At 47.5% G+C, this 115,343-nt stretch carries 89 protein-coding genes, 1 tRNA gene and 1 pseudogene (2 of these 91 only partly in view); 30 read left to right on the forward strand and 61 right to left on the reverse strand.

Annotated features, from left to right (window positions below):
• From L6466_RS12770 to L6466_RS12780, 3 genes are all read right to left on the reverse strand, one after another.
• On the reverse strand, positions 1-964 hold the start of the coding sequence (locus L6466_RS12770; protein ID WP_284438425.1) for a TIM-barrel domain-containing protein. 2,000 nt of this gene lie to the left of the window's left edge; the window shows 964 of its 2,964 coding nt (coding positions 1-964); the start codon lies at positions 962-964; its stop codon lies beyond the left edge, outside the window.
• A gap of 1 nt (position 965) precedes the next feature.
• Entirely contained in the window at positions 966-1,631 is a 666-nt protein-coding gene (locus L6466_RS12775) for a DUF4923 family protein (protein ID WP_237802661.1), read from the reverse strand.
• An 82-nt stretch (positions 1,632-1,713) separates the two neighbouring features.
• Entirely contained in the window at positions 1,714-3,648 is a 1,935-nt protein-coding gene (locus tag L6466_RS12780) for a sialate O-acetylesterase (RefSeq protein ID WP_237802660.1), read from the reverse strand.
• 166 nt (positions 3,649-3,814) lie between these two features.
• Here L6466_RS12780 and L6466_RS12785 point away from each other — a divergent pair, with 166 nt between their 5' ends.
• Genes L6466_RS12785 through L6466_RS12805 form a run of 5 tightly spaced genes read left to right on the forward strand, consistent with a single transcriptional unit; the run spans position 3,815 to position 9,613 of the window.
• Positions 3,815-5,206, forward strand: coding sequence for an MFS transporter (locus L6466_RS12785; protein ID WP_237802659.1), 1,392 nt, complete (start codon positions 3,815-3,817; stop codon positions 5,204-5,206).
• The gene (locus L6466_RS12790) at positions 5,206-6,315 is read left to right on the forward strand and encodes an endo-1,4-beta-xylanase (RefSeq protein WP_091816470.1); all 1,110 of its coding nucleotides are present in this window, start codon (positions 5,206-5,208) and stop codon (positions 6,313-6,315) included. The genes L6466_RS12785 and L6466_RS12790 overlap by 1 nt, the downstream gene beginning before the upstream one ends.
• A gap of 7 nt (positions 6,316-6,322) precedes the next feature.
• Positions 6,323-7,330 carry a glycoside hydrolase family 43 protein gene (locus tag L6466_RS12795; protein ID WP_237802658.1) on the forward strand — a complete coding sequence of 336 codons (1,008 nt, stop codon included), beginning with the start codon at positions 6,323-6,325 and terminating at the stop codon, positions 7,328-7,330.
• Complete coding sequence (locus L6466_RS12800; protein ID WP_237802657.1) at positions 7,323-7,832, forward strand: RNA polymerase sigma factor; 510 nt, start codon at positions 7,323-7,325, stop codon at positions 7,830-7,832. The genes L6466_RS12795 and L6466_RS12800 overlap by 8 nt, the downstream gene beginning before the upstream one ends.
• On the forward strand, positions 7,829-9,613 hold the full coding sequence (locus L6466_RS12805) for an alpha-glucuronidase (RefSeq protein ID WP_237802656.1): 1,785 nt from the start codon (positions 7,829-7,831) through the stop codon (positions 9,611-9,613). Before L6466_RS12800 ends, L6466_RS12805 begins: the two co-directional genes overlap by 4 nt.
• A gap of 9 nt (positions 9,614-9,622) precedes the next feature.
• On the opposite strand, the gene rnhB is transcribed toward L6466_RS12805, so the two are convergent.
• From rnhB to L6466_RS12835, 6 genes are all read right to left on the reverse strand, one after another.
• Positions 9,623-10,231 carry a ribonuclease HII gene (rnhB, locus tag L6466_RS12810; protein ID WP_091816480.1) on the reverse strand — a complete coding sequence of 203 codons (609 nt, stop codon included), beginning with the start codon at positions 10,229-10,231 and terminating at the stop codon, positions 9,623-9,625.
• A gap of 12 nt (positions 10,232-10,243) precedes the next feature.
• Positions 10,244-11,461: an aminotransferase class V-fold PLP-dependent enzyme gene (locus L6466_RS12815; protein ID WP_091816828.1), complete on the reverse strand. Its 1,218-nt coding sequence runs from the start codon at positions 11,459-11,461 to the stop codon at positions 10,244-10,246.
• Positions 11,462-11,527: 66 nt separating this feature from the next.
• Positions 11,528-13,891, reverse strand: coding sequence for a zinc-dependent metalloprotease (locus L6466_RS12820; protein WP_237803580.1), 2,364 nt, complete (start codon positions 13,889-13,891; stop codon positions 11,528-11,530).
• 159 nt (positions 13,892-14,050) lie between these two features.
• Positions 14,051-14,842: a hypothetical protein gene (locus L6466_RS12825; RefSeq protein WP_237794492.1), complete on the reverse strand. Its 792-nt coding sequence runs from the start codon at positions 14,840-14,842 to the stop codon at positions 14,051-14,053.
• 1 nt (position 14,843) lies between these two features.
• On the reverse strand, positions 14,844-16,292 hold the full coding sequence (locus L6466_RS12830; protein ID WP_237802655.1) for a RagB/SusD family nutrient uptake outer membrane protein: 1,449 nt from the start codon (positions 16,290-16,292) through the stop codon (positions 14,844-14,846).
• A gap of 12 nt (positions 16,293-16,304) precedes the next feature.
• The gene (locus L6466_RS12835; RefSeq protein WP_237802654.1) at positions 16,305-19,586 is read right to left on the reverse strand and encodes a SusC/RagA family TonB-linked outer membrane protein; all 3,282 of its coding nucleotides are present in this window, start codon (positions 19,584-19,586) and stop codon (positions 16,305-16,307) included.
• 255 nt (positions 19,587-19,841) lie between these two features.
• Between L6466_RS12835 and L6466_RS12840 the strand changes: the two genes are divergently transcribed.
• Positions 19,842-20,600, forward strand: a complete 759-nt coding sequence (locus L6466_RS12840) for a hypothetical protein (protein ID WP_091816495.1) — start codon at positions 19,842-19,844, stop codon at positions 20,598-20,600.
• 95 nt (positions 20,601-20,695) lie between these two features.
• On the opposite strand, the gene sufD is transcribed toward L6466_RS12840, so the two are convergent.
• Positions 20,696-22,051 carry a Fe-S cluster assembly protein SufD gene (sufD, locus tag L6466_RS12845; RefSeq protein ID WP_237802653.1) on the reverse strand — a complete coding sequence of 452 codons (1,356 nt, stop codon included), beginning with the start codon at positions 22,049-22,051 and terminating at the stop codon, positions 20,696-20,698.
• Positions 22,052-22,134: 83 nt separating this feature from the next.
• Entirely contained in the window at positions 22,135-22,890 is a 756-nt protein-coding gene (gene sufC, locus L6466_RS12850; protein WP_091816501.1) for a Fe-S cluster assembly ATPase SufC, read from the reverse strand.
• A gap of 142 nt (positions 22,891-23,032) precedes the next feature.
• On the opposite strand from sufC, the gene L6466_RS12855 reads away from it, so the two are divergent.
• Both L6466_RS12855 and L6466_RS12860 read left to right on the forward strand, forming a co-directional pair.
• On the forward strand, positions 23,033-23,725 hold the full coding sequence (locus L6466_RS12855) for a hypothetical protein (RefSeq protein ID WP_091816504.1): 693 nt from the start codon (positions 23,033-23,035) through the stop codon (positions 23,723-23,725).
• On the forward strand, positions 23,722-25,806 hold the full coding sequence (locus tag L6466_RS12860; protein WP_237802652.1) for an ATP-binding protein: 2,085 nt from the start codon (positions 23,722-23,724) through the stop codon (positions 25,804-25,806). Before L6466_RS12855 ends, L6466_RS12860 begins: the two co-directional genes overlap by 4 nt.
• On the opposite strand, the gene sufB is transcribed toward L6466_RS12860, so the two are convergent.
• From sufB to L6466_RS12905, 9 genes are all read right to left on the reverse strand, one after another.
• On the reverse strand, positions 25,731-27,236 hold the full coding sequence (gene sufB / locus L6466_RS12865; RefSeq protein WP_091816509.1) for a Fe-S cluster assembly protein SufB: 1,506 nt from the start codon (positions 27,234-27,236) through the stop codon (positions 25,731-25,733). The genes L6466_RS12860 and sufB overlap by 76 nt on opposite strands.
• 431 nt (positions 27,237-27,667) lie before the next feature.
• Entirely contained in the window at positions 27,668-28,336 is a 669-nt protein-coding gene (locus L6466_RS12870; RefSeq protein WP_091851213.1) for a four helix bundle suffix domain-containing protein, read from the reverse strand.
• Between the two features lie 754 nt (positions 28,337-29,090).
• Positions 29,091-29,270, reverse strand: coding sequence for a hypothetical protein (locus L6466_RS12875; protein ID WP_237802651.1), 180 nt, complete (start codon positions 29,268-29,270; stop codon positions 29,091-29,093).
• Between the two features lie 60 nt (positions 29,271-29,330).
• Positions 29,331-33,014, reverse strand: a complete 3,684-nt coding sequence (locus L6466_RS12880) for a chitobiase/beta-hexosaminidase C-terminal domain-containing protein (RefSeq protein ID WP_237802650.1) — start codon at positions 33,012-33,014, stop codon at positions 29,331-29,333.
• A gap of 254 nt (positions 33,015-33,268) precedes the next feature.
• Positions 33,269-34,048 (reverse strand): M15 family metallopeptidase, encoded by a 780-nt coding sequence (locus tag L6466_RS12885; RefSeq protein WP_237802649.1) that lies wholly within the window; start codon positions 34,046-34,048, stop codon positions 33,269-33,271.
• A gap of 51 nt (positions 34,049-34,099) precedes the next feature.
• Positions 34,100-37,027 (reverse strand): translation initiation factor IF-2, encoded by a 2,928-nt coding sequence (infB, locus tag L6466_RS12890; protein ID WP_237802648.1) that lies wholly within the window; start codon positions 37,025-37,027, stop codon positions 34,100-34,102.
• Positions 37,028-37,064: 37 nt separating this feature from the next.
• Positions 37,065-38,324 carry a transcription termination factor NusA gene (nusA, locus tag L6466_RS12895; protein WP_091851221.1) on the reverse strand — a complete coding sequence of 420 codons (1,260 nt, stop codon included), beginning with the start codon at positions 38,322-38,324 and terminating at the stop codon, positions 37,065-37,067.
• A 12-nt stretch (positions 38,325-38,336) separates the two neighbouring features.
• Positions 38,337-38,807, reverse strand: a complete 471-nt coding sequence (gene rimP / locus L6466_RS12900) for a ribosome assembly cofactor RimP (RefSeq protein WP_091816527.1) — start codon at positions 38,805-38,807, stop codon at positions 38,337-38,339.
• Between the two features lie 111 nt (positions 38,808-38,918).
• Positions 38,919-40,580 (reverse strand): S41 family peptidase, encoded by a 1,662-nt coding sequence (locus L6466_RS12905; protein ID WP_091816529.1) that lies wholly within the window; start codon positions 40,578-40,580, stop codon positions 38,919-38,921.
• Between the two features lie 172 nt (positions 40,581-40,752).
• Here L6466_RS12905 and L6466_RS12910 point away from each other — a divergent pair.
• The 4 genes and pseudogenes from L6466_RS12910 to L6466_RS14335 all read left to right on the forward strand — a co-directional run.
• A tRNA-Asn gene (locus L6466_RS12910) sits at positions 40,753-40,829 on the forward strand.
• Positions 40,830-41,046: 217 nt separating this feature from the next.
• A complete protein-coding gene (locus tag L6466_RS12915) occupies positions 41,047-41,487 on the forward strand; it encodes a DoxX family protein (RefSeq protein WP_091816532.1) in 441 nt (146 codons plus the stop codon).
• A 1-nt stretch (position 41,488) separates the two neighbouring features.
• Positions 41,489-42,121, forward strand: a complete 633-nt coding sequence (locus tag L6466_RS12920) for a flavodoxin family protein (RefSeq protein ID WP_237802647.1) — start codon at positions 41,489-41,491, stop codon at positions 42,119-42,121.
• A 38-nt stretch (positions 42,122-42,159) separates the two neighbouring features.
• Positions 42,160-42,255, forward strand: a pseudogene (locus L6466_RS14335) (hypothetical protein); the annotation flags it as partial.
• A gap of 99 nt (positions 42,256-42,354) precedes the next feature.
• Here L6466_RS14335 and L6466_RS12925 read toward each other — a convergent pair.
• The 9 genes from L6466_RS12925 to L6466_RS12965 form a co-directional block, all read right to left on the reverse strand.
• Positions 42,355-44,571, reverse strand: a complete 2,217-nt coding sequence (locus L6466_RS12925) for a glutamine synthetase III family protein (RefSeq protein ID WP_237802646.1) — start codon at positions 44,569-44,571, stop codon at positions 42,355-42,357.
• A gap of 105 nt (positions 44,572-44,676) precedes the next feature.
• A complete protein-coding gene (locus L6466_RS12930; protein ID WP_237802645.1) occupies positions 44,677-46,461 on the reverse strand; it encodes an amidophosphoribosyltransferase in 1,785 nt (594 codons plus the stop codon).
• A gap of 13 nt (positions 46,462-46,474) precedes the next feature.
• The gene (gene pyrG, locus L6466_RS12935) at positions 46,475-48,133 is read right to left on the reverse strand and encodes a CTP synthase (RefSeq protein WP_237802644.1); all 1,659 of its coding nucleotides are present in this window, start codon (positions 48,131-48,133) and stop codon (positions 46,475-46,477) included.
• 157 nt (positions 48,134-48,290) lie between these two features.
• Positions 48,291-48,857: a pyridoxal 5'-phosphate synthase glutaminase subunit PdxT gene (gene pdxT / locus L6466_RS12940; protein WP_091816549.1), complete on the reverse strand. Its 567-nt coding sequence runs from the start codon at positions 48,855-48,857 to the stop codon at positions 48,291-48,293.
• On the reverse strand, positions 48,854-49,729 hold the full coding sequence (pdxS, locus tag L6466_RS12945; RefSeq protein ID WP_091851239.1) for a pyridoxal 5'-phosphate synthase lyase subunit PdxS: 876 nt from the start codon (positions 49,727-49,729) through the stop codon (positions 48,854-48,856). The genes pdxT and pdxS overlap by 4 nt, the downstream gene beginning before the upstream one ends.
• 6 nt (positions 49,730-49,735) lie before the next feature.
• Positions 49,736-50,632, reverse strand: coding sequence for a bifunctional hydroxymethylpyrimidine kinase/phosphomethylpyrimidine kinase (locus L6466_RS12950; protein WP_091851242.1), 897 nt, complete (start codon positions 50,630-50,632; stop codon positions 49,736-49,738).
• Positions 50,633-50,735: 103 nt separating this feature from the next.
• Positions 50,736-51,476, reverse strand: a complete 741-nt coding sequence (locus tag L6466_RS12955) for a TorF family putative porin (RefSeq protein WP_091851245.1) — start codon at positions 51,474-51,476, stop codon at positions 50,736-50,738.
• A 79-nt stretch (positions 51,477-51,555) separates the two neighbouring features.
• The gene (locus L6466_RS12960) at positions 51,556-52,812 is read right to left on the reverse strand and encodes an ammonium transporter (RefSeq protein WP_237802643.1); all 1,257 of its coding nucleotides are present in this window, start codon (positions 52,810-52,812) and stop codon (positions 51,556-51,558) included.
• Between the two features lie 59 nt (positions 52,813-52,871).
• Positions 52,872-53,219: a P-II family nitrogen regulator gene (locus tag L6466_RS12965; protein ID WP_091816563.1), complete on the reverse strand. Its 348-nt coding sequence runs from the start codon at positions 53,217-53,219 to the stop codon at positions 52,872-52,874.
• Positions 53,220-53,500: 281 nt separating this feature from the next.
• On the opposite strand from L6466_RS12965, the gene gltB reads away from it, so the two are divergent.
• From gltB to L6466_RS13015, 10 genes are all read left to right on the forward strand, one after another.
• Positions 53,501-58,141, forward strand: coding sequence for a glutamate synthase large subunit (gene gltB, locus L6466_RS12970; protein WP_237802642.1), 4,641 nt, complete (start codon positions 53,501-53,503; stop codon positions 58,139-58,141).
• A gap of 80 nt (positions 58,142-58,221) precedes the next feature.
• The gene (locus L6466_RS12975) at positions 58,222-59,619 is read left to right on the forward strand and encodes a glutamate synthase subunit beta (protein ID WP_237802641.1); all 1,398 of its coding nucleotides are present in this window, start codon (positions 58,222-58,224) and stop codon (positions 59,617-59,619) included.
• Positions 59,620-59,786: 167 nt separating this feature from the next.
• Positions 59,787-62,378, forward strand: a complete 2,592-nt coding sequence (locus L6466_RS12980) for a glycoside hydrolase family 95 protein (RefSeq protein ID WP_237802640.1) — start codon at positions 59,787-59,789, stop codon at positions 62,376-62,378.
• 185 nt (positions 62,379-62,563) lie between these two features.
• Positions 62,564-63,397, forward strand: coding sequence for a diaminopimelate epimerase (gene dapF, locus L6466_RS12985; protein ID WP_237802639.1), 834 nt, complete (start codon positions 62,564-62,566; stop codon positions 63,395-63,397).
• Between the two features lie 38 nt (positions 63,398-63,435).
• On the forward strand, positions 63,436-64,668 hold the full coding sequence (locus L6466_RS12990) for an LL-diaminopimelate aminotransferase (RefSeq protein ID WP_237802638.1): 1,233 nt from the start codon (positions 63,436-63,438) through the stop codon (positions 64,666-64,668).
• A gap of 41 nt (positions 64,669-64,709) precedes the next feature.
• Positions 64,710-66,377, forward strand: coding sequence for an asparagine synthase B (gene asnB / locus L6466_RS12995; RefSeq protein ID WP_237802637.1), 1,668 nt, complete (start codon positions 64,710-64,712; stop codon positions 66,375-66,377).
• Between the two features lie 83 nt (positions 66,378-66,460).
• Positions 66,461-68,677 carry a helix-turn-helix domain-containing protein gene (locus L6466_RS13000; protein ID WP_237802636.1) on the forward strand — a complete coding sequence of 739 codons (2,217 nt, stop codon included), beginning with the start codon at positions 66,461-66,463 and terminating at the stop codon, positions 68,675-68,677.
• On the forward strand, positions 68,678-69,466 hold the full coding sequence (locus L6466_RS13005; protein ID WP_237802635.1) for a Cof-type HAD-IIB family hydrolase: 789 nt from the start codon (positions 68,678-68,680) through the stop codon (positions 69,464-69,466).
• 160 nt (positions 69,467-69,626) lie between these two features.
• On the forward strand, positions 69,627-70,934 hold the full coding sequence (locus tag L6466_RS13010; RefSeq protein WP_237802634.1) for a FimB/Mfa2 family fimbrial subunit: 1,308 nt from the start codon (positions 69,627-69,629) through the stop codon (positions 70,932-70,934).
• Positions 70,935-70,942: 8 nt separating this feature from the next.
• Positions 70,943-71,824, forward strand: coding sequence for a FimB/Mfa2 family fimbrial subunit (locus tag L6466_RS13015; RefSeq protein ID WP_237802633.1), 882 nt, complete (start codon positions 70,943-70,945; stop codon positions 71,822-71,824).
• Here L6466_RS13015 and L6466_RS13020 read toward each other — a convergent pair.
• A complete protein-coding gene (locus L6466_RS13020; protein ID WP_237802632.1) occupies positions 71,821-72,990 on the reverse strand; it encodes an FprA family A-type flavoprotein in 1,170 nt (389 codons plus the stop codon). The genes L6466_RS13015 and L6466_RS13020 overlap by 4 nt on opposite strands.
• 154 nt (positions 72,991-73,144) lie before the next feature.
• On the opposite strand from L6466_RS13020, the gene L6466_RS13025 reads away from it, so the two are divergent.
• Positions 73,145-73,423, forward strand: a complete 279-nt coding sequence (locus tag L6466_RS13025) for a TIGR03905 family TSCPD domain-containing protein (RefSeq protein WP_237802631.1) — start codon at positions 73,145-73,147, stop codon at positions 73,421-73,423.
• A 1-nt stretch (position 73,424) separates the two neighbouring features.
• Here the strand turns inward: L6466_RS13025 and L6466_RS13030 are convergent, their stop codons facing one another.
• From L6466_RS13030 to L6466_RS13065, 8 genes are all read right to left on the reverse strand, one after another.
• Positions 73,425-74,141 carry a uracil-DNA glycosylase family protein gene (locus L6466_RS13030; protein ID WP_237802630.1) on the reverse strand — a complete coding sequence of 239 codons (717 nt, stop codon included), beginning with the start codon at positions 74,139-74,141 and terminating at the stop codon, positions 73,425-73,427.
• A gap of 3 nt (positions 74,142-74,144) precedes the next feature.
• Positions 74,145-74,951 carry a DNA alkylation repair protein gene (locus L6466_RS13035; protein ID WP_237802629.1) on the reverse strand — a complete coding sequence of 269 codons (807 nt, stop codon included), beginning with the start codon at positions 74,949-74,951 and terminating at the stop codon, positions 74,145-74,147.
• Positions 74,952-74,984: 33 nt separating this feature from the next.
• Entirely contained in the window at positions 74,985-76,418 is a 1,434-nt protein-coding gene (locus L6466_RS13040; protein ID WP_237802628.1) for an ATP-binding protein, read from the reverse strand.
• 171 nt (positions 76,419-76,589) lie between these two features.
• Complete coding sequence (locus L6466_RS13045) at positions 76,590-76,901, reverse strand: MGMT family protein (RefSeq protein ID WP_237802627.1); 312 nt, start codon at positions 76,899-76,901, stop codon at positions 76,590-76,592.
• 17 nt (positions 76,902-76,918) lie between these two features.
• Positions 76,919-77,503, reverse strand: coding sequence for a superoxide dismutase (locus L6466_RS13050; RefSeq protein WP_237802626.1), 585 nt, complete (start codon positions 77,501-77,503; stop codon positions 76,919-76,921).
• A 319-nt stretch (positions 77,504-77,822) separates the two neighbouring features.
• Entirely contained in the window at positions 77,823-78,284 is a 462-nt protein-coding gene (locus L6466_RS13055) for a DUF2971 domain-containing protein (RefSeq protein ID WP_143005657.1), read from the reverse strand.
• Positions 78,285-78,431: 147 nt separating this feature from the next.
• On the reverse strand, positions 78,432-78,824 hold the full coding sequence (locus L6466_RS13060; protein WP_237802625.1) for a hypothetical protein: 393 nt from the start codon (positions 78,822-78,824) through the stop codon (positions 78,432-78,434).
• 373 nt (positions 78,825-79,197) lie between these two features.
• Positions 79,198-79,935, reverse strand: a complete 738-nt coding sequence (locus L6466_RS13065; RefSeq protein WP_237802624.1) for a nucleotidyltransferase family protein — start codon at positions 79,933-79,935, stop codon at positions 79,198-79,200.
• Positions 79,936-80,082: 147 nt separating this feature from the next.
• On the opposite strand from L6466_RS13065, the gene L6466_RS13070 reads away from it, so the two are divergent.
• The 3 genes from L6466_RS13070 to L6466_RS13080 are packed head-to-tail and all read left to right on the forward strand — an operon-like array spanning position 80,083 to position 82,729.
• Positions 80,083-81,264 carry a GHMP family kinase ATP-binding protein gene (locus tag L6466_RS13070; protein WP_237802623.1) on the forward strand — a complete coding sequence of 394 codons (1,182 nt, stop codon included), beginning with the start codon at positions 80,083-80,085 and terminating at the stop codon, positions 81,262-81,264.
• A 26-nt stretch (positions 81,265-81,290) separates the two neighbouring features.
• Entirely contained in the window at positions 81,291-81,641 is a 351-nt protein-coding gene (locus L6466_RS13075; protein WP_091851297.1) for a four helix bundle protein, read from the forward strand.
• On the forward strand, positions 81,638-82,729 hold the full coding sequence (locus L6466_RS13080; protein ID WP_237802622.1) for an NAD-dependent epimerase/dehydratase family protein: 1,092 nt from the start codon (positions 81,638-81,640) through the stop codon (positions 82,727-82,729). The genes L6466_RS13075 and L6466_RS13080 overlap by 4 nt, the downstream gene beginning before the upstream one ends.
• Before the next feature lie 162 nt (positions 82,730-82,891).
• Here L6466_RS13080 and L6466_RS13085 read toward each other — a convergent pair whose 3' ends face one another.
• From L6466_RS13085 to L6466_RS13145, 13 genes are all read right to left on the reverse strand, one after another.
• Positions 82,892-84,208, reverse strand: a complete 1,317-nt coding sequence (locus tag L6466_RS13085) for a Fic family protein (protein WP_431356499.1) — start codon at positions 84,206-84,208, stop codon at positions 82,892-82,894.
• Between the two features lie 184 nt (positions 84,209-84,392).
• Complete coding sequence (locus tag L6466_RS13090) at positions 84,393-84,623, reverse strand: helicase associated domain-containing protein (protein WP_237802621.1); 231 nt, start codon at positions 84,621-84,623, stop codon at positions 84,393-84,395.
• A gap of 170 nt (positions 84,624-84,793) precedes the next feature.
• Positions 84,794-85,024, reverse strand: a complete 231-nt coding sequence (locus L6466_RS13095; protein ID WP_237802620.1) for a hypothetical protein — start codon at positions 85,022-85,024, stop codon at positions 84,794-84,796.
• A gap of 3 nt (positions 85,025-85,027) precedes the next feature.
• Positions 85,028-85,825, reverse strand: coding sequence for a peptide arginase family protein (locus tag L6466_RS13100; protein WP_237802619.1), 798 nt, complete (start codon positions 85,823-85,825; stop codon positions 85,028-85,030).
• Between the two features lie 57 nt (positions 85,826-85,882).
• A complete protein-coding gene (locus tag L6466_RS13105; RefSeq protein WP_237802618.1) occupies positions 85,883-89,143 on the reverse strand; it encodes a sacsin N-terminal ATP-binding-like domain-containing protein in 3,261 nt (1,086 codons plus the stop codon).
• Positions 89,144-89,195: 52 nt separating this feature from the next.
• Positions 89,196-91,532, reverse strand: coding sequence for a DEAD/DEAH box helicase (locus L6466_RS13110; RefSeq protein WP_237802617.1), 2,337 nt, complete (start codon positions 91,530-91,532; stop codon positions 89,196-89,198).
• Positions 91,526-92,236, reverse strand: a complete 711-nt coding sequence (locus tag L6466_RS13115; protein WP_237802616.1) for a hypothetical protein — start codon at positions 92,234-92,236, stop codon at positions 91,526-91,528. The genes L6466_RS13110 and L6466_RS13115 overlap by 7 nt, the downstream gene beginning before the upstream one ends.
• 564 nt (positions 92,237-92,800) lie before the next feature.
• The gene (locus L6466_RS13120; RefSeq protein ID WP_348535384.1) at positions 92,801-93,415 is read right to left on the reverse strand and encodes a UpxY family transcription antiterminator; all 615 of its coding nucleotides are present in this window, start codon (positions 93,413-93,415) and stop codon (positions 92,801-92,803) included.
• A gap of 183 nt (positions 93,416-93,598) precedes the next feature.
• The gene (locus L6466_RS13125) at positions 93,599-94,009 is read right to left on the reverse strand and encodes a type II toxin-antitoxin system HicB family antitoxin (protein WP_237794376.1); all 411 of its coding nucleotides are present in this window, start codon (positions 94,007-94,009) and stop codon (positions 93,599-93,601) included.
• 555 nt (positions 94,010-94,564) lie between these two features.
• Positions 94,565-95,071, reverse strand: coding sequence for a hypothetical protein (locus L6466_RS13130; protein ID WP_237802615.1), 507 nt, complete (start codon positions 95,069-95,071; stop codon positions 94,565-94,567).
• 495 nt (positions 95,072-95,566) lie between these two features.
• A complete protein-coding gene (locus tag L6466_RS13135) occupies positions 95,567-95,797 on the reverse strand; it encodes a helicase associated domain-containing protein (protein WP_237802614.1) in 231 nt (76 codons plus the stop codon).
• A 495-nt stretch (positions 95,798-96,292) separates the two neighbouring features.
• Positions 96,293-96,463 carry a hypothetical protein gene (locus L6466_RS13140; protein WP_237812988.1) on the reverse strand — a complete coding sequence of 57 codons (171 nt, stop codon included), beginning with the start codon at positions 96,461-96,463 and terminating at the stop codon, positions 96,293-96,295.
• A 1-nt stretch (position 96,464) separates the two neighbouring features.
• Positions 96,465-97,922, reverse strand: coding sequence for a hypothetical protein (locus tag L6466_RS13145; RefSeq protein WP_237802613.1), 1,458 nt, complete (start codon positions 97,920-97,922; stop codon positions 96,465-96,467).
• Positions 97,923-98,105: 183 nt separating this feature from the next.
• On the opposite strand from L6466_RS13145, the gene L6466_RS13150 reads away from it, so the two are divergent.
• The 4 genes from L6466_RS13150 to L6466_RS13165 all read left to right on the forward strand — a co-directional run bounded on the left by L6466_RS13150 (position 98,106) and on the right by L6466_RS13165 (position 99,949).
• Positions 98,106-98,465, forward strand: coding sequence for a four helix bundle protein (locus L6466_RS13150; protein WP_255780005.1), 360 nt, complete (start codon positions 98,106-98,108; stop codon positions 98,463-98,465).
• 155 nt (positions 98,466-98,620) lie between these two features.
• Positions 98,621-98,926, forward strand: a complete 306-nt coding sequence (locus tag L6466_RS13155) for a hypothetical protein (RefSeq protein ID WP_237802611.1) — start codon at positions 98,621-98,623, stop codon at positions 98,924-98,926.
• Positions 98,927-99,215: 289 nt separating this feature from the next.
• Complete coding sequence (locus L6466_RS13160; protein ID WP_237802610.1) at positions 99,216-99,521, forward strand: hypothetical protein; 306 nt, start codon at positions 99,216-99,218, stop codon at positions 99,519-99,521.
• A gap of 122 nt (positions 99,522-99,643) precedes the next feature.
• Positions 99,644-99,949, forward strand: a complete 306-nt coding sequence (locus L6466_RS13165; RefSeq protein WP_237802609.1) for a hypothetical protein — start codon at positions 99,644-99,646, stop codon at positions 99,947-99,949.
• 29 nt (positions 99,950-99,978) lie between these two features.
• Here L6466_RS13165 and L6466_RS13170 read toward each other — a convergent pair whose 3' ends face one another.
• The 10 genes from L6466_RS13170 to L6466_RS13215 all read right to left on the reverse strand — a co-directional run.
• Positions 99,979-100,389 carry a YaaC family protein gene (locus L6466_RS13170; RefSeq protein WP_237802608.1) on the reverse strand — a complete coding sequence of 137 codons (411 nt, stop codon included), beginning with the start codon at positions 100,387-100,389 and terminating at the stop codon, positions 99,979-99,981.
• A 31-nt stretch (positions 100,390-100,420) separates the two neighbouring features.
• Positions 100,421-100,927, reverse strand: coding sequence for a four helix bundle protein (locus tag L6466_RS13175; protein WP_237802607.1), 507 nt, complete (start codon positions 100,925-100,927; stop codon positions 100,421-100,423).
• Positions 100,928-101,564: 637 nt separating this feature from the next.
• The gene (locus L6466_RS13180; RefSeq protein WP_237802606.1) at positions 101,565-105,512 is read right to left on the reverse strand and encodes an NACHT domain-containing protein; all 3,948 of its coding nucleotides are present in this window, start codon (positions 105,510-105,512) and stop codon (positions 101,565-101,567) included.
• A complete protein-coding gene (locus L6466_RS13185) occupies positions 105,502-106,527 on the reverse strand; it encodes a radical SAM protein (protein WP_237802605.1) in 1,026 nt (341 codons plus the stop codon). The genes L6466_RS13180 and L6466_RS13185 overlap by 11 nt, the downstream gene beginning before the upstream one ends.
• Positions 106,527-106,931, reverse strand: coding sequence for a hypothetical protein (locus L6466_RS13190; RefSeq protein ID WP_237802604.1), 405 nt, complete (start codon positions 106,929-106,931; stop codon positions 106,527-106,529). Before L6466_RS13190 ends, L6466_RS13185 begins: the two co-directional genes overlap by 1 nt.
• A 22-nt stretch (positions 106,932-106,953) precedes the next feature.
• The gene (locus L6466_RS13195) at positions 106,954-110,748 is read right to left on the reverse strand and encodes a hypothetical protein (protein ID WP_237802603.1); all 3,795 of its coding nucleotides are present in this window, start codon (positions 110,746-110,748) and stop codon (positions 106,954-106,956) included.
• Positions 110,749-110,754: 6 nt separating this feature from the next.
• Entirely contained in the window at positions 110,755-112,110 is a 1,356-nt protein-coding gene (locus L6466_RS13200; RefSeq protein ID WP_237802602.1) for a DUF1848 domain-containing protein, read from the reverse strand.
• A complete protein-coding gene (locus L6466_RS13205; protein ID WP_237802601.1) occupies positions 112,094-114,184 on the reverse strand; it encodes a hypothetical protein in 2,091 nt (696 codons plus the stop codon). Before L6466_RS13205 ends, L6466_RS13200 begins: the two co-directional genes overlap by 17 nt.
• A gap of 7 nt (positions 114,185-114,191) precedes the next feature.
• On the reverse strand, positions 114,192-115,238 hold the full coding sequence (locus tag L6466_RS13210) for an ATP-binding domain-containing protein (RefSeq protein WP_237802600.1): 1,047 nt from the start codon (positions 115,236-115,238) through the stop codon (positions 114,192-114,194).
• An 11-nt stretch (positions 115,239-115,249) separates the two neighbouring features.
• Positions 115,250-115,343, reverse strand: the final stretch of a protein-coding gene (locus tag L6466_RS13215; RefSeq protein ID WP_237802599.1) for a hypothetical protein. It continues 878 nt past the right edge of the window; 94 of the gene's 972 nt are visible here — the last part of the coding sequence; its start codon lies beyond the right edge, outside the window; it ends in the stop codon at positions 115,250-115,252.

Raw genomic sequence — 115,343 nt, forward strand, 5'->3', positions numbered from 1 at the left:
AGCCGGCATAATAAAGGATGAACTGATACTGTGATGTGGCGTAGGGTTCAATGAAACCCTCGTACACCACATGAGCACCAGCCAGATTAAAGCCCTGAGGCAGATTCCTGATACCACCATTATCGGTTTTCAGAGCTATCTCAGACTTTGCCGGCGTACCATATTCATAATAGATAGAGTCCTCGCCGCGTACCAACGACTTGCCAAGGCGGTCGGTATAGGTGCCAGTGAGATGGCCTTCCCTACCCTGCTTGTCATAGAGTTTGAAAGCATGGTGCAGTTGCAGGTAATCATGGGGATTACCAAAACGGCAATAGCTGTAGGCATCCCACAATAAACCGTAGTTCTTATTAGAGACCACGAAAGGTACGGAAACCTTCGTGTTATACTGGAAGAGATCCTCATTACGGCCTTTCATATTAAATTCCTCTGACTGGTGTTGCCCCAAGCCATAGAAAGCCTCATCGTCAGGAGAATCGAACTTCATCTGCCACGTAAGACCATGCAGCTGAGCCTCCGTGGGCTGTACACCGCCTTTAAGACCCAGTTCACGCTCGGGCACAGTGAAGTCCCAGAACTGTTTTCCGTTGCCACTCTCTTTCAGCAGGAGTGTCTTTCCCAGCCCATCATAGAAGCACACCTCACCTGTAGCCTTGCTGACCACGGCACGTACCTGTTTGGCAATAACCTCGATGCTTTCTGGAGTTTCCGTGATGGTATAGCTGTTCTTAGCAGGTACCTGCTGGGGTACTATCATAAGACTCTGCATCTTCTGAGGTAAGTCATCCTTGGAAGTAGCTCGCACACGAATAATACGGTCATTGACAACCTCAAGGCGAATCACCTTCGCCTGTCCGCCGTCAGGATGAATGGTAACAATATGACCCATTCTATCCACAATGGCAGCCCTACTTACTAGAGCTGCCATCATGAAGGATATAAACAAAAGGCCTTTTCGTCTCATATTACTTGGTCATATCAAAGCCCACACGCAGACCATTGTAGCTAGAAGCCACATCACCAATCGTCTTGATTGTCGTATTATTACCACTGAGAGCCGACATGGTCTGTATCAGTGTTAGCAACTTCTTACCTTCGAAGAGCAAACCGATACCGTTGGTATTGAGCTTAGCGTAGCAGTTGACATTCAGCAACAGGCCAGACATGGTAATCTTGCAGGTATTCTCATCATACTTATAGGTACCGCTCCAGGCTTTTCCGGCAATCTTTGCAGAGAAAGTTCCATCCTGATTGAAAGTCACCTGCGTATTAGATGCATTGATGCCCACCTTCTGATAAGTAGGCTGCAACTTTGTCTTCACATTTGAAGCCACGATTTCGCCACCAGCCTGAGCCAGCAGTTTCTCGCTGGTAAACGCGCAACCAGGCTGACTATATTTCCAAGTACCAATCAGACTCTGCTTTGACACCTTGGTGCCTGTCATACCCAATACGCTCTGAAGCACCGTATTTACGGCATTTCCAGTGTTAGTTGTCGTCGTTGCGCCCGTCTGTCCACCGGTCAGCACATCCGTCAGCACGGCAGAACCCACCTGGCTCAGAGAACCGTTAGTACCACAACTTGTCATCATCAGCGCAGCAACTGCTGCAAATAAGAAAATCTTTTTCATTTCAAATTATTTTAAGTTATTGCTTTTTTGATTCATCCTTAAGTAACAAATAGATAACGCTCAGACAGCCTATTTATTGTGTTTATTTCAAACGTATTTCAAAGGGCGACAATGGCAAGCCATTGATGCCATAGGCATTGACACCCAAAGGATTATCCTTCCAGGCATAACGCACGGCCTTAGGAGCAGCGAACGGAGAGGTGATAACAATCTGGGAACCAGATAACGTTGCCTCTACATTGCAAAATACGCCCTTTTCATCGGCCAATTCGAAATACTTCACCGCACCAGGTTGCATGTTCTGGTCGAGCGTCAGCACCACTTTTCCGTCCTGCGACTCTGCCTTCAACACCTTTGGCGCCAATTGCACCTTCTTGCCATAGACAAGTCGTTCGAAGTCGAGCGCAATACGTTGTGCCACCTCTTTTTTACGCAGGGGATGGATATCCACCGTCTCACCTAAATCGATGGTCAACGCTAGTTCTGCGTAAGGATCTTCTGTCGCCACGACACGTTGTGCCTCGCGCACACGCGACCATCCCGTGTTCTGAGGATGCTCTACAAATGCCATATAGTTAGCCAACTGTACGATAACGAATGGCATCTGCGGACGCTCGAAGGCCTGGCGCCAATTGGCCATCAGCAGTCGCAACATCGGTGCATACTCCTCAGCCTGACGCATACCAGTGTTAGACTCACCCTGATACCATACCACACCAGCAACAGCAAAGGGAGCCATAGGATGTATCATGCCATTGAAAAGGGTTGAAGGCTGATTCTGCAGACTGACGCCCATACCGATGCTGCGCGGCATCTCTGCACCTTCGCGGAGCAGCCATTGTTCACCGAGAGGCTGCTCGTCGTCCTTGCCAAAGACGAACTTATAAGGCTTCTCCTTGACGAAATAAGGCATGCCACTCTTGTTGACGAAACGCACCGTAATCACATTATCGCCCTCACGGAGCAGTCCCTCAGGTACCTGATAGCGACGTGGCGGATACTGATAGCCCGTGTTACCAACCAGTTTTCCATTAATATAGGTATAGTCGCAATCATAGAGTGTTCCCAGAAGCAACTGTGCCTTCTTGCCTGCATGCTTAGCATCAATCTGAACATGCTGGCGCAGCCACAAGGAACCAATCCATTCACGTTTAGTAGAGAGACGGTATTGATTGACCTCCGTCCAGTCCGAGTCATCATACGATAATTCCGTATATTTCCGAAGTCCGGGATCATTGGCATTCAGGATTATCTGCCATTGCTGTTCTGCCTGCGCGCCAGCCTTCTGTTGGGCAGCAACATACTCATCGTTCTGATAAAGCTGCATCTGCTTGTAATACAGGGGAAAATGCTTTTCAAGGGTATCGGCGGCAATCCATGCCTCGATAGGCGTACCACCCCAGGCACTCTCAATGACACCCTGAGCCACACCCTTCTCACGTTGCAGTTGTTTGCCAAGGAAATAGCCGATAGACGAGAAGCGCCAGGCATTCTCACGATTCAGCTTTTTCCATGATGTAGGACGCAGGTCTGCACTCGGTCCATGTGTATCCGTCTGGTACTGCACATGAAACAGGCGCACCATGGCATTGCTGTCATTCAACTCGTCAGGATACTGGGGTGACACACGTTCAAGCGTGGTCTCCATATTCGACTGACCAGTACACAGCCAGACATCGCCCAACCACACATCGGATAATTCTATGTGAGAACTGAGAGGTGAGAGATGAGAGGTCTGATTAGTCTTACTTTCTATACTCATAACATAAGGGCCGCCGGCCTTCATCGCAGGCAGGTTTACGCGCCATTTTCCATTGTCATCGGCCACAGCCGTTGCGGTCTTCTTATTCAGTTTCACCACCACGGTCTCACCAGCATCGGCCTGTCCCCATACAGGTACCGTCGTACCACGCTGAAGTACCATACCCGACTGAAATATCTGTGGCAATCGCACCTTGGCAATACCCACGACAGCACTTACCAGAAGTGCAATTAGTAAAAAGCTTGCTTTTCTCATAACAGTGCAAAAATACACTTTTTCTATTTAAAATACCCCAAAAACAAAAGACTTTTTCGCGCAATGATACAATTAGAATAGACTTATGAAACATTCCATAATGATAAAATGAAGAAAAAAGGTTACCTTTGCACCGAATTTATAAAAACTAAAAACTATTTCGACAATGAACCAAGAAGCAAAAGGCTTTTACAAGCTTTCATGGCTCCAGCGCATCGGCTTCGGCTCTGGTGACCTGGCGCAGAATCTGATTTTCCAGACGGTAGCATGCTACCTGATGATTTACCTGACTACAGTTCTGAAACTGAACCCTGCTTTTGTCAGCGGCCTGATTCTCACCGTCAGACTCATTGACTGTTTCTGGAGTCCTGTAGTCGGTCGTTATATCGACAACAACAATCCTAAGCTTGGCAAGTATCGTTCTTACCTGCTCTATGGCGGTATCCCCCTTACGGCTGCTGCCTGTCTGCTGATGCTTCCCCAGGCTGCAGAATGGTCAATGACCATGAAGATTGTGTATGCCACTGTGAGCTACACCGTACTGAGCATGATCTATTCAGTTGTCAACATCCCTTACGGCTCTATCATGGCCAGTATGACGCGCGACAACGACGAGGTGCTCATTCTGACTTCTACACGAATGGTATGTGCCAATATCGGTCAGATTGTAGTACAGGCAGGTTTCCCCATCGGACTGGCAATGTGCGTGCACGAGGCTATCGACTGGAACCAGGCCACCTTCATGGCTATCGGCACTATTCCTGCCTTTGTCATCCTGCCCTTGCTGCCCACGCTGAAGAGATGGCTGGGTAAGAAAGGTCTTTACTACACACTGCTTGCCATCGGTCTTGTAGGATTTTCCATCCTGTTCACCATCGGTAAGTTCTTTGATGTTGCAGAGCTCAACACACTGGTACAGGTTGCCAAGGTGATGACTGGCGTAGGACTGCTGGTTGGTTCACTGATGTGGGCTTTGGTGCCTGAAGTTATCACCGAAGCAGAATATCGTACAGGCAACAGACCGGCTGCCACGGTGAACGCTCTGGCTGGCGTTGCTTTCAAGGCCGGTTTCTCTATCGCCGGTTGGATCACGCCTCTGGTAATGGGCTGGATTGGCTTCAACTTTGCCAGCGAAGAATCAGCTCTGCCTGTTGCTCCCAGCGCCTGGTTTATTGTCACCTGCGTATTCGCCCTTGTAGGCTTTGTTCTTCTGATGCTTTGCTTCATGGGTAGCAAGGAGAATATCACCACAACACCAGAGAAGCCCGTGACCTTCGGCGAGATGTGGCAGGAATTTAAGGCCAACAAGTGCCTGCAGCTGGTATTAAGCATCTTCGTCGTAGTATTCCTGGCATCTTTCATCAGCGCGCCGGTAAATGCATACTATACCAAATTGGCCAACTATTCTGCCATCGCACAGAATGCCATCCTGGTATTTACCTGTATCATTCCCGCCATTCTCCTTGTCGTAGTAGGATGCCTTATCTACAAGTATCCTCTCACAGATGAGAGACTTGACGAGATCAATAAGGAAATTGAAGCACGTAACAATAAATAATGAATAAGAATTTTAAGATTTTGACGCTCTGTCTGGCCATGATGCCAATGGCATCAATGGCTCAGCAGGGTTTGAAAGACGCCATCGGAAAGTATTGTCTGATTGGTGCTGCCATCAACCAGTGGCAGAGCGACGGACAGGTTCCTGAGGCTGACGCTCTGACGGATAAGCACTTCAACTGTGCCGTAGCAGAAAACTGTATGAAACCTGAGTCACTGGCTCCTGCCGAAGGTATCTTCGACTTCCGTGTGGCAGATAAGTTCGTGAGCTATTGCGAACAGCACAAGCTGAAGGTCATCGGCCACTGTCTGGTGTGGCACTCACAAGCCCCCGACTGGTGGTTCACCAATGGTTATGCAGCCAGTCCCGCCTCCAAAGAGGTGCTGAAGGCACGCCTTATCAAGCACATCAAGACGGTGGTAGGTCACTACAAAGGACAGGTGCTGGGTTGGGACGTGGTGAATGAGGCTATCGAGGATAATGGTTCTTTCCGCAATTCACACTATTATCGTTTGCTGGGTGAGGAATTCATTGAAATCGCCTTCCGCGCCGCCCATGAGGCCGATCCCGATGCAGAACTTTATTACAACGACTATTCGATGGGACAACCCGCCAAGCGCGAAGCCGTATGTAAGTTGGTGAAGAAACTGAAAGCCAAGGGTCTGCGCATCGACGGCGTGGGCATGCAGAGCCACAATGGTCTGGATTATCCCAACCTGGCTGAATACGAGAAGAGTATCGACGCCTTTGCTGCCTGCGGCGTGAAGGTGATGATTACGGAACTCGATATGAACGTACTGCCCAACCCAGAGGGTTTCGGTGGTGCCGACATCGCACAGAACTTTGAGTTGCAGAAGCGTTTCAATCCCTATACAGAGGGACTGCCTGCTGCAAAGCAGAAGGAAGTGGACCAGCGCTGGCTTGATCTCTTCAAGATATACTATAAGCACCGCGACCAGATTTCCCGCATCAACCTGTGGGGTGTCAGCGATGGTGGTTCATGGCTCAATGGCTGGCCTATCAAGGGACGCACAAACTATCCCTTGCTCTTCGACCGCCAGTACAAGGAGAAACCAGTGATTAACGAAATCATCAAACTTTATAAATAACAATACTATGGCTAAATTACCTCGTTATCTATTCCCTAGTGACTACATGGCCGATCCTGCGGCCCACGTATTCAACGGTAAATTGTATATCTATCCCTCACACGACTGGGAGGCTGGTGCCGCTTTCGATGATGATGGTGGTCACTTCCAGATGAAAGACTATCACGTCCTGTCATTCAATGACATTGAGAATGATGAAGCTACCGATCACGGTGTGATACTCGATGTAAAGGATGTTAAGTGGGCAGAGAAACAGATGTGGGACAGCGATGTCGTAGAGAAAGACGGCAAGTACTACCTCATCTTCTCCGCTAAGGACTATAACGGCGTGTTCCATCTCGGTGTAGCCATTGCTGACCGTCCAGAAGGCCCGTTCATTGCTCAGGAGCATCCCATCCGTGGTGCATACAGCATAGACCCCTGCGTGTTCAAGGATGACGACGGACAGGTTTACTGCTACTATGGTGGTCTTTGGGGCGGACAGCTCCAGTGGAATGTAGCTCCTCAAAAGGTGCTGAAGGAAGGCGTTGACCTGGGTCCTGCCCCTGACCGTAAGACCCAACTGTTTACCGCTCCCGATATGCCCGCATTGCCCAGCCTGATGGCACGCATGAGCGATGATCTTCTGCAGTTTGCAGAGGCTCCCCGTCAGGTTCTGGTTGTAGATAAGGACGGACAGCCACTGAAGGCCGGTGATCCTCACCGTTTCTTCGAAGCCAGTTGGATGCATAAGTACAATGGCAAGTACTACTTCTCTTACTCTACCGGTGACAGCCACTATCTGTGCTATGCCATTGGCGACAACCCCTACGGACCTTTCACCTATCAGGGTGTTATCCTGGAGCCCGTGGTTGGTTGGACAACCCACCATTGCATCGTAGAGTTCAAGGGCCAGTGGTATCTGTTGTATCACGACTGCGTACCCTCTAACGACATTACACATCTGCGTTCACTGAAGGTGCAGCGTCTGTTCTACAATGAGGACGGCACCATCAAGACCGTTGTCAATGAATAACCTCAACATCATAGAATATTACTATCACCACCATCAGGCCGAACTGCTCGCATTCGTGAGCAGCAGGCTTGGTGGCAAAGAGGAGGCTGAAGATATCGTTCAGGATGTCTTCCTGCGACTATTGCAAAACAACAGTCCTATCATGGAGAGTACGCTTCATGCACTTGCCTTTACAATAGCCCGCAACCTCATTACGGATTATTATCGCAGGAAGCAATGGGCCATCAAATATGGTATGCAGCCCATTGATTACAGACAGCAGACCGTTACAGCCGAAGATGAAGCCGCACGTCCACTCTCCATTCACGAGATGACGGCATTCCTGGAACGTGGTCTGCTGCGTGTTCCTGAGAAATGCCGGGAGTTATACCGCATGCATATCTATGACGGTATGCAGGTAAGCGATATCTCTCAACAGACAGGCGAGAACTACAAATCCGTGGAGTATCGCCTTGGCATTGCCAGAAAAGAAATCAGAAAATACTTAAGATATATATCGTGAAGAAGTTTATATTGTTCCTCTTCGCCTTGTTCTCATTGTCGGCAAGCGCTGAGGATGGTCACCGTCTGTGGCTACGTAGCGAATTGCCCAACGATGTGGTAGAGAAGATTGACCCCACCATGCCCGATGATGATGGTTATCGTATCAATGGCCATGCCATCACCGCCCGCACAAAGATGGGGCTGCTATACGGACGCTATGCCTTGCTGCGTGGCGAACAGGGAGAGTCACACCCTTTCTATAAGTTGCGTATCCTGAACCACTGGGATAACCTGGATGGCTCTATTGAACGAGGCTATGCTGGCAAGAGTATCCTGTGGAACAACGACCTTGTCATTGACCATGAGAAGATAGCAGCCTACGCTGAAGCCAATGCCTCTATCGGTATCAATGGTACGGTGCTGAACAATGTGAACGCATCACCCAAGATGCTCACACGCACGTATATAAATAAGGTGAAGGAGATTGCCGGCATCCTGCGCCCCTGGGGCATCAAGGTCTATCTCTCTGTGAACTTTGGAACACCAAAGGCACTGGGAGAGACAAAGACAGCCGACCCGTTAGACCCACAGGTAAAGCGCTGGTGGCAGAAGAAAGCCAAGGAAATATATACCGCTATCCCCGACTTTGGCGGATTCCTGGTGAAAGCCAACAGTGAGGGACAGCCTGGTCCTTTCGACTACGGACGTACCCATGCTGATGGTGCAAATATGCTGGCCGATGCACTGGCGCCTTATAAAGGTATCGTGATCTGGCGCTCCTTTGTCTATGGTGCCAAGCATCATGGTGAAGACCGTGTGAACCAGGCTGTATCAGAATTTGCAGAACTTGATGGTAAGTTCCGTGAGAACGTGATCCTGCAATCGAAGAATGGTCCGCTTGACTTCCAGCCACGCGAGCCCTATGCACCCATCTTCGATAAGATGCAGAAAACGCCTCAGATGGCTGAGTTGCAGATCACACAGGAGTATCTGGGCCAGAGCTGGCACTTAGTCTATCTCGCCCCCATGTGGAAAGAGTTCTTTACCTTCGTAAAGCCCGAAAAGCTCGTAGGTATCGCTGGTGTAGCCAATATCGGACTGGACAAGAACTGGTGCGGACATCATTTCTCGCAGGCTAACTGGTATGCCTTCGGTCGTCTGGCATGGAACCCCGCCTTGTCATCACGACAGATAGCAGAGGAATGGCTGAAGCAGACATTTGGAAATGAAAAGGGAATAGTGAAAAGTAGAGAATTTGCTTCCGCTATCACGTCCGTCATGCTCCGTTCTCGCGAAGCCTGCGTAGACTATATGATGCCCTTGGGACTACACCATATATTCAAGTTCGACCACCACATGGGGCCTCAGCCTGACGGATATATTGCACGCTATCCTATTGAGTGGTGCCCCGTTTACTACCACCGTGCCAATGGCGACAGCATCGGTGTTGACCGTACCCACACAGGTAGTAATGCTACTGGACAATACCCAGAGCCCTATTGCTCACTCTACGACGATATCAACACCTGTCCTGAGCGTTATCTGCTTTGGTTCCACCGCGTGCCTTGGACACGTCGCATGAACAGCGGACGCACCCTTTGGGAAGAGATGCAGTGGCGCTATAACCAGGGAGTAAGCGAGGTGGAAGACTTTATTCACATCTGGCAAGAAGCCCGTCCTGAGATTGACGAGCAGCGCTGGCGCGAAGTCAACGACCGTCTGCAGCGCCAGTTGAAGGATGCCAAGGAGTGGCGCGACGTCTGTCTGGGTTACTTCGGAAAACTACAAGAAAAGAAATAAAGCAACAACTTAATCCTTAAAATCAAGCGAGAGTTGGCCATCCCCCAGTAAGTTGTACGACATACGATGATAAGGTGTCGTGCCATACTGGCGGATGGCCTCTCTGTGTTTCTTGGTGGGATAGCCCTTATTGGAACGCCAGTCATACTGCGGATACTCCTCAGCCAACTGGTTCATATAATCATCACGATAAGTCTTGGCCAATATCGAGGCGGCAGCTATCGAAAGGTATTTACCGTCACCCTTGACAATCGTCGTATGAGGTAAATCCTTGTATTTCTTAAACCGGTTACCATCAACGATGACAGCCTCAGGACGCACCTGCAACTGGTCCAAGGCGCGATGCATGGCCAGAATAGAAGCATTCAGGATGTTTATCTTGTCTATCTCCTCTGGTGTCACGATGCCGACAGCCCATGCCACAGCATCACGCTGGATAATCTCACGCAACTCATAACGACGTTTCTCCGTGAGCTGTTTCGAATCGTTCAACAGTTCATTCTGATAGCCCACAGGCAGGATAACAGCAGCAGCATAGACGCTACCAGCCAGACAGCCTCGTCCGGCCTCATCACATCCAGCCTCAACCTTTCCTTCGTAATAATGATCCAGCAACATACACCTAAGCTTTTAGAACATGGCACTGACTCTGCGGATTCCCGCTACAAGAGCGTCAATCTCCTCTTTTGTGTTATAGAGAGCGAAAGAGGCACGCACAGTACCTGTTACCCCCAGACGATCCATCAACGGATGAGCGCAATGATGACCGGTACGCACGGCGATTCCAAGACGATCGAGCAACGTACCCATATCCAGATGATGGATATCGCCAACAAGGAATGACACTACGGCATCCTTGTGAGGAGCCTCGCCAAACAAGCGCATATTGGGTATCGTGCGCATCTGTTCCATACAGTAGCGGGTCAGTTCCTGCTCATGTGCCTCGATATTCTCCATACCCAGCGACTCCATATACTTGATAGCCGTAGCCAAACCGTGTGTGGCTACATAGTCAGGCGTACCGGCTTCAAACTTGAAAGGCAGACGCTCGAAAGTCGTTTTTTCCCACGACACCTTGTCAATCATCTCACCTCCACCCTGATACGGAGGCAGTTTCTCCAGCCATTCCTCCTTGCCATAGAGCACGCCGATACCTGTGGGACCATACATCTTATGACCACTGAACGCCAGGAAGTCGCAATCCAGGTCCTGCACATCAATCTTCATATGAGGTGCACTCTGAGCACCATCCACCAACACGGGGATACCGCGCTCATGAGCCAGTTTGATAATATCCTTTACAGGGTTGATAGTACCCAGCACATTGCTCACATGGGCGATACTGATGAGTTTGGTACGTTCAGTTATGTATGTTGCCACGTCATGGCAACTTACCAGGCACCCTTTATCATCAATTGGCAAATGCTTCACTACGATACCCATCTTCTTGGCCTGCAACTGCCAGGGCACGATATTAGAGTGATGCTCCATATCCGTGACCAGCACCTCGTCGCCAGCCTTCATCTGTGACTCACAGAATGTCTGTGCCACCAGATTGATAGCCTCCGTGGTACCACGGGTAAATACCACCTCCTCAATCTTTCGAGCATTGATGAAGGCACGTACTGTCTCACGCGCCGCCTCATGCAAGTCCGTAGCCTGTTGCGACAGATAATGCACACCACGATGCACGTTAGCATTCACATTCAGGTATTCCTCGCGCATCGCATCCAGCACGCACAAGGGCTTTTGTGTAGTAGCCGCATTATCAAGATAAACCAGCGGTTTCTTGTATACCTCCCGCTGAAGAATGGGGAAGTCCTCACGTATTTTCTTAACGTCGTACATATCCTTCATTTGTTATCACGTGAATATTACTCTTTAATTTACAACTCAACAGTCAGCCTGCAAAGACTACTTACCAGACTCGTGACGCTCACGAATCTTCTTCACACGAAGCAGCAAATCCTTATAATGCAAAGCATTAAGCGCTGACTGCTGTTGAGAAACATTCTGGAGGTAGTTCTCTACCTTGTCTAAATGTTGTGCTATATAGAGTATGGCATCAGAACGGGTTGCCAGACTCGTATTTGTTCCGTCTGCTCCGGAGCCACCATTAAGCGCTACACCCAGGAAATCAACATAAGAGCGCTGCTGCAGTCTGCGGAAACTGTTCTGCTCCTCATCCTTATCTGTTAAAGGTTTCCATACCATTCCGAATATATCATCGAAATACTCCTCTACAGGGTAAGCCTTGTCAGATATAAACTGATCCCCCATCAAATTCGAGATAGCGTTGGGTGACAACAGCATGGCAATGAGCGTCTGCTGACGGTTACGTATCTCGTCGGCATAATCCACGCCAAGCTTACTGACAACGCTCTTAGGATAAAGCCACATAGGTGCTTCCATCACATTGCGCGACAACCAGTCCACCGCCTCGCGCTGCAAGTCACGCGGCACAATATCATAAGGCTTTTCACCTGGGGCATTGTTCACATACTTGCTGAACAGATATTTCTGTACGTGGTTCACATAACGCTGATATTGCGAACGCACAGCACGGTGAATAAAACTCAGATCATCATACTGGCCATCAGGCTGTGCTGTCCACTCCTCTATATGCGCCATCACACGCTGAAGGTTTTTCAGACCGTAGTCATTGGCACGCATCTGATTATCGCCCAAATCCTCTGACTGTGAACGGGGATCCCTACCTTTTCCCTCGTCACCACACCACCACAAACGGCGGTTGCCTTTCAACACCTTAGTCGTTTCGGCACGCAGGACCTTCTTTTCCTTGGCAGGGTCCTTGAACTCCGGGCGGTACTGATAGCCCCATTTGATAGCCCACTTATCGTAATCGTTGATACGGGGGAAGAGACCCTTCTCTGAGATCTTATCCTCAGGCTGAGCTACATAATTAAATCGGGCATAGTCCATGATACTTGCCGTATGTCCATATTTCTCCACCCAAGCCTTGTCACGCAGTTTCTCCACAGGAGTGGCCTGTGAGGCAATCATATTATGGCGAAGACCCAGTGAGTGTCCTACCTCATGACTGCTCACAAAACGGATCAGCTGTCCCATCAGTTCATCGCTGAAGTCCATCTTCTGTGCCCTCTTGTCCAACGGGCCACACTGTACCATATACCATTTCTTCACCAGATTCATCACGTTATGATACCAGCATATATGCGCCTCAATGATTTCACCAGAACGCGGATCCACAATACGCGGTCCATAGGCATTCTCCGTTTCCGAAGGCAGATAGCGCAATACAGAGAAACGGGCATCATCTATCGACATCGTAGAGTCATTCTTTGGCCAGTCCTTGGCTACGATAGCATTCTTGAAGCCAGCCTCCTCAAAGGCCTTCTGCCAGTCTTCAATTCCCAGTTTCAGATATTTAGCCCACTTCTTAGGCGTTGCAGGATCTATATAGAATACAATCTGCTTTTTCGGTTCTACCAGTTTACCGGCCTTATAGGCTGCAGGATCCTTCGGTTCCAGACGATAGCGCATAATGATAGCTTCGTGATTCGAAGTCTCATCATCACTAAATTCCGTTATCTTACTGTTGAAATAGCCCACACGCTCATCAGCATAACGAGGCTGCATAGGTTCCCGTGGCAGCAATACCAACGATGTATTCAGCGAGAGCGTGGCAGCGCCGGTCTTAGCTGCAGGAACACGTCCGGAACTCATACCGTAGGTACGCAGCGACGCAATCTCCACGTTGATAGGATATGTCTTGATAGTATCTATGAAGGTACGATCACTCTGCACGGAACCGATTCCAAGAATCGTACGGTCGCTGGAAGAGAAATTCGTCACCTTATTCTCTCCCATGAGCCATTTCGTTATATTGATCAGCTGCGCATGAGTCTCAGGATTACGACCTATCACATCAAACTTCCACACAATAGGATCTGTCGTGGACTGCTTGAGCGAGATAGCGATACGGTTTTCAGGTTTCGCATATTGCGACTGTACATATTCACGCAGGAAGATGGTCTTATCGCCATATTGCTCAAAATATACTGCCGAACGGTTTACCTCTTCACCTGTCACCATCTTGAATTCCTGTGGCACACTGGCAAAACGGGTTACCGCCAGCATCATACGTCCCAGCAATGAGTCAGGTATTTCCAGATACCAGTCATTCTTAATATGACGAACGGTGAAGAGACCCTCACGCACAGAGCCCCCCTCCTTTATTGTTTTAAGATATGGGTCATTCTTACTTTTGGCCGTGGTATCAACACAACAGTCCATGGTGACCACGGTATCTGCACTACATACAATATTGGCTGCATGCAGTCCCGTAGAGGGCAGCAATGCAGCCAAAATGAATAATCCTGTAAACGTCTTTTTCATGTTGCAAAATTACAACAAAAAAGACAATTACACGTCAGCCTATATCAATTATTATGCTTATTTTACAATTTTTCGGCCATCAACAATGTAAATGCCTTTCTCCTTGACATTTACCCGGCGTCCCTGCAGGTCGTAGCATGCACCATTTGACGATTTTCCATTGACGATTTCGCCAATGCCGGCAGAGCCGTTGGGTACCAGGCGGATGTCAATTTTGACAAAAACAGCCGAGAAGTAAGAATAGTTGAACAGCACATTGGTATCATCACCCTGCCAGATGTCGTATTCATATGCATTCTTCTTGGGCGAAGCAGGTGTCCACACCTTCAGCTTCTGCTTAAACACCGTGTTGTTATATTCGTATTCAAACTCTTCCTCGTAGTCATCACCTACCAGGAAGTTGGCATTGCGGTAGTTGTAAAACACCATCTTACCGAACTTATATCCTGCAGGGGCCTCAAAACGCATGGTGGTTCCGGGCTGGGTATAAAGCATATTGGTCTTACCAGCATTGATTCCCAAAGCAGCAACATCGGCTTCATCAAGTGTGTAGCTGGCATATACCGACACCTTTGAATACTCATCAAGGTCAACAGGATAGACCGTCACTTTGACATTCGAGGATGAACCTTCGCTGACTGGCCATGAGAAATCCTTCTCATTCAGGATGGCACCTGGTGAATCCAAGTCAGTATAGTCGGGATACCACTTCGATGTCAGCTCAGTCGCAGAATAGCTCCAAGGGTTCGCATTGAAGTCCATCATCACATAGGTCGTGTCGTTGGTTTCCTGAGCCATTGACACCATGGCCATCATGGCCATTAAGATTGTTGCGTAAAGTTTCTTCATATCATTCATCAGTATTAAGTGTCAGATTCGGATTCTTATCCCTTGCAGAGTGTGGGAAGGGGATGATATACAACCTGGAGTCAGGCTTCAGCGTATAGGTCTGCTGCGGGTGTGCCTCACTGATATTCTGCACAGGGAAGACACGCGTGATGGTCTTCTGATACTCCGGCTCAATATTCAGTCGCTTCAGGTCAAAGAAACGGTTAAAGCCAAAGAGCAGCTCCTTGCGACGCTCATCAATAATCATCTTCACCATTTCCACCTGTGTGGCAGGAGCATCCACATGTCCGTTGCCACCCTTGATACGCTTGTCGCGCAACTGACTGACGTAGTTGGCAGCCTCCGTCAGATTGTTCTGTCGTGCCAAGGCCTCTGCCATTATCAGATAAACCTCCGCCGTGCGCAGTCCCACGGACATATAGGTAAACCTGTCCAGATTCGTAATGGCAGGTGTCCAGATTGCGGCACCCGAGCCACTATCAAACCAACTGGTGATACTCGTACCCGTATCACGCAGGAAAAGGCTATAACGCAGGTCATTAGCCTCAAACAGGCTCTTCAGTTCAGGACTGATCATACCGTAGTGATACAAGCATACCTGTTCACCACTGCCCCAGCCTGCCATCCAGTGATAGGAGAGCACCTCAGGGTTGCCATCCTTGGCAAAGTTCTTATAGCGTGCCGTACCACCAGCATCGTTAATGAGGTTATAGTCGGCCAACTGAGAATTCAGTTTCAGCGACTGTTCTGCAGCCTCCTGTGCCTTAGCCCAGTCACGATGGAACAGATAGACCTTGGCCAACAAGGCATAACCGAAAGCACGGTTAGGATGATGGATATTCACTGGTTTCTCTTCCAACAGAGGCACAGCCTGTTCCAGTTCATTGATGATAAAGTTGTATACCTCAGCCACCGTCGACTTCACAGGCGTTGCCTCCAGGTCATAATGGTCCATGATGCACACACCACCATCACTGGCTGCCGTTTCAGGGTTATAGGCCTTGGCAAACGTGTTCACAGCCAGGAAATGGTCAAAGGCACGGAAAGTACGTGCCTCCGCCTTTGCCAATGTCTTCAGTTCCTGCGAGCCCTGTCCTTTGTCAACATTGTCTATGACAAGGTTCGAACGCAGAATGAAACTATAGATATTCTCGTACAGGTTATTATCAGGCAGGATAGTGCGGTCGGCCTTCTCATTGAAGGTGAAGTTGATGCCATCTGCCGATATACTTTCATAACCCAGGATTTCCGATTCTTTCACCCACTGGTCATCACTCAGAAGAATGAATGATGAAGGGTAATAGGCGCGCATGGGCGTAGCTATCAGCTCGTAATACTGTTGGGCAGAGTCAACCGTGACCGCCCCTTTAGGTGTGATGTCGATATAGTTGTCACAACCAACCGTTGTCATTGTCAGAAGGACAAACAGGGAATATATGATTTTCTTCATGATGACAGTCTGTTAGAATGATGTAGAGAAACCGATACTGAATGTCTTGGGTTGCAGGAGCGTGCGTGAGGCAGAGTTCAGGGAATAAGACTCCGGATCGATATCATGTCCCACCCTTGACCAATAGAACAAGTTGTTGACCTGCAGCGTCAGACGCGTCTGTCCGATATGCAGTTTCTTCGTGACAGCCTCCGGCAGATGGTATGCCATACTGATACTACGCATCTTGATATAGTCAGCAGGCTTCACCTGTGCGTCGCAATAACGCCACCACTCAGAGAAAGTAGAGGCATACTGCTGAGCCACGCTACCTGTTGGCATCTCGTAATAGTGCTTCACGGTATGGTCGTTCACGTGGTCCGTAACCATCTGGTATGAGTTCATGTCCGTCGCATCCAGACGCAGTTTGTTACCACCGGCATATACCAGCAACGTGTTCAGCTCCAGTTCACGCCAACGCAGACTGAGAGTCAGCGAACCATTATAGACAGGAACGAGACTGCCCATATTCACCAGCGCGTCAGTTCCTTTCAGCGTTGATGACACCTGAACCTCTGTAGGATTACCATCAGCATCAAATGTAGCCATCTCGTTGCCATCCGCATCAAGGATGACAGGATAGCCATTCACCACACGGCTCAACCTATAAGCCCATAGGGTATTATAGCTCGTACCCTCCACGAAGTAGTTGGCAGGAGCAGTAATGAAGTTAGAGGCGATATCAGTAGAAGAATGTTCTACACGCAACATCTTATTATGGTTCCATGCGATGTTGAAACCAGCAGACAATGTCCAGTCCTTTGTGCGCAGCAGATTGGCATTAAGCTGCAGTTCCACACCCTGGTTGCGCATCTTTCCGTTATTGATAACACGCTGTGTAGCACCAAGCGTAGAGTCCAGGTACTTACGTACCAGCAGGTCATCACCTACACGGTTATAGAACTCCAGCGAACCGCTCAGCACATTATTGAGCACGCGGAAATCCACACCAGCATTGAATGTCGACGTCTTCTCCCATCTCAGTCTGGGATTCGGCAGGTTGTCATCCGTATATCTCAAGTACTGCGTATTCGTAGGATCATTATTCTCCGTACGGTAGCGAGCCACGAAATATGTGGTGCTGCTCTGGTCCACATTACCATTCACACCATAGGTAAGACGCAGCTTCAGGAAGTCGAGCCAAGAGAAATCCTTCATGAATGCCTCCTCAGAGATATTCCATCCGGCACCCACCGACCACAGCGGGTGATGCTGATTCTTCGTATCCAGTCCAAAGAGGTCGGCCTCATCCCAGCGTATGCTACCCGTGATGTTATAACGATACAGGTAATCGTAGCCTACATTGGCATAGAAAGAGGCATAGCGATGGAATATCTCCGTCTGACTGGTAGCAGGACCGCCAAGTTTCACGGTGTTACCATAGACCAGGCTCTCCACGCCCACATTATTCAGCGACGCCCAGTCCATGCGTACAGAAGTGAGTGCCACGTCATTATAGCCATACATCTGCTGCTCTATCGGACGTGCAGCACGGTTCTCCCTCAACTCAAAACCCATGATGGCATTCACATGATGCTTTGACTCCAGGAAACTCTTCTCGAAGTTCAGCTGGTTACGGAAGGTATAACGACGCGTGTTATTGGTTGTCTGACGATAACGTCCACCCGATGGCAACTGACTCACACCATCCAGGTCTATCAGCGCATTATGCGTCATACGCATCAGGTAGGAGTTGGGCTCGTCATACTTCTCCGTACGTGACTGTGTCCATTCATACTGGAACATCAGGTTATACTTAAACCACTTCAGGAATTTCGCCTCCACATTGACAAACGGACGCATACGTAGGTTGCGGTTCTGCGTCAGACTCTCATCAAGCGACTGCAGCACATTAAATGAGAAAGGCATCAGCACATCCGAACTGGCCAGCTGCTGCTGACTGTCAGCTATGGCCGAACCGTTGAGCGAACCACCTGCAAATCCGCTGATATTCACATACGGCGTCATCACCAGGTTGCCTTGCGCATCTACTATAGAGGCATAGCGCTCCTGGATATTATAATTGGTGTATGCGTAATCAGGCACCTGACTATTGGAGAATCGTGTATCAATACCCAACTTGATGCTCAGCCACTTATTCAGCTTGAAATTCGATTTCAAGTAAATACTGAAGACATCGCTGTTATCATTCTTCACACGGTTCTTGTCGTGCTCATAGTTAAACGAGGCAAAATGGTTGGACCGTTGTGATTTCTGCGACAAAGACACATTATACCGCTGGGTAACTGCCGAGCGCCATACCAGGTCACGATACTGATTATAGTAATCATTCTGTCGCCATTGTCCGAGTGTGCGGTCCACGTCATCCTGCGTGATGCGCCCCTCCGCCTGATCGCGGTATAGCTGATAGAGCGGTGAATAATAATTCTTGGAGAAACTGTTAAAGAGCGTTGCCACACTACCACTGCTGTTCACACGTGCATTATAGACATTGGTCTCGTAGTCAATAATATCCGATGTCGAGGCGTAGTGCATCGCATCAAACGTTGGCTTGGTAGAGATATACCAGTCGGCATTCACGCTGACCGTTGTCTTCTCACTCTTTCCCTGCTTGGTTGTGACGACGATAACGCCATTGGCCGCCAAGGCACCATAGATACTGGCAGCAGCGGCATCCTTCAGTACCGTTACCGACTCCACATCATAGAGATTTATCTCACTCAGTTCCATGTCGGTGGCCATATCATCTACCACAATCAGTGGTTTCGTACCTATACTGGTAGAGAATGTGCCCACGCCACGCAATACAGGACTACCCTCGCCCGTATTCGGATTGATATCCATGCGCAGGCCGGCCACCTGTCCTTCCAGGGCCGACAGGATATCCTTATGCATCACGCGATTCAGTTTGGTAGAGTCCACAAAACCGAAGGCGGCAGTTGATCGCTCCCGACTCAGTCGCTGATAACCCGTTGACACCACCACAGCCTCAGCCAGTTGGGTTGTCTGGTCCTTCATCTTCACATCCACCGTCACCTGACCTTTCACGGTCGTCTGGTAAGGTTCCATACCCACATAACGGAACAGCAAGACAGCATTCTCGTTGTCCACAGGAATACGGTACTTTCCATCAAGTCCTGTAACAGCCGTATGCTTTCCATTCTTGACTGCTATCGTCACGCCATAAAGAGGTTCACCTTTTGTGTCTGACACAGTACCCGTCACCATGCGTTGCGCTTTCACTTCACCGGCAAATAGGATAACAAAGGAGATAAATAGAAGATACAATCTCATGAATCGAATGTTTTAGGTCGCAAAAATACAAAAAATTTCATAAAACGCAAAGCGTTGAGTAAAAAGTTGTACTACTTTCTTACTTTTTTTCGCCATTTTGTAACAAAATGCTAACCAAAAACGCAGAATTACAACAAAACTATAACCAAAATGCCTTGAAAGATTCCAGAAAAAAATATTCGCCAAAAGTGATGATGATAAAGAAAAAAATTGTATCTTTGCACCCAGAGACTAAACACTTAAAACTTATAGCGTATGAAACACTTATTACTTGCAGTAACAATGGTAACGGCCCTGAGCACCTCTGCGTTTGCACAAGGCCAGGTGAGAAACATCTATGCCAGCTCTGAGAAACTGAACACAGAGTTGCTACAGAACACGAATCAGACCGTACAACTGAACCGCTATCTCTTTGCAGGCTACAACACCCTCTGTCTGCCCATGTCGGTATCAGCTGAACAGTTGGGCGACCTCAAAGCCGAGCGCTTCCTAAGCATCCAGCAGGAAGGCAACGTGCTGAACCTCTATTTCGTGGAGTGCACCAACGAAGGTCTTCTGGCTGGTGTACCCTATCTGATCAACTCACCCAAGAGTCAGTATCTGCGCCTGAAGAATAGCGATGCCCTTAACCTCAACACCGAACTGAAAGCTATCCATATGAGCGATAACAAAGGGAACGCCGTGACCTTCAGTAGCAACTGGGAAACCGTAACGAAAAACGGTCTATACGGCATTCCTGCCAAGCAGGACGTCACCCCATTGGAGGCCGTGCTTATCCGCACCGAGGCCGACAAGGCTTTCCTCCCCACCCGTTGTGGTTTCTCTTGGGACAAGCAGGCATCTACTGCTAAAGAGCTTCGCATCGTACACCTCAAGCAGTCAGACGTCACAGCCCTCAAGAGCGTGACCATCAAGACATCATCTGACGAAACCTACGACCTGAGCGGACGTAAGCTCAACAAGACCGACAGAGGCATCTACGTGCAAGAAGGTAAGAAGATGCTGAAGAAGTAAAACAAAAGCATAACACCAACAACAAAGGCGAGGATTTTGGTCCTCGCCTTTTTCATATTGCGGTAGCAAATTTTTCACTTTTCACTATTCCCTTTTCACTTACAAAGCTTGCATCCTGTGCATTTATTCAGTTCGCCACGGAAGCGCTTCTCCACCAGGTAATGCAGACGGTCGCGCAGAGGCTCCAGTTGCATGTGGTCTATCACCTCGTTGACAAAAGCATTCTGCAACAGCAGTTTGGCCTCCTCCAGCGAGATACCACGCTGACGCATATAGAAGAGTGCCGCATCATTCAGCTGTCCCACCGTAGAACCGTGGGCACACTTCACGTCGTCGGCATAAATCTCCAACATCGGTTGGGTGTACATACGTGCCTCCTTCGTGGCCGTGAGGTTCTGGTTCGTCATTTGCGAGGCAGTCTGCTGAGCACCATGCTCTACCAGCACCCTGCCGGCAAAGGCACCCACCGCCTGATTGTCGAGCACATACTTATAAAGTTCGTTGGATGTGCAATGAGGCACCTTATGTGCTATCAGCGTGTTATTGTCCACATGCTGTTTCTTGTCAGCTATCACACAACCATAGCATTGGCACTCAGCACCCTCGCCCGAGAATGTCAGGTCGAGCTTATTACGTGTCACACCATTATGCAACGTGATGACATTGTGTGTCACACGACTGTCGCGCTGCTGGTCAATATACACATTGCTTACACGTACATTCTTATAATGCGTCTCCTCCAGACAGTAGAGGTCCAGCGATGCGTTCTCGCCCACAAAGGCCTCTATCACCTGCGTGGTCAGGAAGTTGCGGTCATCAGCGGCATGGTCGCAGAACAGCATCTTGATTTCTGCACCTTCCTCCACCACGATAAGCACACGACGGTTCACCATCAGGTCAGGCACCACGCGCTGCGCATTCTGAGGCGTTGCCTTCAGGATATTAATCACCTGAATGGCACGGTCAACCTTCACGTTCTTAGGCACATACACCAGCAGGCCATCCTGCGCCAGCATCGTGTTAAGTGCGGTAACGGCATCCTCACTGGTCTTAGCCAACTTCGTGTAGTACTTGCTCACCAGCTCAGGATAGTCACGCATAGAGCCGATAACCACACCCTCAGGCAGATGTCCCTTTGGTTTCTCGTCGTGGAAAAACATATCGTTCACCACAAAATAGAGACTGGTACTCAGGTTGGGCACGTCGCAACGGAAGGTCTCGTAGGGATCCACAGGAATCTGCAAACGATTGACGTTCACACCAAAGTTAGGCTCAAAGAGCTTCTGGATATCCGTATATTTATAGCGTTCCACCTTCTTAGACGGGAAGCCCTGGGCCTTAAAGTCCTCAAAGGCCTCATCACGCACAGCGTTCATCGCCTCTGGGGCATGCGAGAAAATCATCTCACGTGCCTCATTGTATAGTTCTATGTATTGTTGTTCAGACTGCATATCAAGTGCGGTAGCCGCTCGGCCTTTGGACGCTTGCACGGCAAGAAATTTTTCACTTTTCACTCTTCACTTTTCCCTTAAGACTACTCCTCTCCCACTTCTTCCTTAATCCAGTCGTAGCCGTGCTCCTGAATCTGGACAGCCAGCTCAGGGCCACCCGTCTTCACAATCTTTCCCTTGTAGAGCACATGCACGAACTGAGGCTTGATCATCTCCAGCAGTCGGTCGTAGTGGGTAATCACGATGCAACTGGTCTCTGGTGTCTGCAGTTTGTTCACACCCTCGGCCACAATACGCATTGCATCCACATCCAGACCTGAGTCTGTCTCGTCAAGGATGCTCAACTTCGGTTCCAGCATAGCCATCTGGAAAATCTCATTGCGCTTCTTCTCACCACCGCTAAAGCCCTCGTTTACCGAACGGTTAGCCAGTTTTGAGTCGAGCTCTACCACCTTACGCTTCTCGCGCATCAGCTTCAGGAACTCAGCAGCATTCAGAGGTTCCAGTCCCTGGTACTTACGCTTCTCGTTGATGGCAGCCTTCATGAAGTTGTTCATGCTGACGCCAGGAATCTCCACAGGATACTGGAAACTCAGGAAAAGACCCTCGTGAGCCCTGTCCTCAGGTTTCATCTCCAACAGGTTCTTGCCGTTGAAGAAAGCCTCACCCTCAGTCACCTCGTAGAGTGGATTACCCACGAGCACAGCGCTGAGCGTAGACTTACCAGAACCATTAGGACCCATGATAGCATGTGTCTCGCCATCATTAATCACCAGGTCAATACCCTTCAATATTTCTTTATCGCCAATCTTGGCATGCAGGTTTCTTACTTCTAACATCTTAAGTAATTATTCATTTCAGAGTGCAAAGTTACGGAAAAACATAAGAAATTCAAAGAGAAAACGCAAAAATCCTCCATAATATTTAGTTTTCTCATTTATTATGCTTAACTTTGTCGCGAAAATATCTACCGATCAAAAAATGGAACAGGCAATCTACATTGTTACCCTTATACTGACCGGACTTATCAACTTGGCCATGGGGGGCATCCTTTTTGTAGGCAATAAGGCCTATCGCCAGCAAACCGTATACCTTCGTGCACGTTTGCTGACTATCTTGTGGCTCGTTGCTTTTGGCTTAGGCTACTTCATCCAGGCCATCTTCCTATGGCGCTACACCTGGCCCACTGCCGCATCGGCACTCACCGTGAGCTTCTTCCATATCGGAGCCATCTGTTTCAACTGGGGCTATATCCCCCTGCTTAATCCGAATTACCTGACGAAGGGCGTCGTGATTCGCGACCTTCTTATCTATGTCGTAGGCCTTATCACCTACTGGACCGTAGCCATGCTGTGGCACCATGCGCCAACGTATGTCTGCCTGGCCTTCTGCATCTTCTTTGCCTATGCGGCCTGGTCGGTATTCACGTTCTACAGGACCTACAACCGCGTGAGTCTCCGCATGATACGCATGACATCCGGCAACGTGATGCAATTCATTCGTTGGATGCAAGTATGCTGCGACTGTATTGTACTCTTTGGTATAGGCAGCGTGGCTATCACCGCTATTTTCCCCAACGATATCATCCCCTTCCTCCTGCTCCTCACATCAGGTGCAGGCATGTTTATGTATATTGCCTATTCCATTAGCAATTACGGAAAATATCTCTCATGAAGAAAACCAGCCTTATCCTTTTCCTGTTGGCAACCTTATCCATCATCACCACGTTTTGTTCCTGTGGTGAGAAATACGTCATCGTCGCCAACACCAACCAGGCCGACAGCCTCATCAACATAGCCTATAAGAATCACAACTATGATAGTCTGATTATCCTGGCTGACAGTATGCAGAAGACCGGCGAGCTGTCTGACATGAAGGCTTGCTACTGGCGCGGCTATGCGTTCTCGCGTCAGCAGAAGATGCGCCTGGCAGAGAGCAACTGGCAACGTGCCATCTCGCTCGACATCCAGACAGACGAGGATAAGGAATACTATGCGAAGTCGGCCAACCGACTGGCAGGCATCCTGCTGCTCAAGGGCGAATATGAGGCCACGATGAAGGTGGCCATCCCTGCCATGGAGATGATGAAGGAGGCAAAACTGGACGAGACTTCCGACTATACCTATCTGCTGGTCACCCTGGGTTGCTGCCAACTGAAACTGGAGAAGCCTACAGAGGCCGCCGTGAATTTCGACCAGGCCTACCTGCGCTATTCCCAAATGACCACCAAAGACCCTACGGCCAGCCAGTATACCAATGCCATAGTGGGTGTTATCACCATTACGGATAATTACCTCCTGCAGAAGCGTTTCACAGAGGCTTTCTATTGGGTTTCACACCTAGAGGAACTGCTCAACCAATACCAGATGTTGCCTGATGCCGAACAGACCTTCTTCGACAAGCAGAAGACGCGCCTGAACCTCTATCGTGCCACCGCCCTGGAGGGACTGGGACAGCATGCCGAGGCAGCAAAGGCCTACGACAAGGCCCGCCTGACCGACTATGCCAGGACCAACGAGGGTAAGTTGGAGGCTACCACCTATCTGATGGCAGCTAAGCGCTGGGAAGAGGCAGCCCATAATTTTGAGATTTTCGACGAGCAGGTCAGCAAATACGGCATCAAGCTCTCGCTCGACATCATCCAGCATTATCTCCTGCCGAAATACAGGGCTAATGTAGGTGCTCAGCAACTCGACTCTGCCGTATACATTGGTATGGAGATCTGTACGGCCCTCGACAGCGCTATCGTACAGACGCAGCAGGACGAGGCCCTGGAACTGGCCACCCTCTATAACCTGCAGCAGAAAGAGACGGTCTTCGTACAGCAGAAGGCTGATATGGCACGCCAGCGCATGGTGGCCACCATCGTAGCCCTCGCCCTGATTATCCTGTTCTTCGTGCTGATTATCTTCTTCCGCCATAAGGCTGCCATGCGACTGGAGACGGCTTACTACCAACTGGAGATAGCCAACGAGAAGACCAAGGAGTCATCGCGCATGAAGACCTCGTTCATCCATCAGATGTCGCACGAGATACGTACGCCGCTGAATATCCTGAGTGGTTTTGCGCAGATTATCTCTACGCCCGATATCAAGCTCGACGAGGAGACCAAGCAGGACATGAACCGTAAGATCATGGAGAATACCGTGCGCATCACCGAACTGGTCAACAAGATGCTGGAGATGAGTGAGGCCAGCAGCAAGACGGTGATAGAGCGTACTGAAAACATCCCTGCCACCCAGATTGCCGTTGAGGCGATGAATGCCTTCCCCATTGGCAATAAATACAAGATTCCAATTGACCTGCAACAGGATAATAGTACTAACGACGTACGTATCCAGACCAACGAGCAGGCTGCTACGCGTGCCTTGGTGCTGCTGCTTGACAATGCCGAGAAATACACCAGGGAGGGTGCCATCCATCTGAAGGTTGACGTGCCTTCAGACAAGGTTGTACGCTATACCGTTGAGGATACTGGCATCGGTGTGCCCAAGGCCGAGGCCGAACATATCTTCGAGGAGTTTGTGCAGCTCGATGAGAACAACGAAGGCACGGGTATCGGTCTTACCGTGGCCCGCAGCATAGCCAACCGTCTGGGTGGCGACGTCGTCCTTGACACCACTTATACCAGCGGTGCCCGTTTCATCATGACATTGCCTTTAAATAAGGTGGGATTTTCCTATCCTACGGTACCCTCCAGCGATACGCTGAGCAGTTTCTGTGCCTCTACGGCAAACTCCATCGGCAGTTTCTGAATCACCTCTTTCGCATAGCCGTTGACAATCAGTCCGACAGCCTGCTCGGTAGGTATGCCGCGCTGGTTGCAATAGAACAGTTGTGCCTCTGAAATCTTTGAGGTCGTAGCCTCGTGCTCAAAGATAGCCGTATCATTGTGAACGTCCATATAGGGGAAGGTATGTGCACCACAGTCGGAACCCAGCAGCAGCGAGTCGCATGATGAATAGTTGCGCGCATTATCTGCTGTAGCAGCAGCACGCACCAGTCCGCGATACGAGTTCTGCGAGTGTCCTGCCGAGATACCCTTCGAGATAATCGTCGACTTGGTATCCTTGCCCAGGTGAATCATCTTCGTACCCGTATCGGCCTCCTGATAGTTGTTGGTCACGGCCACGCTATAGAACTCAGCCTGTGAACGGTCGCCGCGCAGGATGCATGAGGGATACTTCCAGGTGATGGCCGAACCCGTCTCTACCTGTGTCCACGAGAGTTTGGAGTCCACACCACGCAGGTCGCCACGCTTCGTCACCAGATTCAGCACGCCGCCCTTACCGTTCTCGTCGCCAGGGTACCAGTTCTGCACGGTAGAATACTTCACCTCGGCACGGTTCATCACGATAATCTCCACGATAGCCGCATGCAACTGGTTCTCATCGCGCATCGGGGCCGTACAGCCCTCGAGGTATGATACGTAGGCATCATCGTCGGCAATAATCAGCGTACGCTCAAACTGACCCGTATTTCTGGCATTGATACGGAAATAAGAACTCAGTTCCATAGGACAGCGCACGCCCTTGGGGATATAGACAAACGAGCCATCGCTGAAGACGGCCGAGTTGAGTGCGGCAAAGAAATTATCCTTATAGGGAACCACCGTGCCCAGGTACTGACGTACCAGGTCAGGATGCTCCTTGATAGCCTCACCGATAGAACAGAAGATGACGCCCTTCTCACGCAGTTTCTCCTTGAAGGTAGTCTTCACGGACACAGAGTCCATGATGGCATCCACGGCCGTATTGCCGCTCAGGGCCAGGCGCTCTTCCAAGGGGATACCCAGTTTATCGAAGGTCTTTGTCAATTCAGGGTCTATTTCAGCGGTAGCAGATTTTTCACTATTCACTTTTCCCTTTTCCTTCGACTTAGCCATGGGGTCGGCATAATATGAAATGGACTGATAGTCAATCTCAGGCACATGCACATGGCCCCACTTAGGCTCCTGCTGCTCTTTCCAGTAGCGGAAGGCCTTCAGGCGGAACTCCAGCATCCATTCCGGCTCACCTTTCTTCGCAGAAATCAGTCGCACCACATCCTCGTTCAATCCCACGGGAATCACCTCGGTATCGACATTTGTTGTGAAACCAAATTCGTATTTCTGCTCAGCAATACGGCGCACCAGTGCGTTGTCCTGCTCGGGCTGATTCTGTATCTTCTGATTGTTATCTTCCATTCTCAAGTTCTTTTCGGTCTGCAAAATTACAAAAAAAACTCCACTCCTACCCCATTTTCACCTATTTTAAATAAAAAAGGCCGATGTCCACTTGGACTCAGCCTTTTTTGCGTATATTTCAGGTAGTAGAATATAAAATTATAGTAAACCAATGTTATCATCTTTATCGAGTGCAAAGATAAAGCAGATTTTTCAATCTTGAAAGCATTTTAAGTTAAATTGTGTTAATCTGCTGTATTTCATCGAATAATCCTCGATTTTTATATGTGTTATTTCGACATTTATCGTGTTCATTTTAAGATTCTACTACCCTCAGTATAACATTGTACTACAGATACTTAACTAGGAGTTCTAGGACTGTTTAGGCTAACCTAGGACCACCTAGGATTTCCTAGGAATGCCTAGGGTTTCCTAAAAATGCCTAGGGTTTCCTATACCTTCCTAGGCTTCCCTATCTCTCCCAACAACCCCTCAAGCTCCTTAATTCTAGCTTTTAGCTGCAGATTCTCAGCTTCCAAGGCACGCAGACGCGCATCCACCTCCTGACGATAGCCTGTACGGGCCGCATGCATACGTTCCTTGATACCACCCTCCGTCACAAAACGATGCTCCAGTTTCTCCAAATAGGCACACATCATCTTGTCTGTCTGATGACAAAGAGTAAGCAGTAGATTCGCCATCTCCTCATCATTCATTTTAGCGACCAATGGTTCATAGTCACTAAAGTCATTATGAGAATGACAAAAGACTCGAAGTCGTTGCTGTCGTTCGTTATTTGCTGGCCATATCGAAAGATGGTGTGTATTAAGGTAATCCAGATAATCTGACCGTAATTCCTGAAGACTGCCTCGTGCCACATTCAGCAGTTTTATCTCCATCTCCGAACTGGTCTGGCCATCTTCACTACCCTCAACAATATTTTGTTTGCCACTACGTGCAGCCTGCACCATTTGGTCTACTGTACGATCACCATAAAGAGGCAGGAATCGATGGCAGAAATCAACTGTCAATTGATAGATTGCATCACTCTTACGGTAGAAATACAGGTCTCTCCAAACTACAGCTTTCTTTAATACCTTACCCTTCGTATTGTATTCCATAGTGCAAAGGTACGAATAAGCGTGCGAAATGCAAAAGGAAAGCATACCTTTCTTTTCATTTCAGAGCTAAAGTACCTAAAACAACACTTTGACGTCTCTCACTTATCAAGAAAAAAACGCCTGTCTCCATGTTTTTTCTTGTTAGTGGTCGTAACTCGTCGTTTCTCTATCAGTAACTCGTCGTTTCTCTTTATTCCGTACGTAGGCGACGGACTCAGAGTTCGCGGACGACGTACACGGAGTACGTCAACGACGTATTTTGTCTATTTTGTCTTGCACGGTCATTTGGTCATTTGGTCATTTGTCAAAATCGAAAACTGACTGTCAAAATCCGCCACTATAATATAAATATTTATATTTATATATAGTGAGCAATGACCGCGTTCCCGAAATTGATTTTGACCAAATGACCTTGACCAAATGACCACAGATTGTAAATAAGACAACTATCCGAAACATGGAGTCTTCATGGGAAAAAGTACAAGGGCTGCATCTCGTCGAGGCTGTGACAATTGTGACAATTGTGACAGTCATTTTTGCGCACTTGGTGGAGAAGGGCTTAGTAATAAGAATAGAAGTAAGTAAGTAAATAATCAATTATCTATTTCATTATTAATATCATCATCTATTATCATCTCTATCCTCATCTGCGTGGAAGAAGAAAAAAACGCGTTGTCATTTGTCACAATTGTCACAAATCCTGTGAGACATTAAAAAAAGACCGACATCCTTGCGAACATCGGTCTTTAATGATTTATTCTTCGTCATCCCAGAAACTATGACGAGAAAGGTTATTACCCGTTTCATCAGTAGTTTCATTGAAGTCATCCTGCTGAGGTGTTTCACTTGAAGTATCCAAGGGTGAACTTGCCAGCATATGGATTGTATGAATCTTTGTAACCTCCGTAGAGGGTGTCATATATTCCTTTTTCATAATTATATCCTCGTTCTATTTACATTAATTACCATTAATAACTCATTAATTGAACATTAATTACTTTACAACGATCTTCTTACCGTTCACAATGTAGAGACCCTTTGTAGGCTTAGCAATCTTGCGGCCCTGCAAGTCGAACATGCCTTCTGCATCTTCCTTCACAGCCTTTACATCAGCGATACCCGTTGTCTCGTCGTCCAATGCAATGAATGCACGAGCAGTAGAACCTTCCACATCCTCAGCACGCAGATAAGCAGAATTTGCGCGAAGAGTAAAGTCATTGGTGTTCTTATAGAAGCCGATACCTTTAGAGCCCTTCATCAGCACGAAAATCGTTCCAGCATCCTTCGGAGTATCTGTAGTGACACCTACCAGCAGGTTCGACACAGCCTCAGCACTAGCGCATACAGGTACATTTGCAGTCTCACCTCTTACCAGCAGACCTGTATTAGCAGGCACCTTACCCGTCACCTTATTGAACTTCACAGCGCTGCCATACTTAGAAGCAGTGTAAGCAGTCAATGTAGTGACGTTGGTGAAGTCAAGAGGAGCAGAAGAGCAATAGGTTGCCCAGCCAGCAGCAGAGATAGCAATCTCTTTGGTATTGGTAAGTTTAATATTACCAAGACCAACATTACCGCTTGATTTTGTTGTATAAATCCACTTGATATAGCGAACATCTGCTGACAAATCGAACTTTTCTGATTGAGTATCACCCAAGTCAGAATATGCACTCAAATCTGAATAGTTCTCTCCGTCTACTGATGTCTGAACCTTAAACGTACCACCAGAGAAAGTATTACCCTTAATATCGAACGACAATATACCAGGTATTTCGTTAATCTTCAATACAAGATAATCTCCCGTACCATCAAATTTTAATTTTGGAGAGGTATTATAATCAGAACCCAAACCAGATTGGGTAAGTCCTATAATAGAAGCAATATCATCTTTACCACTATTAAAGCTAAATGGCAATTCTGCATAATCAGGAAGATTAATGGTATAAGTTGCTGAAGCCACTGCACTATTTGCCATTCCATCCTTAACAGCAATTGCTTTGATATTCATCGTTTCATCAACAGAAATAGGCGCAGAATACTTATTGCTTGAAGTTGTAGGCTCTGAGCCATCTATGGTATAGTAAATATCTGCTTCCTCTGTATCTGTACTGATTGTAACTGTCTGTATTGAGGTATAGGTACCTTCTGCCAAAGAAAATGTTGGGGTAGCAACGGGAGCAGCTACTGTATAAGAGGCCTCAACCACATCACTATTGGGGAATCCATCCTTAACTGCAATTGCCTTAATTGTCGTGGTTACATTGATAGTGATAGGAGCAGAATAAACACCACTTCCCGTTGTAGGATCCGTGCCATCCGTAGTATAATAAATGGTTGCACCTTCAGTAGTAGTACTGATTGCCACAGTCGTTCCTGCAGCAACAACTCCTGCAACAGGTGAGAAAGTAGGATTCAACACCTTAGCTTTATGAGTTACAAGTCTGCTACCAGTATTGAACTCATAGGTAGAACCATACAACTTGATATCACCATAAACAACAACCACATCTCCTATCTTCACGTCATTCACGCTTGTGAAATTAGCACCATTTAAGCCTTTACCCCTATAAATCTCGAATTTATCAGTTTCTGTTCCATCATCTGAAATCCAATAATTCATAGAACCACTGCTCAGAGTTGAGCCACCTTCACAAACGATACCAGCAACATATACATCCGTAACTCCTTCACCAGCATCAATAGCAGCACGAGCCTGAGCAACAGTATAAGGATTGCCCTCTGTTCCAGGAGCATTCGGATCGTTATTAATAACAGTCATTTCGTAAGTAGCTGTCTTCTCGCTAAAGTCACTATTACCTGCATAAGTAGCAGTAAAGGTAACAGTACCTTTATCTACAAGAGTAACAGCACCAGTAGTAGCATTGATTGTAGCAATTTTGTCATTATCGACACTCCAAGTAACAACAGCACCTTCAACAGGCGCATCATTATAGGTAACAGAGGCAGAGAGACTACCTGCATCTGTTCCTGCGAACACGTTAGTATTTGTGATGCCTGTCGCATCAATTGTCACAGTAGGCTCAACAAGATTCTTCGTTGCTGTAACAGAAGCTATCTGACTCTCATCGCTATTCAAAACAGCCTTTGCGTAGATTGTCTTTGTCTCTGTAATCGTCAGAGGAGCAGAATAGTCACTCCAATTAGTACCATCATAGCTATATTTAATATCAGCACCATTAGTTGCGCATGTAATTGTTGCTGTGGTAGAGAAAGTGAAAGGATTAGCAGCAAGAGTAATCTCTGGGCGCTCCACAGTAGCTGCAACGGGAGCAGACCAGTAGTAGGTCGTGCCCTGATTACCAATTGTATAGTTGACCTCAATTGCAGAAACTTGTGAATTGCTACTAGAACCACTCACCACAAAAGTTGCAGAAGTTCCAGATACTGAAATTGGAGTAGCACTTGTTACATCATTATTATTATATTTCAACTTATTACCTGTATAAGTAATTGTAGCACTTGTCAATACGCCATTTGATGTTGTAATCGTAAAGCTACCATTATCCGTGGCATAGAAACGCCAATTATGAGGAGTTGAGGTATTATAGAATTTTGAATTATTTCCATTACTAGCGCCTTCAATTGTTACATTCTCATCCGCCTCAATTGTAGTATATTTTGTACCACTTGTCCAACCTTTAGCAGATGCATAATCTGAGATAGTTACGCTTGCAGTTTTGTTCTGTACTCCACTGGCACCTTCTGTTTTCGAATAAACAGGATATAATGTAATATCTGCAGTAGGTGTATAGTCTCCTGCTGGAATAATTGTAGGAGTCGTTGTAGTTTCATCAGGAATATTTGTCTCACTCCATCCAGCAAATGTATATGAACTAATAGCAGAACGTGTCGGCAGTGTTACTTTTGCGCCATAAGAAGCCTGAGTCACAGAACCACCATCGGAGAAAGATACAGTATACTTTGGAAGTGCATTAACAACAATACCGTATTTAGCAGTCTTTGTTATGTCACCCTCTGTATAACTTACAGTTACCTCCTGATTTCCAACAGAACTCATATCGTAACCAGAGAAGGTAGCACTACTCGTTACATTCTTAGTACTCAAGTCCTCATAAGAAGCAGTCACCGTCATTCCCTCATGACTAAAAGCATCCCCTTCATTAAAAGAAGTAGGATATGATCCAGAGAGTGCAATAGATGCCAATGGAGAAGCTGCCGCGGCCTCTTCTAACCAAATATCAGTCTGTGTATTACCATACGAACCAAATTGAGTACCAGAGTTATTTTTTTGAATAGAAAAGTTACCTTTAGAAAGTCGAATCTTACTAGACTCATTTGACGCCGTAAACGTTGAAGCAGAAGATACCACTTGTACTTTACCATTGTCTTTACTATCCTTTAACGAAAGATAGTTTCCTGATTCGAACTGAATAGTCCAACTAGTTCCACTTCCACTGAACGTAAATATAGCTGCGCTCGCCTTATCAGAAACAGCAGTTCCTGCTATAGAGTTGGTTGTTGAGGAACCATTAACAGACAAATAGTAATCTTTTCCACCTGTAGTTGCTCCAATATAATACTTCTTACCAGAAACTATATTATTATAGTCTGTAACCTTATCTGCCCAACCACTCAAACTACCTACTATTAGGGCACATAGCAGGAGCGTCGTTTTTAATAAGTTAAAATGTTTCATAGCTGTATAATTGAGTTTACTATAATTTAGGTCTATGGGAGCGCTAAGCGCCAACATAATGGTTGAGATATATGACGATGCAAAGTTAGTGTATATTCATTAAAACGCAAAAAAAATATTATGTTATTTTGTTATTGTGTCTTTTAAAAAAAGTTATTGTGTCTTTGTTCTTGTGTTACTCTGTCTTTACAAAAAAAAGAGCACGCCAACCTATCTGCTGACATGCTCTCATTATTTTGTATAATCCGTAAGATTTACTTCAGTTGCTTCACTGGGAAAGTGAAGTAAGTATCGGGGAATGGTTCGTTGGCTAAAGTGAAGTGCCACCACTCGCTGTCCAGCGGTTTGAAGCCGTGACGAAGCATAGCCTCGCGCAGAATCATGCGATGGCGGAACTGCTCTGGGGTGATGCTGCGACCAGCAGGCGATTTAGAGTTATCGCCTGTGTATTCGCCCGTCTCAGGATTGCCACAGAAGTCAGGATGACTCTCAGGGCCGAACCAGTCGAACGTGCCGCCCATGTCCAGCTCTTTCTCTGTCTGCATGTCGAAGAGCGTCAGGTCAACGGTAGAGCCACGCGTATGCCCACTCTTCTCGTAGATATACTCCTGTTCAAAGAGCACGCTCTTGTCAAGATCGGGATAGAAGAAGGTCTTCATCAGCGTGTCTGAGACATTCTCTGCCCAGCGCACAAAATGATCGACACCCTTCTGCGGACGATAGGCATCATAGATCTTCAGGCGATAGCCCTGACTGATGACGTCGTCGCTGACAGCGCGCAGGCTGTCGGCAGCCACGCGGGTGAGCAGTGCCGTAGGCTCCAAGTAGCCGTCAATACGTGCACCTACGAAATTGTAGGTGCCGTAATAACGTATCTCAAGGATGGCATCGGGCACGGCATCGGTGAGCGTTACAAACTGACTGGAATCGTCAGTAGGACTGACCACATCCTCGTCGCGATTTGACCCACATGCGCTCAGCACCACAACAGCGCAAAGCAGCACAAAAGCAGTCCAAAATCCTTTCTTCTTCATAGCGGTAGCAAATTATTCACTTTTCACTTTTCACTATTCCCTTTTCCCTTCTTACAGCTTCTGCTCCACCTCAATCTCAGTGAACGTCTCAATCATATCGCCCACCTGGATATCGTTGAAGTTGACCAGAGAGATACCACACTCCAAACCTGTAGCCACCTCCTTAGCGTCGTCCTTATAACGCTTCAGGGCGTCGATAGGAGCGGTGTGAACCACGATACCATCACGGATCACGCGAGCCTTATCCTTGTTGTGTACCTTACCCTCGGTAACCAGACCACCGGCAACGGTACCAACCTTCGAAATCTTGAATACCTGCTTCACCTCGATGAGACCAGAAACGATCTCCTTCTTCACCTTGTCGAGCATACCCTGCATGGTAGAACGCACATCGTCGATAGCATCGTAGATGATTGAGTAGGTATTGATCTCCACACCCTCGCGCTCAGCCAAGCGGCGAGCCTCACTTGAAGGACGCACCTGGAAGCCCACGATGATAGCCTGAGAAGCAGAGGCCAGCATCACGTCGTTCTCTGAAATCTGACCTACGGCCTTAGAGATAACGTTGACCTGTACCTTCTCGGTAGAGAGCTTGATGAACGAGTCTGAGAGGGCCTCGATAGAACCGTCGGTATCACCCTTAACGATGATATTGAGTTCATGGAACTCACCCAGAGCGATACGGTGTGAGAGTTCGTCCAGACCAAGCTTCGTCGTGGTACGCAAGCTCTGCTCACGCTGCAACTGGATACGCTTGTTGGCAATCTCACGAGCCTCCTGCTCACTCTCCATCACATGGAACGAGTCACCAGCGGTAGGTGCACCGTTCAGACCCAGGATGATAGCGGGCTCAGCAGGACCGGCCTTCTCAATGCGCTGGTTACGCTCATTGAACATAGCCTTCACCTTACCCCAGGCAGTACCTGCGATAACAACGTCGCCCACCTTCAGCGTACCATTTGACACGAGCACGGTAGACACATAGCCACGACCCTTGTCGAGAGAAGACTCGATGATAGAACCAGTAGCCTTACGGTTAGGATTAGCCTTCAGGTCGAGCATCTCGGCCTCGAGCAGCACCTTCTCCAGCAGTTCATAGACACCAATACCCTTCTTGGCACTGATCTCCTGACACTGGTACTTACCACCCCACTCCTCTACGAGCAGGTTCATATTGGCCAGGTCCTCACGGATCTTGTCGGGGTTGGCACCTGGCTTATCAATCTTGTTGATAGCAAATACCATAGGTACGTTGGCAGCCTGGGCATGAGCGATAGCCTCCTTGGTAGTAGGCATCACAGAGTCGTCGGCAGCCACGATGATGATAGCAATATCGGTAACCTGAGCACCACGGGCACGCATAGCCGTGAAGGCCTCGTGACCAGGAGTATCCAGGAAGGTGATACTCTGACCGTTCTTCAGCGTCACGTTGTAAGCACCGATGTGCTGGGTAATACCACCAGCCTCACCGGCAATCACATTGGTATTGCGGATATAGTCGAGCAACGAAGTCTTACCGTGGTCAACATGTCCCATCACCGTGACGATAGGTGCACGAGAAACCAGATCGTTCTCATCGTCCACCTCCTCAGTGATAGCCTCCTGCACCTCGGCAGAAACATATTCTGTGGTGAAACCAAACTCCTCGGCAACGAGGTTGATGGTCTCTGCATTCAGACGCTGGTTGATAGACACCATGATACCCACAGACATACAGGTACCGATGACCTTCACAACAGGTACGTCCATCATGGTTGCAAGTTCAGACACCGTAACGAACTCAGTGAGCTTCAGCACCTTGCTCTGTGCTGCCTCTGCTGCCATCTCCTCGCTCATACGCTCCTGAACAGCATCGCGCTTCTCCTTACGGTACTTGGCACCCTTCTTGTTCTGAGAGGTCTTTGAGGTCAGACGGGCCAGCGTCTCCTTAACCTGACGTGCAACATCCTCTTCGTTGGCCTCGATAGAGCGAACAGGCTGGCGGTTCTTGTTCTTCTTGTTCTTACCGCCCTGCTGCTGGTTGTTGTTATTGTCCTGGAAGTTCTGGTTGCCTCCCTTGTTCTTATTCTTCTTGTTGTTGTTCTGGTTCTGACCCTGCTGTTGCTGCTTTGCAGCCTCCTCAATGTCAACCTTACCGCCACGGATGCGCTCGCGCTTACGCTTCTCGCCTGGCTGTCCGTTGTTGGCACCGCCATGCATCTGAGCAGCCTTCTCCTCGCGCTGCTTGCGCTTCTCCTCCTTCGTCTTCTTCTTAGGACGAGTGCTCTGGTTCAGGGTTGAGAGGTCAATCTTACCCAGTACGTTCACCTTTGGAGCCAACTTGGCCTCGCTCTTCAGGGTGAAGATCTCAGGACCATCGTTAGCAGGCTCTGATTCTGCGGGAGTTTCTTTTGCCTTGGGTGCTTCAGCCTCCTTAGCCTCAGGAGCATCATTTGACACTTCCTCAACAGGAGCCTTGACAGGTTCCTCCTTGACAGGCTCTGGCTCTGCAGGCTTCACGGGCTCTGCCACCTCAGGCTCGGCAGGCTTTACAGCCTCCACTTTCTTCTCCTCCTTCACTACGGGAGCCTCGGGCTCGGCAGGTGCCTCGGGCTCGGGTTTTGTCTCTACAACAGGTTCGGCAGCCTTTGCCTTGGGCTTGTTCAGACTGTCGAGGTCTATCTTGCCCAGGGGCTTGAACTGCTGACGGGCAGGTGCAGCGTCGTCGCTTTTCTCCTGAGCGGGTACCGCATGTTTCTCAGCAGGCTTCTTATCCTTCTTCTCCTTCATCTTGGTGAAGAGTTTCTCGGCCTGCGTCTTCACGGCCTTGTCGCCACTAAACTCACGCACCAGCGCCTCATACTGTTCGTCAGTAATCTTGGTATTGGTGGTAGCGTCGTCGCGAATCTCGCCCAGACTGCTCTTTTTCTTCAGGAAATCAACTGCCGTTTGAAGTCCTATATTCAGTTCTGTTAATACTTTATTTAATCTTACTCCCATTTAGTCGAATTGATAATTGATAATTGATACTTGATAATTATTCGAACTCCGCACGGAGCACTTCCAGCAGATGGTCAACGGTCTCTTCCTCGAGGTCGGCCTTCTCAATGAGCAGCTCACGAGGAGCGTTGAGCACTTCCTTAGCAGTGTCGTAACCCAGAGCCTTGATAGCATCGATAACCCACTGGTCGATCTCGTCGCTGAACTCGTCGAGGTAGATATCCTCGTCGGTCTCGCCCTCGTTAACCACACGGAATACGTCGATAGTGTGCTCTGTGAGCATAGAAGCCAGTTTGATGTTCATACCACCCTTACCGATAGCCAGTGAAACCTCCTCGGGCTGCAGGTAAACCTCAGCCTTGTGGTTAGCCTCGTCGAGCGTGATGCTGGTAACCTTGGCAGGAGAGAGGGCACGCTGGATAAACAGTTGTACGTTGCTGGTGTAGTTGATCACGTCGATATTCTCGCCACCAAGCTCACGCACGATACCGTGTACACGACTACCCTTCACACCTACACAAGCGCCTACGGGATCAATACGGTCGTCGAAGCTCTCAACAGCAATCTTGGCACGCTCACCTGGCATACGGGCCACGCGACGGATAGCAATCAGGCCATCAGCGATCTCGGGCACCTCAGCCTCGAGCAGACGCTTCAGAAAGTCAGGACTGGTACGGCTCAGCATGATACGAGGATTATTGTTCTCGTTTTGCACCTCCTTCACAACGGCACGTACAGTCTCACCCTTACGATAGGTGTCAGAAGGAATCTGGTCGCCCTTCAGCAGGTGGAGCTCGTTACCCTCATCGTCCATGAGGAGCACCTCGCGCTTCCACATCTGGTAAACCTCACCACTGATAACGGTGCCTACCTTATCCTTATACTTCTGATAGAGGGCATCGTGATCGAGCTCCAGAATCTTTGAAGCCAGCGTCTGACGCAGGTTCAGGATAGCACGACGACCGAACTTAGTGAAGTCTACAGCCTCACTAACCTCCTCGCCTACCTCGTAGTCGGGCTCAATCTTCTGAGCCTCGGTGAGAGAAATCTCCTTGTTCTCGTCCTTCACGTCACCATCGGCTACTACCACACGGTTACGGTGGATCTCAAAGTCACCCTTGTCAGGGTTTACAATCACGTCGAAGTTCTCGTCAGAACCAAACATCTTGGCCAGCACATTGCGGAAGCTCTCCTCGAGCACGCTCACCAATGTGGTACGGTCAATATTCTTGGTTTCCTTAAACTCCTGAAAGGTCTCAAACATGCTGGGACCTGCAATTTCTTTCTTTGTTGCCATTTATCTGTTTTTTTATTTAAAATTCAACACGTACTTTGTAGATTTTACCTCATCCATAGAGTAGGTCTTGTCTACTTCCACTTTCACAGGGCGCTTCTTGCCCTCAGGAATCTGCTTCTCCTGAGTAGAAATGACGAACGTACGGCCCTCTACGCTTTTCAGCACACCTACAATCTTCTTGCCATCGGCATCAATAACTTCTACATCATCGCCAACGTGGTTAGCATACTGCTGCTCCACCTTGAAAGGCTGTCCCAAACCGGCACTGCCTACCTCCAATTCATAGTCGCCCATCTCGTCGCCTACCTTCTCCTGAAGGAAACGGCTCAATGCGGCACAATCCTCAATCCATACGCCATCGGCATGGTCGATCTCGATGACGATACGGTCGTCATCACACATCTCAATGTCTACCAGGAAGTAGCCCGACTGACCTTGCAGCCACTCTTCCGTTAAAGTCTTTAATGTCTCTTTCGTTATCATTCTAACGGTTATTTAAACAAGAATGAGAGGCCCTTGCGGGTCTCTCATTCCACTGAACGGGTGCAAAGGTACGACTTTTTCCCCATTCCTGCAAATTTTTCTATGTATATTTTACTTTTTCTGCCTAGGTTCCAGTATTTTACGATATTCAGCGGGGGTCTTCAGCAGGCGCTCGGCTTCCTTCAACTGCTTGTCGTAATTGAGCCCAGCCTCGATACTGCCACGCTGGTAATAATAGGCTCCAACGATGTCGAGTTCCAGAATCTGCTGGATGGTTTCACGATGCTTATCCAGGTCGCTGGCCACGTCGTGCTTCAGCTTCTTCTCCAGAGCCTCGAAAGCCTCCTTGGCATCGTCGTAGTAGCCCTCGAACTTCGCCGTCTTTACCAGTTCATCAAACTGTTTCTGCGATACTGGGTCGTAAGAGAAGCCACTCTCTATGACTCGCTGGCGGAATGCCTGCCAGTCGGCATCAGTCAGATGGAAGTCCTTTGCGGGTGCTATCGTGGGATGATGATCAATATAGTCCACCACATAATCGAAGAGCACCTCCGTAGAATCCAGTCCGCCAGCCGAGAGGTAATAGGCGATATTCGGCATGGTGTCGTTCTTCAGTTCCACATCGGGCTTGATTCCACCGCCATCGCGCACCTCACGTCCGCCACGGGTATAGAAGACGTTCGTCAGGGAATCGGCAATACGCTCCTTACCGTTACGCTTATAGTTCACCGCCTGGATACAACGGCCAGAGGGAATATAATAATGAGAGGTGGTAATCTTCACGTTGGCATTATAGGGCAGGTCAAGGGGCACCTGCACCAGTCCCTTACCGTACGTACGCGTACCTAATACTACTGCACGGTCCAGGTCCTGCAGCGCACCACTGGTAATCTCTGAAGCCGAGGCTGTCTCGCCATTCACCAGCACCACGATAGGCATCACTGTATCCACTGGCTCCAGGCGCGTCTTATACACACGGTTGGCCTGGCGCACCTTGCCACGATTCTCAACGACGGTCTGTTCCTGGGGCACCCAGATATTCACAATATCCACAGCCTCCATCTCGGAACCGCCGCCATTACCACGGAGGTCGAACACCAGTCCCTTGGCACCCTGCTGTTTCAGTTCTACGAAAGCACGACGTACACTCTTGGCGCAGCCCTCCGTAAACTGATTCAGGTTGATATAACCTATAGAGTCTGGACGCATGCCCCAATAAGGCAGTTCGGGCAACTTGATATTCCTACGGGTAATCTTGAACTTCATCTCCTTACCGGTAGAGGGGCGCTTCACCTTCAGCACGAAGGTAGTGCCGGCATCACCACGCAGATGCGAACTGACATACGACACCTGCTTGTCGGTCATCACGGAGTCATCGATACTCAGGATGATATCACCCTTCTTCAAGCCCACCTCTGCTGCAGGCATCCCCTCGTAGGGCTCGTCAATCACTACATGCTTCAAGCGGGTGTGATATTTCACCAGCGCACCGATACCTGCATATTTACCGGTCAGCATCATCTTCAGGTTCTTTGTCTCCTCCTCAGGATAATACTCGGTATAGGGGTCCAGTGAGCGCAACATCCCGTCAATGGCTGCCGTCATGGTCTGCTTGGGATTCAATGTATCCACGTAAAACAGATCCAGATTACTGTACAACGCATTGAAAATATCGAGATTTTTACCCACCTCCAACTGATGATTGGTCTGAGCTGAGACTGTCAGGGGCAACATCAGTAGTGATATCAGTATGGTTTTTATACGCCTGTTCATATCTTTATATATTATTTTGCCTGCAAATTTAGCGCATTCTACTTAAAAATGCACCTTTTTTCCCTACTTTTTATAAAAAAATCACGTTTCATTGAAAATTTTTCCCGAAAAGTTTGCAGAATTCAAATTTTCGCCGTACCTTTGCACCCGCAATCGAGAAAACGAAAGCACTGCTTCAGTAGCTCAGTTGGTTAGAGCACCTGACTGTTAATCAGGGGGTCGTTGGTTCAAGCCCATCCTGAAGCGCCAAATCCTCAACTTAGGTTGAGGATTTTTTATTTTCAGGAGGTTTTTATCAAATCACAGTCTTTTTACTACATCACATGGACTTAAAGATTTAAATATATCGTAAGCGATATTTGTTAAATACTTATAAATAATCAACTTAAATCGCTTGCGATATAATTTTATTTCTTACCTTTGCACCGAAATAATAAGTTAAACACAAAATTAAACGAGAAAACAAATGAAATACGTAAAGTTACTAGCCCGATTAGTATTAGGTATGTTTATGACTTATGCAGGCACTGCCCACCTGACAATAGCCCGTCAGGAGTTCGTAGCACAAGTGCCCACATGGATACAGTTCTCACCAGCCTTCACCGACTTCGTCGTTCTGGCGTCGGGCGTCGTGGAAATCGCACTGGGTCTGAGCATGCTATTTATGGTCAAGAGGTTCCGCCCCTTAGTAGGCACATTACTGGCACTGTTTTATATTCTGATCTTCCCAGGCAACATCAATCAGTATGTTAACCACATCGATGCTTTTAATCTGAACACCGACAACGCCCGTCTGATACGCCTATTCTTCCAGCCAGTACTCATTGCATGGGCACTCTGGTCAACCAACGGTTGGAAATACTGCAAGCAACTGATACAAAAACAACATAATGAAAACAGAGAATAAAATGAAGAAAATTATTGTTATTGATGGCGGTCCACGCAAGAACATGAATACGGCTGTCATGTGTGAGAAATTTGCCGAGGGTGCACGCGATGGTGGTGCCGAGGTGAAGGTAGTACGTCTGTACGATATGAACTACAAGGGATGTATGTCGTGCATGGCATGCAAGTTGAAGGGAAAAGCCAGCAACATCTGTAAGTTTAAAGATGCGCTGACTCCTGTACTTGAAGAAATTGCCACAGCCGATGGCCTGGCACTGGCATCACCCATCTACTTCGGTGGAGTAACAGCCGAGATGCACGCCTTCCTCGAGCGTCTGGAATTTCCTTGGCTTTCATACAATGACTACAGCCTGACTGCACCAAAGAAAATGCCCGTGGTACTGATGGAGACGATGAACGGTACTCCCGAACAGAACAACAGTCAGGGCTTTGGCGCTAAAGAGATGTGTATCACCGCTGCACTTGGACAGCCTAAAAAACTGGTAGCCTATAACACCTGCCAGGTAAAGAACTACGATAACTACGAGTTGGGAATGTTTTCCAAGGAAGGCAAAATGCAGTGGCGCAACGAGCACTGGGAACAGGATACACAAAAAGCCTACGAAGCTGGTAAGCGTATGGCTGAGGCTCAGTAGAGACACTCCATTCCCCTCTCCTACCCGACAATCTCTACGTCTGCGATGCATCACTCCTGCCTCAGTCATTAGGACTTCCCCCTATTCTCACCATCATGGCATTAGCCAAACGCATAGCCAAACACATTCTATAACAGGTCACCCCTTCCTCTTGGCAGATAGTGAGGAGAGAGAAATAAAAAAGTTCCGCAAGCTTCAACTTACGGAACTTTCGCTTTATAGAATTTGTATCCTTAACGGATGAATAGCAGTTCACGATATTTTGGCAAGGGCCAGAGGGCATCATCCACGATGAGCTCCAACTTATCAATCTGATAGCGAATCTCGTCAAGATAAGGCTCTACTTTGTCATGGTAGACAATAGCCTTCTCATGCTCGTCAGTAATCTTGTTGGCCTTCTTGCGAGCCTCAACCAACTCCTCTACACCTTTCTCGATAGCAGAAGTACGCTCTGAAATCTCCTGAATAATCTTCTTGTTGCGAGCAGAAAGCTTATCAGCGGTATCAATGGGGAACACAACAGACATGTGGTTCAGGTTGGTAAGCAACTCACTCTGGTAGCGTGTAGCCACAGGGATGATGTGGTTCATAGAGAGGTCACCCAGCACACGAGCCTCAATCTGAATCTTCTTGGTGTAGGTCTCCCACTTCACCTCGTTACGAGCCTCGAGCTCTTTCTTAGTCATCACACCCAGACTCTCAAACATCTTGATGCTGGCCTCGTCAAGGTAACGCTCGAAGATCTTGGGACAAGACTTCTCTACGTCCAGACCGCGCTTCTCAGCCTCAGCTACCCACTCGTCAGAATAGCCGTTACCATCAAAGCGGATAGGCTTACAGGTCTTGATATCCTCGCGCAGCACGTCGATAATAGCGTGGAAGGTGGCACTGTGCCCGGTACCCTTCAATTTATCTGCAAACTCAGGAATACGGGCATCCACACGCTTCTTGAAGTCAACCAGAGCCTCAGCAACGGCACTGTTCAGGGCAATCATCGCGCTGGCACAGTTGGCCTCAGAACCTACGGCACGGAACTCAAAACGGTTGCCTGTGAAGGCAAAAGGAGATGTACGGTTACGGTCGGTATTATCAATGAGCAACTCTGGTATCTCAGGAATATCCATCTTCATGCCCTGCTTGCCAGCCATTGCCAACAGATCGTCCTTGTCAGCCTTCTCGATATGATCAAGCAACTCAGAGAGTTGTTTGCCGAGGAATGAAGAAACGATGGCAGGAGGTGCCTCGTTGGCGCCCAGACGGTGAGCGTTGGTAGCACTCATGATAGAAGCTTTCAGCAAACCGTTGTGGCGATAAACACCCATCAGCGTCTCAACAATGAATGTAGCGAAGCGCAGGTTGGCCTCAGGTGTCTTACCAGGTGCATGCAGCAGCACACCCGTATCAGTACTCAAGCTCCAGTTGTTGTGCTTACCGCTACCGTTGATACCCGCGAAGGGCTTTTCGTGCAGCAGTACGCGGAAGCCATGCTTACGAGCAACCTTTTTCATGACCGACATCAGCAGCATGTTATGGTCAACAGCCAGGTTGGTCTCTTCGAAGATAGGAGCCAGCTCAAACTGGTTGGGCGCAACCTCATTATGACGGGTCTTAACGGGGATACCAAGTTCCAGAGCCTCGAACTCCAAGTCCTTCATGAAGGCCTGCACACGCTCGGGGATAGCACCGAAATAGTGGTCGTCCATCTGCTGGTTCTTTGCAGAGTCGTGTCCCATCAGGGTACGACCAGTGAGCAATAGGTCTGGACGGGCAGCATAGAGGCCCTCGTCTACAAGGAAGTACTCCTGCTCCCAACCCAGGTTGGAAGTGACCTTCTTCACTGCAGGATCAAAATAATGGCAAACATCTACAGCAGCTACGTTCACAGCGTGCAGGGCACGCAGCAGAGGTGCTTTATAGTCGAGGGCCTCACCGCTATAAGAGATAAACACGGTAGGAATACACAAGGTATCGTCGATAATGAATACAGGAGAAGTAGGATCCCATGCAGAGTAGCCGCGAGCCTCGAAGGTAGAACGGATACCACCAGAGGGGAATGAAGAAGCATCAGGCTCCTGCTGGACCAGCAGTTTTCCGCTGAATTCCTCTACCATACCACCCTTGCCGTCGTGCTCAATGAACGAGTCGTGCTTCTCGGCAGTACCTTCAGTCAGAGGCTGGAACCAGTGCGTATAGTGAGTGACGCCATTCTCGGTAGCCCACTGCTTCATACCGGCAGCAACAGCATCGGCCACGGCTCTGTCAAGACGAGCGCCATTGTCCATCACATCAATCATCTTCTCGTACACGTCCTTAGGCAGGTACTTGTACATTTTCTCACGATTGAAGACCTTCTTGCCAAAATACTCGCTAGGTCTCTCACTTGGTGCTTTTACGTCGAGTGGCTTCTTTTTGAATGCCTCTCCGACAACCTGAAATCTTAATGCTTCCATCTTTTTACTTTTTGGTTACACTTTGTTTATTTACGGCTGCAAAGTTATATCGTTCTGTCAGATTATCCTTTATTTTGCTTGCAACAAAAATCTAAAAACTTTTCATTACTTACAATCTGAAAGTAAACCACCATTATTTTCTTTCAATGTGTAAGTTTTGTTGACATAGTTCACAAACGCCTGGTTCACCAGTTTCGTGCCGCCTGGTGTGGGATAATGGCCCGTGAAATACCAGTCGCCAGGGTGGTCAGGACAAGCCTCATGCAGTCCCTCGATACTCTGGAATACCAGTTCGATGGGCGCCTTCATATCCACAGGGCGCAACATCTCCACAATCTTATGGTTGATCTCGTCGACGGTGAAGGGTGCATACACCGCACGCACACAGTTCTCCATCTGCTCCTTCGGCTTCTCCAGCTCACGCTTACAAGCCAGGTAGGTATCGTTAACCAGCTGCCACATGCCGCGCTCCTCTATCAGCGCCATCGTGGCACGGAAAGCACAGAACTCCTCCAGACGTGCCATGTCGATACCGTAGTAGTCTGGGTAACGAATCTGCGGTGAACTCGATACCATCACGATTTTCTTGGGATGCAGACGGTCCAGAATCTTGAAGATACTCTCCTTCAGCGTAGTGCCGCGTACAATCGAGTCGTCGATAATCACCAGGTTGTCCACGCCCTCCTTCAGACTGCCATAGCTGATATCATAGACATGGGCAGCCAGGTCATTACGTTCGGAGTTGTCTGTGATGAAGGTGCGCAGTTTGATGTCCTTCCACACCACCTTCTCCGTTCTCACGCTGTAACCCTGCTGTCGGAAGCCGTCTGTCATACCATAGTAGGCCACTTCTGCCGTATTAGGAATATATGAAAACACGGTGTTGGCTACATCATTATCAATAGCCTTGAGAATAGCCGGAGTCAGTTGTTCGCCCAACCGTTTGCGCTCCTGATAGATGTCACGGTCAGAACCGCGACTGAAATAGATGCGCTCGAATGAGCAGGCGCTCAACTTCTGTGCAGGCATGATCTGCTCCAGCTGACTCTCACCGTTCTGATGCACGATGATAGCCTGACCAGGCTTCAACTCATGCACATCCTCTGCCTGGATATCGAAAGTGGTCTGCAGCACAGGACGCTCGCTGGCAATGGCAATCAGTTCATCATCACGATAATAGAACGCAGGACGGATGCCCCAGGGGTCGCGCACCGAGAACATCTCGCCACTCCCCGTCAGACCGCACATCACATAACCGCCGTCGTAGTGCTCCATCGTAGAGCGCAGCACGTTGGCCATCTCCACATGCTCGTCGATATAATGCGTGATAGCTGTGCCTGTCAGTCCCTTTGCCGTAGCTTCCTGATAGAGTCGCTCCACCTCACGGTCCAGACGGTGTCCCATCAGCTCCAGCGTGATATATGAGTCACCATAGATACGCGGACTTTGACCTTGGGCTGTCAAAAAAGAAAAAACCTCGTCGATGTTGGTCATATTGAAGTTACCACACAGACAGAGGTTTTTTGCTCTCCAGTTGTTTCGACGCAGGAAGGGATGCACAAACGTCAGTCCACTCTTTCCCGTGGTAGAATAGCGCAGGTGACCCATCAGCAGTTCTCCCTTCATCTCTTCCGTGACACGAGAGAAAATCTGCGTAATCGCATCCTTACCCTCGGCCTTCTCACGGAACATATATTCCGTGCCGGGCTCGTTGGTCAGGCTCACCGAGGCAATACCAGCACCCTCCTGTCCACGGTTGTGCTGCTTCTCCATCATCAGGTAGAGCTTATTGAAACCATAGGCCCACGTACCATATTTCTTCTCGTAATAATCCAGGGGCTTCAACAAGCGAATCATCGCCACGCCACACTCATGCTTTAACTGCTCCATTAATGTTTAATGTTTAATCTTTAATGTTTCGCTCGACATCCCGTAGGGTGGCGCTTGCTACCGAAGGGACGCAAGAATGATTGCAGGCTTTAATGAAACTCATAAACAGTGGATGAGGATGCAGCACCGTAGAAGAATACTCGGGGTGGAACTGTGTACCGATGTACCAGCGCTTCTCAGGAATCTCCACGATCTCCACCAGGTTGGCGGCAGGATTGATACCCACGCACTTCATGCCCTTGGCCTCGTACTCCTCCTGATATTTGTTGTTGAACTCATAGCGGTGACGGTGGCGCTCGCTAATCAATGTCTCGTCGCCATAGGCCTCGTAGACCTTGCTGCCCTTCACCAGCTCACACTCATAGGCACCCAGACGCATGGTACCGCCCATCTGCGTAATCGATTTCTGCTCTTCCATGATGTCGATGACGTTGTGCGGCGTCTTGTCGTCCATCTCCGCACTGTTAGCATCCTTGTAGCCCAGCACGTTGCGCGCAAACTCAATGACCATCATCTGCATACCCAGACAGATACCAAACGTTGGGATATCGTGCGTACGGGTGTATTCCGCGGCGATAATCTTGCCTTCGATACCACGCTGACCGAAGCCCGGACAAATCAGCACGCCCTGCATGCCCTTCAGTTTCTCTGCGATATTCTCCTTTGTCACCTCCTCGCTGTTGACGAAGTGGATCTTTGCTTTTACATCATTATATATACCAGCCAGGTTCAGACTCTCACGGATACTCTTATACGCATCCTGCAGGTCGTACTTGCCAACCAGTCCGATGTGCACCTCCTTCGTGGCATTGCGCTGCTTGTCGAGGAAGTCGTGCCAGGGCTTCATCGCAGGTGTCTCGCCCACGGGGATGCCAATCTTACGCAGGATGGCGGCATCCAGTCCCTGATGCTGCATGCTCACGGGCACCTCATAGATAGAGGGCATATCCTCACTCTGTACCACGCACTCCAGGTCCACGTTACAGAACGATGCCACCTTCATCCTCATGCCGTCGTCCAGATGACGCTCCGTGCGCAGCACCAGGATATCGGGCTGGATACCCATGCCCTGCAACTCCTTTACAGAGTGCTGTGTGGGCTTGGTCTTCAACTCGTCAGCAGCTTTCAGGTAGGGCACGTAGGTCAGGTGCACACACACGGCATTTCTGCCCAACTGCCAGCGCAACTGTCGGATGGCCTCCATGAAGGGCGCACTCTCAATATCGCCGATGGTGCCGCCCACCTCAGTGATGACGAAGTCGAGCTGTTCATTCTGCTCGTCCTCTCGCAGCATCCTGCGCTTAATCTCATCCGTGATATGAGGCACCACCTGAATGGTCTTGCCCAGATAGTCGCCACGACGCTCACGGTCTATCACCGTCTTGTAGATACGACCGGTGGTAATAGAGTTATGGCGTGTGGTGTGAATACCAGTGAAACGCTCATAATGCCCCAGGTCCAGATCGGTCTCCATACCGTCGGCCGTCACATAGCACTCGCCATGCTCGTAGGGGTTCAGCGTACCTGGGTCGATGTTGATGTAGGGGTCAAACTTCTGAATGGTTACTTTATAACCGCGTGCTTGCAGCAATTTTCCTATTGAGGCGGAGATAATGCCTTTTCCCAACGAGGAAACGACACCGCCTGTAACAAAGATATATTTTGTGTCCATAAAACGAATGTATTTTATGGACTGCAAAGTTACGAATTCTTTCGCTTTTCAACCGAAAAGCGTCTCATTTTCCAATCTACATTTTCACCCAAAATAACAATCTGCAAGAAAAAGAATGCATTTTCTTGCAGATTGTAACCAGTCGAACAAACAAAAACTACTCCTTGTCAGAGCGTCCAACAACCATCCCCAGGAACAACTCGTGCAGACGGGTGCCGTCGTCGAGCTCCGGATGGAAGGCGGTAGCAAGCTGATTGCCCTGGCGGGCAGCCACGATATGGCCATCGACGGTGGACAGGACTTCTACCTTGTCGCTCAGCACGCGCTCGATATAGGGAGCACGGATAAAGGTCATGGGAACATCCGTGCCAATGCCTTTGACGGTATCCACGGTATGGAAACTGCCCAACTGCCGTCCGTAGGCGTTGCGGCGCACCTCGATATCCATCGTGCCCAGGCGTCCCTCCGACAGAAGTATCATACCGGCACAGGTGCCCAGGACGGGCATACCAATGAGGATAGCCTCGCGAATAGGTTCGTACAAGCCGAGTTCCTTCAATAGGCGCATCTGAACGGTACTCTCGCCACCAGGGAGGATCAACGCATCGATAGGCTGCTGCCAATCCTTTAACTGACGAATCTCAACAGTTTCAACGCCTAAGCGCTGCAGCACCTGCTCGTGCTCTATAAATGCCCCTTGCAGGGCCAATACTGCCACTTTCATTTTCCGCGTTCAGCCATTAATAGTTGTATTTCCTGCTCGTTGATACCTACCATCGCCTCACCCAGATCCTCTGACAGTTCGGCCAGCAGTTTGGCATCCTTGTAATTAGTCACAGCCTGCACGATGGCAGCGGCACGCTTGGCGGGGTTACCACTCTTGAAGATGCCACTGCCCACGAACACGCCCTCGGCACCAAGCTGCATCATCAAGGCTGCATCGGCAGGCGTTGCCACACCGCCAGCAGCAAAATTGACCACAGGCAGTTTACCGTTCTCATGCACAAACTTCACCAGTTCATAAGGCGCCTGCAACTGTTTGGCGGCTTCAAAGAGTTCATCCTCACTCATGCTGACCAGACGACGCATCTCGCTCTGCATCAGTCGCATATGACTCACAGCCTGCACCACATCACCCGTGCCAGGCTCGCCCTTGGTACGAATCATCGTGGCACCCTCAGCAATACGACGCAGGGCCTCGCCCAGATTCTTGGCACCGCAGACAAAGGGTACATCGAATTTCGTCTTGTCGATATGATAGATGTTATCTGCAGGACTCAACACCTCGCTCTCGTCAATATAGTCAATCTCGATAGCCTGCAGAATCTGAGCCTCAGCAATATGGCCGATACGGCACTTTGCCATCACCGGAATGCTCACCGCCTCCTGAATACCACGAATCATCTTCGGGTCACTCATACGACTCACGCCACCCGCAGCGCGGATATCAGCAGGAATACGTTCGAGGGCCATCACAGCGCAGGCGCCGGCAGCCTCAGCAATCTTAGCCTGTTCAGGAGTAGTCACGTCCATGATAACACCACCCTTCAGCATCTGAGCCAACTGGCGGTTGAGTAATGTTCTTTCGTTTGTCATTTGTATTTATTTATTTTTGTGTTGAAATTCCGTTGGCGACTGCCCTTTATGTTTCTTAAAGAAACGCGAGAGATGAGCCTGCGACGAGAAGCCAAGACGCTGGGCGATATCTTTCAGGGGACGGTTGGTAGAGGTAAGCAAAGAGGTGATCTCGTTCATAATGCGCTCGTCGATGATCGCCTTGGGCGAACGTCCGTTGATGCGACGCGTTACCTGTCCTAAGTAGCGGGCACTGACATTGAGTTGCTCAGCATAGAAAGCCACGTCGGCATAGCAATTAAAATAGTGCTCTACAGCCATCAGAAACTGGTTATACAGTTCCTCGCTGCGACTATTCCCCTCAGCATAATCTGCGGGCAACGCTTTCAGGTAAGTCTGCGCATGAAGCATGGCATCCCGCTGAGTCTCACCCAGACTGAGATAATAAGCCAGAGCTGACGCCAGTTGATTGGCATCACCATGATGACGCGGACCTGTAGGGAGATCTGACGGACGCAGCACGATGGTGCACAGTGGCAGCAGAAGCCGCTTGATGGACTCATAGACTGTGGCCGACACCAGTTGTTCACCCTTGGTAGAGGTAAGCACCGGCGCATAGATGATTTGACGGGGCTGATATTTGCGCAACACCTCGGCCAGCATCTCCACTACATCCGTACGACGCAACAGTCCTATCTTCACAATCTGTGGCTGCAGGTCATTGATGATAGCCTCCACCTGTTGGCGCACCACAGATGCTGGCAGATCATGAAATTCCTGAATACCCAGCGTATTCTGTACGGTGATAGAGGTGATGACCGATGCCGCCCGTCCACCCAACTCATGGATAAGTCGGATGTCAGCCTGCACGCCAGAGCCGCCTGTGCCGTCAGAACCTGTAATGGTCAATATCGTCGTGTTCATCTGCTGTTATCGCTTAAAACGGTTGCAAAAATACGAAAAAAAGCGGAAACCCAATAAGGATGTTCCGCTTTCGGTAAAAGAAAATGCAGTTTTTGAAAACAAACTATGGTATCAGGGTTAATCCTACTACAAAATAGGCATTCTGAGTGCAAGGGTTAGCAGCAACCTGTGCGAACACAGGGACAGAGAACGAGTCCGTAACCTTTATATCCTTCGTTGCTTTCAACGACAGGTTGGTTACAGCGAAACCACTCGTCCAGCCATTATAGAAATCGGTAGCAAACGGGACGGCGCCAGCCGTGGCAGTCCAATCGACAGAAGCGAGTTTAAATGGGACAATGGTCTCGACATAACTGCTGTAGGCTCGCTTGCCGTCCTTGTTTACACCGTCGTTTCCTGCGAAATTGGTGAACCACTGGAGTGAAGCCACACCAAAGTCGTATCCTACGTTAGCCTCAAACACATGGTTGGTGCCGTGGGCCTCATATTTAAAGTAGCGGTTCAGGGGATCACCATTCACTGCCTGGTTAAACCAGTAATCAGTGATACCGATGTTCAGTCCGCCAATGGCATAAGCCAACGTCAGGTCAAACTCCTTGGTGTCAGCAGGATTCACGAGTCCATAACTGCCCCAGGCTGTCAACGACAGACCTTTATAGGCTACGCCCAGTGTAGGCTGCACAGCTGTGCTTCCCAGATTCTGACCACGCCAGATATAACTACTTACAACATCAGCACTAAGACTCACCTCCGGCCCCTCCCTGGGAGGGAGGGGAGTAGATACCTGTGCTACTGAGGTGAGCGCTGAGATGGATAATATTGTACTAATAATAATTGTCTTCATAATCGTTTCTTATTTAATTGTTTAATATTTTATTATCGAACCGCTCCCCTCCCTCTCAGGGAGGGGTTGGGGGTGAGTCCTAGTTATAGCACGCTTCTCCGTGTTCATAGATATCGAGACCTTCCTCCTCAATACGCTTGTTGACACGCAGTCCGTGGATATATTTAATACCATAGAACAGGATAAATCCGCAAACAGCAGCCCAGAGGTCGATCACGAATACGCCGAAGCACTCCGCACCGAAGAATCCCCAGCCATGACCGTAGAAAGCACCATTGCTGACAGACAGCAGACCTGTCATAATAGTACCCAGGATACCACAGACACCGTGTACAGAACTTGCACCTACAGGATCGTCGATATGCAACTTATGGTCAATGAACTCGATGGCGAAAACCAGTACGACACCACAAACCAAACCGATGATGACTGCACCGAAAGGAGATACGAGGTCACAACCAGCGGTGATACCCACCAGACCGGCCAGCACGCCGTTAAGCGTCAAAGAGAGTGAGGGCTTACCATATTTAATATAGGTAAGAAACATGGTAGCAACGCCACCTGCAGCAGCAGCGAGGTTAGTGGTCAGGAATACGTGAGAAATAGCGATGCGATTCACCTCACCACTGGCAGCTAACTGAGAACCGGGATTGAAGCCAAACCATCCCAGCCAGAGTATAAAGACACCCAGGGCAGCCATAGCCAGATTATGACCGGGGATAGCACGACTCTTTCCTTCCTTATCATACTTGCCCACACGGGGACCAAGTGCCAGAGCACCAATCAGAGCCAGCACACCACCTACAGAGTGAACGATGGCAGAACCAGCGAAATCGTGGAACACATCACCAAAGGTTGTCATCATGAAACTATCGGCAGCATCATTGCACAACCAGCCACCACCCCAGGTCCAGTGACCCTCCACAGGATAGATAATCAGTGAGATGACAGCACTATAAATAAGGTACATAGAGAACTTGGTGCGCTCTGCCATGGCACCACTCACGATGGTAGCTGAGGTAGCACAAAACACCGTCTCGAAAATCAAGAATCCCTCTACGGGCAGATCGCTCTCATAGAAACTCAGGTCACCCCAGTTGGGCATACCTATAAAACCACCCAGGGTATCGGCACCAAACATAAAGCCGAAACCAAGGAAGAAGAACAGCAACGAGCCGAACATAAAATCGACAAAGTTCTTCATCAGGATGTTGGCCGTGTTCTTACCACGTGTAAAACCAGCCTCACACAGCGCAAAACCGGGCTGCATCCAGAAAACCAACATGGCCGCTAATAGCATCCATACGGTATCGAGTGAAATTCCTATTTCGTTCATAATCCTGAAAATCTTAATGTTTAATTTTTAATGTTTAATGTTTAACGTTTAACGTCGAACTATTTCTTGTCTCTCAATACGGTGTCACCCTTCTCGCCTGTGCGAATAGAATAGGTCTCCAGCACATCACTCACAAAGATACGTCCGTCACCTACCTCTCCAGTATGGGCCACCTCAAGCAGTACTTTGATGGTGGGATCCAAGAACTGGTCACGACAAACAATAGTGATGGCTACGCGCTCGATGACATCCGTTGAATACATCACACCACGGTAGATACGTTCCTGACGGCTCTGTCCGATACCATGTACGTCGTGATATTCAAACCAGTTGATATCCGACGTCAGCAGGGCTTCCTTGACCTCTTCAAACTTGGTCTTACGGATAATTGCTTCAATCTTTTTCATACCTTAATACCTTTAATTAATACTACTTGTCACTGTGACTATTCTGAATTCGCTGGCAAAATTACGACCTTTCCCCGACATAGAAAGACATCTTCCCCGGCTTTCGATTTACTTTTTTACAACAAATAATAATCTGCAATAAAAACACGCATATTTACTTACAGATTGTTATTTTGGCTCAAAATGTAGATTAAAAGGACAGAAAAATGTTTGTTTTCCTTACAGTTTGATATAATTTTGCGCCCAATTTTAAAGATAAGAATAGTTTTATTTAGGATAATATGGAAAGAAGCGAAAGAAAAGGACTCTACCAGAGTGAATACGAGCATGATGCCTGCGGCGTGGGCATGGTGGTGAATATTCATGGCGGCAAGAGTCATGAATTGGTGGACAATGCACTGAAGGTGCTTGAGAACATGGAACACCGTGGTGCCGAGACACGCGACAAGACCGGCGACGGTGCGGGTATCATGGTACAGATTCCCCACGAGTTTATTCTTCTTCAGGGTATTCCCGTACCTGAAAAAGGAAAATATGGTACCGGACTGGTTTTTCTTCCAAAAGAAGAGAAGGCCCAACAGCAGATACTGAGCGTGATGATAGAGGAGATCGAGCGCGAGGGACTGCAACTGATGCATCTGCGCACGGTACCCACCAACCCCGAGGTGCTGGGTGTGGCTGCCCGCGAGGTAGAACCCGACATTAAGCAGATTTTCGTGACGGGCGTATCAGAAGAGAATGTACCCGTATTCGAGCGTATATTATATAAGGTACGCAAGCGCATCGAGAACCGCATCACAGATGAGGACTTCTATCTCTGCTCACTGTCAAGCAAGAATATTATCTATAAAGGCATGCTGACCAGCGGACAACTGCGCCGCTACTTCCCCGACCTGTCTAACGATTACTTTACGAGCGGACTGGCTTTAGTCCACTCACGTTTCTCTACGAACACCTTCCCGAAATGGAAACTGGCACAGCCTTTCCGCCTATTGGCCCACAACGGTGAGATCAACACCATCCGTGGTAACCGTGGATGGATGAAGGCCCGCGAGAGCGTGCTGAACAGTGAGGCGCTGGGTGACATCAAGGACCTGCGCCCCATTGTGCAGGAAGGTATGAGCGACTCTGCCAGTCTCGACAACGTGTTCGAGTTCCTGATGATGAGCGGTCTCTCACTGCCTCAGGCCATGGCCATCCTGGTGCCCGAGAGTTTCAACGACAAGAACCCCATCAGCGAAGACTTGAAGGCGTTCTACGAATATCATTCTATCCTGATGGAGCCCTGGGACGGTCCCGCAGCCCTGCTGTTCAGCGATGGCCGCTACGCAGGTGGTATGCTCGACAGAAACGGTCTGCGCCCCAGCCGCTATACCATCACCAAGCAGGGTATGATGGTGGTAGCCTCGGAGGTTGGCGTGATGGACTTCGAACCCGGCGACGTAGTATCGAAGGGTCGTCTGCAGCCCGGTAAGATCCTACTGATTGACACACAAGAAGGCAAAATCTACTATGATGGCGAGATCAAGGAGAAACTGGCCAAGGCCCATCCCTACCGCGAGTGGCTGAACGAGAACCGCGTACAGCTGGAGAAACTGAAGAGCGGACGTAAGGTGGACAACGGCGTGAGCGATCTCAGCGCTAAACTGGTGACCTTCGGCTTCGGTCAGGAGGATATCGACAAGACCATCATCCCCATGGCTACAGCCGGACAGGAACCTGTAGCCGCCATGGGTAACGACACCCCGCTGGCTGTCATCTCTGACCGTCCACAGGTGCTGTTCAACTACTTCCGCCAGCAGTTCGCACAGGTCACCAACCCTGCCATCGACCCCATCCGTGAGGAACTCGTGATGAGTCTGACGGAGTATATCGGTGCTGTGGGAACGAATATCCTGACGCCCGATGCATCCAACTGTAAGATGGTGCGCCTGCCACAACCCGTACTGACCAACACACAACTCGATATACTTTGTAACATCCGCTACAAGGGATTTAAGACGAAGAAGCTGGCGATGACCTTCAGACTCTCCCCCTTACCCCTCCCTGTGAGGGAAGGGAGTGATTACACTCAAGCCGGAGAAGCGCTAAGGGCTGCTCTTGATAAGCTATGCAAGGATGCTGAGGCCTGCGTGGATGAGGGCGTGAACTACATTATATTAACAGATAAAATTGAAGATGCAGAGGTATCTACTCCCCTCACTCACAGGGAGGGGCAGGGGGAGGGTCTCTTCTACATCCCATCACTGCTGGCTGTCTCTGCTGTTCACCACTACCTGATCAGCGTGGGCAAACGTGTGCAGACCGCCCTGATTGTTGAGAGCGGTGAGATTCGCGAGGTGATGCACGCAGCCCTGCTGCTGGGCTATGGTGCCAGCGCCCTGTGTCCTTACATGACGTTTGCCGTGCTGGACGACCTGGTGAAGCACCACAAGATTCAGGAGGAGTACGCCACAGCCGAGAAGAACTACATCAAGGCGGTGGACAAGGGTCTGAAGAAGATTATGTCCAAGATGGGTATCTCGACCATCCGCAGCTATCGTGGTGCGAAAATTTTCGAGAGTATCGGACTGAGCGAAGACCTGTTGCGCCGCTACTTCGGTACCGAGGTGAGCACCATCGGTGGCGTGGGCCTGAAGGAGATTGCACGCGATGCCATCCGTCTGCATGCGGCAGGTGGAGTTGGTCGCTGTGCCACAGCTACAAATACAGCCGTGCTGCAGAACCAGGGCCAGTTTGCTTGGCGCAAGGACGGTATCAAGCACGCCTGGAACCCCGAGACCATCGCCAAACTGCAACTGGCCTGCCGTCAAGGCTCATACGAGAAGTTTAAAGAGTGGTCAAAATTGGTTGACGAGAAAGAATCTCCCATCTTCTTGCGTGACTTCCTTCGATTCAAGAAAGTTACTACTCCCCTCCATGACAGGGAGGGGCAGGGGGAAGGGTCTTCCGTCTCTCTCGACGAGGTAGAGCCCGTTGAGAGCATCGTGAAGCACTTCGTAACCGGTGCCATGTCGTTCGGTGCCCTGAGCATCGAGGCCCACGAGGCACTGGCACTGGCCATGAACAAACTGGGTGCCCGCAGTAACACTGGTGAGGGTGGTGAGGACAATGCCCGCTACCACTCAGAGGTGGATGGTGTGAGCCTAAGCTCAAAGACCAAGCAGATTGCATCAGGTCGTTTTGGTGTGACAGCCGAGTACCTGGTGAATGCAGAGGAGATACAGATTAAGGTGGCACAGGGTGCAAAACCTGGTGAGGGCGGACAGCTGCCCGGCTTCAAGGTCAACGAGATTATCGCCAAGACGCGTAACGCCATCCCCGGCATCTCGCTCATCTCTCCCCCACCTCATCACGACATCTACAGTATCGAGGACCTGGCACAGCTCATCTTCGACCTGAAGAATATCAACCCCACAGCCGCCGTCAGCGTAAAACTCGTGGCCGAGAGTGGCGTGGGAACCATTGCCGCTGGTGTGGCTAAGGCCAAGGCCGACCTCATCGTCATCTCAGGTGCCGAGGGTGGTACGGGTGCCAGTCCTGCATCAAGTATGCGCTTCGCAGGTATCAGCCCTGAAATCGGACTGGCCGAGACGCAGCAGACACTGGTCATCAACGGACTGCGCAACCAGGTTCGCCTGCAGACCGACGGTCAGTTGAAGACTGCTAAGGATGTCATCATCATGGCGATGCTGGGTGCCGACGAGTTCTCGTTCGGTACACTGCCCCTGATTGTGCTGGGCTGCGTCATGATGCGTAAGTGTAACACGAATACCTGTCCTATGGGTGTGGCTACCCAAAACCCCGAACTGCGCAAGCATTTCGAAGGTCGTGCAGAGTACGTGGTCAACTACTTCACCTTCCTGGCCGAGCAGGTACGCGAATACCTGGCCGAGATTGGCGTGAAGAGCCTCAAGGAAATCATCGGTCATACCGAGCTCATAGAAGCCACTGTGCCCGAGGCATCAGCATCGGGTTCCGCCGTCGGGAAATGGAAGACCATCGACTTCGCCCGCCTGCTCCACAAGCCCGCTACCGACAAGGCCCTGTACTGGGACCGCGGCGCCTACACCAAGGTGACTGGCGTGAAGGACGAGGAGATGATCAAGGCTGCCCAAAAGGCTATCGACGAGCAGGAAGAGGTGACACTCGACTATGCCATCAAGAATACCGACCGTGCCGTGGGTACCATGCTCAGTGGTGTGATTGCCAAGAAATACGGTGAGGACGGTCTGCCCGACGGCACCATCAAGATCAAGTTCAAGGGCTCTGCCGGCCAGAGCTTCGGTGCCTTTGCCGTGAAGGGTCTGGATCTGCGCCTTGAGGGCGAGACCAACGACTACTTCGGTAAGGGTCTCTCTGGCGGTCGTATCTCTATCCTGCCTCCTGCCCGTCGCAGCGACGACTTCAAGGCCGAGGAGAATATCATCGCTGGTAACACCGGTCTCTATGGTGCCACCTCTGGTGAACTCTACATCAACGGTAAGGTGGGCGAGCGCTTCGGTGTACGTAACTCTGGTGCCATCGCCGTGATTGAGGGTGCCGGCGACCACTGCTGCGAGTATATGACCGGCGGTCGCGTGGTGGTGCTGGGCAAGACAGGACGCAACTTCGCCGCTGGTATGTCAGGCGGTGTGGCCTATGTCTACGACCCCAACCATACGTTCGACTACTTCTGCAACATGGATATGGTGGAACTCTCGCTGGTTGAGGACAGTGTCAGCCGTAAGGAATTGCTCGAACTCATCCGCCAGCACTACCTGCACACGGGTTCAGCCCTCGCAGGCCGCATGCTCGACGACTGGCACCGCTACATCGAGGACTTCATCCAGGTAGTGCCCATCGAGTACAAGCGCGTGCTCGAGGAGGAGAAGATGAAGAAGCTCCACGAGAAGATTGCCGACATCCAGCGCGACTATTAATCATTTAATGTTTAATCTTTAATGTTTAATGTTTAATGTTTAACGTTTAATGTTTAATCTTTAATGTTTAATGTATTAAGATGGGAAATCCAAAAGCATTTTTAGAGATACACCGCCAGGAGGCGGGATACCGTCCGATTCACGATAGAATCCACGATTTTGGCGAGGTAGAGCAGACGCTCTCTACTCGCGAACGCAAACTGCAGGCCAGCCGCTGTATGGATTGCGGCGTACCCTTCTGCCACTGGGCCTGTCCGCTGGGCAATAAGGCGCCCGAGTGGAACGACGCCCTGTACAAAGGCGACTTTGAGTTGGCCTACCGTCTGCTCAACAGCACCAACCCCTTCCCCGAGTTCACCGGCCGCATCTGCCCCGCACTCTGCGAGAAGGCCTGCGTGCTCAACCGCTTCAACCACGAGCCGACCACCAACCGTGAGGACGAGGCAGCCATCACCGAGATGGCCTTCCAGGAGGGCTTCATCCAGCCCCGCACCGACATCAAGCGCAATGGCAAGAAGGTGGCGGTAATTGGTGCAGGTCCTGCCGGACTGGCTGCTGCCAACGATCTGAACCTGATGGGCTACAAGGTGACGGTGTTCGAGAAGAACGAGGCTGCCGGCGGTCTGCTCCGCTACGGTATCCCTAATTTTAAACTGAATAAGGCCGTTATCGACCGCCGCATCGCCCTGCTCGAACAGGAGGGCATCGATTTCCGCTACGGCACCGAAATCACCTCCGCAGCCACCACTCCCACCGGTTCTCCGGCGGGTTCCTCCATTCTGTCTGTTGCGACCCTGTCGCAGCAATACGACGCAGTAGTCATCTCAACCGGCACCCCCACCGCCCGTGACCTCAAGGCTCCCGGCCGCGAACTCAAGGGCGTACACTTCGCCCTCGAGATGCTGTCTCAGCAGAACCGCGTCCTCGCAGGCATGGAGTTCAGCAAGGACGAACGCGTCACCGCCAAGGGCAAGGATGTGCTGGTCATCGGTGGTGGTGACACAGGTTCCGACTGTATCGGTACGGCCCACCGCCAGGGCTGCAAGAGCGTCACCCAGATTGAGATTATGCCCAAGCCCGTTGAGGGACCCGAGGATCCCAAGAACCCCTGGCCCGAGTGGCCTCGCACCCTCAAGACCACATCCAGTCATGAGGAGGGCTGCACCCGCCGCTGGAACATCAACACCCTGGAGTTCCTGGGTAAGGATGGCAAACTTACCGGCGTGAAGGTACAAGAGATAGACTGGAAGCCCAACCCCGACGGTGGTCGTCCTATCATGATAGAGAAGGGCAAACCCGAAGTCATCAAGGCCGAACTGGTACTCCTCGCCATGGGTTTCCTGAAGCCCGAGCACCCCGAGTACCCTGCCAACGTCTTCGTCTGCGGTGATGCCGCCAACGGTGCCTCACTCGTGGTTCGCGCCATGGCTAGTGGTCGTCAGACTGCACAGAAAGTTAATGGTTTCCTTCAAAAATAACGGTTTATCTTTGAAGTAATAATCCCCGGTCTCCGTGATGGAAATCGGGGATTTTTTCGTACCTCTGACTTCGTCTATAGTACACTCGCTCGGAAAAACTCAAATACATTTGGTTTTTCACTCACTTATTCGTACCTTTGACGCCCGAATCTAACACAAAGGAAACAATGAGGAAATACGTTGCGTTTTTCACCGTTATCTGCCTATGGCTGAAACTCCCCACCACGACAGGAGCCCAGACACTCCACTACAACCAGCCGGCCACGTTCTTCGAGGAGGCACTCGTCATCGGCAACGGCACCATGGGCGGCATCGTCTATGGCGGCACCCGGACCGACAGGATATCACTCAATGATATCACGCTATGGACGGGCGAGCCGTGTAATATGCAGGTCTATTCGCCCGACGCCCACAAATCCATCCCCGCCATCCGTGAGGCGCTCAGCAAGGGCGACTACCGGGAGGCCGACCGCCTGCAGCGCAACGTGCAGGGACATTTCTCACAGAATTATCAGCCGCTGGGACAACTCACCATCGAGTATCTCGACACCACGGAGGCCGTCACCGGCTATCGCCGCTGGCTCGACATCGGTGACGCCACGGCCCATACCACCTACCAGCGCGGCAAATACCGCTATACCACGGAGTATCTGGCGTCCCATCCCGACTCCGGACTGGTCATCCGCATCACCACCAACCATCCCGGGGGCATCCATGCACGACTGTCGCTGAGCTGTCAGCTGCGCCACACCACATCGGCCAATGGTCAGACACTCACCACCGACGGCTATGCCGGCTATGCCTCACTGCCCAGCTACTACGATGCCAGGGAGAAGTTCGCCTACGACCCTCAGCGCGGCATCCATTTCCGCACCAAGGTGCAGGTCAGCGCCAGGAATGTCAGGGCCGAGGGGGAGACGCTCCTCGTGGATGGCGCCAAAGAGGTGACGCTCTACATCGTCGATGCCACCTCGTTCAACGGCTACGACAAGGACCCCGTCAAACAGGGAAAGCCATATCAGCAACTGGCCGACGCGCGCCTGCGCCATCTTTCCGGCATCCCCTACAAGACCATCCGACAGTGCCACATCAAGGACTATCAGTCCCTCTACAACCGCGTCAAGCTCTCATTGACCGCCGACTCCAGAACTAACAACTCCTCCCCTGCAGGGGAGGCGGGGGAGGGGTCTGCCCCCACCGACGCCCAGCTCCGTGCCTACACCGACGAGTCACTCTTCAATCCCGACCTCGAAGCCCTCTATTTCCAGTACGGCCGCTACCTGCTTATCAGTTGCTCGCGCACGCCCAATGTGCCGGCCAACCTGCAGGGCCTGTGGAACGAGAGCATCCTGCCGCCCTGGTCGTGCAACTACACCAGCAATATCAATGTGGAGGAAAACTACTGGGCGGCCGAGACGGCTGCGCTGCCCGAGATGCACCAGTCGCTCTTCACCTTCATGAAGGAACTGCAGGGCTCTGGCGAACTCACCGCCAAGGCCTACTACGGTGTCAACCGCGGCTGGTGCCTGGCACATAATACCGACATCTGGGCCATGACCTGTCCTGTGGGTCTCCACACCGGCGACCCCATGTGGGCCAACTGGAACATGGGGGGTGCCTGGCTCGCCACCCATATCTGGGAGCACTACACCTTCACGCTCGACAAAGCCTTCCTGCGCGAGTACTATCCCGTTCTCAAAGGTGCAGCCGAGTTCTGCCTCGCTTGGCTTCAGCCCCTCTCCGACTACACCCCTCAGCCCTCACCCCTCTCACATCTTACATCATCCATCAGCCCTCTCATCACCGCCCCTGCCACTTCGCCCGAGAACTCCTTCGTCACCCCCGACGGCTATCACGGGCGCACCTGCTTCGGTGGCTTTGCCGACATCGCCATGATTCGCGAATGCCTCACCGATGCCCGCGACGCCGCCCTTGTACTCAGCGATTCCTGTAGTGTGCCCGGCAATTATAGCAGTGTGCCCGGCGGTTCCTGTAGTGTGCCCGGCGATTCGGTCACCGGGTTCCCCTCCGTCGCCGGGTCCCCCTTCATCACCGAGCTCAACGCCGCCATCGCCCGCCTTCACCCCTACAAAATCGGTAAGAAAGGCAACCTCCAGGAGTGGTTCTACGACTGGGAAGACGAGGATCCGCACCACCGCCACCAGAGCCATCTCTTCGGCATCTATCCCGGCCATCACCTCGACGACGGCACCAACACCAAGGAGGCACTCCACCGTGCCGCCTCACGCACCCTCGAACTCAAGGGCGACAAGACCACGGGCTGGAGCACGGGCTGGCGCGTGAATCTCTACGCCCGCCTGCATGATGCCAGGAATGCCTATCATATCTACCGCAAACTGCTCAGCTACGTCAGTCCCGACGGCTATCGCGGTCCTGATGCCCGTCGTGGCGGCGGCACCTACCCCAACCTGCTCGACGCCCATTCGCCCTTCCAGATCGACGGTAACTTCGGTGGCTGTGCCGGTGTCATCGAGATGCTCATACAGAGTGAATACACTGTGTGTGAGGGGTCTCCCCTCACAACCCTCGAACTCCTTCCCGCCTTGCCCGACAACTGGAAGGACGGTTCCATCAGCGGCATCCGTGCCCGTGGCGGCATCACCGTCGACATGACATGGCAGGACAAACGGGTCACGCACCTGACGCTCACCGCCCAACAGCCCTGCACGGTAACGCTCCTTGCCAACGGCCAGCAGCAGACCCTGAAACTGAAGAAAGGGGCCTTGGCCTGTTGGTAAACTTTCAATCTGTAACAAAAAAGCCACATTTTCCGAACAAGAAATATCAAAATGCGCTATTTTTTCAATAAAATATTTTCAATTTGATACTTTCAACTGATTTTTACCACTAAAACCAGTCGGTTCGTTTCTATATCCTGTCATTTTGCATTACCTTTGCATCCGATAAGAAAAAAAGATAGCACATGAGCAAGATACCCTTCACAAAGATGCACGGTTGCGGCAACGACTACATCTATGTTAATGTAGCACAGCACCCCATCGATGACCCTAAGGTAGCGGCCATCAAATGGAGCGACCGTCATAAGGGCATCGGCTCCGATGGATTGGTCTTGATTGGCAAGAGTTCTATGCCCGAGGCCGACTTCACCATGCGCATCTTCAATGCCGACGGCAGTGAGGCCATGATGTGCGGCAACGCCTCGAGATGTATCGGAAAATACCTCTTTGGGAAAGGCCTCACCACGAAGACAGAGATTCGTCTGCTGACGCTGTCGGGCATCAAGGTGCTCTATCTGCATATCACCGATGACATCGTAGAGAGCGTCACCGTGGATATGGGCGAACCGATACTGGAAGATGCCACACAGTTCATCGCTTCCCGAGGACTGGACATGGGCACGTTTGTATCGATGGGCAACCCGCATTTCGTCATCTTCACAGAGAATGTCGACCAGGTAGGCGAAACTGGCCGTTCACTGGAATACCATCCGGCCTTCCCGCAACGCTGCAATATAGAATTTGCCCATATTGAGGCCGACGGCAGTATCCGCACCCGTGTTTGGGAACGTGGCAGCGGCATCACTCAGGCCTGCGGCACAGGCGCATGCGCCACGGCCGTGGCAGCCGCCCTGACTGGCAAGGCTGGCCGCACCTCACAAATCGTGATGGATGGCGGCACGCTGAACATCGAATGGTGCGAAGCCGACCGCTCGGACGGAGGACGCTTTTTCCAGAAGAACCACGTCTATATGACGGGGCCTGCCGCCTTCGTCTTTGACGGCGAGCTAGAACAATAATTATCCATTATCAATTGTAAATTATCAATTAGTAATATATGGCATTAGTTAACGAACATTTCCTGAAACTGCCAAACAACTACCTGTTTGCAGATATAGCCAAGAAGGTGAACGCCTTCAAAGTGATGCACCCCAAGGCCGACGTCATCTCCATGGGTATTGGTGACGTGACACAGCCACTCTGTCCCGCCGTGATAGAAGCGATGCACAAGGCTGCCGACGAGATGGGCACCAGCGAGGGATTCCGCGGCTATGGTCCTGAGCAGGGCTATGACTTCCTGCGCGAGGCCATTCTGAAGAACGACTTCCTGCCACGTGGCATCCATCTGGACATTGATGAGATTTTCGTGAACGACGGCGCCAAGAGCGACACTGGTAATATTCAGGAACTGATTCGCTGGGACAACTCCATCGGCGTGACCGACCCTATCTATCCGGTGTATATCGACTCCAACGTGATGATTGGTCGCGCCGGAACGGTTGAGGACGGCAAATGGTCAAACGTCATCTACATGCATTGTAATGCAGAGAACGGTTTTGTACCGCAAATCCCCAAGCGTCGTGTGGATGTCATCTATCTCTGCTATCCCAACAACCCCACAGGTATGGTCATCACCCGCGAGGAACTGCGCAAATGGGTGAACTATGCCCTTCATAATGATGCGCTGATCTTCTACGACGCAGCCTACCAGGCTTATATCCAAGACGACAGCATCCCCCACTCCATCTATGAGATTCGTGGTGCCCGCAAATGTGCCATCGAGTTCCACTCATACTCAAAGACGGCCGGCTTCACGGGCATCCGTTGTGGTTATACCGTCGTGCCAAAAGATCTGACGGCAGCCACGCTCACAGGCGAGCGCATCGCCCTGAACCCCCTGTGGTACCGTCGCCAGTGCACCAAGTTCAACGGCACCAGCTATATCAGCCAGCGTGCGGCCGAGGCCATCTATACCCCCGAGGGCAAGCAGCAGGTGAAGGCCACCATCGACTACTATATGCAGAATGCCAAGAAGATGCTCACCACCCTGCGCTCACTGGGCTACGAGGTCTATGGCGGCGAGAACGCGCCCTATATCTGGATGCGCGTGCCCGACGGCAACAGCTCATGGCAGTTCTTCGAGAACCTGCTCTACGGAGCCAATGTGGTATGTACGCCTGGCGTGGGCTTCGGTCCTGCCGGTGAGGGCTACGTGCGTTTCACCGCCTTTGGCAGTCGCGAGAAGACCGAAGAGGCGCTCGACCGTATCACTGCCTGGAGCAAGAAATAAATTGATAATCGAAAATTGACAATTGATAATTAGATAGGATTATGTGCGGAATCGTTGCGATATTGAATGTCAAGGAGCAGACACACGAGCTGCGCGAACAAGCGTTGAAGATGAGTCAGAAGATCCGTCACCGCGGACCCGACTGGAGTGGTATCTATTCTGGCGGAAGTGCTATCCTGGCCCACGAGCGACTGAGCATCGTTGACCCCGAATCAGGTGGTCAGCCATTGTTCTCACCCGACAGGAAACAGGTCTTGGCTGTCAATGGCGAGATCTATAACCATCAGGATATCCGCCGCCGCTATGCTGGGAAGTATGAGTTCCAGACGGGCTCCGACTGCGAGGTTATCCTGGCGCTCTATCGCGAGAAAGGTGTTGACTTTCTCGAGGACCTGAGCGGCATCTTTGCCTTCGTGCTCTACGATGAGGAGACCGACGAGTTTCTCATTGCCCGCGATCCTATCGGTGTGATTCCGCTGTATATCGGTTGCGATGCCGACGGCAAGGTGTATGTGGCCTCCGAACTGAAAGCGCTCGAAGGACAGTGTGAGCACTACGAGCCGTTCCTGCCCGGTCATTACTATTGGAGTGCCGACCCAGGCATGAAGCGCTACTACAAGCGCGACTGGTTCAAATATGATGCCGTCAAGGATAATCCTGCCTCTGTAGGGGCTGTCCACGATGCGCTGGAGGATGCCGTCAGGCGTCAGCTGATGTCCGACGTGCCCTATGGTGTGCTCCTCTCTGGCGGTCTCGACTCCAGCGTCATCTCTGCCATTGCCGAGAAATACAGTGAGATGCGTATCGAGGACGACTCCAAGACCAAGGCCTACTGGCCCCGTCTGCACTCGTTTGCCGTGGGTCTGAAGGGTGCGCCCGACCTGGCCAAGGCGAAGCTCGTGGCCGACCATATCGGAACCGTTCACCACGAGATCAACTATACCATCCAGGAAGGACTGGATGCCATCCGTGATGTCATCTATTTCATCGAGACCTACGATGTCACCACCGTCCGTGCCTCAACCCCTATGTATCTGCTGGCACGTGTCATCAAGTCGATGGGTATCAAGATGGTGCTCAGTGGCGAGGGGGCCGACGAGATATTTGGTGGCTATCTCTATTTCCACAAGGCGCCATCGGCCAAGGACTTCCACGAGGAGACCGTGCGTAAGCTCTCCAAACTCTATCTGTACGACTGTCTGCGAGCCAACAAGAGTCTCTCTGCCTGGGGTGTCGAGGGGCGCGTGCCTTTCCTCGACAAGGAGTTCCTGGATGTGGCCATGCGTACCAATCCCAAGGCCAAGATGTGTCCAGGTAAGACCATAGAGAAGAAAATTGTCCGCGAGGCCTTTGCGGATATGTTGCCCGAAGAGGTGGCATGGCGCCAGAAGGAGCAGTTCAGCGATGGCGTAGGCTACAGTTGGATTGACACGCTCAAGCAAATCACCTCTGAGGCTGTATCCGATGAACAGATGGCTCATGCTGCCGAACGCTTCCCTATCAACCCGCCAAAAAACAAGGAGGAGTATTACTACCGTTCTATCTTTGCCGAGCACTTCCCCAGCGACTCTGCCGCCATGAGCGTACCCAGCGAGGCTTCCGTGGCCTGCTCTACGGCCATCGCCTTGGAATGGGATGCTGCCTTCAAGAATATGAACGACCCCAGCGGACGTGCGGTGAAGGGTGTTCACGAACAGGCATACAAGTGATTCTGAGAAAAACTGACAACAAACTATCATTAATTCATAAATTCTTCGTAATTTTGTATCCGCAAACTGACAGATACTGATTGATGGAACAAAATAACGAGAGACTACGAGCTACCGACGATACGTCGGGAATGCTGCGCACCGCGTGGGACTTCGTCGAGAACACGGGGCGCAGCATTTTTTTGACTGGTAAGGCGGGAACGGGAAAGACGACGTTCCTGAAGGAGGTGATGGCAGGCTCCAGGAAGCGCCCCATCGTGGTGGCGCCAACGGGTGTGGCAGCCATCAATGCCGGGGGCGTCACCATCCACTCCTTCTTCCAGTTGCCCTTTTCGCCCTATGTACCGGGCGCCAAGGTGGAAAACAAGTTTGATTTCAGTCGTGAGAAACGCAAGATCATCGCCTCCATAGACCTGTTGATTATCGACGAGATATCGATGGTACGTGCAGATCTGCTCGACGCCATCGATGCCGTGCTCCGGCGTTTCCGTGAACACGACCAGCCCTTTGGTGGCGTGCAGCTGCTGATGATTGGCGACCTGGCCCAGCTCACGCCCGTCGTCACCCCTGAGGACGAACGAATCCTAAAACCTTATTACAGCACCCCTTACTTCTTTGCGTCGAAGGCCCTCCAGCAGATTGACTATGTCACCATCCAGCTGGAACATGTCTATCGCCAGCAGGATGCCTCGTTCATCAATATATTAAATGAGGTACGCAACGGCCATCCGTCGGAAGCGGTGCTGGCAAAGCTGAACAGCAGACTCTCCCCCCAGCCCCTCCCTGCGAGGGAGGGGAGTGGTTACATCCGACTGACCACTCACAATAATATCGCCAACAACTATAATGAGTCTGAGTTGCGGAAACTTTCCACGCCTGCCTATACCTACCGCGCAGAAATCAAGGGCACGTTCCCGGAATACTCCTATCCCACGGCCGAGGCACTGGTCCTGAAGGAGGGCGCACAGGTGATGTTCGTAAAGAACGACCCCTCGGGCGACCACCGGTATTATAATGGTCGCATCGGACGTGTGATGGAGGCCGGCGACAACCGTCTCACCGTCTATTGCGAGGGCGACAGCGAGGCCATCGAGGTGGAACCGCTGGAATGGGAGAACACCCGCTACACGCTGAACGAGAAGACACGCGAGATTGAGGCCGAGGTGCAGGGCACCTTCAGGCAACTGCCCCTGCGACTGGCCTGGGCCATCACCATCCATAAGAGTCAGGGACTGACCTTCGACCACGCCATCATCGATGCCAACCAAAGTTTCGCACCCGGACAGGTGTATGTGGCCCTGAGCCGCTGCCGCACCCTCGAAGGTCTGCTGCTGGCATCGCCCCTGGAGGCGCGTTCCATCATCAACGACGAACGGGTCGACTCATACATTGCCCAACAGGAGTACGAGGCTGAGCGAAGCATCTGTCAGCTGCCCCTGCTCAAACAGGAATACGAGCGCTATCTGCTGTTGCAGCTCTTCGATTTCCGCTCCGTCCTTGCCCTGCAGGAGACCATGGTGCGCATCTTCGCTGAGTTCTTCTACCACAGTCATGCCTCCCTGAAACAGTTGCACGACCAGGCCCTGATGGACCTGCGCCAGCGCGTCCTCGACGTGGCCGGCAAATGGCAGCAGATCATCCAGTCGATGCCGTACGAGGGCCTGCACGAGGCCGACTTCCAGAACCGTGTGATGCGCAGTGCCGGGTATTTCTCCGACCAGTTGCGCGAGATTCTGGCCAAGCCCATCGAACTCAGTGCCAAGGTAGAGACACAAAACAAGCAGGCGGCGCGCCGCCTCGACAATGCCCTGCCCGACCTCAGGCAGGCATGCCTCAGTCGTCGCTATCTGCTCGAGAAGATGGCCGAGATGGGATTCTCCGTCGACAACTACCTGCACGAAAAACAGATGTCGATGCTTGATGCATTGGGTGAGGACGACGTGAAGTCCAAGCGCCAGCGTAAGCCGAAGGCCTCCAAGGCCCCCAAGGAGGTGAAGCCCAAGACCTGGGAGATATCCCTCCAGCTCTATCAGGATGGCATGAAGCCCGACCTCATCGCCAAGGCACGGAGCCTCACGCTGGGCACCGTCATCGGACATCTCACCCGCTATGTGGAATCCGGCGAGGTATCTTTCGACGACCTCGTGCCGGCCGACCACCAGCAGGCCATCCGGCGCGTCATCACCAAGATTGGCGTCAACGAGGGCTCCACGGCTATCAAGAACCTCTGTCCACCCGACATCACCTACGATGAGATCCGCCTGGTGATGCAACACATGCAACAAAAAAAGGAATCATAAATGACACAGACATACGCACTATTCTTCGATATCGACGGTACACTGGTGAGTTTCAAGACCCACGAGATACCACAGTCCACCATCCAGGCGCTAACACAGGCCAAGGCCAATGGTTCGCGCGTGTATATCGCCACGGGCAGGCCACCGCTCATCATCACCAACCTGGGGGCCATCGAACCACTGATCGACGGCTATATCACCACCAATGGCGCACTGTGCTATGTGGGCACCGAACTGGTCACCTGCCAGCCTATCCCCATGGAAGATGTTCTGACATGCGTGAACGACTGCCAGGAGAAAGGCAACAGCCTGATTGTGGTGGGCCGTAAGGACGTGGCCGTACTCGACCCCAAGGGCGACGTGGACCGTATCTTCCGTCAGATGCTGGCAGTGAAGAATCTCGACAAGGCGTCGCCGCTCGACGAGGTGCTCCAGCAGGATATCCTGCAGCTCACGCCGTTCTTCCCGGCCGACTACGAACCGGAACTCATGGCGCGCATGCCCCAATGCGTCTCTGGCCGCTGGCATCCGGAGTTTACCGACATCACGGCCAACGGGGCCGACAAGGGCAAGGGTATCCTCGCCATGGCACGCCACGAAGGCTTCGACGTCAGTCGCACCATTGCTTTTGGTGATGGCGGCAACGACACCTCCATGATCATCCAGGCGGGTATCGGTGTGGCCATGGGCAACGCCATTGAGGAGTTGAAACAGCAGGCCGACTATATCACCACGTCTGTAGATGATAATGGTATCCTCAATGCCCTCCGGCACCTGCATGTCATTTAAGGAAAAACCTTCGTTTTCCGGGTCCAATTCATCTGTTTTTCCCCTAGATTGGCAGATATAAGAAATGAAAGTTAAAATTTTGTTGAAAGGTTTTTACATCTGCACGTGATTTTCCTTGAAAATAGGTACTTTTGTGCCTCAAAAAAGGATAACACATATCATGATTAAAAATTTTAAGCTAATCGCTACTCTTTCCGCCGCTGTTCTCTTCGCATCATGCGAGAAAGCGGTATTCGATGAAAACACTGAAGAAGAAACGGTCATCGAGGCTCCTGCAACAGCCCGTCTCAACATCGTCATGCGTGCCGCCACCAGCGACGAGAATGCCGTGAAGGATGGCAGAATCTACATTTTCAATGAGAAGGGAAAATGTGTACAGTTGCTCTCTACCAGCGAGGAAAGCAACGCGGCTACAGTCACAATGGCCGCAGGTACATACGACCTATATGCCGTGGGAGGAGAAGACCTCTCACGGTTTATTTTGCCCTCTCAGGAATCAGCTACCCCCAAGAGTATCATCAAGCGGATGACAGACAAGACCATGGACGACCTGCAGATTAAACACGCCATGGTGAGCATAGCCGACGGTGAGGAGATGACGCAGAATATGTCATTGGCCCACAAGGTCATCTGTATTGATGAACTGGAAATCCTGCAGGTGCCCTCAGGCGTCACAAAGGTTGAGGTCATGCTCACCCCGCTCTACAGTGGAGTTTATCTGGATGGCGAATATCCTGAAGCACCCACGGAGTCATACCGCATCATGCTCAACAGACAGGAGGATGAGAAAACATGGAAGGCGTCACCCAACCAGATGCTGTTCCCCTCGAAGGGCATGCCCAATATCAAGATAGCATTCACCACCGAGGATGGTACCACAAGCTATTCCTACACCGCCTCAGAGGATTTCCCTGCCAACCACCACTACGCCATCATCGGTACCTGCAAGGCGGCACAGGGCGTCACGCTGACAGGTGTCCTGACGTCGGAGGACTGGGGCGAGAAGCGCACAATCACATTCGATTTTGATGATAGTCAGAAGGGCTTCTCCAAACCCGAGGCAGGCAAGTTCTGCAGTGGCTATTATGTTGTTTCTACCGACGCCACCAACAGGACCGCCGTCCTCTTGTCGCCCGAAACCGTCCCATATGCAGCACCTGCAAAAGGCGAGGAGGCCAGCGTCTGGCTGGAGGCATTAAACACCGCACTGGCTGCGACGGCAAAACCATCTGGCATAACGAACAGCTGGCGGTTGCCGACGCTCGATGAGGCCGCCTGCTTTACAACGGGCAGTCAGGCTGTTTTTGTGGAAGGAAAGGGCGTGACAAAGAGTTTCTATGCCACGAAGGACGGGACTCTGTACTGGACCTACGGCTCAGAGTCAACGGAAGGCAAGGAACAACATTTCGGTACAACGGGGTTTGAAGACTTTGTGCTGCTCCGTCCGGTCATTGACATCAAATACTAAGACAACACATGAAATACCTCAACCATATACTGTTTGCCCTCCTGCTGCTGATGCTGGCGGGATGCGAGAAACCCATCATTTCCGATACGGACACGGAGGAAACGGTCGAAAAGAAGGGCAACCTCACCCTGACCATCTGTGAGGTCGAGCATACCCCTTTTCCAGAACTGACACGGAAGTCTGCGTCAGAAGCGTGCAATCGCCTGAACTTCGCCGTCTACGACACGGCAGGAACGCGCGTCAAACAGACAAACCAGAAACTGGGCGACAGCGACTTCGGTACCGCCACGTTCCAGTTGCCCGAGGGTACCTACATCATCGTGGCACTGGCACATAGCAGTAACGGCAACCCCACGATGACGAATCCCGAGAAGATACAGTTCAACAACTCACAGGGCTATACCGACACCTTCCTTTACTATAAGAAAGTGGTTGTCGGCACGGAGTCGCAGACACTCTCGCTCTCTCTTCACCGCATCACCTCGCTCTGCCGCTTCGTCGTCAACGACGCCATCCCCGAGGGCGTGGCAAAGCTGGAGTTCACATACAAGGGCGGCAGCGGCTCGTTTGACGCCAGCACCGGATACGGTTGCGTGAACAGCACACAGGTCATGAAGTATGATGTACAGGCCGGTATGAAACAAACGCAATACGACCTCTACACCTTCCTGCACAGCACAGAAGGCTCCCTTCACCTGAAGGTGACGGCCTACGATGCCAGTGGCAATATGTTGTTCGAGAAATCCATGGGCGTAGACATGTATCAGAACCAGATCACATGGCTAAAAGGCAACCTCTTCTCCGACATCCAGTCCACGCCCACTGAGTCGTTCTCCGCCACCGTCGATATTGACACCCAGTGGCAGGGAGAACTGTATTTCACCTATTAATCGTTCAGCAGACTGTCTGCCAACTGCGCCAGCAGGGCCTCATCGCCAGCCTTCATGCGTGAACGGATGGTCACCATGGGCTCCACAATCTCACAGTCCTTCAGGGCTTCTATCATCGTGCGCATGGTCTTGCCGGCCGTGGGTGCCCAACTGCCGTTCTCTATGATACCAAACCTGCGTTTCTGGTAGTTCTTGATCTGCAGGTGATACAGGAAGTCGTGCATCACGGGGAACACACCTGCATCATAGCTCGAGGCGGCCACCACAACGGTAGGATAGCGGAACGCATCCTCGATGACCTCGGCCATGTCCGACCGACTCAGGTCGCTCACCACCACCTTCTTGGCACCTTTCACTCTTAGTATCTCTCCAAAACGCTCTGCAGCAGCGGCCGTACCGCCATGAATGCTGGCATAGGCAATCAGGATGCCCTCACTCTCGGGCTCGTACTTGCTCCATATATCATACAGGCGCACAGCCTCAGCCAGGGTCTCACCCTTCAGCACAGGACCGTGCAACGGACAGATAGCCTGGATGTCCAGACCTGCCGCCTTCTTCAGCACACCCTGCACCTGCGTTCCGTATTTACCGCAGATATTAAAGTAATACCTGCGTGCCTCGCAAGCCCAGTCGTCGGTCTCGTTCACCAGCGCCCCAAACTTACCAAATCCATCAGCGCTGAACAGCACCTTGTCGGCCGTGTCGTAACTCATAATCACCTCGGGCCAGTGTATCATTGCCGCACCGATAAACTGCAGCGTATGCTTACCCAGCGACAGTGTATCGCCCTCCTTGACGGTCAGCACACGACCCGTGAAATCCACACCCTCAAAGAAGTTGGCCAGCATCTTCACGGCCTGCGCACTGCACACCAGTTGCACACCGGGATACGTCTCCATCATCCAGGCAACCAGTGCCGAGTGGTCGGGCTCCATGTGGTGAACCACCAGATAGTCCGGCTGACGGCCGTTCAGGGCCTCCATCAGGTTCGCTTTCCACGCCTCACCCTTTCTGCGGTCGGCCGTATCCATCACCGCTATCTTCTCATCGTCGATGAGATAAGAGTTATAACTCATGCCCTCGGGCACCACATACTGACTCTCGAACAAATCGATGTCGAGATCATCCACACCGATATATTTAACTGTATCACTAATCATATGCATAGTTTCAAACTTTTTCTTCGACTGCAAATTTAGGAATAAGAATTGAATTATCCAAATATTACATGCTGAAAGAAGAAAAAATGCTTTTCCAGGCGATTTTTCGGAAAAGATTCGCTATATTTGCAGTCTAAACATCAAAAAAACAGAATCTACAATGAAAACAAAGCACATACAGTACCAGACCCACGGCACCTGTTCACAGTTAATCGACGTAACGGCCGACGAGCACGACGTTATCCAGCAAGTCTTCTTCCTTGGCGGATGCAACGGCAACCTGCAAGGCATCAGCCAACTGGTCCGTGGCCAGAAAATCGACGATGTCATCCCCCGCATCAACGGCATCCGCTGCGGCAGCAAAGGCACCTCCTGCCCCGACCAGTTATGCCGCGCCCTCGAACAACTGAAGCAGGCTCCCTTGACAGAGGAGTTATGAATTAAATTTTTATGAAGTCAAAGAATCGACGATAAGCCTCTACCTTCTTGTCAAAGGACAAGGGGTAGGCACGGGAACTGCTGGGCAGCCTGTACAATAGCAAACCGCCTCCATTCGTCAGATTCGTGCTATTCGTGTTCGCAAAAATATCCGTTTCATCCGTGCCATCCGTGTTCGCAAAAATATCCGTTTCATCCGTGCCATCCGTGTTCGAAACCCTGACATACGTGTTTACTTTCGGGGTCTCCGCCATCCCCATCGTCCTGCATATCGTCTCGGTCGCCTTCTCCCCCGTCGTCACAATGGCACGGAGATGGGGTAGCCGTTTCAAGAGCGCCGTGATATCTGTTGGCTCCACCACCTCCAGGAACTTGTCCGAGGCATTGTCCTGTAACCGACGTATAGCCGTGGAGGTATCAAAGAAAGCAAGTCCCTTCTCCTCGCAGAACGCCACGATCTCATCTATCTTGAATCGCTTCGCCTCGAGGTCCACAAAGTGGTTCTTGTCGCCATAGAATATCTGACCCTCAATGCGCCAGTGGTCATTAATAAAGTTCGGGTAATAGAAATCCATGCACCACCGCTTGCGCTGTGGCGGAAAACTGCCCAAGAACAGCACCTTCGCCTGCTCCGGCAGAAAAGGAATCAGCGGGTGATATTCAATCCCCTCCCCACTCCTCTTGATATGCTCCGTGTTCAACCAACTCTCACTTTTCACTTTTCAACTTTCAACTTTCATCCAGTATTGTCGTTCCTTCTCACTCATCTTCTCTATGGCATAGCGAAGCATCGTTCGAGGCATCTCATGGGCATGCTGACGCAGGAATTCACGCAAGAGTTCCATCGAGCACCGCTTGCCCATCTCCCTGAGCATCCACCCCACCGCCTTGTGCATCAAGTCGTGCGGATGGCGCAGATGAATCTCCGCATACCTCAAACACCACGACGGGTCCCCCATCTGCGACGTCTTCCACGAGCACACGATGCTCATCCGCTGCTTCCACAAGCAGGGGCTCTGCGCCAGCTCATCCAGCACCTTCAATTTAAAATCCTTGTGTAGGCCTGGGCCTCCCCCTAAGCAGGGGGATGAGAGGGGGGCTCCCAAATTTGTCGGCAACAACAGCCAATGCCCCAAGATTTTATGTACGGACAAATCCACCAGGTCCCAGTTATTCGCCCGTTCTGCATATTTGAGGTACATCGTCAGAATTTCATCGCGCCCACGAATAGCCTTCTCATCATTCTCAAGGCGTTTAGTTGTCAGCCTCTCAAATTTCGCCACCAGTATCAGCAATCCGCAGAGCCTCACCTCATGCCATTTCGACATCAGTAACTCCGGCACCTCGTCCAAAGGAAAGTCCTTCCACACATCCCGGACCACCTCCCTCGTCTGCGGCACCTTCAGTCCCAGGAACTCATCGCCCTCTCCATACTCACCAGACCCCGTTTTAAAGAACCCCATGAGCACCCGTCGCTGCTCCTCATTCTTCAGCGACTCCATATACGCGATTATCTCCTTTGCTGTCATCGTATTAATGCTATTTGATTGCAAAGGGACATATCATTCTTTTATGATCTCACTGGCCAATGCATTTACAGCATCCACATCGATTGACTCCAAGACAATCTCTTCTGGCTCCAAATTCAGCAGGAATTGCATATAATTGGGAAGTGTCAGCAACTGTCCGTCCCTACCGATATTGAAATCACCAAACTTGATGACGTGCTTGACCTTGTACTTCTCAGGATGGTTCAACACAGTTTTAACGCTTTTGGCTTGCGCCGTCTTTGCCTTAACCTCAAGCGGTACACATTCGCCATTTATCCGCACCAGGAAATCCAATTCCATACCAGAATCCTTCTGGAAATAATAAAGGTTCTGTTCCTTCTTATGCAGCGTATCAGCCATCAGATTCTCATAGATTGCTCCTTTGAATCCACCCAGATTACCCTGAAGGATGTCCGCACGAACACCAGGCCCCAGCATTTCGACAAGCAGACCTATATCAGCCGTATAGACCTTAAACACATTATCCTTCGCATTTCCTTCCATTGGCAAACCTGTGATGTCAGTATTATAGCATCGACAGATGATGCCTGCATCCTCCAGCCATTGTAGCGACCCCAGATAGGTATCACTTCTACCACCTGGTTTCACCTTGTTATATTGGAACTTCTTATTATCCTTCGCCAACTGCTTGGGGATGGAATTGAAGCACTCTCGGATATGCGGCTTGTCTTTATCTGGAGCATACTTCACCATATCGTCGCGATATTCTTTCAAAATCGACTTATAAGCCTTGCTAACCTCGTTCATGTTGTTGGTCTTGAGAAAGACATTGATAGGTTCTGGTAGCCCACCGATAGTTACATACAAATTCAAAAATTGCTTCATTGCTACATGAATGCCAGCAGGAACAGGTTTTTCCTCGCGATAGCACTTCCTGAGAGTCTCGACAACATCCTCGCTGAGACCATTTGCCCAAAGGAATTCCTCAAAATCCAGTGGATACATCTCTATAATATCTTCCGAGCCGACTGGTACGGAATTAATGCCAGGCTCTTTCAGCTCCACAAGTCTGCAACGTTGCTTTTTCTTCTCGTCACCATATCCCTGAACACCCAACAATGAACCTGTGGCAATCACATCAAAACGCCCGTCTTCCTTGAAGAACTTGAGCGAGGTGCGTGCTTCTGGACACTCCTGAATCTCATCAAAGATGAAACAGGTATCGCCTGGTGTGAACGAAACGCCCTGAATCTGAGCAGAAAGGTTCAGCAGTATAACGTTTACATCTTTCGAACCCACAAACGCATTGATACGCTCAGGTTGCTTGATGAAATTGATATATACAACCGTCTTGTAGTGGGCGGCTGCAAAATGTTGCACGATGAACGTCTTTCCGCATTGGCGGATACCCATAATCACCAAAGGCTTATGCCCAGAGGTACTTTTCCACTGTTCCAGCGTGTTTTCAATCTTTCTTCTCAGCATTTTTCAAGTGAATCACATTAAAAATATCACACTTTTCTTAACGACTTTTTATTGAATCGTTACACTTTTTTAAACGACTTTCCGCCGCAAAGATACACTTTCTTAAAAGAAAAAACAACTATTTCTGCACTTTTTTCAACGAAAAACAAAAAAAAACGCGATATTAGCCAATCACTCCGGCTCCCACAGATGCCGCGCCATATCCACATGCCCATTAGACTTAAACTGGACGCCCTCTTCTTCTAAGAGCGTGCGCTGACGACTCCACCCAGGTGCTGTGCGTCCATCCTTATTCACCACCCGATGACAAGGAAGGGATTCTGCACCTGGGGTGTATCTCAATGTGCGGCCTACCATCCGCGAATGACTCGGCCAGCCTGCCAAGGCGGCAATATGGCCGTACGTGGTCACCCGGCCAAAAGGAATCTGAGCGACAATGTTTAGCACATCATCGCGAAATCTACTCGCCTGCGCTGGCGTCATTTTATCAGGATAATCCCTCACTCGTAGCGCTTCTCTATCACGCTCCAGTCCACAATCTGCCAGAGCGCAGCCAGGTGGTCAGGCCTGCGGTTCTGATAGTCCAGATAGTACGCATGCTCCCACACATCGAAGGTCAGCAGCGGCTTCAACCCCTTCTGCACCGGGTTCGCCGCATTCGTCTCCTGCGTAATCAGGAGTTTACCATCCTTATCTGAAGATAGCCACACCCAGCCACTACCAAACAGCGTAGCGCCCGCCTTCTGAAACGCCTCCTTGAATGCCTCAAACGCCCCGAAGTCACGCTCAATGGCGTCAGCCAATTGTCCTGCAGGAGCTGACTTTGTCGGCTCCCCCGTAAATTGCCCGAAGTACATGTTATGATTCAGTATCTGCCCCGCATTATTCAGCATGCCACCCTCGGCCTTACACACGACTTCCTCCAAGGGTAATCCCGCCAACGGGCTCCCCTCTAAAAGAGCATTCAAGTTATTCACATACCCCGCCAGATGCTTCCCATGATGAAACTCCAGCGTCTGCTTGCTTATCACCGGCTCCAATGCGTCTATCGCATACGGCAACACCATCAATTCAAACTTTCCCATACATCTTATAGTTTTAGATTTCTGCTGCGAATATACAACTTTTCCGTGAGAAATCCACCATTTTTGCATTTTTTCTGAATTCCCAACGTAACATTTTAGATTTTCTCCTACTTAAAATTAGCAATCTCTGCCGCCAAGGCATGAAACTCAGGTGTGTCATACTTCATAAAAAAAACTACTTGCCCCCCCACTTTGGCATGAATATACCAAGTGTCAAATATAGAACCCACTCATTTCAGTCCAAATAGGGTCATCAGGCACATCCCTCCATAGTTCATACCAGTCTAATCCGAATTCATAAGACAATACTGGCAGCTTCCTATTTCAGCCCTTTCTTACTTTTGTTACGAAAAGCATAATCAGGGAGCACATAATCCATGTATTCAACATCTCTTGCATAATCTCCTTCAGCAAGTTTCAGTTTATTTTTATCAAATACTAAACAGGCCCCATACCCCTTATCAGCATATAGTCCCCACATGGTATGCAAATTAAAACCTTCATATATTTTGTCGTCAACAGACCGATCTTGGGCGAAGCTAATCTGTTGGTATCTTCGCATTTCTTCCTCTGCAAACAAGCCGTTGTCTTTGTCATCTTCTAAACTATTAAAAATCACTCGCTGAAAAACTATTTTATTACTTTCAATCAAATCATTCATCCGTGGCAATTTACCAAATCTCAACCGTTTGCTCTCGATAATCATACACGCAGATTCAAAAGTCGTAAAATGATATAGACGTGTCATTTCTGCGAATCGTTCTCTTATACTCTTTCTCATAATTAATTTTTTTAGATTAATCGTATATTTTCCCTGACAAATATACGAAAACATCTGCAAATAGTAGTAACCCTATAACCTTTTTATTCATTTCCGATAGCAAATAACCGCTAACCAAGTACTTCAACTTAGTTAGCGGTTACCTTTTTAAATTTTGGGGTCTTGGGGTTGGACCCCAAGCGGATCACAGGTATATTTTACTCTACAATGATTTTTCAGGCTTGCAAAGCCGTTGTTTTTTCTTTCAGGTGTTTGTAATAACGCAGTTACGTGATAAGTGGTGTGGGCATGGCGTAAGAACTCGTTCTTAAAGACACGCCCACACCACTTAGCACAATGGCTCTGATAAGAGCTACAAACATTTGAAAGTGTTTTTTCTGTTTTTTTTCCAACCCTATTAATTTGTTCGATTTTGATCAGATTTTGCTCGATTTCTGCCCGATAGGGCACTCCATCCATTTCTAGACCTTTAGGTCTTAACAATTTTCTAAATTGATTTTCTTGAAATTTTGAGCCTTTTGGCGACCATAACTTACTCACGCTTTAGCGCGAGCCAATTAATGAAAAATTAATGTTCCAATTATATGGCAATTACATGTTCACGAAAAGAATATCATTGCTGTTATGGTCGAGATAAACATGATTTTTCAGGCTTTCCAAGCCGATGTTTTTGCTTTTCGTTGTTTGTAATAACGGTAGTTATTGCGATAAGTGGCATGGAGTGGGCATAAGAGCTCGCTCTTAAAGCCAAGTCCATACCACTTATCACTAGAGCTCTGCAGGAGCTTCAAACATCGAAAAGGGTTATTTCTGTTTTTTTCTGATTCTGACAGGTACCGTCCCCTGTCATCCCCGCGAACCGACAAATCCAGCACTTCCTGAAACTAATATTGTCTTCATGAAATCGTATTCGTTACTTGCCGTATTTCTCAACCGCTTCGTAATAGGTGTCTAATGACCCTATATCGAACCGTCCCGCACTCATCGGCCACGCATGCATCGTCGTATGCTCCACCATATAGTGTGCCAGGTTACCCGGCGCATCCTTTCCGCAACCATTCTCCACTGAATGACGCACCAAGTCCAGGTCCTTCTTCAGGTAGATGTAGAAAGGTGGCACAGCCCAATGACTCTTAGGCACTTGAGGTTTCTCCTCCATGCCCAGCACTTTATTGTTTTCGTCGAGTTCCACCACACCCGTACGCTGCAACTTCTCTATCGACTGCTGCTCGTGACACATGATGCAACTCGTCCCCTTCTCCTTTGCAAAGTCTACGAATTCCTGGAATGAGAAGAACAGCAAGTTATCCGCTGCTACCACCAGCAAATCGTCATCAATACTCAACTTATCCATCGCAAACAACAAATCACACACCGCACCTAGACGCGTCTCATTCGTCTCCGTCCCGTCATCCACAATCGTGATGGGCTTCTGCCATTTTCCCTCTTCCTTCTGCCATCTTTCGAAAATGGGAGCAAAGCGATGATTTGAGATAATAATATGTTCCGTGATCTCCGGAATCTTATCTATATCATCCAGCATCCTACCCAGAATCGTGTTCTCACCTATCTTTAACAAAGGCTTCGGGAAATTCTTTGTCAACTCACCCAGCCTCGTGGCATAACCAGCCGCAATAACAATATTCTTCATTGTAAATCAGTGTTCTTTTAAATAAAACGGGCTCCAAAGATACGAATTAATTACCAAACATCAGCATTAATCCTAGAAAAACTGAATATTTTTTTGTGGTTTTTGAAATAATATGTACTTTTGCATCTAAATCAATAATTATCACCTATGCAGTATCACATTTTCTCGCCCTACCGCGTATGTCCCTTGGGCGCCCATGTTGACCACCAGCATGGTCTGGTCACAGGTTTCGCCATCGACAAGGGCGTCGACCTCTGGTTCGATGTAGCCGACGACGGCCATGTACACCTTGAATCCAAGACCTTCGAGGGCATTGTAGACTTCGATATTGACGCACCCTCTCAGGTGCGCGAGCGCCATTGGGGCGACTATGCCCGTGGAGCCAAATATGCCCTCAAAAAACGCTTTGAACTCAAGCGAGGCATCACCGGTGTCATCCAGGGCTCCCTGCCCGTAGGCGGTCTCAGCTCATCAGCAGCAGTACTCATCGCCTACGTTATGGCTTTTGCCAAGGCCAATGATATCACCCTCCAGCCCTTCGAGGTCGTAAAGATCGCTTCCGAGGCCGAGCGCGAATATATCGGACTGAACAACGGTCTCCTCGACCAGGCCTGTATCGCCCTGGGCAAGAAGAATCAGCTCCTGTTCCTAGATTGCGATTCTAACGAATACCGCCTGATACCTTTTGGCGGCCAACAGCAATCAACAGAAAATTCTCAATTGTCAATTGTCAATTCTCAATTACCTTTTGAGATTGGAATCTTCTTCAGTGGTCTGACCCGAAGCCTTGTCAATTCCGATTACAACCTCCGTGTCTACGAATGCAAGACCGCCGCATGGAACATGCTCGCCTATACCGAGCAGCCCCTGAAAACCTTCGATAAGACCTTCCTGCGCGATATCCCCAAGGCCACCTTCGACAAGACCCGCATCGCCATGCCCGCCCGCTTCGCCCGCCGTGCAGAGCACTTCTACAGCGAGTACCGTCGTGTGCGCCAAGGTGTCACAGCCTGGGAAACAGGCAACCTCAAGCTCTTCGGAAAGCTCTCGTTCGACAGTTGCGAATCCAGCATCCACAACTACGAGTGCGGCTCCCCCGAGCTCATCGCCATCTACGAAATCATGCGTTCCCTCCCCGGAGTCTATGGCGGTCGCTTCTCTGGTGCCGGCTTCAAAGGCGCCTGCATCGCCCTCGTCGACCCTGCCCACAAAGCAGAAATCGAGAAAGTCCTCACCGAGCGCTACCTCGCCCAGTTCCCTGAGTACGAACGCACCTTCCAAGTCTTCTGGGTTAAGCCCGACGACGGCGCCCGATTCTTGGAGAATTGACAATTGATAATTGACAATTTATAATTATGGCTAACGCGATACAAGATAAAAGCCGAAAGTTTGCAATTAGAATCGTTAATTGTTACAAGTATCTTACAGAACAAAAACATGAAATGGTTTTGTCGAAGCAATTACTCCGAAGCGGAACCAGTATAGGAGCCAATACACGTGAGAGTAAAAACGCTCAATCACGTATGGACTTTCTGAACAAACTAAATATTGCGTTAAAAGAGGCAGATGAAACAGAATATTGGCTTGATCTGCTGCATGAAACAAATTATATTGATGACACAATGTACAAGTCTATTAATAATGACTGTGCAGAACTCATAAAGCTATTAACGTCTATAATAAAAAAATTAAAAGATCAGATATGAATAAAATCAAATTAAACGGTAAAACGATTTTAGTGACAGGAGGAGCTGGCTTTATTGGCAGCAACCTAATCAAACGCTTATTTGTAGATGCCCCAGGGGCAACCATCATAAACATTGATAACTTAAACGACTATTACGACGTTGCTCTCAAAGAATATCGTCTGAAAGAATTAGAAGCGTTAGCCAATTCTCAATTGTCAACTAACAATTCTCAATTGTCAATTGTCAATTATCAATTCATAAAGGGGGATTTGGCCGACAAAGTTTTGATAGAAAAACTTTTCGCCAAATACCACTTTGACGTCGTGGTCAACCTCGCCGCCCAGGCAGGTGTCCGCTATAGCATCACCAACCCCGATGCCTACATCCAGTCCAATCTCATCGGCTTCTACAACATCCTTGAGGCCTGCCGCAACCACCCCGTTGAGCACTTGGTTTACGCCAGCTCATCCAGCGTCTATGGCGGCAACAAGAAAGTCCCATTCTCTACCGACGACCGCGTAGATAACCCCGTGTCCCTCTATGCCGCCACCAAGAAGTCCAACGAGCTCATGGCCCACTGCTACAGTAAGCTCTACGACATCCCCTCTACCGGCCTACGCTTCTTCACCGTTTATGGTCCTGCCGGTCGTCCCGACATGGCCTATTTCGGTTTCACCAACAAGCTCCTCAAGGGCGATACCATCCAGATCTACAACTACGGCAACTGCCGCCGCGACTTCACCTATGTCGATGACATCGTAGAAGGCATCGTACGCGTGATGCAAGGCGCCCCCGAGCGCAAGAAGGGCGACGACGGCCTCCCCATCCCACCCTATGCCGTGTATAACATCGGTGGCGGCCAGCCCGAGAACCTCCTCGACTTCGTCACCATCCTTCAGGAAGAACTCGTCCGTGCCGGCGTCCTCCCCCAGGACTTCGACTTCGAGGCCCACAAACAGCTCGTCCCCATGCAACCCGGCGACGTCCCCACCACCTATGCCGACGCCACCGCCCTTGAGCGCGACTACGGCTTCACCCCGAAGATCACCCTCCGCGAAGGCCTCCGCCACTTCGCCGAGTGGTACGCCCAATTCTACAAAAAATGACTAAAGCAAAAAACTACGGCTAATTCATCTATTAGCCGTAGTTTTTCAAAATATTCTGAAAAAGGTTGTAACACTTCAACCATTTTACCTATCTTAGTCAGAGAACCGTTCAATATTCTATTCCTTTCCAATCCTTTCCAATTCTTTAAACATTGGAAAGAATTACTTTAAGAATGGTTTGACAGCATCTTCAAACTTATCACTTCTCACATAACCTCTCTTAACCTTATTAAAGGCAAACTCATCAATTAGACCACGATTCACAAGCCCCATAATATCACACTTTGCAGTCGTAGCACTAATTAAGTATTTACTTTGAATATCTTTAACAGTGATAACTTCCTTCGGATTATCAACAAACATCTTAATAATCTGAGCCTGTCGGTCATTAATATCTCCTAATTGTAGGAACGTATTTGCAGCTTTCTTTTCATCCTGTTTTCTTTTCAGATAACGTTGCAACTGTTTAAACGAGGTATTTAACACTCTCAGATTATATGTTACGAAATACCCCATATCATTACCATCTGCTTCTGTATACAAGAAAGACTTCTCATACGACTTCTTCGAATTTGCAATAACCCTTGATATAGAAAGATATTCCGTCAGCCAATACTTCTGCTTCAGCATATACCAATAGAAGAGAGCTCGAGCAGTTCTTCCATTACCATCAACAAATGGATGCATATAAGCAACCATAAAATGAATAATAATCCCTCGGATAATCGGATGGATAAAGACCTTTGGTTTCTCATCATTAAAGAATCTACACAGGTCTTTTACAAAAGAAGGTATCTCTGTGTATGAAGGTGGACGATGCACTATTTCGTGGGTAATACCGTTTTCTACCACCACATCGTCGTTCGAACGGAATCGTCCCGCATCCTCAGGATTATCTAATGTTTTTTCAGTCATCAGACGATGAATGCGTTGTAATAGTTCTACAGTCAAAGGTGTATCTTGATTCTGAACAACGAACTGGATTGTCTGATAATTGTTGGCTATCATCTGTTGCGACTTATCCTTTGGAGTCATCTTCTTACGAAGCATTTCCTTAGCCACCTGTCTGGTAGTAGCAGCCCCTTCCATCTGGCTAGAGAATATTGCCTCTTCCATCAACGAACTGACCAAGTATCTCTCTTTGCAGTCTCCAGAAATTATGGAACTCGTACCCCACGACCCCCCAAAGTTCATGTCAAGCTCATGACATATACGTTGCATTTGGTTAGTAACACCTAGAAACATATTGAATTGAGGCCACACACTAATCATATTCCTCATTCTAGAGACCTTTACATAAGCCCACAACTTCTCAGAAGAACACTTTTCTGTACTCTTTTTGTACTTAATAGTATCCCAATACTCATATTCCTCATTTATCTTATCCACCAATGCTGCAACATCTTCATGGGGAGGATTGACTACAGAATCGAACAACTCCTGATCATCTATTTGGGGAGGGGGTTCTATTATACTCATATATAAAATTTTTGCAGCAAAAATAGAAAAAACTTTCCAATCTTGCAAGGATTGGAAAGAATTAGAAAGAATCGCCTTATATATTTAACATTATATAACAACTAAATCTCTCAAATACAGAATAAAATTGATAGTAATTTATATAAACCAAGAAAAGTCAGCCCATCGGCTGACTTTCCATATCCTATTCATATTGATTCTTCCGTTTATACTCCTCCATCAGCGCCATCAGTCTCCCGAAAGCCTCCACCCTCTCAGGCCTCATCTTCCCCGCATTCATCACCTTCCTATTCGCCTTCACCCAGTTCAGCATATCATGCTCCTCGATTCGATGCTTCGATGGATTCCGGTGATTAGCCTCAATAAACTCAACCACCTCATGGTACCTTGTCAACCAACGTTCATCTTGTGTCATTTCCGTTGTTCCTTTAATCCATCGTTCCGTTGTTCCTGTGAAGCTCGTCAAGCCGCATTAAGCAGCTCGGCTTGCCCCCTCCAGCCACCGCGAGACACTGACCTGTCCTCCCTGTCCTTTGATTATGCTCATATAATTATTTGGCTTCTCCTCCATAAAATTCTCCAACATTATTGGTATTGATTAACCCTCTTATACTTCTCACCCAACTCCAGCAACTCCTTGTACTTCTCCATCCTCCCCTGCTTCAACTCACCAGCATTTACCAACTTTTGCTGATGCTTCCACCAGTTTCTCATGCCTCTTTCCGAATCCACGAACTTCGAAGGCCTACGTTTATTGGCCTTCATAAAGTCTATGACTTCCTTCCAATTAGCACTCCACCTTTCATCCTGCGTCATACATCAATCTATATCTTCTGGAAAAGGAAACTCCTGCAAAGCTTCTATTTCTTCAACCATAATACGTAACACTCTAAAGCCACTGTCCCATCTCTTTTTCATTCCTTTACCCTCCAAACAGTCAGGACTTATCGCTATTGTAATGACCTGTATATTATCCATAGCCTCCTGCAACAGTCTTGCCACCTTCCTGATAAAGCGGTCAGAAAATATCTTCACATGATCATATTCATGGCAAAAGAAAACATCAAGGTCAAAATTTACAATCCATTTCAGATTCTCATTTTCAGATCGAAGTTCGCTCGACCACTTTTCAATCATGTTCTGCCTGATTGCAAAAAGCAAATACAATGGAGATGTTTCCTGGATTCTCATTTTCTCATGTCCCCATCCATCACTATTCGCATCACCTCCATATCCCTGCGTAACAAACACGTTTGTATTAAACCAGTTCGGGCGCAGTTCATGCATTATCCGAATGTAGTTATCCCAACTGAATAACCTATATTCCCCCCTTTCATCCCTCATCAAACTGGCAAACTCATCGTAAGCCATTTTAGGATTATTCTTAATAGCAGCAAGAGTCTCGCTATAGTAGCTATCCAACAAATCATAATGTTGGTCAATATGCATAAAGTTGTATAGTTCCTCCGTCTTACACTGTTGTAGCCAACACCATGCAGCATCTCTATGGTTATCCATCACATAGACTTTGCCGTTCTGCCAGAGCATCACGTCATTCTCATAGAATGATGTTTGCTCATAATAGTCCTTCGGAAGTTTTTTTACACATTTTTTCATCGCAGGCTTTTTCCTATAATTATCTTCTACCTATTCCACGTTTTTTCAACAAGCCCCTTATATACTACTCAAAGCATCTTGCGCTTTCTTTACCAGCGTATCAAGCAACCTTTGGAATGGTTCTCCTTTCTCAAATACGGTTGCGCCCATATTGCTGCGATAATCAGAGATTTTAATTTGAACATCGTCTGATCTGTCATCAGCCTCGATTATTTCCTTCATCAATGGACGCAGCGTTTTTCCGATATCCATTTTTACATTAGTGCAGTCCAATATCACCTGTTGGGGTAAAATTGCAAGGTCTTCTTCCTTATGTTCTCGCAAATCAACGCAGCATAAACAGTACTTATCCGGATTCTGACATGCTTTCTTTACCTGATTAGGGCTCATATGAGCAGCCTCGTTAAAGTCCCATTTACTCTTAACCTCGATATAATAGATTTCTTCTAGTGTCTGGTCGTGCCTTTTCACACTGATCACTATGTCCTGACCGTTCTGTCTATTAGACGCATCCACATATTCATCCTTATCTTTTGGATAAACAACTTGAACCACATCATTGTCAATAGCTTTAAGTAGAACTTCTTCAACATGTTCACCTATAGTCTGAAGGTGGGCGAAACGGGCTGCTATAACTCGCTCCTGCTTGATTTGCTTTTGAATCTTATCAATCAAATCTGACATTTTACCCTCCGCAGAGATGTTTGCAAGGTCTTGAAGTTCATTATCATCAAGGTCCATAAGGGCAAACAGACTTTTCTGGGCCTCACCACTCTTCATATTGAAAGTATATGTAGCCTTCTTCTCTTCAACATGACCAAACAATTCTTTCCAGTCTGTTCTTTCTCCCAGTTTCAGAATAATCTCTCGAAGTATCTTTGTAAAATGCTTCTCACCCTTTTCACTCATATCATTTTCCAGTGCCTCTTGTATCTTGCTGGCTATATCTTTGGACGTTAGAGCAGATAGTTCAAAATAAGGCGCTAATTCTTTGCAAATCCAATCATCAAGGAGATCTTTGTTATATATCGTCTTATAATACCTCACAAACTCTTCTGGAACCCCATCATTTTTGCATAAATCCTTCTTCAAGCACAGCACATCATGCCAATTAGGTATTACACCATAAGTATCCAACTTATCTACATATTCTTTATCTTTAATGACAGCATATTCCTTTAGGAAACCAACAACCCAATTTTTATTCAGGGCTACCCATTCCTTATCCTTCAGACTCAATTTCATCAGACTATAATCACGCATCAAGTTGAATGCAGCCGAATAGAAGTCATCCTCTTTTTCTTCTATTTTCTCCTGATACCTCTGTTTGAACTCTTTGTCGAACAAAGTTGGAATAAAATGCATCAAACGACCTCTGATATTTGTGAAATCAGTTTGAGATGTAGCAGAACAGAAATTGATGAGTGCGGTAAGCTTTTCATCATCCAATACATTAGGTGTATTGGGGTTCATATACAAGCCTCTCCATCTCTGCATCGTACCTGTAATGGCATCATGCAGGTTCTTAGGAGTATATTCGGGCACCCCTTCTATAATGCTCAGGCATTCAGTATTAATCATCCTGCTGGCATCATCACCCATCACCACTTTCACGAGGCTATACACCTCATCAGTCATAAAGTCACCATGTCTCAAATCGCCCTTTTTCCTCAGACCTCCCTCTCGGTTAGGAATCAACGCGTGTTGGTTTACAAGCGATAGATTACCACTCGCTTTCAGAAACTCTAGGAACGATTTCAAATCATCAGAATTCTCCTTGATAGTCTTACATACATCCTCTACCGTAATAAAGAACTCGCTATTCTTACCACAATCCCATTTATCGATGGTTTCCGACCATTTTATAAGGTTCTCTGATGGCAATAAATATGCATTATTCTCATCATACATCACCTTACTAGCAAATGCTTTCAGTAATGGTTCATATTCCTTTCGCTCTTCATCTTTTAGCTTTGAGTAGAAATCAGGATGCAGCACTTTTACCCTTGGATCGGTGATGGCCTTGTTCCCTTCGGCAGTAGGTATAACCTTCCATTTCTGGATAGCCTCTTTCCACAGATTTTGCAAATCAATATAGAATTGTCTGGTCACCAAATCTTCCGCCTCCTGATTGAAATCCACCTGACACATGGATATATCCAAATTGGCAGTATGATTATCATCGGCATAATACTTCAGCAATGCATTCATCATTTCTTTCAATATCGCCTCGTTCCTCTTTCCTTTCTCTATCTTTGAAGGGACATCTACAGGCAGAAGAATGCTGTTTCGTTTTTCTACCGGATAAAAACGACTGGAATGAAAAATGAAGTTAACACCAAATTGCTCAGTACCTAGCAAATGGAACCATAAGAACAAACTTGGTATATCTTCTACACTACCACATGAAGCAGGATATGGTGGTAATAATATCTTGTCATTACCATCTTCCGTCTCAAGACAGTAAATGGTCATTGGGGAATTATTCGGTTTTGTCTGATCATCTATTATTATTTGATACGAAGACAATTGCCATCCCTCGATATTGTCTAATATCTTCAAAGAAGGACTAGGTATCTTTTTTACCTTTTGGTGTAGGTGGGCATAATCATCAATGATTTCCACCTCCTTGATTCGCTTGTTAATCAGCAGTACCATTGGCATTAATCGGATTGCCCTAGCCAGTTGTCCAGAAGCCTCCTGGTGACAACCATTAAGATTATAGGTAAAACTGGTCCACCTTTTCTCTTCGTCAAGAAATTCAAGTGAGGGGTAAAGGGGCTCCCGCTTATAGGCCTTGTTAACCGCCTTTATCTCTTCCCTCATCTCATTCTTCGCTTCTGTCATATCATCATCGCAAACACATGAGCGGTTAAGTGTGAAGTCCTCCAGCAGCACATATCCCTTAAGTTGTTCCTTGCTCACCATCACCTTATACGGAGCATCTATCGACACAATATTACAGAAAGCATGCGTAGTCATAAACCCAGTGCCATACTGACCTGCCAAATCTGCATTGGGGTTATCTTTCGAACTGTTTTGGTTGACCAACGCCAACAGTGATTGGAACTCAAAAGGCATACCACGATGAGCAAAAACGAGCTTATCATCTTTCAGTACGATTTTGATGGTACAATCTTCATTCTCAGCCACGTCACGTGCATTCTGAGTTAATTCCCAGATTGCACGTTCTCCGCTATTCTCATCAAGGTTCTCGATACCCTGCTTTATCTTCTTGCAATAACCAAGAAGTTCTTGCTCTTCCTTCACTTGTTCCTGATATAGCTCCTCAGGATCCTTCTGTATTTCTTGTTCCATAAAATCTCAGCATCGTCGTCTTTACAAGTTACCACCTCGTGTTTTATAACAATTATTCGTTCAAATAGCGTTTCACAACCTCATATTTTTCTTCATCTTCAATCTCTGTACTGATATGATTGTTGAACACTATCTCCTCTTCACTAATCGAATCAATGCAAGGTTTAAGCCATTCTATGTCTTCAAATTCAAAGCCGTATTTTTGAAGCCATATTTCCATCTCGTCATCTGTGCCATAAGCAATGTAATTAGAAAAAGCGTTGGCTCTAACGTCACCTGTTTCCTCAAAATACAATTTGAATACTGCGCAAAGAGGGTCTTTCAGCGACAGGGAAATAACCTTATCAAGATAGTCATATGTGTCATATATCACCAGATCATACTCCAAGTTCAGCACACTTTCGTTCTTAAACAAAGTTACTGACCTTGCTTTCATATTTGGCAATTGTTGCGCCTGACAAGAATATCGTGCTGTCAGCCCCAACAACTCCCTTTTAAAATCCTCTTCTGAAATCACTCCGTCTCTAAGTTGTTTCCTCAAAGCCCTTCTTTCATCTCTTCTTGAAATAAAAGAGTAGCGCAGCGAAACTATCTCTGCAAACGACTTCCCCTGTATCTTCCACAAGAGGATAGGTATGGCAGTACTCAGTATCGATTTCTCTGCTGTTGTCAGGTCGCGCCGCCTCAACTGCGATACATATATTTGCTGGAATGCATTCTTGATTTGCTTCCTTATCGTATCGTCTATTTTATAATAGGCGGCGGCGGTGATTGGCTTCCCATTGAGCATCAGATAGTCGAGTATAAACTCTATCCATCCCTCGTTGTTCGAATCAACCAGCCTATCTACTTGGACTTGCGTCAAGTTCAGGTTGTCATTAAATGTGTCATTCACAATAGCATCTACCTCATCCTGATAATCGGCAGAATACTCTTCATTGTTTGAATCCAGCAGAGAGATGGTTGAAATATAAGATTTCTCATTAAACCTTTTCTTAAAAGAACCAAGACTTCCCGCTTCTATCACAACATAGCCGTAGTCAAATTTGTCTTTCGCCTTTGACATCCTTCCAGCCCTGCCTATCAGGTTTTTCAAGTCAAGCGCTGCTTTGTTGGGGTTTCCGCTGAACCGATTATTATGTACCCAAACCAGGTCGAATGGCATATTAATACCCTGAATAAGTGTGGAGGTAGAGAAGCAGAGCTTTGCAAAACCCATATTCACAAACTTCTCAATGATGAATCGGGCCTTCAATGGTATGGAGCCGTGATGAATCACGATACCCCGCTTCATATATTCCACCAGTTGTGATCTCTTCTTCGAGGTTGTGCCAAAATAGGTATTCATCTCATCAACCAGTTTCAGAGCCTCAGGGTTCTTTATTTCCCTGCAAAGTCTTATATATGGTTCAAACTCCCTTTCAATAGCACTGTCATAGATGCTCGTTTTCGACACATAAAACAAGCACGAGCCTCCTCTCTTGATTACGTCAGAAACCACATCACCATGATACTCAGCTACTTCTCCATGATCCATATCGTATGGAGAGAAATAAAAGAACCTACCATTCTTGTGGGTTACAAACAGTTTCCCTACGGTATTCTGGTCATATTTCTTTGCGACCCCTTCTCCTAGCTCGTTTTTTACTATCTGAGCTTCAGGATTCTCTATGAACGGGTGGGCAAACACCTTCTTTATTTGAGGATACCTCCTGTTGACACGTCTCACAAACGAATCAAACTTCATTCCTCGAATGCCATCTTCTGTCAATTGAGCCTCATCAAACAAGAAGAGTTGTACGTTTGTCTGGTCAATGTATTTAAACAGTTCATTGCCACGTTCTGGAGTAATTACAAAGATTCTTTTTCTTGTATGTTTGGTGTTTACTATCTCTATGAATGGTAACACCAGTACGTCATTTCCAGTATTGCCGGCTATCTTGCCAATATACTCTGCTAGTAATGCTCTTGACGGGACAACAATAATAGCATCGCCATCAACACCATCAATTAGTTGCTGAAACAGGAAAGACTTTCCTGTGCTCGTAGGTGCCGAGAATGAGAAAACAGCATTTTCCCTAATACACACAAAAGCATCCGACTGTATTGGAGTATATTTTTCTCCCAACACCTCTTCTATCGAAGCAGAAAAAAGACTGTAAACCAGCTCAAAGAGATTCTTAGGCTCACCAGTCTTGTAAAAAAGCCCCATGGTACTCAACAAAGTTGCCTCGTCACCATTAAGCATCTCGGGATGCAGGTCCTTGATTAAAGCAAGCGTCTCAAGGCTACTGCCGTCTACAGGTCCATCTGTGTGAATCCTGCTGATTATCTCCCTTATAACAGGGTGAAAATCATAACCATCTTCAAAGTATTCTGGTTTCAGCATATCACGACAGCTATTAAATAATACTCTTCGTACTGGGCGATTTTTTTCGACGCATCGCTCTCCATTGCGTGTCTGAAAATTAGTTTCTCTTTCTGGGCATGCATAGAAAATGCTGCTGTGAATCCTCTCTTACCTTCATTAACATTAGCAATGACAGGCGCACTCAAGAAAGGATAGAGCCAACCTTGTTCTCCTTGATGTTTGTTTTCGTCTATGAAATCCGATATCTGGTCTGTAGCATCTGCCCATCGTGTGTCTTTTCCACCATATTTTGCTTCGCCATGAATCAGGTTATCTTTATGACTAATCGTATGAAAATCAAATCCAGGATTATTACTCAGCTGCTCCTTCAGTATTTCAGCCAGCGGCAGTCTATAATGGTGGAATAACGTCTCCAAGGCTTGCTGTGCGGAGAACGACACAAGATATTCACCTATTTTTTCGTTTAACCCGCTTGCTACTTTATTTAGTATCTCATTGACAATCTTGTCTATAGTCTTTGGCGCATTAGCTAAAAACGCATCCCGAAAAAATGTGGGTAGCTTGGATATCCAGCTTGTGTCTGCAATCTTTTGGCTTATTTCGCTAACCGCATCCGACAAGTCTCTCTCACCGTTAATTTCGATAACTACACAATGAATCTCACAATTCGGATATACCGAAAAGTCAAAATCATTACTCATGTCAACTTCGCGAAATTTCATAACCTGGCCTCATTAGATACTATCTTCATAATCCTCTCCTATCCGCTGTTCAAAGTAGGTCGATGCATCCACTATGTAATCGGTCATCTGATGCTTGTCTCGCCTGCCTTGGCATTGCTCAACTATTGATTATTACTGACTTAGTTTTTCTGTGAAACAGGTACCCGTTCCCTTCAGGAAAAAATAGGCGCCTCACATCTTGTCTAGGCTGCAAGTCCTGACACATACAGAAGTGAGTGTTTTTCCTTGTTTTTTCAATCTCTCGCCATTTGGCGACTCTATTAATGAGAATTAATGGTTCAATTACATGGTAATTATATGTTCAAAATGATATTTGTATGATTTGATTAAATTTTGCTCGATTTCTGCCTCGTATGAGGCACTCCCCTCACGCTTTAGCGCGAGCATATCTGTGTCATCTGCGCCATCTGTGCGACCTCATCTATTTCTAGACCTTTAGGTCCCTACAATTTTCCAAATCGATTTTCTTAAAATTTTGAGCTCAGCGACCATAGTTACCATCCGTGCCATCCGTGGTCAATTTCACCCTTCAGCCCTCAGCCTTCAGACCTCTTTCAGCAACGAAACGGGCACATACGCTATCGCCACACTCGCTATCCCCTCAATCTCCACGCACACCCTCTTACATCGTTTTATCCGCCTTATCACGCCAGTCACGCCCTCAAACGCACCACCCATGATCTCCACGCGCTTACCCTCCTTTCCTACGATTGTCTCATCATCCAGCCACATCACGCTGTCATCCGTCTTCGAAGCCACCCGCATAAAGTTCTCCATCTGCCTGCCAGGCACCGTCATAATCGTGTGCGCCTCGCTAGCCGTATGGTCCATCATATACCTCAGCGGCTCCAACAGCTCGTTCTTCGCTTTCAGCTCACTTATCCTCTCCTGACAAGAGTGAATAAAGATCAGGTTATTGATAGCAGGCACCAACACCCTCCGTGATTCCACCTCTCCTTGATTCCGTGATTCCACTATCCGGTACGTCATCGGCACGAAGTTCTCTATCCCAAGCCTGTCCAGCTCCGCTTTCACCTTCATCTCACGGGCATACGTCACCCTCATTGGAAACCAAAGATTGGGGTCACCACACATTGTTGTGTCGCGCCCAATCCTCGCCTCAGGCCTCAGCCTACTCCCGTCTTCCGTCTCCATCATATCACTCTGATTTTCAGTCGCTTTATGACTTTAACCACAGCCACCATTCTTGCGCGGCTGCGTTCAACGCCACAAAAATACAAATTATTTCTGACATTGATACAAATCAACCACTTTTTTTACAAAAAAATGAGCCACAAGCAAACTGCTTGCAGCCCATTTCTCTCTTTTCTGCCATATTGTTTAGAATTTCACTAACTCTAGCCTTTCAACCAATCCGTTAAACTTCTCCTGAATCAAGTCCTTTTGTTTGGCACTCGCTTTTGCGAGCCCACTCTTGTACTTTCTCATGAGAGACGGATTAATACCCAGACTCTTTGCTAACTCTGAAGCATTGATAAATGGGAAACTCATAAAGAAGGCTGACATGTCATACCTATACTCCACTTCCTGGTTTTCTTCATACCAATCGGGATAGATACCTTTTTTCTCCTTGTAATAGTCGGCCTGTTCCTTAATTTGTTCCACAAAGTCCTTCTTTGCTTCTTCTTCTGTGAGTCCGTAACCTGTTACGGGAATCACATCTTCAAGTGCATAGATGCCGTAACCTCCGTCACCTGCCTTTTCTATAACACCGACTAACTTCCTTTTCATAATAGCGATTTTGTTGTTGAATTGCTGATTGAAACTTCTTTTCGCCACCCGTGCTCTTCGAGTAGCTTGTAGAATTCACTAAACTTCATAATCTATAATTATTAATTTGTGAAATATAGTGCAAAGGTAACATTTTCGTTCCACCCCCCCCAAAAATATTTTTGGAACAAAATCGTTCCTCGTATACAAATTTAACATTTCAGTCTAAAAAAACAATCAGCCATTTCCTTCTTCCGTGAATTCATAGATTCGTAGTTCCATAGATCCAGCGAAGCTCAGTTCCGTATTTCCTTAGATCCGCATTTCCATAATTCCTGCGAAGCACGCCCTCAGCCCTCCGCCTTCAGCCATCAGCCTTCGTTCTTCCCTCTTACATCTTACATCTTCCATCATAAATCACATCAGCCTTCAGCCATCAAACATCAGCCCTACCCCTCCGTGTGCCACTCACCCGTCCCCCCTGGCTACAAGAGTCAGCCTATCGTATAAAAAATCTGCCCCTGCGACCTTCTCTCGAAAGTTACAGAGGCAGATAGTTCCTTGCTCATAACGGTATTAGTCAAGAATACCATAAATCACCCTGACAGTGTCACTAGTGCTATGTACTAGTACCGCAATGGTTCTGTCACCAATCACACCATAGCCGTAATATGTCGTTTCACCATTTTGGCTTTCCTCTCCATCCTTTGCTAGCGTCATGTTATACCGACGCTCGATTTCAGATTTGATGTAGTTCGCATTGGCAGTGATGTAGTCGACCACCACCATACTCAGCCCTTTGTTGCCTCCAAAGAAACCATATTCTACAGTCACAGTATTCTTGTTGTTGGTGTAGAGCAATGCGTAATCGTTGCTACCCTCCACCAATTCCCATCCAGACATGTAGGCTTTAACATGACCGGCGTTAGCTCCCCAGTCAAAGCACGGCTCAAAGTACTTCATCGTACCTGAAACATCCTGTCCGGGCACATTATCGTCATCATCACCGCCACAGGCCGTGAAGGTGGTACACACACAGCCCATCAGGGCCATCATCATAAACCTTAAAATACTCTTTTTCATAGTGTTTCCTGTCGTTGTACCCTCGGTCAGTCAGTGAGGGTTTATTTTTCGGCTGCAAAGGTACAAAAAAAATAAGAAATCCTTAATAAAATGCGGTTTATATTTTGGACTATGCTAATATAACAAACACTTTGCAGTCATTTGTAGTTACTACTTTTTACTACATAATCAGACTTTTGTTATCACCTCTCCTCTTGTGTCATATCCGTGCTATCCGCATTCGATTTGACCAGATTCTGCTTGATTTCTTGCGTCCCTTCGGTAGCAAGCGAGCAAAGCTCGAGCGCTGCCCGATAGGGCACTCCATCCATTTCCGGACCTTTAGGTCCTTATAATTTTCCTGATCGATTTTCTTAGAATTTTGAGCATCGCGACCCCTCTCACGCTTTAGCGCGAGCATATCTGTGCCATCAGCGTAATCTGTGCGCCCTACTCTCTCCACGTGCCACAGTATAAACCAAGAAAAGCCAGCCCATCGGCTGACTTTCCCCAATCCTATTCATACTGATTCTTCCGTTTATACTCCTCCATCATCTCCATCAGTCTCCCGAAAGCCTCCACCCTCTCAGGCCTCATCTTCCCCGCATTCATCACCTTCCTGTTCGCCTTCACCCAGTTCAGCATATCATGCTCCTCAATCCTATGCCGCGATGGGTTACGATGGTTGGTTTCAACAAACTCAACCACCTCCTTGTACCGTAAGTTCCAACGTTCTTCCTGCGTCATATCCGTTCTATCCGCACCATCAGCGTCGCTTTTGCTTAATTAATTACTTACTTATTTGCTTATTTACCCGCCCTTTTATCTGCCCTTTCACATACACTGATTTTCAGCAAGTTACAACCATTTCGCTTAATTAATTACTTACTTATTTGCTTATTTATCTGCCCTTTTATCTGCCCTTTCACGTACTATTTCTCCCTTCTTTTTGAGTTCTTGCAGTCCAATGGCTAGAGACCTTTGGTCGCTTGGCTAGTCCAAGAATTAATGAAAAATTAATGTTCCAATTACATGGCCATTACATGGTCTTTTTCATGACCGAATGGGTGGATTCCGACGTCCTAAACTGGGTGGGAATGCTCCGATTTCGCCACCACCTCTTGATACCGTTTGTCCCAACGTTCATCTTGAGTCATAGTATAAACTTATTACCTTTAACAAAACAAAACGCTGATTAGCCTCATACTAACCAGCGCCCTTATTGTTTTATACTAATTCTACTTAACAATTAATAACTAGAGCCGAAGCTGATTTGACAGCTTGTCGATTAGCATAGTCACTCTGCCTGATTGAATTTTCTAAATAAGACTTAAATTCTGCCGTGTAATCAGGCTCGAAAACAGTCTGAGAGCTAGCCTCAGCAAGCTCAAAAAATGACTTTGTCTGTTCCATATTAAGCTAAATTTCCATTATACGACTCGAATTTCGCGGGCAAATTTACAAATAAATTTCGTAAATTACGCGATTCTTTATCATAAATAGTTATAAAATTATTATTTTGTTTAAAAATTAGCGAAGCATACGGGTCTCCTGTAGTCAAAGTGCTAGTTGCATCTAACAAAATTATAGAATTTGCCTTACCTAAATTAAAGTCATTTCTATTTGAAACTTCGGTTACCCATATAAACTTTGGTAAGTCTATCCTAAGATATGCCAACTTCAGCAGACTCTGGAAATCCTTGTTATTACATATATACTCCCTATATGACCTGCTCGAAGTAAGGAATGTGCGTATTACGCTATCTGCAGGTGATTTAAAATCCCTTGCAACAAAAAAGTTCGCTATATCGATAGCTTGTTCGGCTGCTAAATATATCTTTTTATGCAATGGAACGATAAAATGAGATATCTCAACGCCATTAAAATAAGGTGTCGGATTGTCAAAAGTATACAATTGATAACAGGGCTTGTTATCATCATTAAATACAAATTCATTTATGCTTTCATTCCACATAAAATAGTCTGTGCCAAAAATGGTTTTCTTTGCAACAATCTGATTCCTCTCTTGTTTCTTCCTACCAATGCATACTATAGCATGACCTATATTACCACCTTCAACTGCAACTGCAAGTGGTAGCCCACTTTCCACATAGCATGTAAACAACTCTTTGAATCTCGGATTCTCTTTTGAATACATCTTACACCCAAAATCCTGTTGCCTTAAAGCCATTGAGATTTGCTGAATACTTAAACCCTGAGAAGGTACAAGCCTCTCTACAGCATGTGACTGTAGTGAGGCCAACAGCGCAGAAGGCATTAATGGTTTATAAAGCGGGTATTTATTTCCAAAATATTCCATTAGAGCCCACGTTGTCGTTTCAGCACAAGTCATATACTCGCTATCCTGCGATGAGTGAGGGAAAGCTTTCACCTTCAGTTTAACCCCCAAGCATGTGGCATTTATTTCCGCTTTACAAATTCTAAAATCCTCTACTGGTGAAAGTTTGGCTTTGGGAGAAATTGCATTTCTTCCGATACATTGGCCCAATGGTCTGATAACCATAAACCCCAGATAATTATCTTCTAGTTCCCTCTTTTCTTTATCGAAGAACTCATTAATTGAAGTAAAAACAGGTTCAAAGAAAGATAACCTAACACAAAACCTGCGACATGATTTCAACTTCGTAGCAAAATAAGAATAATAGCAATCCCTATATACAGCATCCACATATTCTGTCTCAACAACCATTGTCAGATCAGGTTTAAGTGTAGCTAATTGTTCCTTTATTTTCTGAACAAAATCATCAACATGAGCCTTATCATTAACTATAAGATGAATTTTTGAGGTGAGCCATGGCACGACATTACCATCATTCATAAAATCCCTCACTGAAGCCACATAATAATTCATAGTTTTATTTTCTGTTTTAATTTTTCTGCAAATTTACCGAAAAAACAGATAAACACCAAATTATTATTGATATTACCTTCCTTTTTCGTACCTTTGCGCGTCAAAAGAAAAAACTCATGCCCAGACAGCCACGCAAACCATCAAGCACCGCTGGGTAAAGGATAAAGGTTAAAGGTTAAAGATATGTTTTCGTTCGAAAATTTAAGAGTTTATCAAATGGCAAGACAGTTGGTAAAGGATGTTTACCTACTGCAGAACCAGTTTCCTAAAGAGGAACGCTATGCACTGGGGGACCAAGTTCGGCGTGCAGCCACTTCTATTACGGCCAACATAGCAGAGGGCAGTGGCAGGCAATCACCCAAAGAGAAGGTACATTTCATTGAAATTGCTTTTGGCTCAATGACAGAGGTGTTCTGCGAACTGCAGACGGCAAGTGACCTTGGCTATATTCAAACAGAGCAACTTGAAGCATTACGCCCTCAATTTACCGAGGTTGCTAAGATGCTATCAGGCTTGCGTAAGTCTTTAACCGTTAACCCATAACCGTTAACCGTTACGAAGCCACCCTACTCCGCTACATTCATCAGAACCCCGTCAAGGCAGGCATCGTAGAACACGTCAAAGACTATGAGTACAGTTCCTGGTCCGAGTATGACGGAAGCGTAGATTCAGTCTTTCAGATTTGCAATACGCAAACAGTGCTGAATCGTATTCCCTTTACCGAACTTGAAGCCTGGGTAAACGAGCCTCTACCCGAAGACGTCTATTGCCTGGATATTGAAGGCAGCTCTCGCTGCAGGCCCTCAGACGATCAGATTTGGAAACTTATTATAGAGAAAACTGGTGTTACTAATAACAGTGCCTTTCAACAGTTGGACAACAACACCAAGCAACAAGTCTTTCTCGAACTAAAAGATTGCGGCGCCTCCTTGCGACAACTGGAGCGACTCACCGGCATAGGCAAAGGAGTCATCCACCGTATCTGGAATTCAGGGAAACTCTGATGTAGATTTACGTCCTTCATTTTATCAAATCAGGCCACTTTAAGCAGTTCGACTTGCATCCTCATGCCACCGCGAGACGCTGACCTGTCCCCCCTGTCCTCAGAACCGACGAACGAAGCAAGCGCAGAGCCAAGCTCGCTTGAGCTATGCCTTGCAAGGAGGAGGAAGACGATAGTCAATCCCAGTCAAGGCAGGCATTGTTGAACATGTCAAAGACTATGAGTATAGTTCCTGGTCTGAATATGACGGAAGCGTAGATTCAGTCTTTCAGATTTGCAATACGCAGACAGTGCTGAATCGTATTCCCTTTACCGAACTTGAAGCCTGGGTAAACGAGCCTCTACCCGAAGACGTCTATTGCCTGGATATTGAAGGCAACTCTCGCCGCAGGCCCTCAGACGATCAGATTTGGAAACTTATTATAGAGAAAACTGGTGTTACTAATAACAGTGCCTTTCAACAGTTGGACAACAACACCAAGCAACAAGTCTTTCTCGAACTAAAAGATTGCGGCGCCTCCTTGCGACAACTGGAACGACTCACCGGCATAGGTAAGGGAGTCATCCACCGTATCTGGAACTCAGATAAACTCTGATGTAGATTTACGTCCTTCATTTTATCAAATCAGGCCACTTTAAGCAGTTCGACTTGCATCCTCATGCCACCGCGAGACGCTGACCTGTCCCCCCTGTCCTTCAGATTTGCAATACGCAGACAGTGCTGAATCGTATTCCATTTACAGAACTTGAAGCCATCGTAAACGAGCCTCTACCCGAAGACGTCTATTGCCTGGATATTGAAGGCAGCTCTCGCCGCAGGCCCTCAGACGATCAGATTTGGAAACTTATTATAGAGAAAACTGGTGTTACTAATAACAGTGCCTTTCAACAGTTGGACAACAACACCAAGCAACAAGTCTTTCTCGAACTAAAAGATTGCGGCGCCTCCTTGCGACAACTGGAGCGACTCACTGGCATAGGCAAAGGAGTCATCCACCGTATCTGGAACTCAGGGAAACTATGATGTAGATTTACGTCCTTCATTTTATCAAATCAGGCTACTTTAAGCAGTTCGACTTGCATCCTCATGCCACCGCGAGACGCTGACCTGTCCCCCCTGTCCTTAATATTACCTCTTAAGTTTTGTCGTGGAGAACTCACACCATGCCCTATTTTTACTACATTCTTACCATTTATTGCTAGTAATGCTTTTGTCGCATTCATTATGCAATAATAGGCAGTTAATGGTTTCGCCTCAATAGGCAATTTCAGAGAGGCTTCATAGAAATACTTCGCTTGTTTCCATAAAAACGAAGCATCCTTAAACTTTTTTCCAGACTGACTTTTCAACCACAGACTAACGTATTCAAAGGAAGAGTTAGACAACACAGTTCTATACCCATATTGTGGTGCAATATGAGGTTTCATCAACTTTATTGTCTTATTTTCAACTTTTAGTTGCATAGGTTCCTTATTTAATAATTCTATATTTCCCTCAACTATTCAAACGTTTCTTGACCTTCGCAGTAATCGTTATCAATATCTTATTGATACGACCACAATCATGTAGAATCGATTCACTCATCCGTTGATCCAGATATCCGTTATCGGAAAGCATGTGCAACCACGTTTCCGATTCCCGCGACTCTTTCAAGGCTATTGTAGCCTTGGATAAGAAGTCAGCATCACTTTGCGGATGCTGCGCCTCATTCATATTCGCATTGATGCTTGTGGCTGACCTCAACAGTTGCCTTCCCAACGCATCAACAATATCCCTATCCGCCTTACTCAGCTTCCCTTCATTCAAGTACTTGTACAGCCTAATGATTCTACACGAAAAATCGTATGACAAATCTAAAACCTGTGCCTTCTCTTTTTCTGCTTCCGTCATTAGAGGTCGCAATTCACCTTCGAATTTGCGCACCTCTGGATCAACGGATTTACGGAAGTTTGGATTTACGGACTTCTGTTTCCTGTTGTATGATTTAGTTTTTTCGTTCATAATTCGTAAGTTCTTTAATCCACATATCCTTTATTCCATACTTGATGTGTTTCCACCTGCGGGCATTCCGTAGATTCTTAAATCCGTATTTCCATAATTCCAGCGGAGCTTGTTTCCGTAAATTCTAAGTTCCTTAGATCGGAGCTTCATTCCGTGAATTTGTAATTCCCTAGATCCTTGGATCCAGCGAAGCACCTTCCACCCTTTGGGCATCTCCTTAGATCCTTAAATCCGTAATTCCGTAGATCCACAGCCATGCGGCTGCGTTCAACGCCACAAAAATACAAATTATTTCTGACATTGATACAAATCAACCACTATTTTTGCATAAAAACCTCCCTTCCCCATCACACATCAGCCATCATACATCCTCACCTCCAACTTATATCTGTTATCTCCTAACTATTAACTCACATCTTCCCATCCGCCAAATCCATTCAATCCGTGTTCAGACTTCAGCCTTCAGACATCGAACTTTACTGGCACCTCCGCCTCAGCGAATATCAAGGCTCTGGTATTGCCGTTATCAATGCTGCCATACAAAAATTCCCCGAATGCAAAGACGCATTCGAGGAACTGTTAACTCTCCAAGACTACAACAGCCTTACCGATATGAACTTAAGTGATTCTCCTTTTGTCAAGATGGCTTTGGAGTCGCAACATAAAACACATCCTTCTCCTTCTGCACAAAGCGATCTTTAACTGTCGGCACCGTATCTGGTAACTTTTCATTCACCATCCTTCTCTCATACAGATGATGGCGTAACTTGCCATGGAACTTTGACAGGATCATATCAACTACATCTTTTCTCAAATAGAAGAACTGATCCGTCTCATTGATATAATGAACGGATACCATCTCTCCATTTAATAGATACTCCATCGAATCAATATCTAGTTCCAAGCCTACTGCCTGAGAGATTTCTTGATTCAGCAGATATACAGTAGGATACTTGAATCTCTCTTGGCTCCAGCTAGAATAGCAATAACGCGAAAGCAACTCTGGTAGTACATGCTCGTCAGAATATTCTTCTTCTGATTCTAAATGTCTCCAACCCATCTCACCAAAGTATCCATGATGCAAATCAAGTTCTTCATACAAGTCCATACGTGAAGTTTTTTTCTCACTTATGTCTGCAGGTATCAACTGACTAATGCCCGACATATAGATATTACTGTATTTTTCATCTATTCTTTGTTCTAAATAACCTCTCATCAACACCCAATCCTCTCGACTCTTGGGCAGCTTTGTTATAAATAACTTTTCCATCAGCCCGATGTCAGAAGTCTTGCTCCACGCTGGCAATTGACTTACATCCCTTACAAGCAGACTTTGGCTTACAAAAGTCTTCATTACTTTGAGTTTGGGACACGTCGGGTCTATATCCAAAATATCAGAGCGGAAAGTCGATTTATACTCTCCCTTCATCTTGCCGTTTAACATCAACCAGCCATATAGTTCCATAGTAACATACCTACCAAGCTTCTCTCCATAGCTAATACGGTATTCATAGCGATAATTAACGGTCTCATTCTCCTTCTTCTGTATTTCTGCGTAGACATCTTCATCATATCCATAGTCAAGGCATCTTTTAAGCAACATGCCATGCACCTCTTCCGACGTTAATACTGGTTTCCTCCTCCATCCATATTCTATCAACGGTCTTATATGGTACTTCTCAAAATCATAATCATATAGTGCATAGAGTCTGTACTCATCTGTAGGTATAATAGGCCATTCCTCATCCTTGTTCTTCGTCAATATACTCCTATCAAATGTTATTCCTAGGCACTTTTCCCCATAGCTAAAAAGCGTTTCCAGACCATCAAGCAAGAATACAGGTGATGAGGTAGATTTTTCCAAATAGCACTTCAGGTAGGTAACACACTGGATCAAGATATCTTTCTCTTTAACTCTTAAGCCGATACCCACTATCACTGATACAACAGCCTCAATGATGTAAGGATCCTTATTCTTAAGCCCCTCTCCACATATCGGCAATCCTTTTTCTATATCAGATAGCACCATGAAGAATAGTTCTTCAAAGAATTTGTTTCTAAACTCCCTGTCAACAATCCCGCACAGCAACAATGCCAAAACTATCTTATCCTCTACATCATAGCGGTCCGCCCAATATTTGTCTCGGAAAATGGAAAGTGTATGGGCCAGTATTCCGTAACCGGCAAATTTGCAATTCCATAACGAGTCCATCTCTCCAATATTCATATCATTAAAGAACGGCAAGAACAGTTTCAAATGCAGGAGATTACATTGATGATATGTTCTGTCATACAGCCTATTGCACATTCTTTCCTTGGCATCCTTACCTTTCAGTCCGCACGCTATCAGTTTTGCAAAAGCCATTCTTCCCTTTTCTTCAAAGGCTATAATATCCAAATGATCCATGGCAGCAATAACTATTTCGTTTCGTGGCATAAGTTCAAACCACTCTTGACCATATCTCATTGGAACTAAATAGAAAAGGCTCTTAATTATATCTTCTGCTAAAGTATGGCGATTCTCGCCAAAGAATCTGTCATACCCGTCATCAACAAACTGGCAAAACTCATCCTTATCTCTATACTTATCCACAAATGCCTTAGCAATATGATAACCTGCCACTAAGTCATATGAGAATTGGATTCTTTGTTCACCACCCACATTGTCGATCATAAAGCACATACCCTCATTAAGGAAAGCCTCTGTCTGGTCTCCGATAATCGATGCGAAATCATCAAAGAAATTCAAGCTCCGGTCTCCCCTTTCCCATATCATAATGGCCACTTTATTGAGTGCCTCTTCCAGTTTATGCTGTAATAATCGGTTAGGCTTCCCATTAATTGTGGCAATACTCTTTACCAGCTGCTCACTATAATCTTTCATGCAGGTAGCCAGTGTATGGTCGTTCACGTCAAATTTGCCTCTACCTCGATTTGTCACACAGAATATCTTCAACAAAAGCGGATTTGTAAACAAGCTATGCGCAGAAAGTGTATTGGGGGTTATACGGTACTTCCTGAAATATTTTGCTACTGCCACCATCAGATTTTTACGTTCTATGCCAGGCAGTAGTATGGGGTTTTCAGTTTTATCTATACTGTTGCAGCCATATATTTCATTTAAGTATTCTGTCTTTTCTCTACAGGTCGTAATCAGTATCAAGTTATTCCTTTCTCTTATTTTTCTTCTTAATGGCGGCAACTCCTCTCTCCATCTTTTCTCATTTGGTGCTGCTTCATTCAGTCCGTCTATCACTATTGGGAGTTTGCACTGATATAGTTCTCCGAGGTAATCTAACACGTCAAGTGTATCGTTAATAGTACTTCCTGTAGGTAATTGCAGTAACTCTATCAATTTCGATTCGCATCCATCGCAATACCTGAACTTCGACCCTGTCAATAGTATTACTGGTAGTTCTCGGCTAACCATACTTGTTGCTACAGAACAAGCAAAGTGGGTTTTACCATGGCCTGCCTCAGCAAACACAGAGATATCTCTAATCGACATCCTGTTCAGAATATCAAGAACACTTACATTGTCATCGTTTCGTCCTTTGGTAAGAATACTCTCCAAACGGTTAATTCTCTCAACCATTTGGTTGACGCCATAGTCTATTGAACCTAAATCCTTGTTCTTCGCATACAATTCCTTTAGCTCTTTATTCAGCAAATCTACCCGATTGGCTCTCTTTTCGGCATACTCACTTATCAGTTGTCTAACCGGTTCTGCATTCTCCAAGATTTTGTCGTCCTTAGTATATGCCTTTATTTGTTCTACTACATGGTATCTATCTTCAAAATCTTCTGTGTATGCCTGTTTAAATACATCAGTCAGTTTGGGATATAACCATCCATCTTCTATAAATAGCGGTTCTTTTTTATCTTCTTCAACACGACTTACCAGCGAGTCAATCTTTTCTTGAAGCAAGTTCTTCGCCTTCTTGTTATCTACAATTACAAGAAGTGAATCCTCAAAGGTTGTTGGGGTGTGCAGATCTAAGTCAAATTTCTCCTTAAGCACCTCTAATACATCCTTTGTTATCTCATAAAGTTGCTGTAACCCGACATATTCGCCAAAGTAATACTGGAAAATTCCATTAAACGTATTTACATCATCTAAATAGTATCCATGGAATGTTGCTCGATGCCAACTCTCAAAGTTACAGTCATTTTTATTCCCTTTGAGTTGTGTCAGCAACTTCTCCCACTGATCTTCCACAAAACTACCTGGCGTACATACTATCCATAATTTAGTATTGGGTTGCCGTCTTAATGTTGTCTTAAAGCCTTTAACTAACTCGTCAATATGATCTGCTCCAAGGGGCGAATTATCCTCATCACGTGCTCCCTGCCAATATTTTGCCTGCCATCCTATGACATCTCCTTTTCGGTATTTTACACCCCCATGTTTCATGGGCGTATTCAACTCGACATAGAACTCCGAACCTGGTGTGTTATAGAAATAGCTTACTGTTCCATATTGTCCAAAAATTCTTCGGGCAATATGAAAACAGAACTCCTCGAAGTTCTTCTTTCTATCTCCGGACAGTTGGTCTAATTTCCCCCAATCTATTCTAATGTTCATAACACACAGTTACTTCTGGGTAATAAGGGCAGCATCCTCGGCACAGGTCGTGTGCCTTACAATCTGACACTACACATTTATTGGCGTTTTCCTGTCTGAACACTTCAAATTTGTTCAGCCATATATCATAAAAATCATATTCAGTCAGGTTATAGGCATCTCTTCCTCCGCCAAACGAGCATGGAGAGACATTCATCTGATGGTCAATATAGACCGAGAAGAAACCACCTTCACAACTATCAACTAAAGCCGCGTTAACCACAGCATTTCGTAGCAACATGGGCACAAAACAAGCATCAAATCCTATCTTGGTCCGTTTTACATTCTTATTTCCAATAGCTTGCACAAAACTATTTATCTTTTCTCCTTTTCGTATAACATCTGTACTAGCTGCTCTACCTGCAGGTTTATAGGTCAAAAAGATAATGGCATTAACATCCCTGAATTTCTCATGATGGTTTCCATTGACGATTTCAATTGCCTCATCAATATTCTTTGATGACAGCACATAATGAACATTGGCTTCAATGCCATGCTTGGATAAAAGAGCTAACTTCTCCTGTTGTATATCATCAACTGTAATAGCCGATATGGCAACAGCACCCACTTTTCCTTTTATCCCCTTACATATATCATCTGTAAGGTGGATTCCGTTAGTCGTAAAGTTAGGCACAATGCCTCTTTTCACAGTCTCATCTATAATGGTTTGGAACTCGGGGTGCTCCAGTGGTTCGCCACCACCTAATGCTACCTGAAATACATTTCCATATTTGGGATGATTCATAGCATCCAACACATGGCAATAGTCCTCCGTACTCATCCATTCTTGATTATTTCCACTATTCCGATAACAGAATGAGCAGCCTTTTGTACAGTGATTAGAGATGGATATATCAGCTAATTCCGGTACGGGTGCAAACGATGGATTATCGTTAACACTTTTACCCCACCTCATGGTAATCCCCGTTGTCTTATCAGCCAAGAAGTGATAATCGCCAATGTATCTTTTTATCATCAGTACTGTTCAACTTGTGTTGCGCCGAAGCCTGGCAACATGGTACTTATTTTCTTTTCATAAATCATTTCCCCACGAATATAATTAAACAAATCCTCTTCATCCATCAGCAGAGGGTCTGTATTATCGCCATTTTCTTCAAGAATCTGCTTCGTGATACATGTGCCGTCATCATCTGCGAACTCCATCAAATATGAATATATTTCGTGATTATGTAGATAGTTCACAGTTCCCTTCTCAAGCAAAAGATCCCTTAATGCCCGAGCCATTCTTAGTGCGCCTTGAGTCAAAGACGACTCTGACCTCTCATAATTATGTATGAAGGTATTCACAATACCCACATCCATTGTAACAATAAAGCTCACTGAGCTGCTATTCGTTACGAAACCTGTTCTTATCTTCATAATTTATACTGTTTTTTCTTGATCACTCCTCTTCATCATTCAGCGTCCAATTACTGTTTGGCAGTCTACCGGGAAGCATAATGCTCTCCTCAAATTTCTTGGACCGATCTCTACAATTCTGTAAATGCCTTATTTCTAGTTCAGCCCACGAACTAACATCTCGGTTTTGATGCTTCGTCAGTGGCTCAATCAATTTCACCCTACTATCATAAATCGTCACTGGGCCTGCAAAAGTACCAAGTTTGTCGCTTAATGCAGTCCGCACCATTTTATCGCTCCCATAATCATCAATGAGGCTCAGCACTGGTTCCGACAAGCCATTATCCCCTAATAGTGGTGCCAGTGCCATCAGCCTATATGGTCCAACTTCAACATGTTGCCTACACCACTCCATAAGTTTAGGAAGGTTTTCATTTCGGAATATTATAGCGGGGAATTGGTTGCGAATACTGCTAAACCCAAAAATAAAGTAAAACTTCACAAAGTTCCTCTCATCTTCTTCCGCCGACATCAGGCTGGACATTTCAAGCCATGCTATATCAAAATATTTATCAAACAACACCTGTAAAGCCCTCTCAACCTCATATTTTACAGAAGTCTCGCCCGATGTTATGATGTAGTTAAAAATCCCTTTTGCAACCACTTTGGCCAAATCTTCCCTTCTATTGTTCGAAAGTAGTGTTATTACAATGTGCGAATAGTGATTGTTCGAGATAAGGGTTGATACAGCATCTGCCCGTATTATCATTTCGCTTTCAAATAGGCTGTCCAGCTCTGGATGTTTTTCATATCCGCCCAGATACTGCGACATAACCATATGAAGAACCATCTCAAATGAATCTGGCAGTTTCAAAACCCTTTCAAGGAAACCTACTGCCTCTGGTGTTGAAAGTCTATCTATCCTCGAAAAGCTCCAGAACGTAATAAAGTAGTCTTTGGCAACTACTCCCTGCTCAACCAACTCAAATAGTCTGTCCATATAGGGATGGTCAAAGGGATAGTTCCTGATGGCTATTAGCGAGAATAGCAGCCACTGCTTTCCTTTTTCATATGTCAGAAGAACAATCTTGGCAAACACATCTTCATCCACTTCTTTAACGTAATAGACAAATATGCTGTTCGCCCTTCCTTCCAGAACATCTATTGATTCTGATGCAAATTGTATTTGTTCCTCTGGTGTATTAAGTGTCGCTAGTTTCGTGGCAAAGGCTTGCGGAAGAAAAGTCAGGCTGTTATATATACCTTTCAGTGTTTCAGAGTCATATAGTTTCTTTTCTGCCATTTCCTCTGCCAGTGCTTCGTATTTCTCATCTACCACCTTGCGGTGCTCATCTTCCGACATTCCCCAATAGTCATTACTCTCATAATTCTCCACTCTGGCAAAACGTGACACAAAATCATTTTTTGTCAAAGCATTAATCAACTTCTCTATCCTTTGTAGGTGCTGTTCATTGTTTTGAGTCTCTTCATCTCTTCTTGCATAATGAAGCACCTTCAACAAATCGTCCCATTGATAATTTAGCATAGCTGCCACCTTTTCCACTCTTGGCATGATAATGTCAAACATATCAAAAGAATTCAAGGCTCGGAAGTTCGTAGCCAGCATTTTTATACACTCTTCCTTATAAAGGGTATCACCATCTATTTCCTGTTCCAACAAATCCAAACATCCCTTAATATATTCTTCATCCTCCCCTTCATTACGGGGTTCGTAGAATGGGTATTTCTGTTTTCCAATCGTCACTTCGCCTCCATAGTGTATAAAGTCTGTTGTCCGAAGTGCCCTGTCTATAGATTTCATTATAACAGGTTTCGTCTCCACGCTATTATATTCAGATCTTAAGAAAGACAACCTATCTGCCAACGATACAGAAGTCGATGGCAAACGGACTGGGAACAGAGAGGAAAACTGTCCCGTAGCGTTGTTTGACACATGCTCCACTTCCGAGCACCCTAACAGCAACAAGAGCTTAGCAGCTTTTGAAAATGTTTCGGGTTTATAGCATAACTTTGTAAGTGTCCATACTATCTCCCTGCGCCCTTCTCTTAGTTTCTTTAACTCTTCTAAACCTAATACGCATAACGACTCGTATAGGCTATCACATATTGCGTCCGGTACAATTTCTACGAGTGAACGATATATTTTTGATCCTACTCTGGTGTTAATTATTTCTTTTTGGGTTAATAATCTTCCCGGCTTCAGCATTTCCTCGAACAACCCTTTTACTCTGTTGTTGCCCTCTAAGTTGCTTATCATTTCGAAGAAAGGCGGTATTAAGTTGCCTGCCATTCCAACTTTCCCAAGCGTTAAAATAATATTCTCCAACTGCGTAGCACTGCACTTTGCAAACCATTCATTCGTCAGTAGCCTGGTTATCGCTGGCGAGCGAAAACGAACATACACGCCAACTCGTTGCATCAGTCTGCGTTCAAGATACTGCCTTATCAAGTTATCGAACTTATTAATAATTACAGTATCATCGCCATTCAGCCCTGTTATGTTTTTATTACGTGCAATTACTTCTATCTCTTTATGAGCATCGCCTTCATATCCAAGGTTCGAAAACAAGGATAGCGTTTCGGCAATTATCCTCTCGTCGCTCCCTTCATATGCTGAAAGAAGGTTTGCAATTAGTTTTTCATTATTAAAATCACGTATATCTCCACTCTTTATCACACCATCTATTGCCTGCACTGCCATATACGGATTCCCGCTGGCAAGCTCCTTTATTTGGACACTTACTTCATCTTGTTTACCATAGAGGTTTGCTATGATAGCATCTACCACGTCTTCGTATGCGCATTCAAATATGGAAACATAGTAATCAGTGTCTATCCTCTTTTCTGCGACATCCTCAAAAATTGCATATACTCTATTCTTGGCATTTTTCCGTTTGTAAGTCTTCAAAATCTTCTCAAACAGGTTATTGTCACAATTATCAAGAATTAGGATAGCAGATATTTGCTTTTCAAAAATACTTGTGGTAGTTTTAACGACTCGGTCATTTGATGCGAGGAGGCAGTCACAATACAACTTTGGAACTTCCGTTGTTTCTGCAAGGATTGTTTCAAGGACAAGTCTTGTTTTACCAACGCCATTCAAACCAAGTATCCTCAGTATACCATTATTATCAGAGATTGCTTGCTTAATGTTTATAAGGTTCTCGTTAAAAATAAATTTCTTCTGAAACCCTAATTCTTCTGCCACCTGTTCACAATCTTCATACGGCAAGAATTCTTCATGGATATGCTTCAGGGCTGCCTTTGCTGACTTACGGATTGCCCCCTTAAGGTCATCTACCAGCTCTTTTTCGACTTTCTCTAAATTTGGAGCATTGTTGGCAGTTAAACAAAAGGTAATAGGCCTACGTTTATGGCGTATATCTATCGGACGCAAATAATCGTTCTTGCTAACATTACCAAAAACGGTATTGGCGACATGAATCACCTGCTTAGAATCTAAATGTCCATCTGCCCTGCCCAGCTCATACATCACGTTCTCGTTGGGGCGCTCTCTTAAATCAGGTTTTTGGTTAACCCATTTCTGTATATTGTTGAACTTCTTATCCACAGAAATATCCGCAATAAAGATGTGACACTCGTCATTTCTTTTTAGACAAGTAGCTATCATATCAGGAGTTCCAGGTTCCCCTCCAGTTCCTTGCTTGACTTCAAAGACAACATCTTTTAGGTCTCCTTTCCCCTGTATCTCATTAACAGCCTTGTTAATACACGACAAAATAAACTCTTTATTATTGAGTTTATCAGTCTTTGATGACGACTGCCAAGAGAAAAAAATCTTCAATACGTTTTTCATACCCCTTCAACTCTTCATCTCATTCACCTTCAATCCATCCACTCCGTTTTCTTTCTTCCTCAGCCAATGCTGTACCTCATGCACATACATCAATTTTTTCTTTTCTATCATCTCTCTATAAGACTTACCACCTTCCGTTATTGCCTTAAGCGCATCCATATAGTAAGTAAAGTCCCTACAGCCTCCATCATATTTCTCATCATCAAACAAGAACGAAGCTTCAACACGTGGATCACAATAAATCCATCGGTCCTCAACGCCATCCACGGGTACTGGCAATAGCTCACTAACCGATATCACATCCGAAACGCCATCCATCTTAGCTTCATTTCCATGAATCGATGCAATCTTATATAAATTAATCCGATAACCCAAAATATCATCAACTCTCTTATACTTTTCTGGATGTTTCAACTTCACGATATCCCCTCTCTTAAATTCCTCAGGCACCTTGATAAAAGAGAACAGTTTCCGTTCCGTCACCTTATCATCTGCTCCAAGGTGACCTACCAACAGGGGCGACAACGGGTCATGCGCAGCCCTGTTTCGCATAACCATGCTATCTTTGAAGTTTGCATAACAATACTTGCATCCATGGGCACAAGTATTATACTCACCTATATCTATACTTTGCACACAGCCGCATTCCTTACGCTGATTCGGGTCTTTCCCCACTACAAGCTTCACGCCCAGCAAGTCCTCTATCAGCACACTATCAATACACTTTCCATGTTTGATTCCCACCGATTCCAACTCAATAGCCTCAGCGCATGTCTGTATTACCATACCATACTCTTGGGCTATCTGGCACATTTTTGTTGCCAGCTCTACCATTTCATTCTGCGATGGTTCCCGTGCCTGAGTATCTTTAAGGTTGCTTTGGGTCTTTTTATACAGATCTACAAAACTGATTACACAAGTATTCGTCTTGCCTTCCAATCGTTTGGCAATTTCCTCAAAATACTTCACATGATAATCAGTATCCATTATCTCTGTCAGCAATATCGGATCATATCGCCATATCACTCGCTTTGATCCAATCTTGTCCGACAATTCTTTAAAGGTATTGATAATGCCCTCTTTTCTCGGTACACTCAACTCCATTCCCTTATCGTATGCATTAATCGTGTACTGAAAATAGTACATATAATCTTTCAGTTCATCAAGTCTGGAAAGCATTGGCCGTGGATTCTTACTCCAAAACACAATACAATCCACCACTTCAGGCGACAGCATGACTTTACTCACCTGATGAATATTCATCGGGTTACGTACATATACAAAACCTTCTTTCAGTCGATTATAAAACCACTCCGAATAGAATGCAGGTATGTCTGTTCTTCTACTAACGCTTAATATCATATATACTAAAAAGTCGTGCTGTAATCTTCTCTATATCTATACGTCCGAAATAGCCCGCTGTCCATGACGCACTTGCTTTCTTCGGATGTGCTTTCACATATAGATGATGTCCATAATCTATTATCTTACGCTGGTCATCTTCATACCATTTATCCCTGTTCATGAACCAGGTAAAATCATCTTTTACCCAGTAACGCAATTGCTGATCTTCTGGCAGTAACGACTCAATATACTTCCAAGACGAGTGGTCAAAATGCTCTTTCACCACACCTGGCTCGTTCCTGAACAATTCTGTCTGTTCTACTTCCATTGGAGATCCCGCATCAACAGCTTTCTTAAGTCTCTGTATCTTAACTTTTCCAACGCCCTTTATCTTCGAAACTTTTGCAAAGAACTCCTTATCAGTCTTTCCACCCATATCATTCCAAAGATTCAATATAGTCTCTCGCTGAGTCTTATTAAACCCTATCGTCTTATCTTTCAAAATAACCTCAAAAGAACGTGTCGATGACATCGGTTCCACTTTCTTCCTAAATTGGTAAGAGTGTCTTTCCAAAGTAACATTCTCTGGCACGTATTCAAGTAATTTACAAGTTGCCATATATATGTTATCCTCACCTCTATAGTCCAATTTCATCCTTTGGATAACAGTCTTAGGCATATCTGCATAACCGATACATGCCCCCCACAGGCCTAGTACAAAGCGATAGTCGCTTTGTGCAGAATACTCCATATACCTCATCATTTCCTCAAAGTCATCACCTTTCAGTATAAAGATGGCAATACTCCTAAGTATTACATCTGGTGCCTGTGCCACATCAAAAGTTCCTCCTGTTGCGATATGTTGTCTAAGTCCGTTCAGGAATGTCCGTTCGGCACTTCCCTCCCATTCCTTACCGTATTCTATCATAGCGTCTCGAACCATTCTTGTCAGGTCCGATGCTATGTCAAGCCTATTTAGTCTCAACTTATTGATGGATAGCCATTCTAATCCTTCTACAATCTTTGATATCAAATCCCCGTAGAAATTACCATACTTGGCATTCATCTTTACTTGCATCCCCTGTATGGTAAAGTCTTCCTTGGTATTTGTATCGCCTTTCCTCATCCTGAAAGTAGTCAGATGCCGTTGTGTATAGTCTTCCAGTTCCTTCTTATAAGCCTTCCAATCGCTATTCCTAAGGCCAAGCACTTCTATATGATGGCGTAATTCTATCCCAGTCTTATTCGCAAAGTTGTTTTTCATGATGTGCTCACCGCCTAACTCTTGGATAATTGATTCAAAAGCCTGCTGTTCCGTCAAAGAGGCGAAATGTTCTTCTATCATAAGTTTCCACTTCTTTTGCAGCTCAGCCCTATTCGGATCATATTTCTCATATTCTCCTTCCAACTCACTAAGTTCACGTGCAAGTTCCACACCTTGATACCCGGATAAGCCTGACAATGTTGAAGCCAGATCATACATTTTTTTTTCTGTCTGAAGCAATGAAGCCAATGGTTGTGATATCGAGAAATAGCGACCTAAGATATAGGAATACAGGAAGCCCTTTAGCCTATTCTGTTTCTCTTCTGTTTTCAACTTATCCTGTATGATAATCTCAGATTCTGGCCGTATTTTTTTCAGTATATCCGTCTTATATGGTGCCGGTCTCGAATTTAATATATCATAATCATAATATATCCACATTTTATTATTCAGGCTCATCTTACACATCATAACAGCCTGACGCATTGCGTCCTCAGTCTGAAAAAACATTTTACAATTCCAAGGATACAACGCAATAGTTTCAGCCACCCTAATACCATCATTAAATGGCGAGTGTGCGAGTCTTTCTATTTGTTTGTCATCATCTATTTCAATATAGATAACTACATCTTCTGATCTCTCGCCCGATACTGATATTTGAGGGAAGCGCCTAAACAAAAACAATTCTTTGTTTGAAGGCACTTCATTCAGTGGTGTAAAGTAATGATATCCAAATCCCCTGCCTTGATAGTAATCCATAGGTGATACACTCTCAGCAGAGGTGATATTGTCAATACTGTCTCTATGTATGGGAATATAGTATTTCATTGTTACATTATATTTCTTCAATCTTTTCTGTTGTTGAATAAAGACCGGAATCCACATGAGGGAATATGTCGGGATTCGGCTGTCCGGTATAGCCAATATATAACCGTTCGTATGCTCTGGTTACTGAAACGAACAAGGCTTTTCGCTTGTCATCATCGTATGCAGTTTCACAGAAGGGAATGAATACATCGTTGAATTGCAGTCCCTTTGCACAATACCAAACAACAACCTTGGGTGTTGAAGCATGAAAATCCAACTCCATCTGATCACCATAGTTGCTGTTCATTTTGAATTCAACATTCATACCATGCGAATTACAGTAATTGCGCACATATTCCACCGATAGTTTTTTATCCTTGTTCGGAGAACATAGTGCACGGTATTCCGTATTATACGGGACCAAGATGCCTACACGAGTTAAATTTTGTTCTTTCACAATCCTGATTATCTCATCCAACTGCTGGTCAAAGGTCGCTCCTGTTATCAAACGAGGTTTCACCCCGTTCCTCTCACAGTGTTTAACCAAGTTGTCAACTCCGCCAACCTTCTCAGCCAGAGCTGCGTTTTCACGAGTTAGGCGATAGTTTTTATACAATATATGAGGTGTAACTCCAAGTTGATTCGCTGTTTCCTCTACACTTTGGGTTAATCTGCCTGCAAAATTCATGATGGTCTGTTCACTGTCTCCGAAAAAGAAGCACTTATCACAACTAGCTATGAATTCTGTGATTCTATCATGTGTAAAATCCTGGCATTCATCTACGAACAAATAATCCACATGTCGATGATCCCACTCTTCGCTGTATTGAACTTTATAGTCCTCAATGCCAAGTGCTTTTATGCCATCCTCAAAATAGCGTTTCAGCGACTTGGTAAATACAACCAGACAAGCACTCTTATCCTGTGGTACCCTGGCCAATTTATGCAGTGCGATCAGTGATTTACCTGTGCCCGCCTTTCCTGCAACCACTTCATTATTATAGAACATGGTCTTAATGATTTCTCTCTGATAATCATCCAGTCGTCCATACTCAACGTAGAAATCCCCTTCCATAATCTATTATTTTAGTTATTTATATCATAAGCATCTTTTACATCCCTACCTCTTGTCATAGGACATGGATCACTAGCCATATCCTTATTTCGTATATACGTCACT

Source organism: Prevotella communis (assembly GCF_022024175.1).
In the GTDB taxonomy this organism is placed as follows: domain Bacteria; phylum Bacteroidota; class Bacteroidia; order Bacteroidales; family Bacteroidaceae; genus Prevotella; species Prevotella communis.

What these genes read in the sequence shown, in the direction of transcription:
- L6466_RS12965 (WP_091816563.1), bottom strand. Translation starts at nt 53,219, where the DNA reads ATGAAAAAGATTGAAGCAATTATCCGTAAGACCAAGTTTGAAGAGGTC.
- L6466_RS13075 (WP_091851297.1), top strand. Translation starts at nt 81,291, where the DNA reads ATGGCTAACGCGATACAAGATAAAAGCCGAAAGTTTGCAATTAGAATC.
- L6466_RS13135 (WP_237802614.1), bottom strand. Translation starts at nt 95,797, where the DNA reads ATGACGCAGGAAGAACGTTGGAACTTACGGTACAAGGAGGTGGTTGAG.
- L6466_RS13105 (WP_237802618.1), bottom strand. Translation starts at nt 89,143, where the DNA reads ATGGAACAAGAAATACAGAAGGATCCTGAGGAGCTATATCAGGAACAA.
- L6466_RS13140 (WP_237812988.1), bottom strand. Translation starts at nt 96,463, where the DNA reads ATGGAACAGACAAAGTCATTTTTTGAGCTTGCTGAGGCTAGCTCTCAG.
- L6466_RS12860 (WP_237802652.1), top strand. Translation starts at nt 23,722, where the DNA reads ATGAAGAAAACCAGCCTTATCCTTTTCCTGTTGGCAACCTTATCCATC.
- L6466_RS12870 (WP_091851213.1), bottom strand. Translation starts at nt 28,336, where the DNA reads ATGGAATACAATACGAAGGGTAAGGTATTAAAGAAAGCTGTAGTTTGG.
- L6466_RS12920 (WP_237802647.1), top strand. Translation starts at nt 41,489, where the DNA reads ATGAAGAAAATTATTGTTATTGATGGCGGTCCACGCAAGAACATGAAT.
- L6466_RS13170 (WP_237802608.1), bottom strand. Translation starts at nt 100,389, where the DNA reads ATGCAACTAAAAGTTGAAAATAAGACAATAAAGTTGATGAAACCTCAT.
- L6466_RS13190 (WP_237802604.1), bottom strand. Translation starts at nt 106,931, where the DNA reads ATGAAGATAAGAACAGGTTTCGTAACGAATAGCAGCTCAGTGAGCTTT.
- L6466_RS12930 (WP_237802645.1), bottom strand. Translation starts at nt 46,461, where the DNA reads ATGGAGCAGTTAAAGCATGAGTGTGGCGTGGCGATGATTCGCTTGTTG.
- L6466_RS13115 (WP_237802616.1), bottom strand. Translation starts at nt 92,236, where the DNA reads ATGAAATTTCGCGAAGTTGACATGAGTAATGATTTTGACTTTTCGGTA.
- L6466_RS13050 (WP_237802626.1), bottom strand. Translation starts at nt 77,503, where the DNA reads ATGGGAAAGTTTGAATTGATGGTGTTGCCGTATGCGATAGACGCATTG.
- L6466_RS13205 (WP_237802601.1), bottom strand. Translation starts at nt 114,184, where the DNA reads ATGAAATACTATATTCCCATACATAGAGACAGTATTGACAATATCACC.
- L6466_RS13175 (WP_237802607.1), bottom strand. Translation starts at nt 100,927, where the DNA reads ATGAACGAAAAAACTAAATCATACAACAGGAAACAGAAGTCCGTAAAT.
- L6466_RS13130 (WP_237802615.1), bottom strand. Translation starts at nt 95,071, where the DNA reads ATGAAAAAGAGTATTTTAAGGTTTATGATGATGGCCCTGATGGGCTGT.
- L6466_RS12790 (WP_091816470.1), top strand. Translation starts at nt 5,206, where the DNA reads ATGAATAAGAATTTTAAGATTTTGACGCTCTGTCTGGCCATGATGCCA.
- rimP (WP_091816527.1), bottom strand. Translation starts at nt 38,807, where the DNA reads ATGATAACGAAAGAGACATTAAAGACTTTAACGGAAGAGTGGCTGCAA.
- infB (WP_237802648.1), bottom strand. Translation starts at nt 37,027, where the DNA reads ATGGGAGTAAGATTAAATAAAGTATTAACAGAACTGAATATAGGACTT.
- L6466_RS13210 (WP_237802600.1), bottom strand. Translation starts at nt 115,238, where the DNA reads ATGGAAGGGGATTTCTACGTTGAGTATGGACGACTGGATGATTATCAG.
- L6466_RS13040 (WP_237802628.1), bottom strand. Translation starts at nt 76,418, where the DNA reads ATGCTGAGAAGAAAGATTGAAAACACGCTGGAACAGTGGAAAAGTACC.
- L6466_RS13010 (WP_237802634.1), top strand. Translation starts at nt 69,627, where the DNA reads ATGATTAAAAATTTTAAGCTAATCGCTACTCTTTCCGCCGCTGTTCTC.
- sufD (WP_237802653.1), bottom strand. Translation starts at nt 22,051, where the DNA reads ATGCAGTCTGAACAACAATACATAGAACTATACAATGAGGCACGTGAG.
- L6466_RS12885 (WP_237802649.1), bottom strand. Translation starts at nt 34,048, where the DNA reads ATGAAGAAGAAAGGATTTTGGACTGCTTTTGTGCTGCTTTGCGCTGTT.
- sufB (WP_091816509.1), bottom strand. Translation starts at nt 27,236, where the DNA reads ATGGAAGATAACAATCAGAAGATACAGAATCAGCCCGAGCAGGACAAC.
- nusA (WP_091851221.1), bottom strand. Translation starts at nt 38,324, where the DNA reads ATGGCAACAAAGAAAGAAATTGCAGGTCCCAGCATGTTTGAGACCTTT.
- L6466_RS12775 (WP_237802661.1), bottom strand. Translation starts at nt 1,631, where the DNA reads ATGAAAAAGATTTTCTTATTTGCAGCAGTTGCTGCGCTGATGATGACA.
- L6466_RS13120 (WP_348535384.1), bottom strand. Translation starts at nt 93,415, where the DNA reads ATGATGGAGACGGAAGACGGGAGTAGGCTGAGGCCTGAGGCGAGGATT.
- L6466_RS12875 (WP_237802651.1), bottom strand. Translation starts at nt 29,270, where the DNA reads ATGAAAAAGGAATATATGACACCCTCTACGGAGGTTACAAAGATTCAT.
- L6466_RS12960 (WP_237802643.1), bottom strand. Translation starts at nt 52,812, where the DNA reads ATGAACGAAATAGGAATTTCACTCGATACCGTATGGATGCTATTAGCG.
- L6466_RS13195 (WP_237802603.1), bottom strand. Translation starts at nt 110,748, where the DNA reads ATGAAAAACGTATTGAAGATTTTTTTCTCTTGGCAGTCGTCATCAAAG.
- L6466_RS13020 (WP_237802632.1), bottom strand. Translation starts at nt 72,990, where the DNA reads ATGCATATGATTAGTGATACAGTTAAATATATCGGTGTGGATGATCTC.
- L6466_RS12825 (WP_237794492.1), bottom strand. Translation starts at nt 14,842, where the DNA reads ATGAAGAAACTTTACGCAACAATCTTAATGGCCATGATGGCCATGGTG.
- L6466_RS12905 (WP_091816529.1), bottom strand. Translation starts at nt 40,580, where the DNA reads ATGAACAGGCGTATAAAAACCATACTGATATCACTACTGATGTTGCCC.
- L6466_RS12855 (WP_091816504.1), top strand. Translation starts at nt 23,033, where the DNA reads ATGGAACAGGCAATCTACATTGTTACCCTTATACTGACCGGACTTATC.
- L6466_RS12835 (WP_237802654.1), bottom strand. Translation starts at nt 19,586, where the DNA reads ATGAGATTGTATCTTCTATTTATCTCCTTTGTTATCCTATTTGCCGGT.
- L6466_RS12950 (WP_091851242.1), bottom strand. Translation starts at nt 50,632, where the DNA reads ATGAACACGACGATATTGACCATTACAGGTTCTGACGGCACAGGCGGC.
- L6466_RS13085 (WP_431356499.1), bottom strand. Translation starts at nt 84,208, where the DNA reads ATGAGTATAATAGAACCCCCTCCCCAAATAGATGATCAGGAGTTGTTC.
- sufC (WP_091816501.1), bottom strand. Translation starts at nt 22,890, where the DNA reads ATGTTAGAAGTAAGAAACCTGCATGCCAAGATTGGCGATAAAGAAATA.
- L6466_RS13045 (WP_237802627.1), bottom strand. Translation starts at nt 76,901, where the DNA reads ATGACGCCAGCGCAGGCGAGTAGATTTCGCGATGATGTGCTAAACATT.
- L6466_RS12955 (WP_091851245.1), bottom strand. Translation starts at nt 51,476, where the DNA reads ATGAAGACAATTATTATTAGTACAATATTATCCATCTCAGCGCTCACC.
- asnB (WP_237802637.1), top strand. Translation starts at nt 64,710, where the DNA reads ATGTGCGGAATCGTTGCGATATTGAATGTCAAGGAGCAGACACACGAG.
- L6466_RS13065 (WP_237802624.1), bottom strand. Translation starts at nt 79,935, where the DNA reads ATGAAGAATATTGTTATTGCGGCTGGTTATGCCACGAGGCTGGGTGAG.
- L6466_RS12815 (WP_091816828.1), bottom strand. Translation starts at nt 11,461, where the DNA reads ATGTACGACGTTAAGAAAATACGTGAGGACTTCCCCATTCTTCAGCGG.
- L6466_RS13200 (WP_237802602.1), bottom strand. Translation starts at nt 112,110, where the DNA reads ATGATATTAAGCGTTAGTAGAAGAACAGACATACCTGCATTCTATTCG.
- L6466_RS12795 (WP_237802658.1), top strand. Translation starts at nt 6,323, where the DNA reads ATGGCTAAATTACCTCGTTATCTATTCCCTAGTGACTACATGGCCGAT.
- L6466_RS13145 (WP_237802613.1), bottom strand. Translation starts at nt 97,922, where the DNA reads ATGAATTATTATGTGGCTTCAGTGAGGGATTTTATGAATGATGGTAAT.
- L6466_RS12990 (WP_237802638.1), top strand. Translation starts at nt 63,436, where the DNA reads ATGGCATTAGTTAACGAACATTTCCTGAAACTGCCAAACAACTACCTG.
- L6466_RS12785 (WP_237802659.1), top strand. Translation starts at nt 3,815, where the DNA reads ATGAACCAAGAAGCAAAAGGCTTTTACAAGCTTTCATGGCTCCAGCGC.
- pdxS (WP_091851239.1), bottom strand. Translation starts at nt 49,729, where the DNA reads ATGACAAACGAAAGAACATTACTCAACCGCCAGTTGGCTCAGATGCTG.
- L6466_RS13095 (WP_237802620.1), bottom strand. Translation starts at nt 85,024, where the DNA reads ATGACGCAGGATGAAAGGTGGAGTGCTAATTGGAAGGAAGTCATAGAC.
- L6466_RS12925 (WP_237802646.1), bottom strand. Translation starts at nt 44,571, where the DNA reads ATGGAAGCATTAAGATTTCAGGTTGTCGGAGAGGCATTCAAAAAGAAG.
- L6466_RS13055 (WP_143005657.1), bottom strand. Translation starts at nt 78,284, where the DNA reads ATGAGAAAGAGTATAAGAGAACGATTCGCAGAAATGACACGTCTATAT.
- pdxT (WP_091816549.1), bottom strand. Translation starts at nt 48,857, where the DNA reads ATGAAAGTGGCAGTATTGGCCCTGCAAGGGGCATTTATAGAGCACGAG.
- L6466_RS12780 (WP_237802660.1), bottom strand. Translation starts at nt 3,648, where the DNA reads ATGAGAAAAGCAAGCTTTTTACTAATTGCACTTCTGGTAAGTGCTGTC.
- L6466_RS12880 (WP_237802650.1), bottom strand. Translation starts at nt 33,014, where the DNA reads ATGAAACATTTTAACTTATTAAAAACGACGCTCCTGCTATGTGCCCTA.
- L6466_RS12915 (WP_091816532.1), top strand. Translation starts at nt 41,047, where the DNA reads ATGAAATACGTAAAGTTACTAGCCCGATTAGTATTAGGTATGTTTATG.
- L6466_RS12840 (WP_091816495.1), top strand. Translation starts at nt 19,842, where the DNA reads ATGAAACACTTATTACTTGCAGTAACAATGGTAACGGCCCTGAGCACC.
- L6466_RS12820 (WP_237803580.1), bottom strand. Translation starts at nt 13,891, where the DNA reads ATGGACTGTTGTGTTGATACCACGGCCAAAAGTAAGAATGACCCATAT.
- pyrG (WP_237802644.1), bottom strand. Translation starts at nt 48,133, where the DNA reads ATGGACACAAAATATATCTTTGTTACAGGCGGTGTCGTTTCCTCGTTG.
- L6466_RS13080 (WP_237802622.1), top strand. Translation starts at nt 81,638, where the DNA reads ATGAATAAAATCAAATTAAACGGTAAAACGATTTTAGTGACAGGAGGA.
- L6466_RS13150 (WP_255780005.1), top strand. Translation starts at nt 98,106, where the DNA reads ATGTTTTCGTTCGAAAATTTAAGAGTTTATCAAATGGCAAGACAGTTG.
- L6466_RS12830 (WP_237802655.1), bottom strand. Translation starts at nt 16,292, where the DNA reads ATGAAGAAAATCATATATTCCCTGTTTGTCCTTCTGACAATGACAACG.
- L6466_RS13025 (WP_237802631.1), top strand. Translation starts at nt 73,145, where the DNA reads ATGAAAACAAAGCACATACAGTACCAGACCCACGGCACCTGTTCACAG.
- L6466_RS13070 (WP_237802623.1), top strand. Translation starts at nt 80,083, where the DNA reads ATGCAGTATCACATTTTCTCGCCCTACCGCGTATGTCCCTTGGGCGCC.
- L6466_RS13000 (WP_237802636.1), top strand. Translation starts at nt 66,461, where the DNA reads ATGGAACAAAATAACGAGAGACTACGAGCTACCGACGATACGTCGGGA.
- L6466_RS13005 (WP_237802635.1), top strand. Translation starts at nt 68,678, where the DNA reads ATGACACAGACATACGCACTATTCTTCGATATCGACGGTACACTGGTG.
- dapF (WP_237802639.1), top strand. Translation starts at nt 62,564, where the DNA reads ATGAGCAAGATACCCTTCACAAAGATGCACGGTTGCGGCAACGACTAC.
- L6466_RS13180 (WP_237802606.1), bottom strand. Translation starts at nt 105,512, where the DNA reads ATGAACATTAGAATAGATTGGGGGAAATTAGACCAACTGTCCGGAGAT.
- L6466_RS13125 (WP_237794376.1), bottom strand. Translation starts at nt 94,009, where the DNA reads ATGAAAAGGAAGTTAGTCGGTGTTATAGAAAAGGCAGGTGACGGAGGT.
- L6466_RS12975 (WP_237802641.1), top strand. Translation starts at nt 58,222, where the DNA reads ATGGGAAATCCAAAAGCATTTTTAGAGATACACCGCCAGGAGGCGGGA.
- L6466_RS12980 (WP_237802640.1), top strand. Translation starts at nt 59,787, where the DNA reads ATGAGGAAATACGTTGCGTTTTTCACCGTTATCTGCCTATGGCTGAAA.
- L6466_RS13110 (WP_237802617.1), bottom strand. Translation starts at nt 91,532, where the DNA reads ATGCTGAAACCAGAATACTTTGAAGATGGTTATGATTTTCACCCTGTT.
- L6466_RS12800 (WP_237802657.1), top strand. Translation starts at nt 7,323, where the DNA reads ATGAATAACCTCAACATCATAGAATATTACTATCACCACCATCAGGCC.
- rnhB (WP_091816480.1), bottom strand. Translation starts at nt 10,231, where the DNA reads ATGTTGCTGGATCATTATTACGAAGGAAAGGTTGAGGCTGGATGTGAT.
- L6466_RS13015 (WP_237802633.1), top strand. Translation starts at nt 70,943, where the DNA reads ATGAAATACCTCAACCATATACTGTTTGCCCTCCTGCTGCTGATGCTG.
- gltB (WP_237802642.1), top strand. Translation starts at nt 53,501, where the DNA reads ATGGAAAGAAGCGAAAGAAAAGGACTCTACCAGAGTGAATACGAGCAT.
- L6466_RS13185 (WP_237802605.1), bottom strand. Translation starts at nt 106,527, where the DNA reads ATGATAAAAAGATACATTGGCGATTATCACTTCTTGGCTGATAAGACA.
- L6466_RS13090 (WP_237802621.1), bottom strand. Translation starts at nt 84,623, where the DNA reads ATGACACAAGATGAACGTTGGTTGACAAGGTACCATGAGGTGGTTGAG.
- L6466_RS13100 (WP_237802619.1), bottom strand. Translation starts at nt 85,825, where the DNA reads ATGAAAAAATGTGTAAAAAAACTTCCGAAGGACTATTATGAGCAAACA.
- L6466_RS13035 (WP_237802629.1), bottom strand. Translation starts at nt 74,951, where the DNA reads ATGACAGCAAAGGAGATAATCGCGTATATGGAGTCGCTGAAGAATGAG.